Raw genomic sequence first — 115343 nt, forward strand, 5'->3', positions numbered from 1 at the left:
ATGTTGAATACGAAAAATACATTTGATACTTTTGTTATTGGATCTGGGAACCGATTTGCTCATGCTGCTTCACTCGCTGTAGCAGAAGCACCTGCAAAGGCCTATAATCCACTGTTTATTTATGGTGGCGTTGGTTTAGGGAAAACACATTTAATGCATGCAATTGGTCACTATGTATTGGATCATAATCCAAATGCGAAAGTTGTCTATTTATCTTCTGAGAAATTTACCAATGAATTTATTAACTCTATTAGAGATAATAAAACCATTGATTTCCGCAATAAATATAGAAAAGTAGACGTGCTATTAATAGATGATATTCAATTCCTTGCCGGAAAAGAATCAACCCAAGAGGAATTTTTCCATACGTTTAACACATTACATGAAGAATCAAAGCAGATCGTCATCTCGAGTGACCGGCCTCCGAAAGAGATTCCGACACTTGAGGATCGCCTTCGCTCCCGTTTCGAATGGGGACTGATTACAGATATTACGCCACCAGATCTAGAAACAAGAATTGCGATTTTACGTAAAAAGGCAAAAGCTGAAGGTTTAGACATTCCTAATGAAGTCATGTTATACATCGCCAATCAAATTGATTCTAATATTCGAGAATTAGAGGGAGCACTTATTCGTGTTGTTGCCTACTCATCACTAATAAATAAAGATATTAATGCAGATTTAGCAGCAGAAGCATTAAAAGATATTATTCCGAGTTCAAAACCTAAAGTCATTACGATTCATGAGATTCAAAAGGTTGTCGGAGGGTATTATAACGTTAAATTAGAAGATTTCAGTGCGAAAAAACGGACAAAATCTATTGCTTTTCCTAGGCAAATTGCTATGTACCTATCTAGAGAATTAACCGATTTCTCCCTTCCGAAAATTGGTGAGGAATTCGGAGGTCGAGATCACACAACAGTGATTCATGCCCACGAAAAAATCTCTAAATTACTTCATGCAGACACACAATTTCAACAGCAATTAAAAGAAATTAATGAATTACTTAAAGTATAATTGTGAATAACTACCGAATGATTATGCACAGTCTGTCCACATGTGGATAGGCTGTGTTTCCATTCATTTTTCTAGTTATCCACATACTAACAAGCCCTACTAATACTTCTATTATTTTAAAATAAAAAATATATGTATATACATTGGAGGTTAATCATGCGATTTACGATTCAGAGAGATCGCTTAGTTCAAAGCGTTCAAGATGTTATGAAGGCCGTTACTAGTAGAACAACCATTCCCATTTTAACTGGAATTAAAATTGTTGCATCTGACGAAGGTGTTGCTTTAACAGGTAGTGACTCAGATATTTCTATTGAGTCATTTATTCCTAAAACAGAAGAAGATGAAGTCATCGTTAATATTGAACAACCAGGTTCAATCGTGTTACAAGCAAAATTCTTTAGTGAAATAGTAAAGAAACTACCAACAGACCAAGTTGAAATTCATGTAGAAAATCATTTACAAACTGTTATTACTTCTGGTAAATCACAATTCAACTTAAACGGTATTGATGCGGATGAATATCCTCATTTACCACAAATTGAAGAAGATAATGTTTTCTCTATTCCAACTGACCTTTTAAAAGCCATGGTTAGGCAAACAGTTTTCGCAGTGTCCACCTCAGAAACACGCCCAATCTTGACAGGTGTAAACTGGCAGATTGAAGGAAGCGCTCTATCCTGTATTGCAACAGATAGCCACCGCTTAGCATTGAGAAAAGCGACAATCGAAACAGAATCAGAAGCATCTTACAATGTTGTTATCCCTGGGAAAAGTTTAAATGAACTAAGTAAAATTCTCGATGATCACAACGATACAATTCAAATTGTTATTACAGAGAACCAAGTTTTATTTAAAGCGAAAAATTTATTATTCTTCTCCAGATTACTAGAAGGGAATTACCCAGATACATCACGATTAATTCCAAATGAAAGTAAAACAGATGTTGTTGTTACAACGAAAGCATTTTTACAAGCGATTGATCGTGCCTCTTTACTTGCAAGAGAAGGTAAGAATAATGTCGTTAAACTTTCTACTGTTGACGATGAAGTAATTGAGATCTCTTCTAATTCCCCTGAAATCGGAAAAGTAATTGAGGAGCTTCCGAGCATTTCGAAAGAAGGAGAAGACCTTAAAATTTCGTTCAGTGCGAAATTTATGATGGATGCTTTAAAAACATTAGAGGGTACAGAAATAAAAATTAGCTTTACTGGTGCGATGAGACCATTTATTATTACACCACTTAATGATGATTCAATCTTGCAATTAATTTTGCCAGTTAGGACTTACTAAAACTTTAAGTGGATAGAAATCCGAACAATCATTCATGTATATGAGTGCGTTCGGATTTTTTTTATTACGCGTCCAGAATTTTCGCAATAAATGACTTCAATACTTAATAAAAGATTTACTTTGTGTATCACTCAATAATTTAGTAAAATAAACTACTAGATACTAAAAAATAGAGAAGTACGATGTCAAATAACTAGAAAGAGTGCAATGATGAACAAAATACAAATTGAAACGGAATATATCACTTTAGGGCAGTTTCTCAAAGTAGCTGATTTAATTCAGTCAGGGGGAATGGCGAAATGGTTTTTAGGTGAATATGTTGTATTTGTTAATGGAGAACAAGATCAGCGTCGTGGAAGAAAGTTAAGAGCAGGCGATGTAATCGAAATACCTGATCATGGCACATTTACAATTTCGAACAATTAAGGATGTAACCGCCTATGTATATAGAGCAATTACAAATAAAGGATTATCGCAATTACAATGAACTGTCGGTACAGTTTGATAACAAGGTTAATGTCATTCTAGGTGAGAATGCACAAGGTAAGACAAACGTGATGGAATCTATTTATGTTTTAGCCATGGCGAAGTCTCATCGCACCTCAAATGATAAAGATCTTATTCGTTGGGATCAGGAGTATGCTAAAATAGAAGGTAGAGTAGTAAATAAGCATGGTTCTCTACCCATGCAGCTTGTGATATCTAAAAAGGGTAAAAAAGCAAAGTGTAACCATATTGAACAACAAAAGCTTAGCCAATATGTCGGTAATATGAATGTTGTGATGTTCGCGCCTGAAGATCTCCATTTAGTAAAAGGGAGCCCTCAAGTAAGGCGTCGTTTTATTGATATGGAAATTGGACAAGTATCCGCCGTTTATCTTCATGACATTAATCAGTTTCAGAAAATACTCCAACAACGAAATCATTATTTAAAGTTGCTACAATCACGTAAACAGACTGATCAGGCTATGCTTGATATTTTAACTGAACAATTTATTGAGATGGCTGTTAAAATTATCGCTAAGAGATTCGAGTTCATCTATTTGCTAGAAAAGTGGGCAATGCCAATCCATGAAGGTATTTCTAGGGGACTTGAAACATTAAAAATTCAGTATAAGCCTTCTGTTGATGTATCAGAAGAACAAGATTTGTCGAAAATGAAAAATATATACCTAGAAAAGTATGAAAAAACAAAAACAAGAGAAATCGAAAGAGGCGTTACATTGTTCGGTCCGCACAGAGATGATTTGTTATTTCAAGTGAATGGGCGCGATGTGCAAACCTTTGGTTCTCAAGGTCAACAAAGAACGACAGCATTATCAGTGAAACTTGCTGAGATCGAACTGATTCACGCTGAAATTGGAGAATATCCTATTCTTTTATTAGATGATGTACTATCTGAATTAGACGATTATCGGCAATCACATTTGCTTAATACGATACAAGGGAAAGTACAAACATTTGTAACGACCACTAGCGTCGATGGAATAGATCATCAGACTTTAAAAGAAGCAGCTGCGTATGAAGTGAAGGCGGGCAGCCTTAAAAAAATTCAATGAGGTGAGGCCTTGTATATTCATATTGGCGAGGATGTATTAATACGTGCAAAAGATTTGGTTGCCATTATTGATAAAGAAAGTGTCGGCTCTTCTATAAATGCAGAAGAGTTTTTGCAGCGTGATGACACTTCTTATACTAATTTGGCAAAAGGTGTGTACAAATCAGTTGTGATTACGACCGATCATATATATTACTCTCCTCTTGCTTCGTCTACTTTAAAAAAGAGGACGAGGAAATTGATTGTTTAATGTCGATGATGAGGCTAATAGAGTAAAAAAGAATGATATGCAAAATGGAAAGTGTAGGTGATCGATGTGTCAATGGATCAGGAAGCAATGGGTCAACAATCCTATGATGAGAACCAGATACAAGTATTAGAAGGTCTTGAAGCAGTTAGAAAACGTCCAGGTATGTATATCGGTTCAACGAGTGGAAAAGGATTACATCATTTAGTATGGGAAATTGTCGATAATAGTATTGATGAGGCACTTGCTGGATATTGTGATGAAATTAATATAAGTATTCTCGAGGATAATAGTATTAAAGTCGTTGATAATGGACGTGGGATTCCTGTTGGGATACAAGAAAAAATGGGAAGACCAGCTGTAGAAGTTATTATGACTGTTTTACATGCCGGAGGAAAATTTGGTGGCGGAGGCTACAAAGTTTCTGGTGGTCTTCATGGTGTTGGTGCCTCTGTTGTTAATGCTCTTTCTACTCAGTTAGAAGTCTTTGTTCATCGGGACGGGCAAATCTACTATCAAAAATATGAACGTGGTGTACCGAGCGCAGACTTAAAAGTAATCGGTGAATCAGAAGTGACTGGCACAACCACGATCTTTAAACCAGATGGTGAGATTTTCACAGAAACATTAGAATATGATTTTGATACATTAGCTACGAGGGTCCGCGAATTAGCGTTTTTAAATAAAGGGTTAAAGCTTACTCTTTCAGATGAACGTGAAGAGAAAAAGACAAAAGAATTCCACTATGAAGGTGGGATTAGGTCTTACGTAGAGCATTTAAATAAAAATAAAGAAGTACTTCATGAAGAGCCGATTTATATTGAAGGCGAAAAAGATGGGATTACTGTTGAAATATCAATGCAGTACAACGATAGCTATACAAGTAATATCTATTCTTTCGCCAACAATATTCATACGTATGAAGGCGGAACACATGAATCCGGGTTTAAAACAGCACTGACGAGAGTGATTAATGATTATGCTCGTAAGAATGGTGTGTTTAAAGATAATGATGCCAACCTTACAGGGGAAGACGTTAGGGAAGGTTTAACAGCGATTGTTTCAATTAAACACCCTGATCCTCAGTTTGAAGGACAAACGAAGACGAAATTAGGGAATTCAGAAGCAAGAGCGGCAACAGATACGGCTTTTTCGGAAGCCTTTGAAAAATTCTTGTTGGAAAACCCGTCTGTTGCAAGAAAAATTGTCGATAAAGGCATGATGGCTTCAAGAGCTCGGGCAGCGGCTAAAAAGGCGAGAGAACTAACAAGAAGAAAGAGTGCGTTAGAGGTTTCTAGTCTTCCAGGTAAGCTTGCTGATTGTTCTTCAAAAGATGCGTCTATTTCGGAACTATATATTGTTGAGGGTGATTCAGCGGGTGGTTCAGCTAAGCAAGGACGAGACAGACATTTCCAAGCAATTCTACCGCTTCGAGGGAAAATCTTAAACGTAGAAAAAGCACGTTTAGATCGAATACTTTCTAATAATGAAGTACGAGCAATGATTACTGCGTCTGGTACAGGAATCGGTGAAGATTTTGATATTACGAAAGCAAGATATCATAAAATCGTTATTATGACAGATGCCGATGTAGATGGGGCGCATATTCGAACGCTATTACTAACATTCTTTTATCGTTATATGAGACAAATCTTAGATGCGGGCTATATATATATTGCGCAGCCACCTTTGTATAAAGTTCAACAAGGGAAGAAGATCTCATATGCTTATAACGATCGCCAATTAGATGAGATTATGAAAGAGCTTCCGGCTACGCCGAAACCAAATGTCCAACGTTACAAAGGTTTAGGTGAGATGAACCCAGATCAATTATGGGAAACGACTATGAATCCGGAAACGCGAACGCTCTTACAAGTCAGCTTAGAAGATGCGATTGAAGCAGATGAAACGTTTGAAATCCTTATGGGAGATAAAGTAGAACCACGCCGAAACTTTATCGAAGAAAATGCGCAGTATGTGAAGAATTTAGATATTTAATGAAAGTCAGGATAGAGTTGGTTCTATCCTGCTTTTACATAGATATTGTCAATAAAATGTAGCCTAAGCAATAAGCTTTGTGCGATAGGGAGGTACCTATAGATGGCTGACACGCCTAAGTCCCAAATTAAAGAAATTAATATAAGTGAGGAAATGAGAACGTCATTCTTGGATTATGCAATGAGTGTTATCGTTTCCCGAGCCCTACCCGATGTACGTGACGGGCTAAAGCCTGTGCACAGAAGAATATTATATGCAATGCATGATCTTGGTATGCACTCAGATAAACCGTATAAAAAGTCTGCCCGTATTGTTGGGGATGTTATCGGTAAATACCACCCACATGGTGATTCAGCCGTATATGAAACAATGGTAAGAATGGCACAAGACTTTAACTATAGATATATGCTTGTTGATGGACACGGTAACTTTGGATCAATTGATGGCGACTCGGCTGCTGCCATGCGTTATACAGAGGCCCGTATGTCCAAAATATCAATGGAATTATTAAGAGATATTAATAAAGATACCATCAATTATCAAGATAACTATGATGGAGAGGAAAAGGAACCGGTCGTCCTTCCTGCTCGTTTCCCTAATCTACTTGTAAATGGTACTTCTGGTATTGCTGTAGGAATGGCTACAAATATCCCTCCTCATCAATTAGGCGAAGTCATTGATGGTGTACTTGCGTTAAGTGAAAATCCGGAAATTACAATTCCAGAGTTAATGGAAATCATCCCCGGACCAGACTTCCCAACAGCAGGACTTATATTAGGCCGTAGTGGAATTCGAAAGGCTTATGAAACAGGTAGAGGCTCTATTACACTTAGAGCAAAGGTTGAAATTGAACAAAAATCAAATGGGAAAGAAGTTATCATTGTTAATGAAATCCCATACCAAGTGAATAAAGCAAGATTGATTGAAAAAATTGCTGACCTAGTACGTGATAAGAAGATTGATGGCATTACAGATTTACGTGACGAATCTGACAGAGATGGTTTACGAATTGTTATTGAAGTCCGTAAAGATGCCAACGCAAATGTGCTGTTAAATAATTTATATAAACATACAGCATTACAGACAAGCTTCGGTATTAATTTACTTGCTTTAGTGGATGGACAACCAAAAGTATTGAATTTAAAGCAATGCTTAGAATATTACCTAGCCCATCAAGTTGTTGTTATAAGAAGAAGAACAGAATTCGAATTGCGGAAAGCGGAAGCAAGAGCGCATATTTTAGAAGGTTTACGAATTGCATTAGATCATTTAGATGAAGTCATTAAATTAATTAGAGGGTCAAGAACAACGGATATTGCCAAAGAAGGCTTAATGACACAATTTGAACTTTCTGAGAAGCAAGCGCAAGCGATTTTGGATATGCGTCTACAACGTTTAACTGGTTTAGAACGTGAAAAAATAGAAGAAGAATATGCTAGCCTTATTCAATTAATTGCAGAATTAAAAGCAATTTTAGCAAGTGATGAAAAAGTGTTAGACATTATTCGCGAAGAACTGACAGAACTAAAAGACCGTTTTAATGATGAACGCCGTACAGAAATTGTTTCTGGTGGTCTTGAGCATTTAGAAGATGAAGATTTAATTCCTCAAGAGAACATTGTTATTACACTTACACATAAAGGTTATATTAAGCGATTACCAGTATCTACTTATCGTGCCCAAAAACGAGGTGGAAAAGGGATACAAGGAATGGGAACAAATGAGGATGATTTTGTTGAACACCTATTAACTACCTCAACGCATGATCATCTCCTCTTCTTTACGAATAAAGGAAAAGTGTATCAAGCTAAAGGATATGAAATTCCTGAATTTAGTAGAACAGCGAAGGGGATTCCTATCATTAACTTGTTAGGAATTGAAAAGGACGAATGGATTAATGCTGTCATCCCAATAGAGGATTTTGTGGATGATTGGTTCTTGTTTTTCACAACAAAACGAGGCATCTCTAAACGTTCACCATTATCTTCATTTGCTCATATCCGTACAAACGGCTTGATTGCTTTAGGCTTAAAAGAAGAAGATGAATTAATCTCTGTACGTTTAACAAATGGAGAAAAAGAAATCATTATCGGTACGAAGAATGGTCTCCTTATTCGTTTCCCTGAAGATGCGGTCCGTTCAATGGGACGTACAGCAACTGGAGTAAAAGGGATCACTCTAAGTGCAGAAGATGAAGTAGTTGGAATGGAAGTCCTAGAAGAAGGAGACAACATTCTAGTAGTTACGAAAAAAGGTTACGGTAAACAAACTCCAGTTGATGATTATCGTATTCAGGGTCGTGGCGGTAAAGGAATTAAAACGGCCAATATTACAGAAAAAACGGGTGATCTCGTTACGATGAAGGCTGTACGTGGTGAGGAAGACATTATGTTGATCACTACAGGCGGTGTCATCATCCGTATGGGAGTAGAAGATATTTCAACTATGGGAAGAAACACGCAAGGTGTAAGACTTATTCGAATCGATGAAAGTGTGAATGAATTCGTCTCAACTGTTGCAAAAGTTGAAAAGGAAGAAGAAAAAGATGGAGAAGAGCGAGCAAAGCCACTGGAAACTGCAGAGGAATTGCCTGAAGCTTCTATCGACAATGAAGAGGAAAGAGACTAAACCAATTGTTTAAGTCAAAGGAATGCCGGACTACAATTCAAATGCTAAAGTTTGAATTGAGTTCGGCTTTTTTATTAGAATGAGATAATTTTGAAGTCTCCCTAAAGTATTGCTACGTACTTATTAATAAGGGATTTTAGAGTGTGAGCGGCTGTATTCTTTGGTTGAAATCCTCGAAATATTATTTTATGAAAATAATTTATGAATAAGGCTTGCAAATTGTGGTTACTGCTGATATACTTATTCAAGTCAGCAAGAGGAAGACATGAAGAATTGATTGACATCAAAAAAAGATGTTGACTCAGATGACACGATATGTTATATTAATAAAGTCGCTTCTAAGCGATTGAGATTGTTCTTTGAAAACTGAACGAACATAAAACGTCAAGCGTAATTCTAAAAAAAGCTGATTTATCAGCAACAAAGCACCATAGGTGCAAACGAGCTAATCAAACACTTTATTGGAGAGTTTGATCCTGGCTCAGGACGAACGCTGGCGGCGTGCCTAATACATGCAAGTCGAGCGAATCAGAGGGAGCTTGCTCCCAATGATTAGCGGCGGACGGGTGAGTAACACGTGGGCAACCTGCCTGTAAGACTGGGATAACTCCGGGAAACCGGGGCTAATACCGGATAATATCTATTTATACATATAATTAGATTGAAAGATGGTTCTGCTATCACTTACAGATGGGCCCGCGGCGCATTAGCTAGTTGGTGAGGTAACGGCTCACCAAGGCGACGATGCGTAGCCGACCTGAGAGGGTGATCGGCCACACTGGGACTGAGACACGGCCCAGACTCCTACGGGAGGCAGCAGTAGGGAATCTTCCGCAATGGACGAAAGTCTGACGGAGCAACGCCGCGTGAGTGATGAAGGTTTTCGGATCGTAAAACTCTGTTGTTAGGGAAGAACAAGTATCGGAGTAACTGCCGGTACCTTGACGGTACCTAACCAGAAAGCCACGGCTAACTACGTGCCAGCAGCCGCGGTAATACGTAGGTGGCAAGCGTTGTCCGGAATTATTGGGCGTAAAGCGCGCGCAGGCGGTTCCTTAAGTCTGATGTGAAAGCCCACGGCTCAACCGTGGAGGGTCATTGGAAACTGGGGAACTTGAGTGCAGAAGAGGAAAGTGGAATTCCAAGTGTAGCGGTGAAATGCGTAGAGATTTGGAGGAACACCAGTGGCGAAGGCGACTTTCTGGTCTGTAACTGACGCTGAGGCGCGAAAGCGTGGGGAGCAAACAGGATTAGATACCCTGGTAGTCCACGCCGTAAACGATGAGTGCTAAGTGTTAGAGGGTTTCCGCCCTTTAGTGCTGCAGCAAACGCATTAAGCACTCCGCCTGGGGAGTACGACCGCAAGGTTGAAACTCAAAGGAATTGACGGGGGCCCGCACAAGCGGTGGAGCATGTGGTTTAATTCGAAGCAACGCGAAGAACCTTACCAGGTCTTGACATCCTCTGACAATCCTAGAGATAGGACTTTCCCCTTCGGGGGACAGAGTGACAGGTGGTGCATGGTTGTCGTCAGCTCGTGTCGTGAGATGTTGGGTTAAGTCCCGCAACGAGCGCAACCCTTGATCTTAGTTGCCAGCATTCAGTTGGGCACTCTAAGGTGACTGCCGGTGACAAACCGGAGGAAGGTGGGGATGACGTCAAATCATCATGCCCCTTATGACCTGGGCTACACACGTGCTACAATGGATGGTACAAAGGGCTGCAAGACCGCGAGGTTTAGCCAATCCCATAAAACCATTCTCAGTTCGGATTGTAGGCTGCAACTCGCCTACATGAAGCCGGAATCGCTAGTAATCGCGGATCAGCATGCCGCGGTGAATACGTTCCCGGGCCTTGTACACACCGCCCGTCACACCACGAGAGTTTGTAACACCCGAAGTCGGTGGGGTAACCTTTTGGAGCCAGCCGCCTAAGGTGGGACAGATGATTGGGGTGAAGTCGTAACAAGGTAGCCGTATCGGAAGGTGCGGCTGGATCACCTCCTTTCTAAGGAATATACGGAATTGACTTGATGTTAGACTGTTCGTTCAGTTTTGAGAGTGCAATCTCTTTGATATGAATAAATACTTTACCGTAAAGTTATGTGGGCCTATAGCTCAGCTGGTTAGAGCGCACGCCTGATAAGCGTGAGGTCGATGGTTCGAGTCCATTTAGGCCCACCATTTCAACTTTAATACGGGGCCTTAGCTCAGCTGGGAGAGCGCCTGCTTTGCACGCAGGAGGTCAGCGGTTCGATCCCGCTAGGCTCCACCAACAAATCGTTCTTTGAAAACTAGATAATGTAATGAAGAAGATTACCGAGTAATCGCCACCTTAGTTATTTTCTCTCTATATAATAGAGTAGAGATACTAAACTTTTTTAATAAACACAACCGTGAGGGAAGCGAAAGCAACCCAAACATAGGTTAAGTTAATAAGGGCGCACGGTGAATGCCTTGGCACTAGGAGCCGATGAAGGACGGGACTAACACCGATATGCTTCGGGGAGCTGTAAGTAAGCTTTGATCCGGAGATTTCCGAATGGGGAAACCCCCTATCCGTTATGGGATAGGATCCATACCTGAATACATAGGGTATGGAAGGCAGACCCGGGGAACTGAAACATCTAAGTACCCGGAGGAAGAGAAAGCAAACGCGATTCCCTGAGTAGCGGCGAGCGAAACGGGATTAGCCCAAACCAAGAGGCTTGCCTCTTGGGGTTGTAGGACATTCTATACGGAGTTACAAAGGAACGAGATAGACGAAGAGGTCTGGAAAGGCCCGCCATAGGAGGTAAAAGCCCTGTAGTCGAAACTTCGTTCCCTCCAGAGTGGATCCTGAGTACGGCGGGACACGAGAAATCCCGTCGGAAGCAGGGAGGACCATCTCCCAAGGCTAAATACTCCCTAGTGACCGATAGTGAACCAGTACCGTGAGGGAAAGGTGAAAAGCACCCCGGAAGGGGAGTGAAAGAGATCCTGAAACCGTGTGCCTACAAGTAGTTAGAGCCCGTTAATGGGTGATAGCGTGCCTTTTGTAGAATGAACCGGCGAGTTACGATTACATGCGAGGTTAAGTTGGACAGACGGAGCCGTAGCGAAAGCGAGTCTGAATAGGGCGAATATAGTATGTGGTCGTAGACCCGAAACCAGGTGATCTACCCATGTCCAGGGTGAAGTCCAGGTAACACTGGATGGAGGCCCGAACCCACGTACGTTGAAAAGTGCGGGGATGAGGTGTGGGTAGCGGAGAAATTCCAATCGAACTTGGAGATAGCTGGTTCTCTCCGAAATAGCTTTAGGGCTAGCCTCATGCGTAAGAATCTTGGAGGTAGAGCACTGTTTGGACTAGGGGCCCTCATCGGGTTACCGAATTCAGACAAACTCCGAATGCCAAAGATTTATCCATGGGAGTCAGACTGCGAGTGATAAGATCCGTAGTCAAGAGGGAAACAGCCCAGACCACCAGCTAAGGTCCCAAAGTATACGTTAAGTGGAAAAGGATGTGGAGTTGCTTAGACAACCAGGATGTTGGCTTAGAAGCAGCCACCATTTAAAGAGTGCGTAATAGCTCACTGGTCGAGTGACTCCGCGCCGAAAATGTACCGGGGCTAAACGTATCACCGAAGCTGTGGATTGAACATCGTAGATGTTCAGTGGTAGGAGAGCGTTCTAAGGGCGTTGAAGCTAGACCGTAAGGACTGGTGGAGCGCTTAGAAGTGAGAATGCCGGTATGAGTAGCGAAAGATGGGTGAGAATCCCATCCACCGAATGCCTAAGGTTTCCTGAGGAAGGCTCGTCCGCTCAGGGTTAGTCGGGACCTAAGCCGAGGCTGAAAAGCGTAGGCGATGGACAACAGGTTGATATTCCTGTACCACCGTATTCTGTTTGAGTGATGGGGGGACGCAGGAGGATAGGGTAAGCGCACTATTGGATGTGCGTCTAAGCAGTTAGAGGGACCATGAGGCAAATCCCATGGTCACATACCTTGAGCTGTGATAGCGAGGGAAATTTAGTACCGAAGTTCTTGATTCCACACTGCCAAGAAAAGCCTCTAGCGAGGAATAAGGTGCCCGTACCGCAAACCGACACAGGTAGGCGAGGAGAGAATCCTAAGGTGAGCGAGAGAACTCTCGTTAAGGAACTCGGCAAAATGACCCCGTAACTTCGGGAGAAGGGGTGCTCATTAGGGTGTTAAAGCCTTGATGAGCCGCAGTGAATAGGCCCAGGCGACTGTTTAGCAAAAACACAGGTCTCTGCGAAGCCGCAAGGCGAAGTATAGGGGCTGACGCCTGCCCGGTGCTGGAAGGTTAAGAGGAGAGGTTAGCTCACGCGAAGCTTTGAATCGAAGCCCCAGTAAACGGCGGCCGTAACTATAACGGTCCTAAGGTAGCGAAATTCCTTGTCGGGTAAGTTCCGACCCGCACGAAAGGCGTAACGATCTGGGCACTGTCTCAACGAGAGACTCGGTGAAATTATAGTACCTGTGAAGATGCAGGTTACCCGCGACAGGACGGAAAGACCCCGTGGAGCTTTACTGTAGCCTGATATTGAATTTTGGTACAGCTTGTACAGGATAGGTAGGAGCCTTAGAAGCCGGAGCGCTAGCTTCGGTGGAGGCGTCGGTGGGATACTACCCCCGCTGTATTGAAATTCTAACCCACATCCCTTATCGGGATGGGAGACAGTGTCAGGTGGGCAGTTTGACTGGGGCGGTCGCCTCCTAAAGAGTAACGGAGGCGCCCAAAGGTTCCCTCAGAATGGTTGGAAATCATTCGTAGAGTGTAAAGGCACAAGGGAGCTTGACTGCGAGACCTACAAGTCGAGCAGGGACGAAAGTCGGGCTTAGTGATCCGGTGGTTCCGCATGGAAGGGCCATCGCTCAACGGATAAAAGCTACCCCGGGGATAACAGGCTTATCTCCCCCAAGAGTCCACATCGACGGGGAGGTTTGGCACCTCGATGTCGGCTCATCGCATCCTGGGGCTGTAGTCGGTCCCAAGGGTTGGGCTGTTCGCCCATTAAAGCGGTACGCGAGCTGGGTTCAGAACGTCGTGAGACAGTTCGGTCCCTATCCGTCGTGGGCGCAGGAAATTTGAGAGGAGCTGTCCTTAGTACGAGAGGACCGGGATGGACGCACCGCTGGTGTACCAGTTGTCTTGCCAAAGGCATCGCTGGGTAGCTATGTGCGGAAGGGATAAGTGCTGAAAGCATCTAAGCATGAAGCCCCCCTCGAGATGAGATTTCCCATAGCGCAAGCTAGTAAGATCCCTGAAAGATGATCAGGTTGATAGGTTAGAGGTGGAAGTGTGGCGACACATGCAGCTGACTAATACTAATCGATCGAGGACTTAACCAAAAACGAAATGCGAAGGCGGCTCGTTCAGGAGCGACAAGCATAAGACGAGTTCGTTAGGAGGTTGTTCTTTAACCTCATAGCGAAATTGGCTTATGACCTCGAGCTCCTAGCCGCCGCAGCTAGACAGCACTACGTAAGTAGTATCGTCAGCAACGCATAGGCGATTACTCAAAACATTCTTCTTCAACATTACCTAGTTTTCAGAGAATGATTTTTAAAATTTCTCTTGAAAAATTCATAAAAGACGTTATAATAATAAATGTCTTTAAAAAGTCCGGTGGCGATAGCGAGAAGGTCACACCCGTTCCCATACCGAACACGGAAGTTAAGCTTCTCAGCGCCGATGGTAGTTAGGGGCTGTCCCCTTGTGAGAGTAGGACGTTGCCGGGCAAGATGAAAGAGCACATCATTTGAATGTGCTCTTTTTTTGTGATTTTTTTTAATTTTTACTTTCACTGTAAACTAACTATCCCTTTTTATTTCCTTGGCAATGAACTTTTCTTGAATGAAGAAATTCATAAATAAGAAAAGGACTTTTCCGTTCCGTCAAATCGAGGAATTGATGGATAAATGGATAATCATTATTGGTCATTAGCTTAATGCATTCATTCCACCATTCTGTTTCATATCTTGCAATCATGCTTAAATTATAGAGTAATAAGTAATGAGAAAATAATTCTGGATAATCATTTAACGGACTTCTTTCGATAGGTAATGAATAATTTTTATTTACAATATTATATTTTAAACGATTGATCTCTTTGTTGTGAGGGAATTTTATATGTTTCTTCGTATAGTGAATATCCGCTTCATCTACTTGTAGTTTTTCGGAAAGAAAAGTAGAAAATCTCGATTCAGTCATATGATAATGATTAAGAATTGTTATTGGTACATGGTAGCCATCTTCTTCTTTTTTTATGTCAATAAATGTTTGTTCCTTTTGGATAGACTGAAACATTATTTCCATCTCTGGGATTTGTCTTAATAAATCAACCATATAAAATTTATCGCCCTCTAGATGTTTCATATGAAACATTTTTTCTGCCATATATGGAAATAAACCACTCTTTTGTAGTTTCACTTCATCTTTTAAAAAAAGGTATTGTTGCTTTTTCTTTTTTCTTGTTGAAACACCATGAGCTAGTACAGAAGTCGTATCTGGATAAAGTGGATCAATAGTTAAAATACATGCCTTGATGAGATGAACTAAACCGTAGAAATAGAGAATAGGCTTAATGATTAATGGGGCAGTTGCGGCTTGTTCATAGTAAACCTTACCGTGTTCAATGTAATAAATAAATGGATAAGTATTTTCAAAACTCTTTTGCGATGCTTGTTCAATACCTTCCTTTTGATAACTTTTTTCTAAATATGTCTTGGTTGTTTCTGTTGAAAAAAAAGGTAAATATGCTTGCCAATTGTCGAAAGAATACTTCAAAATATACTACCTCCAAATAATCTGAAAAATCCAACTTATAGCAGTGTCCTTGACAGTATTTTGTCCAATTGATAACCTACTAATAATATTTTCATGTTCAGGAGGTCAAAAAAATGTGGGAAACTAAATTTGAAAAAGAAGGTTTAACTTTTGATGATGTACTACTTGTACCTGCTAAATCTGAGGTATTGCCGAAAGATGTCGATTTGTCGGTGAGACTGTCTGATAAGGTAAAGTTGAATGTTCCAATTATCAGTGCTGGGATGGATACAGTAACTGAAGCTGAAATGGCTATTGCAATGGCACGTCAAGGTGGATTAGGTATTATCCACAAAAATATGTCCATTGAGCAACAGGCAGATTTAGTTGATAAAGTAAAACGCTCTGAGAGTGGCGTTATTTCTGATCCGTTTTTCCTTACTCCCGAACAACAAGTGTATGATGCTGAACATTTAATGGGTAAATATCGTATATCAGGTGTTCCAATTGTAAATAATCTGGACGAGCAAAAACTTGTTGGTATTATTACAAACCGTGACCTTCGTTTTATTCAAGATTTCTCTATCAAGATCTCTGATGTAATGACGAAAGAAAACTTAGTAACTGCTTCAGTAGGAACAACGCTACAAGAAGCAGAAAAAATTCTGCAAAAGTATAAAATCGAGAAATTACCTCTTGTTGATGATAATGGTGTTTTAAAAGGACTTATTACTATTAAAGATATTGAAAAAGTGATTGAGTTCCCTAACTCAGCGAAAGATAATCAAGGGCGTTTACTTGCTGGTGCAGCAATTGGTATAACAAAAGATACAATGAAAAGATTAGAGTTACTTGTTAAAGCTCAAGTTGATGTAGTCGTAGTCGATACGGCTCACGGCCACTCAGCTGGCGTTATTAATACAGTAAAAGAAATTAAGGAGAAATACCCTGAACTAACAGTTGTAGCAGGTAATGTAGCCACTGCTGAAGGGACACGTGCATTGTTTGAAGCTGGGGCTGATGTTGTAAAGGTTGGTATTGGACCTGGATCTATTTGTACAACACGTGTCGTAGCAGGTGTTGGCGTACCTCAAATTACAGCGGTGTATGATTGTGCAACAGAAGCACGTAAACATGGTAAAGCGATTATCGCTGATGGTGGGATTAAATATTCAGGAGATATCGTGAAAGCATTAGCTTCTGGTGGACATGCTGTTATGCTCGGAAGCATGTTAGCAGGTGTATCTGAAAGTCCAGGGGAAACAGAAATTTTCCAAGGACGTCAATTTAAAGTCTATCGTGGGATGGGATCTGTTACTTCTATGGAAAAAGGATCAAAAGATCGTTACTTCCAAGAAGATAATAAGAAATTCGTTCCAGAAGGCATTGAAGGACGTATTCCATATAAAGGATCATTAGCAGATACGATTTATCAGTTAGTTGGTGGCGTTCGCTCTGGTATGGGTTACTGCGGGGCAGCAAATTTAGAATTCTTAAGAGAAAATGCACAGTTTATTCGTATGACAGGTGCGGGCCTTAAAGAAAGTCACCCACATGATATCCAAATTACGAAGGAAGCACCAAACTATTCACTATAATTTTTAAAAAAGTAAGAGGGTAGCCCCTCTTATTTTTTTTGCTTGAAAAGAGTTCTACCTTTCGTCATCGTAAGCATAATGGACAATGTTTTTCTCAGGAGTAATGACCTAAGGAATAGAAAAAGAAAAGGGTTGTTCATGAAAACGCCAAGATTAGGAAAAGGTTGTTTGTATCCATGAAGGACATCTTATGATAAAATAACAAAAGCTGAAAAAAAAGTTGGAGGGCTTTGGAATTGAGTAGAAAAGGATATCGTAAAATTGTTGCAAGTTTCTTGGCGTTGATTATGGTGTTAGGCATGCTTCCTAATGTACATAAAGCAAGTGCAGAAGAAGACATACTTAATATTAATGCAGATGCAGCTATTCTAGTAGATGCAGAGACAGGTAGGGTTTTATACGGGAAAAACATTGATAAAGTACTTGGTATCGCAAGTATGTCAAAAATGATGACTGAGTACCTCTTATTAGAAGCAGTTGATGAAGGTAGAATATCATGGGATCAACAATATTCAGTAAGTGAATATGTTTGGAAGGTTTCACATGACACATCACTTTCAAATGTTCCTTTAAGAAGAGATGGGACGTACAGTATTCAGGAGTTATATGAAGCGATGACCATCTATTCTGCTAATGGGGCTACAATTGCCATTGCAGAGACAATTGCTGGTTCTGAAAAGAATTTTGTGAAAATAATGAATGAAAAAGCAGAGGAATTAGGTTTAGAGGATTATAAATTCGTCAATTCTTCTGGTTTAAATAACAGCGATTTAAAAGGTAACCATACGATAGGTAATGAAGACGAAGAAAATGTCATGTCTGCTAGAGCGACAGCTAAACTAGCAACTGCGCTTCTCACTGATTTTCCTCAAGTATTAGAAACAGCTAGTATTCCTAAGAAAGTTTTTAGAGAAGGTACTGAAGATAGTATCAATATGGAAAACTGGAACTGGATGTTACCTGGGCTTGTCTACGGATATGAAGGAGTAGACGGCTTAAAGACGGGAACAACTGATTTTGCTGGTTCTTCTTTTACAGGAACAGCAGAACGTGATGGCAAAAGATATATAACCGTTGTTATGAATGCTAAGGGCGGCGGTGATTCTGGCTATAATCAAGCTAGATTCGACGAAACAAAGAAAATGTTTGATTACGCATTCTCTAATTTCGACAAAAAAGAAATTGTTCCTGCTGGCTATCAAGTGAAAGATAAAGAAAAGCTAGCTGTCGAAAAAGGGAAAGAAAATGCAGTAGCGATTGAATCAAAAGAGGCTATTACATTAACTGTTAAAAACGGTGAAGAAGAGAATTATCAACCAAAGCTTGTGGTCAATGAAGATTTATTAAATGATCAAGGACAATTAACAGCTCCTGTAAAAAAAGGGGATGTTGTTGGTTATTTAACGGTTGAAGATAAAGATGGCAATGTGATTGAATTTTTAAATTCAAACGAAGCGAGAGTTGATGTCATCGCTTCTGAAACGATTGAAAAGGCTAACTGGTTCGTTTTATCTATGCGTGGTGTCGGTGGATTCTTTGGCGATGTTTGGGACAGTGTCGCATCTACTGTTAAAGGTTGGTTTTCTTGAATAATGTAGTTGCATTTGGCTTATAATTATAGTAAATTATGAATTACTAATAAGTTAAATAAAAGAAAGCATAAAGAAGGAATTAGTATCAAGTATACTTTTGCCAAAGAGAGCTGGTGGTTGGTGCAAACCAGACAAAAGCACTTGAGAATCCATCCTTTGCGTAGAGCTTGGAACACATTTTTTGTAAGTAAAAGCTCTCGGGTGAACCTCGTTAAAGATTTAAAGTGAAAAGTATGGTTTATACTTTTAACTAGGGTGGCAACGCGGGTAACTCTCGTCCCTTTATTGGGGACGGGAGTTTTTTGTTTTCACAAATTTGAATATGGAGGGAAAGGCAATGTTAGATATCAAATATTTAAGAGCGAATTTTGCTGAAGTGAAAGAAAAACTAGAAAAACACCGTGGGGAAGATATTTCTGATCTTGAGAAATTTGAAGATTTGGATGTAAAACGCCGAGAATTACTTGTAAAAACGGAAGAGCTCAAAAGCAAAAGAAATGAAGTATCACAGCAAGTGGCTGCTTTGAAACGAGAGAAAAAGGATGCGGACCATTTAATTGCTGAGATGAGACAAGTGGGCGACCAAATTAAAGATTTGGACCATGAGTTACGTGAAGTAGAAGCTGAACTAGAGCTTATCTTACTCAGCATTCCAAATATCCCACATGAAAGTGTACCAGTTGGTGAGACAGAAGATGACAACGTCTTAGCTTGGCAATGGGGAGAAGTAAAGGGCTTTAATTTTGAATTTAAACCGCATTGGGATATAGCGACTGATCTTGGTATTTTAGATTTTGAACGAGCAGGAAAAGTAACAGGTAGTCGTTTTGTTTTTTATAAAGGATTAGGTGCTAGATTAGAGCGCGCATTGTATAATTTTATGTTGGATCTTCATACAGAAGAACATGGATACGAAGAAGTGCTACCACCATATATGGTTAATCGTGCAAGTATGACTGGTACAGGGCAATTACCAAAATTTGAAGAAGATGCTTTTTTAATTGAGAGTGAAGATTATTTCCTTATCCCAACGGCAGAGGTACCGATTACGAATATGCATCGTGATGAAATTTTAAGTGCGGATCAATTACCAATTAATTATGCTGCATTTAGTGCGTGCTTCCGTTCTGAAGCTGGATCCGCTGGCCGTGATACGAGGGGTCTTATTCGTCAGCATCAGTTTAATAAGGTTGAGCTTGTGAAGTTTGTTAAACCAGAAGATTCTTATAATGAGTTAGAGAAATTAACGAAGAATGCAGAAAAAGTTTTACAACTACTGGGTTTACCTTATCGCGTCATGAGTATGTGCACGGCTGATTTAGGATTCACAGCTGCGAAGAAATACGATATTGAAGTATGGATGCCTAGCTACGATAATTATCGAGAAATTTCTTCTTGTAGTAACTTTGAAGCTTTCCAAGCGAGACGTGCCAATATTCGCTTCCGCCGTGATGCTAAAGGTAAGCCAGAGAATGTTCATACATTAAATGGCTCTGGATTAGCAGTGGGACGTACAGTCGCTGCGATATTAGAGAATTATCAACAAGCTGATGGTAGTGTCGTTATTCCAGAAGTACTTCGCCCTTATATGGGGAACAAAGAAGTGATAAAACCAGCAAATTAAGGTAGACGATAGGATCTGTTCTTTAGGACGGATCCTATTTTTAAAAAATATGCAAACTTCTCTTGACTTCTATTTAAATAGATGATATATTATTTCTTGTCGAAACGGAGGAATACCCAAGTCCGGCTGAAGGGATCGGTCTTGAAAACCGACAGGGGTGTTAAAGCCCGCGGGGGTTCGAATCCCTCTTCCTCCGCCATTATAACTTTTAACATGCGCATAATTAATTGGAGATATGAGTCGCTACTTTATAGTAGCGACTTTTTTTATTTCTCGACAAAAAAACAGCCTGTACGATTCATGTACAGGCGAATATTTTATATTGTTTGTTTTAATGTATGGCCAATTTTTTCGAGCACTTGATCGATGTCTGTTGGATTAGAAACAAGATCATATTCATTAATATTGAGTCGTAAAATAGGACAAGCACTAAATTGATCAATCCAGGTTTCGTAGCGCCCGTGCATCTCTTTCCAATAGTCAATCGAGGTTTGTTGTTCCATTGGGCGTCCACGTTCTTTAATACGCGCTAGTATATCCTCTAGGGAGCCTTCTAAATAAATTAAAATATCAGGGTGCGGGAAATAGGGTGTCATGACCATCGCTTCGAATAGGCTGGTATAGGTTTCATAATCAACTGGTGACATCGTTCCTTTTTCATAATGCATTTTAGCAAAAATGCCAGTATCTTCATAAATAGAGCGATCTTGAATGAATCCACCACCATATTCGAACATCCGCTTTTGTTCTTTAAACCTTTCAGCGAGAAAATAAATTTGTAAATGAAAACTCCATCTTTCAAAGTCGGCATAAAACTTGTCTAAATACGGATTTGTATCGACTTTTTCAAAAGAGGTGCGGAAATTAAGTGCTTCTGCTAAATAATTGGTCATTGTTGATTTTCCGACACCGACCGTTCCTGCTACAGTGATGATTGCGTTATTGGGTATGCCGTAGTTATTTCTATTCATGCTTTAGTACTCCTTGTTTGTATACTCGTTGTTAACGTATCAATAATGTATTGCAGATCATTCTTATTATGAACAAAATCCAATTGATCCGCGTCAAGGTGAAGGATAGGGATATCCGGATGCTGTTTTTCAAATGTCTGCATTTTTAGATCGTAATCAATGGATAATTGTTCAAGATAGAGCGGACTTATATTCTTTTCGATTTCGCGTCCACGCTTTTCAATTCTTTTTAGTAAAGTATCTAGGCTTGCCCGCAAATAAATAATGATATTTGGTCTCGGCATATCGTCCGTTAAAATATGATAAATTTCTTCATATTTTTCATATTCAGGTGCTTCAAGAGATTTACTAGCAAAAATCAAGTTTTTAAAAATATGATAATCAGCTACGACAGGCTTATCATTCGCAATATAACGGTCCTTTATATCCTTGAGCTGTTTATATCGATTACATAAGAAAAACATTTCTGTTTGAAAACTCCACTCATCGATATTCTCGTAAAACTTTCCGAGAAATGGATTCTCATCGACGATTTCTTTTAATAGATGGTAGTTAAAATGAGTGGAAAGGGCTGTGGCTAGCGTGGTCTTACCTACGCCAATCGGCCCTTCCACTGTAATAAAAGGTACTTGATTCATCTATTTGTCTCCCCCTAAACTAACATAACTTCCATTTTAACACAGGTCAGACCTCTATGAAGAATGAAAAAATAGACAGGAGATTAAAATAGATTTAACGCTTTACGACATTGAAATTTTCATCAATGAGGAGCCAGTTTTGCGGAAAGTCTAAACCAAGTTTCCAGTAGCTTACACCTCTTAACCTTAATTCTTTCAATAAATCAAATTTCGCTTGAATGGAACGGGCATCTTCAAACCAAACTTCATGTCTTTTTCCTTCGTTGTCTGTGTATAAAAAGAAGGGTGCTTGTGCTTCTTGATCATATTGAATGGCCACATTATTTTCTAATGCAATCTGTATAGCTTGTTGTGGACTAATAGCACGTGCCATCGTTCCTTGAACAAAAGGAAGCGTCCAATCATAGCCGTATAAATTTTGCCCCATCATAATTTTATCAGGCGGAATTTCTGTTATTGCATATTCAAGGACATCTCTCACGGGTCCGATAGGTGAAACGGCCATAGCAGGCCCTCCACTATATCCCCATTCATATGTCATGATGATGACAAAGTCGACAATTTCACCATGTGCTTTATAATCGTGGCCTTCATACCATTTCCCTTTTTGATCGGCGCTTGTTTTAGGGGCAAGAGCCGTTGATATGAGCCAGCCTTCTTGGTGGAAGCGATCGCGTGCTTTTATTAGGAATTGGTTATAAGCTTCTTTATCTTCTGGTCGAATGAACTCAAAATCAAAATGGATATCTTGGAAGTTGTATTTTTTTGCTGTTGCAACAATATTGTCGAGGAATGTGTTTTGAATGTTTTGATCGTTGAGAAGTATACTTGCTAGCTCATCACTAAATTGTGCATTTTCTTGATTAGATATGACCATCATGAGGACATTTTGATTTTGTTCAGCGATAGCAGGTAATTCATCTAAAGGCGGTTCTTGCAACGAACCATCTCTTAGTGCTTGAAAGTTAAATGGTGCTAAATAAGTAAGATGGGGTGCTGCCCCTCTTGAAGCTTCTATTAAGTTTTCCGATACGGTGTCTCCTCTAGGCTCAACATAGGCATTTATTTCGGCAGAAGTTTTTGGACGTTCGGGAATGTATAAGCGTAGACCAACCCTTAAGGGATTTGTTTGTGAGATTTGATTGATATTCACAAGCTCTTCTACTGTGAGCCCATATCGTTGGGCAATTAAATAGAGTGTATCGCCAGGCTGTACCCAATAGAAGCTACCAATGATTGGAATCACAAGCGTTTGACCGATCACAAGTTGATTAGGATTCTGTAATTCATTAGCATCGATTAAATCTTGTGTGGTTGTGCTATAGGCCATCGCTATACCACTTAACGAATCATTCTGTCTTACCACATGTATTTGCAAGTAAAACCCTCCCTAAATGTTTCATTATAGAAATACAGGCATTCAAAGTGAATGATTTAATTACACTATAAATAACTTATGAAGGGAGTGGCTAATACATGATACATTCATGGTAATGGATCAATATTTGCTTTCAATACATCTTTCATCATAATTAAAGCGTTCTCGTTATCGTGGTCATCATTAGAAGCAATGCAGTTAGCGGGTATATGTAATTTATACTCTCTCATATAAGCATCGTTTGCAGAGAAAAGCACACAAATGTTTCCTGCCAAACCAACCATTATTAGCTTATCAATGGCTAATTGATTTAAGAGTGTATGAAGTGCTGTTCCGTAAAATGCGGAATGTTTCGGTTTGATTAGAAAGTAATCCTCACTTGATGGTTTGATTGTTTGGAGGATTGGTGCACTTATGGGATTGTTGCAGTAGGCCATTATCTCTTCAATATCAGCTTTCCAGAGCTTGTAATGGTCATTAATATAGATGACTGGTAACTTGTGTTGATGAAAGTGCGTTCTAATAAGATTAATGCTTGTGGTCATTTTTAATGCTTTTTTAGCCAGTACTTTGCCATGTTTAAATTGAAAATCATTAATCATGTCAATAATAATTAATGCCGTTTTCTTTTCGGTTGTTATATTCAATCAAAATCAACCCCTTTTAATTAGAAAAGATATAAGGAATTTCAAACGTTAACTGCCAAGATGAAAAGGTAAGTTTTTACGTTTTTTTATTGTTTGTAAAAGCAAAGAGAATTACACTGAAAGAAACGCTATGGTATTTAAAGGAATGAAGTAAATGAGTATAGATGAACAATTTATGTTAGAAGCGATAAAAGAGGCAGAAAAAGCAAGAGCGATTAATGAAGTTCCAATTGGTGCTGTCATTGTTTTGGATGGGCAAATTATTGCCCGTGGGTATAATTTACGGGAAACAGCACAAAAAGCGACTGCGCATGCAGAATTACTTGCGATTGAAGAAGCGTGTGGGCAGCTCGGTACATGGCGATTAGAGGACACAACCCTTTATGTTACACTTGAGCCTTGTCCGATGTGCGCGGGCTCTATTGTCCTTTCACGAGTGAAACGGGTCGTTTACGGTGCAACTGATCCAAAAGGTGGATGTTGCGGGACATTAATGAATTTGCTAGATGATTCAAGGTTTAATCATCAGTGTGAGGTGGTTGCTGGAGTAATGGGTGAAGAATGTGGGGAACTGTTATCCACGTTTTTTTCCGAATTACGAGCTAGAAAAAAGGCTGAAAAGAAGCTTTTAAAAGAACAAAAGAAGCAAGAGGAATGTTAAGCATTGCAATTTTAGTTTAAAAACAGTATACTGAATATGCGTCGAAATGACGCAACTTAAATATTGGTATCAATTTTGCCGTGCTAGGTGGGAAGGTAGCGGTGTCCTGTACTCGCAATCCGCTCTAGCGAGACTGAATTCCTATTCTGAGGCTGATGTCCTGTAGGGTCTGCCTTTAGTAAGTGGTGTTGACGCTTGGGTCCTGCGCAATGGGAACCCATGAACCATGTCAGGTCCGGAAGGAAGCAGCATTAAGTGGACTCTCTCATGTGCCGCAGGGTTGCCTGAGCTGAGCTAACTGCTAAAGTAACGCTTATGGGCGTCAGTCGAAGATAGGTGCACGGCAGTTATATACATATAATAATAAAACTCATTCTTCTTGAATGAGTTTTTTGTTTTTTTCCTATCCTTTTTTGTAAAATAGAAAATAGATACGTTATAATAAATACGACACTAAAAGAAGGGGGCGTGCCAATTGAGTTATCAAGCATTGTATCGTGTATGGCGCCCACAAACATTTCTTGATGTAGTAGGGCAAGAGCATGTAACAAAAACATTGCAAAACGCCCTGCTTCAAGAAAAAATATCGCATGCGTATCTTTTTACTGGACCAAGAGGAACCGGTAAAACGAGTGCGGCGAAAATTTTAGCAAAGGCTGTAAACTGTGAAAGAGCGCCCATTAATGAACCATGTAATGAATGTGATGCGTGCAAAGGGATTACTGATGGGTCCATACCTGATGTCATTGAAATTGATGCCGCATCTAATAATGGCGTAGAAGAGATTAGAGATATAAGAGATAAAGTAAAATATGCTCCAAGTGCGGTTAAATATAAAGTGTATATTGTTGATGAGGTGCATATGTTGTCAATGGGAGCATTCAATGCGCTCCTAAAAACATTAGAAGAACCACCCCAACATGTTATTTTTATATTAGCAACGACAGAGCCACATAAAATTCCACTGACAATCATTTCTAGGTGTCAACGGTTTGATTTTAAAAGGATAACTGCGACATCGATTGTGAATCGTATGCAAATGATTATAGATGAAAGTGGTGTTAATTGTGATTCCCAAGCACTACAAATTATTGCCAGAGCTGCTGAAGGCGGTATGCGTGATGCCTTGAGTTTATTGGATCAAGCAATTTCATTTAGTGATGAGATTGTAACAGTTGATGATGCTCTAGCTGTTACAGGTGCTGTTTCACAAGGTTTTCTTAATCAGTTAGCCACAGCTATCGTTAATCACGATGCCGCTAACGGCTTAGAAATATTAGGTGAACTTCTTTTTCAAGGAAAAGATCCCACTCGATTTGTAGAAGATTTTATTCTTTATTATAGAGATATGCTATTATATAAAGCAGCACCTAATCTTGAAGAATCAATGGAAAGGGTTCTTTTAGAGGAAACATTCATAGAATTAGCAGAAAAGGTGTCACAAGAGCAAATTTATCATTTGATCGAGCAATTAAATAAAACACAGCAAGAAATGCGCTGGACGAACCATCCAAGAATATTTTTAGAAGTAGCGATTGTGAAACTTTGTCAGCAAGAACAGATTAAGGGGCAAAGTGCGGAAGATGTTCAGCCATTAATTACACGGATTGATCAATTAGAAAAAGAGTTATCACAAATAAAAGCGCAAGGTGTTAAAGTCTCAGAAGAATCGGTAGCACCTCAAGCGAAAAAGCCACAGCGTGTATCTAAAAAAGGATATCAAGCACCTGTTGGCCGAATAAATGAAGTGTTGAAGCAGGCAACAAAACAGGACTTAATGATGGTCAAAAGTCATTGGGGTGAAATGTTAGAACGTCTCGTACACAATCAAATGCGCTCACAAGCAGCATTACTAAACGAAGCGGAGCCTGTTGCTGCATCTGATCAAGTTTTTATTATCAAATTCAAATATGAAATTCATTGTCAAATGGCGATGGAGAATCATAAATTTATTGAAACTCTAACGCAATCTTTGTTTGATTTAAGCGGAAAGAGGTTTCAGGTCTTAGGTTTACCAGATGAACAATGGCAATCCATTCGCCAATCGTTTCTTCAGTATCAAAAGGCGAATGGAGATGATACAGCAGAGGATATGGGGAATGAAGAAGAAGATCCTGTTGTATCTGAGGCAATGAAATTATTTGGTGAAGATCTTATTGAAATTAAAGATTAAATAAATATTAGGAGGTAAGGAATTATGCGTGGTATGGGTAATATGCAAAATATGATGAAGCAAATGCAAAAAATGCAAAAGAAAATGGCGCAAGCGCAAGAGGAATTAGGAGAAGAAAGAATTGAAGGAACAGCTGGCGGTGGCATGGTCACTGTCATTATCTCTGGTCATAAAGAAGTTTTAGAAGTCAATATTAAAGAGGAAGTCGTTGATCCTGAAGATATCGAAATGCTTCAAGATTTAGTTTTAGCAGCAACAAATGATGCGATTAAAAAATGTGATGAATTAACCAATAATACAATGGGGCAATTCACAAAAGGTATGAACTTGCCAGGGATGTTTTAATACGGATAACGAAAAGAGCGCCGCTGGTTTTTTTGAGCGGCGTTTTTTAAAGCATTCACTATTAGACTAGGAGTCAAAGAGAAGAGTTATATGAGAAAGAGTTTGTTGTTAAACGCCTCTCGGTCAAATGCTCTCGTCTTTGATGAAAGAGGGGGAGACAGATATGCATTATCCTGAACCGATATCAAAACTGATTGATAGTTTTATGAAGCTTCCAGGAATCGGACCGAAAACAGCCGCTCGGTTGGCTTTTTTTGTATTAAGTATGAAAGAAGACACTGTACTAGATTTTGCTAAGGCATTAGTGAATGCAAAGAGGAATCTATCTTATTGTTCTGTGTGTGGTCATATTACAGATCAGGATCCTTGTTATATATGTGAGGACCAGAGGAGAGATCGATCAGTCATATGTGTTGTGCAAGACCCTAAAGACGTTATCGCCATGGAAAAAATGAAGGAATTTAATGGTTTATACCATGTTTTGCATGGTGCTATTTCACCGATGGATGGTATCGGACCAGAAGATATTAATATTCCCGATTTGTTAAAACGATTACAGGATGAAACTATCCAAGAAGTTATCTTGGCAACCAATCCTAATATTGAGGGCGAGGCGACAGCAATGTATATTTCTCGTCTCATTAAACCTTCTGGTATTAAGGCGAGTCGCATAGCTCACGGATTACCAGTAGGAGGAGACCTTGAATATGCCGATGAAGTAACACTTTCAAAAGCTTTAGAGGGAAGAAGAGAAGTATAGTGAGAGGTGTATGCGATGTTCTTTCGTAAAAAAGAATGGCTTCGTAAGGAATATGATGAGAAGTTATTAGGGCAGTTAAAAGAATTAAAAGAAGAATGGAAGAATCAAAAATCTTTAATTGAAAAAAGTTTTGATCCTTCAGCAGAAGCAATTAGTGAAGCTAAGCTTGCTGAGGCAAAATACTTTTATTTGTTCAAGGAAGCAAAGAAAAGAAACGTTAGTGTTCGATATTAATTTTTATACCTCCTCAAGGTCTTTTTTTAGGTGCTTGTTCATACATTGGTTGTACAAGTTTCCTTAAATAGAGGGGGTTTTTTATTTGGAGCCAGTTTGGATTATCTCAGGGTTAGGTATTCTCATTCTCTTTCTATTAGTAGCAGGTGCCTCGTTTCGACCAATTAAGTGGATTGGACAAGGCTTTATAAAGATAATAATTGGTGCACTATTATTATTTGTACTAAATACAGTAGGAAATCAATTTGGCATTCATTTACCTATTAATATAGCTACTGTAGCTGTTAGTGGGATATTAGGTGTGCCGGGTATATGCTCACTAGTGGCCATCCAAATGTATGTCATATAACCGTCAAAGCATGAATGAAATAGCTAATCAGTTACGTATTTCTAGTAACTGATTTTTTCTTTTAAAATATTGTTGACATATTAATATAATGCTGATAATATATTAAGAGTCGTCACAACGACGCATCATCCTTTAAAAACTTTTAAAAAAACTTTTTAAAAAAGCATTGACATAAAATGCATAGGATGATATATTAATAAAGTCGCTTCTAAAGCGAATGAGATTGTTCTTTGAAAACTGAACGAACATAAAACGTCAAGCGTAATTCTAAAAAAGCTGATTTATCAGCAACAAAGCACCATAGGTGCAAACGAGCTAATCAAACACTTTATTGGAGAGTTTGATCCTGGCTCAGGACGAACGCTGGCGGCGTGCCTAATACATGCAAGTCGAGCGAATCGGAGGGAGCTTGCTCCCGATGATTAGCGGCGGACGGGTGAGTAACACGTGGGCAACCTGCCTGTAAGACTGGGATAACTCCGGGAAACCGGGGCTAATACCGGATAATATCTATTTATACATATAATTAGATTGAAAGATGGTTCTGCTATCACTTACAGATGGGCCCGCGGCGCATTAGCTAGTTGGTGAGGTAACGGCTCACCAAGGCGACGATGCGTAGCCGACCTGAGAGGGTGATCGGCCACACTGGGACTGAGACACGGCCCAGACTCCTACGGGAGGCAGCAGTAGGGAATCTTCCGCAATGGACGAAAGTCTGACGGAGCAACGCCGCGTGAGTGATGAAGGTTTTCGGATCGTAAAACTCTGTTGTTAGGGAAGAACAAGTATCGGAGTAACTGCCGGTACCTTGACGGTACCTAACCAGAAAGCCACGGCTAACTACGTGCCAGCAGCCGCGGTAATACGTAGGTGGCAAGCGTTGTCCGGAATTATTGGGCGTAAAGCGCGCGCAGGCGGTTCCTTAAGTCTGATGTGAAAGCCCACGGCTCAACCGTGGAGGGTCATTGGAAACTGGGGAACTTGAGTGCAGAAGAGGAAAGTGGAATTCCAAGTGTAGCGGTGAAATGCGTAGAGATTTGGAGGAACACCAGTGGCGAAGGCGACTTTCTGGTCTGTAACTGACGCTGAGGCGCGAAAGCGTGGGGAGCAAACAGGATTAGATACCCTGGTAGTCCACGCCGTAAACGATGAGTGCTAAGTGTTAGAGGGTTTCCGCCCTTTAGTGCTGCAGCAAACGCATTAAGCACTCCGCCTGGGGAGTACGACCGCAAGGTTGAAACTCAAAGGAATTGACGGGGGCCCGCACAAGCGGTGGAGCATGTGGTTTAATTCGAAGCAACGCGAAGAACCTTACCAGGTCTTGACATCCTCTGACAATCCTAGAGATAGGACTTTCCCCTTCGGGGGACAGAGTGACAGGTGGTGCATGGTTGTCGTCAGCTCGTGTCGTGAGATGTTGGGTTAAGTCCCGCAACGAGCGCAACCCTTGATCTTAGTTGCCAGCATTTAGTTGGGCACTCTAAGGTGACTGCCGGTGACAAACCGGAGGAAGGTGGGGATGACGTCAAATCATCATGCCCCTTATGACCTGGGCTACACACGTGCTACAATGGATGGTACAAAGGGCTGCAAGACCGCGAGGTTTAGCCAATCCCATAAAACCATTCTCAGTTCGGATTGTAGGCTGCAACTCGCCTACATGAAGCCGGAATCGCTAGTAATCGCGGATCAGCATGCCGCGGTGAATACGTTCCCGGGCCTTGTACACACCGCCCGTCACACCACGAGAGTTTGTAACACCCGAAGTCGGTGGGGTAACCTTTTGGAGCCAGCCGCCTAAGGTGGGACAGATGATTGGGGTGAAGTCGTAACAAGGTAGCCGTATCGGAAGGTGCGGCTGGATCACCTCCTTTCTAAGGAATATACGGAATTAACTTGATGTTAGATTGTTCGTTCAGTTTTGAGAGTATAATCTCTCAATTCAATCGTTCTTTGAAAACTAGATAATGTAATGAAGAAGATTACCGAGTAATCGCCACCTTAGTTATTTTCTCTCTATATAATAGAGTAGAGATACTAAACTTTTTTAATAAACACAACCGTGAGGGAAGCGAAAGCAACCCAAACATAGGTTAAGTTAATAAGGGCGCACGGTGAATGCCTTGGCACTAGGAGCCGATGAAGGACGGGACTAACACCGATATGCTTCGGGGAGCTGTAAGTAAGCTTTGATCCGGAGATTTCCGAATGGGGAAACCCCCTATCCGTTATGGGATAGGATCCATACCTGAATACATAGGGTATGGAAGGCAGACCCGGGGAACTGAAACATCTAAGTACCCGGAGGAAGAGAAAGCAAACGCGATTCCCTGAGTAGCGGCGAGCGAAACGGGATTAGCCCAAACCAAGAGGCTTGCCTCTTGGGGTTGTAGGACATTCTATACGGAGTTACAAAGGAACGAGATAGACGAAGAGGTCTGGAAAGGCCCGCCATAGGAGGTAAAAGCCCTGTAGTCGAAACTTCGTTCCCTCCAGAGTGGATCCTGAGTACGGCGGGACACGAGAAATCCCGTCGGAAGCAGGGAGGACCATCTCCCAAGGCTAAATACTCCCTAGTGACCGATAGTGAACCAGTACCGTGAGGGAAAGGTGAAAAGCACCCCGGAAGGGGAGTGAAAGAGATCCTGAAACCGTGTGCCTACAAGTAGTTAGAGCCCGTTAATGGGTGATAGCGTGCCTTTTGTAGAATGAACCGGCGAGTTACGATTACATGCGAGGTTAAGTTGGACAGACGGAGCCGTAGCGAAAGCGAGTCTGAATAGGGCGAATATAGTATGTGGTCGTAGACCCGAAACCAGGTGATCTACCCATGTCCAGGGTGAAGTCCAGGTAACACTGGATGGAGGCCCGAACCCACGTACGTTGAAAAGTGCGGGGATGAGGTGTGGGTAGCGGAGAAATTCCAATCGAACTTGGAGATAGCTGGTTCTCTCCGAAATAGCTTTAGGGCTAGCCTCATGCGTAAGAATCTTGGAGGTAGAGCACTGTTTGGACTAGGGGCCCTCATCGGGTTACCGAATTCAGACAAACTCCGAATGCCAAAGATTTATCCATGGGAGTCAGACTGCGAGTGATAAGATCCGTAGTCAAGAGGGAAACAGCCCAGACCACCAGCTAAGGTCCCAAAGTATACGTTAAGTGGAAAAGGATGTGGAGTTGCTTAGACAACCAGGATGTTGGCTTAGAAGCAGCCACCATTTAAAGAGTGCGTAATAGCTCACTGGTCGAGTGACTCCGCGCCGAAAATGTACCGGGGCTAAACGTATCACCGAAGCTGTGGATTGAACATCGTAGATGTTCAGTGGTAGGAGAGCGTTCTAAGGGCGTTGAAGCTAGACCGTAAGGACTGGTGGAGCGCTTAGAAGTGAGAATGCCGGTATGAGTAGCGAAAGATGGGTGAGAATCCCATCCACCGAATGCCTAAGGTTTCCTGAGGAAGGCTCGTCCGCTCAGGGTTAGTCGGGACCTAAGCCGAGGCTGAAAAGCGTAGGCGATGGACAACAGGTTGATATTCCTGTACCACCGTATTCTGTTTGAGTGATGGGGGGACGCAGGAGGATAGGGTAAGCGCACTATTGGATGTGCGTCTAAGCAGTTAGAGGGACCATGAGGCAAATCCCATGGTCACATACCTTGAGCTGTGATAGCGAGGGAAATTTAGTACCGAAGTTCTTGATTCCACACTGCCAAGAAAAGCCTCTAGCGAGGAATAAGGTGCCCGTACCGCAAACCGACACAGGTAGGCGAGGAGAGAATCCTAAGGTGAGCGAGAGAACTCTCGTTAAGGAACTCGGCAAAATGACCCCGTAACTTCGGGAGAAGGGGTGCTCATTAGGGTGTTAAAGCCTTGATGAGCCGCAGTGAATAGGCCCAGGCGACTGTTTAGCAAAAACACAGGTCTCTGCGAAGCCGCAAGGCGAAGTATAGGGGCTGACGCCTGCCCGGTGCTGGAAGGTTAAGAGGAGAGGTTAGCTCACGCGAAGCTTTGAATCGAAGCCCCAGTAAACGGCGGCCGTAACTATAACGGTCCTAAGGTAGCGAAATTCCTTGTCGGGTAAGTTCCGACCCGCACGAAAGGCGTAACGATCTGGGCACTGTCTCAACGAGAGACTCGGTGAAATTATAGTACCTGTGAAGATGCAGGTTACCCGCGACAGGACGGAAAGACCCCGTGGAGCTTTACTGTAGCCTGATATTGAATTTTGGTACAGCTTGTACAGGATAGGTAGGAGCCTTAGAAGCCGGAGCGCTAGCTTCGGTGGAGGCGTCGGTGGGATACTACCCCCGCTGTATTGAAATTCTAACCCACATCCCTTATCGGGATGGGAGACAGTGTCAGGTGGGCAGTTTGACTGGGGCGGTCGCCTCCTAAAGAGTAACGGAGGCGCCCAAAGGTTCCCTCAGAATGGTTGGAAATCATTCGTAGAGTGTAAAGGCACAAGGGAGCTTGACTGCGAGACCTACAAGTCGAGCAGGGACGAAAGTCGGGCTTAGTGATCCGGTGGTTCCGCATGGAAGGGCCATCGCTCAACGGATAAAAGCTACCCCGGGGATAACAGGCTTATCTCCCCCAAGAGTCCACATCGACGGGGAGGTTTGGCACCTCGATGTCGGCTCATCGCATCCTGGGGCTGTAGTCGGTCCCAAGGGTTGGGCTGTTCGCCCATTAAAGCGGTACGCGAGCTGGGTTCAGAACGTCGTGAGACAGTTCGGTCCCTATCCGTCGTGGGCGCAGGAAATTTGAGAGGAGCTGTCCTTAGTACGAGAGGACCGGGATGGACGCACCGCTGGTGTACCAGTTGTCTTGCCAAAGGCATCGCTGGGTAGCTATGTGCGGAAGGGATAAGTGCTGAAAGCATCTAAGCATGAAGCCCCCCTCGAGATGAGATTTCCCATAGCGCAAGCTAGTAAGATCCCTGAAAGATGATCAGGTTGATAGGTTAGAGGTGGAAGTGTGGCGACACATGCAGCTGACTAATACTAATCGATCGAGGACTTAACCAAAAACGAAATGCGAAGGCGGCTCGTTCAGGAGCGACAAGCATAAGACGAGTTCGTTAGGAGGTTGTTCTTTAACCTCATAGCGAAATTGGCTTATGACCTCGAGCTCCTAGCCGCCGCAGCTAGACAGCACTACGTAAGTAGTATCGTCAGCAACGCATAGGCGATTACTCAATAACAATCTTCTTCAACATTACCTAGTTTTGAGGGAACGATTCCCTTACAATTTCATAGTCCGGTGGCGATAGCGAGAAGGTCACACCCGTTCCCATACCGAACACGGAAGTTAAGCTTCTCAGCGCCGATGGTAGTTAGGGGCTGTCCCCTTGTGAGAGTAGGACGTTGCCGGGCAAGATGAAAGAGCACATATTTTGTATGTGCTCTTTTTTGTGTATATAAGTTGGTAAATGATATGCCCCCTATAAAATGAGAAAATAACATTAAGTATGTGCAAATGATTAAAAGATAACGTGAAATGGCTTAGTAGAGAAAAGGATTCAAAAGAAAAAGGGAGAGTAGCGTGAGTAAAAAGCGGAAGATGATTTCAATTTTTCATTATTGGTGAACACAGTTTTAATCCGTTTGTTTGGTTATTGGATATTTGAATGTGAGCCTAGTTCATAAAGAGTTATTTTATTCTGAAGTAAAATATAAACTTGTTGAGCTTGATGGTTTAATAGAAATCAAAAATGTATGTTTAGTTCGGATTTTTTCTTTCAATAATTGAAGTTGTAGAGTCTCCTTTGAAGAGAGTCATTTATACATATAGGAAGATAAGTGCGCCATATGACGAAAGCACACAGTAGACAGGCTTGTAAATTAAAAAAACTCCCTAATATTTGTTAAAATAATAGAGAAGATCATAAGATAAGTATAGAAGCAAAAGGGAAACTAAGATAAAATTTCAGGTGTAGTGACTCTTTTTAATTGTTGGACATAATAATTATAATGTGGGTCATCTGTTGCAGTATTCACGATTTGTTCCTCACAATCCATACAAATAAAAGAAGTATATAAATGGATACCAGCAGATTGTGATTGATCACAGATTACACATGTTTTTTCATTAAACGTTTTCACAAATGTCACCTCCGTACATTCAATCATAGCCAATGATTATAAAATATATACAATATTTAGAATTTAACTCTCATAAATGAGTTGTTAACAGTTTATGTTTGTCATCACCAATAGGTGTATGTCTATACAGTAATTTATTTAAACTAATAAAAAGGATTTGCGTTCAATGGATCAGAAACAAATGCCGTTAGTCGAAAAGTTAATACAGCATATAAAAAGAAAGCCTGAAAATTATCATGTACCAGGTCATAAAGGAGGGAGTCTGCTCACTGGGGTGAATGAGGTTGATGATTATTTTCGGCAACTTTTACAATTGGATTTGACAGAAATCAATGGGCTTGATGATCTTCATTCTGCTGAAGATGTAATCAAAGAAGCTCAATCCTTGCTTGCCGATTTATACGGGGCTAAAAGAAGCTTTTTTCTTATAAATGGTTCTACGGTAGGTAATTTAGCGATGATCTGTGGCACATTAAAAAGAGGGGATCGTGTGCTTGTTCAAAGGAATAGTCATAAGTCTATTTTGAATGGCCTTAGACTTATTGGAGCTGAACCCATTTTTATCATGCCTGAATTCAACAAAGAGTGGGGTATAAGTGAAGGTGTTTCCTATACTCATATTGAAGAAGCATTAAATAAGTATGAAGACATTAAAGCTGTTATTCTTACATATCCGAGTTATTATGGTACAGTGTATCCATTAGAAGATATTATTGCACTGTGCCGCGAAAAAAAAGTATTCGTTTTAGTCGATGAAGCACACGGTGCTCATTTTATAGCGAATACAAGATTTTTTCCACCCTCTAGTTTACAATTAGGGGCAGATGTAGTTATACAATCTGCCCATAAAACATTGCCAGCTTTAACAATGGGAGCCTTTCTTCATATTCAAGGTGATCGAGTGGATGAAGACAACATACAGGAATATTTAAGTATGTTGCAATCAAGTAGCCCATCTTATGTTATTATGGCTTCATTAGATATGGCTAGATTCTTTGTCAGTCAATATACAGAAGAAGATGGTAAACATTTAGTCGAACGAATAAATGAAGTGAAGAAGGAATTGAGTGCTATTGCTGGACTAGCTATTATGCCAACAGATGACCCATTAAAACTGGCTTTAAAGTTTAAGCATATGAGTGGTTATAAACTACAAGGGTTACTAGAGAATCGAGGTATTTATACAGAATTAGCTGATCCGATGAATGTTTTATTTGTACTTCCATTATTAAGATGCGACGATGAGGATCGTTTCAATAAAATAATAGATGCATTACAAGAAATTAGCACTGACATCCCCAATGGAGAAAAAGAGGTAAAGGTGAATCCAATTCCATCTCATTCAGAATTAGTAGAGGTACCCAAGGCAGCAATGATTGTTACAGTTCCTTTTACAAGTGCAATTGGTGAAATTAGTGCACGCATGGTAACACCATACCCACCTGGTATTCCTTTAATATATAAAGGTGAAAGAATTACACAAGAGCATATCACTAGTTTGCAAGGTTATTTAAATGAAGGTGCACGGATTCAGAACAGGGAAAATTTAAATCAATCATGCATAGAAATATATAAGACAGCGAGGGACAATGATGACTAAAGGTTACTTTATTTCAATAGAAGGTCCAGATGGGGCAGGGAAAACGACGATTACAGAAATGGTTAAGGAACAATTAGAAGCAGAAGGATATAATGTCGTACATACGAGAGAGCCTGGTGGCATTGCTATTGCAGAACAGATCCGGGCTGTTATACTGGATCCGAAGAATACAAAAATGGATGCAAGAACAGAGGCTTTACTTTATGCCGCAGCAAGACGACAACATTTAGTTGAAAAGGTCTTACCAGCCCTTGAAATGGGTAAGATTGTACTATGTGATCGATTTGTTGACAGCTCTATTGCTTATCAAGGATTTGCAAGAGGGATTGGTATTGAGGAAGTTTGGTCCATCAATCAGTTTGCCATTGAAAATGCTATGCCTCAATTGACTTTATATTTCGACATCGCACCAGAACGAGGGTTACAGAGAATTAATCAAAATAAGGGCAGGGAAGTAAATCGTTTAGACTTAGAAGATTTACAGTTTCATCAAAAGGTATATAAAGGATATGAAATTGTACGGAAGCAAGCATCTAATCGCATCCAAACGATCAATGCCGATGCCAGTGTTGAAAAAGTATTTGAGCAAACGATGGATATTGTGAGAAAAGCTCTTCAATATAAAGATTAACCTACTTGGCGAAAAATTCGGTCAGTATATCTCTGTTTGTGCATAGAATAACTGATATAATAGAAGAAAGTATGGATATAGGAGGGTGGTATGATGAAGCTCGTATTAGCAGTCATACAAGATCAAGATAGTAGTAAATTGTCTAAAGCATTAGTGGATCATAATTTTCGTGCAACGAAATTAGCCAGTACAGGAGGATTTTTAAAGTCGGGTAATACAACCTTTTTAATTGGTACGGAAGATATTCGAGTAGACAAATGCTTACAGGTCATTAAGGATAATTGCCAATCGAGAGAGCAACTTGTTGCGCCGGTTTCACCAATGGGTGGTAATGCCGATTCATATATTCCTTATCCTGTTGAAGTAGAAGTAGGTGGAGCGACGGTATTTGTTCTTCCAGTAGAACAATTCCATCACTTCTAAACCTATTTGGAGGCATAAATGAAGATTAATCAAGATTTACGTCTTAATATAGATAATAGAAGGCAAGATAGTAAGCACCCTATCGGATCGCAAGTGCGTTTTAATGACCTGGTGCAGAAAAGTGGTCAAAAAATGCAGATGACACAAATGCAAATGCTCTTAGGTGATATAGAATCAGCTGGCCAGAGGGTAGCTAAGTCTAGGAGCTTTAAAGATTTAGCAAAATACAAAATGCTTGTTAAGCGTTTTGTGAAAGAGACTGTCGAGTATGGGTTGGATATTAAGCAATCACATAGTTGGAATCAACTAGGACAAAGTAGGTCATTGAAAATTGTAGAAACGATTGATGAAAAGCTGGCTCAACTAGCCGATGACCTACTTTTGCAAGAGAAAAGCGCCATTGATATTCTTAGTAAAATTGGAGAAATCAAAGGGTTATTAATAAATTTATATACGTAAGTGAGTGGTCAGCATGACAAAAACATGGGATCAAATAGAAGAATTACAGCCAGTCGTGTTGAAGATGCTTAAAAATAGTTTAAGTAAGGAACGCCTTGCCCACGCCTACCTTTTTGAAGGATTGAAAGGAACAGGAAAAAAAGATACGGGTATGCTTCTAGCAAAGAGTCTTTTTTGCACTGCCCCACTTAACGGCTATGTTCCATGTGAAACATGTAATAATTGTAAAAGGATTAATCATTTTAACCACCCGGATGTACATCTTGTTGAGCCGGATGGGCAATCGATAAAGAAGCAGCAAATTCGGTCATTACAAGAAGAATTTTCAAAACGAGGCGTTGAATCCAGTAGAAAAGTATATATCATCGTTCATGCTGATCGGATGACAACAAACGCAGCAAATAGTTTGCTGAAATTTCTCGAAGAACCGCATATGGATACTACAGCAATTTTACTGACAGAACAATCTCAGCGAATGTTACCTACTATATTATCAAGGTGTCAAACGATCTCATTTCAGCCAATCGCTGCAAAATTTTTAGTACAACAATTCGTAGATTATGGTGTAAAAGAAAAATATGCCCCGTTACTTGCGCAAATTACCCATAATTTGGACGATGCTTTAGCATATAGTAATGATGATTGGTTTGTACAAGCACAAAAAATAGTGTTAAAATTATACGAAGTACTTAAAAAAAATCCGTTACAAGCGATGGTCACTCTCCAAGAAGAATGGTTTCCACATTTTAAGGAGAAGGAACATCAGGATTTAGGTTTAGACTTATTACTTCTTTTATTAAAAGATTTGTTATATATACAGCTTGATAAGAGTGATAGGCTCGCCTATACGCATGAGCTTAGCTGGCTAGAACAACACGCGCTTCATACATCTAATAGAAAGTTAACAGAGCAAATGTCTGCAGTTTTAGGTGCAAAAAGGAAGCTGCAAGCAAACATGAATGCGCAGCTGTTAATGGAACAGCTAGTGTTAAAGATGCAGGAGGGATCTTCATTTGTATGATGTAGTAGGTGTTCGCTTTAAAAAAGCGGGCAAAATATATTATTTTGATCCCGGTGATCTTCAAATACAAAAGGATGACTTTGTCATTGTCGAGACTGTAAGAGGAGTGGAATACGGTAAAGTTGTTATTGCTCCTAAAAAGGTTGGAGAACATGATGTAGTCCTACCTTTAAAAAAAGTTCTACGTATTGCTGATCAAAAGGATCGTATGATTGTAGAAGAGAATAGACAAGCGGCTAAAGAAGCTTATCAAGTTTGTTTAGAAAAAGTAACTACACATCAATTGGATATGAAATTGGTGGACGTTGAATATACTTTTGACCGCAATAAGGTCATCTTTTACTTTACAGCTGATGGTAGAGTGGATTTCCGTGAACTAGTAAAGGATTTAGCGGCTATTTTTCGGACAAGAATCGAACTTCGTCAAATTGGTGTTCGTGATGAGGCGAAGATGCTTGGTGGCATAGGCCCGTGTGGGAGAATGCTTTGTTGTTCCACCTTTTTAGGTGATTTTGACCCCGTTTCGATCAAAATGGCTAAGGATCAAAATTTATCTTTGAACCCAACGAAGATATCTGGTTTATGTGGGCGCTTAATGTGCTGTTTGAAATATGAAAATGATGAGTATGAAGCGGCTAAAAAAGAGCTCCCAGATGTAGGGGAATGGGTGAAGACACCCGAAGGTTCTGGAAGGGTAGTAGGATTAAATATACTTGAAAGAATTCTACAAGTTAACCTGAAGGAACAGGAAAGAGTGCTTGAATTTACGTTAGACGAAATTAGTGAGAATACCGTGTCAGTTCAATCCACAGATTAATGAGGTGGAATGCTTGGATAAAAAAGAAATCTTTGACTCTGTAGGTAATATGGAATCGCAAATCGGTCAATTACATTTTCAGCTTGGTGAGTTGAAACAGCATCTTGCTGAGGTGTTAGAAGAGAATAATGCATTAAAGTTGGAAAATGAACATTTACGTAGAAGATTAAAGATTACATCCGACCGAGAAAAGAAAAATGAGCAGCAGAAGGAAGAAACAGAGAAAGAAAAACTCTTTGATATAGGGGAAGGCTATGACAACCTTGCTAGGCTATATCAAGAAGGCTTCCATATTTGTAATCTTCATTTTGGTAGTCCTAGAAAAGATGGGGATTGCTTGTTCTGTTTATCATTTTTAAATAAAAAATAATCGATACCTTCCTTCTAAACAAGGAAGGTTTTTTTAAAGATATAACATTCGTTTTCTGGTGTAGTGGAGGCATTTCACCTTGGGGCTTCAACCGATAAGTAGAACGAAGTGTGCTTTTTAGTAATGGAGGAAGAGGAATGGTTATTTTAAAGGGTGATGAAAGGTTAGATCATTTGTTAGCAGAAGGATTGAGAATTATTCAGAGTCCTTCCGTATTTTCATTTTCGGTTGATGCCGTTTTATTGGCTCGATTCACTTACTTACCAATACAAAAAGGAAATATCATTGATTTATGTAGCGGTAATGGTGTGATTCCTTTGTTTTTAAGTGCAAGAACAAAAGGAATGATTACAGGAGTGGAAATACAAGATCGTCTTGTTGATATGGCGAATAGAAGTATTCAATATAATCATCTAGAGAATCAAGTGAAGGTGTTAAAAGGGGATGTGAAAGGCATTGCTCGGCAATTAGGGTATGCTAAGTATGATGTGGTGACATGCAACCCACCGTATTTTCCAGTTGATACCAATAAACATAAAAATGAAAACGAGCATTATGCCATTGCTCGGCATGAGATTCTCTGTACATTAGAAGATACAATTCAGTCAGCTAGTCAGCTAGTTAAGCACGGCGGAAAAGTTTCTTTTGTTCATCGCCCAGGAAGGTTATTAGATATTGTGACATTAATGAGGAAGTATGAGATAGAACCAAAACGGATCCAAATCGTTTATCCTGAGCAAGGAAAAGAAGCGAATGTGCTTCTAGTGGAAGGCATTAAAAAAGGAAAACCTGACTTAAAAATATTGCCGCCATTGTATATCTATGAGCCATCGGGTGAGTATACAAAGGAAATGAGGTTGATGTTGTTTGGAGACTGAAACTCATTACTTTTACGTTCTCGAATGCATTGACGGTACCTTCTATGCTGGGTATACAAATAACCTTACACAAAGGATAAAAAAGCATAATGCTGGAAAAGGGGCTAAATATACAAGGGGAAGAGCACCGTTAACGCTTATTTTCCATCAAATATTTGCAAGTAAGTCCGAGGCGCAGAAAATGGAATATCGTTTTAAACGATTGAGTAGACAGAAAAAAATTGAATGGATGAATACCCAAAGAGAAGAAGGTCGGTGAGTAATGTGCAACAACAGAAGAGTTTCCATATGGAGAATGAAAAAGGCATTCTCTACTTAGTGCCAACACCTATAGGTAATCTAGAGGATATTAGCTATCGTAGCTTAAGAATATTAAAGGAAGCCGATTGGATTGCAGCGGAGGATACGAGGAATACAAAAAAACTATGCAACTACTTTGAGATAGAGACTCCCATCATTAGTTACCATGAGCATAATAAAGAGAGCAGCGGTTATAAATTACTTGCGAAGTTGCAAGACGGAGAGAAAATTGCGCTTGTCAGTGATGCAGGTATGCCAACCATTTCTGATCCAGGCTATGAGCTGGTTACTAGTGCCATTGAAGAGAATCTCACTGTTGTCCCATTACCTGGTGCGAATGCCGCACTTACAGCATTGATTGCTTCAGGGCTACCGACACAGCCGTTTTACTTTTATGGATTTTTAAATCGGCAAAAGAAGCAGAAAAAGGCAGAGTTAGAGACGCTTTCGAAAGTATCTTCTACAATTATTTTATATGAATCTCCTCATAGGTTGAAGGAAAGTTTACAGCTCATGTTAGATATATTAGGCGATCGCTCAATTGTTTTAAGTAGAGAGCTAACGAAGAAGTATGAAGAGTTTATTAGAGGGTCGATCAGTGAAGCAGTAGAATGGGCAAGTCAATCAGAAATTCGCGGGGAATTTTGTTTAATTATTGAGGGCTGCAAAGAGCCAGTAGAAGAAAGTAAGTGGTGGGAAGGGTTATCTATTGAAGAGCAGATTACCTATTATATAGAAGAAAAAGGTTTGAAAAGTAAGGATGCTATTAAACAAACGGCGCTAGACCGTGATATGAGTAAACGTGAGGTATATAAAGTTTATCATATTGATGAAGCGTAAAAAATAGAGACTCGCAAATAGGAGTCTCTTTGTTATTTATTTAGTTAGTTCAAAATTGTTTTGGATTTCTTTAATTAATTGCTCAGCGCCATCTTTGCTAAGGATTAATTTTCCACCCGCTAGTGAAATGTTATCATCAGATACTTCACCAGTTACTTGGCAAGTCATGTTTGGCTTATATTTCTTTAAGATGATTTTTTCATCATCCACATAAATTTCTAATGCGTCTTTCTCAGCAATACCAAGCGTACGTCTAAGTTCAATTGGAATAACTACACGACCTAATTCATCAACTTTACGAACAATACCAGTAGATTTCATAATAATTGCTCCTCCCAGTCATCTATCTAATTATTTATCTTTTTCGTCATTATTCGACAAAAATCATTGTTGATATTATAATACCAACCATTGCCATAATCGTCAATTACTTTATTTTATTTTTGTGTGGAAATAATTAACATGACCAAGAATGTTGATTTATCAACATTTATGATGGAAAAGTCATGGATACAAACTCACCCATTTTTTAGTAGACGTACATACCTCGATTCGACATACCGACAAAATTCGACAAATTCCACTTATGTGTCTATTTTCCTGTCGAAACTTTAATTGGAACATGGCGTTAGAAAAAACACGGAGATTGCCATAAAACCATGGCTTCACCCTTCGGAAATGTTGCACAAATTCAAGTTTTTAGGTATATTTTGAGGAAGATAGAGGCTAAGATGACTCATATATATTCTTTTTTCATGCAATGAAGAAACAATAAAAAATATAGGGTCAGAAATGAGAGATTAGACTCGTCATAAGGACGGGTTTTTTAAAATGAGGAGGAAATAAACATGGAGGAAAAATTAAAGACTTTTTATTTAACCACTCCAATTTACTATCCGAGCGGAAATTTACATATCGGACATGCTTATACGACTGTTGCTGGTGATGCAATGGCACGTTATAAGCGTCTAAGAGGTTATGATGTAATGTATTTGACGGGTACTGATGAGCATGGCCAAAAAATTCAAGAAAAAGCGGAAGAAAAAGGGGTTTCTCCTCAAAGTTATGTGGATGAAATCGTTAGCGGTATCCAGGACCTATGGAAAAAGTTAGATATTTCTTATGATGACTTTATTCGTACAACAGAAACAAGACATAAAGAAGTTGTTGAGAAGATTTTTGCTCAATTATTAGAGCAAGGTGATATTTATCTTGGGGAATATGAAGGTTGGTATTGTACGCCTTGTGAATCGTATTTTACTGAAACACAATTGGTTGAAGGCAACTGTCCAGATTGTGGGAGACCGGTTCATCGTGTGAAAGAGGAGTCATATTTCTTTAAAGTGAGTAAGTATGCGGATCGGTTACTACAATATTACGAAGACAACCCTTCTTTTATTCAACCAGAGTCTAGAAAAAATGAAATGATTAATAACTTCATTAAACCTGGATTAGAGGATTTAGCTGTATCTCGTACAACATTTGATTGGGGTGTGCCAGTTCCGGGAAATCCGAAGCATGTCATTTATGTATGGATTGACGCCTTGTCAAACTATATTACGGCATTAGGATATGGTTCAGATAATGATAGTAAGTATTTGAAGTACTGGCCTGCAGATGTTCATTTAGTAGGAAAAGAAATTGTGCGCTTCCATACTATTTACTGGCCAATTATGTTAATGGCGTTAGACTTACCATTACCAAAGAAAGTATTCGCTCACGGTTGGTTATTAATGAAAGATGGTAAGATGTCTAAATCTAAAGGTAATGTAGTAGATCCAGTTACATTAATTGATCGTTATGGTCTAGATGCGTTACGTTACTATTTATTGCGCGAAGTGCCGTTTGGCGCTGATGGTGTATTTACACCTGAAGGTTTCATCGAGCGTATTAATTTTGATTTAGCCAATGATTTAGGAAATCTCTTAAACCGGACAGTGGCCATGATTAATAAGTACTTTGACGGCTTTATTCCAACTTATCGTGGGTCAAACGGTGAATTTGATCAAGCGCTTGTACAAATGAATGAAGAGACAGTTGGAAAATATGAAGAAGCAATGGAAAACATGGAGTTTTCAGTTGCCCTGTCTGCTGTATGGCAATTGGTCAGTCGTACGAATAAATATATTGATGAAACAAAGCCATGGATGCTTGCGAAAGAAGAGAATACACAAGAGGAACTAGCAACGACGATGTACCACTTAGCAGAATCGTTAAGAAGAATCGCCGTTCTATTACAACCGTTCTTAACAAGAACACCAGAGAAGATCTTTACGCAGTTAAATGTAAACAAAGAAGAGCTCATCTCTTGGGAGAGCATTGAGACATTTGGTAAAATTGGCGAAGGTATAAAAGTACAAAAGGGCGATCCTATTTTCCCTCGTCTTGAAATTAGTGAAGAGGTTGAGTATATTAAGCAAAAAATGCAAGGTAGTGCACCTCAAGGGGAAAAAGAAGAGAAGCAAGTACAAGCGAAACCAGATAGTGAGGAAATCACGATTGATGACTTCATGAAAGTGGATTTACGGGTTGCTCAAGTTGTAGAGGCTGAACCAGTCAAAAAAGCGGATAAGTTATTAAAATTACAACTGGATTTAGGTTATGAAAAACGTCAAGTTGTTTCAGGTATCGCAAAATTTTACAAACCAGAGGAATTAGTTGGCCGCAAAGTCATTTGTGTAACCAATCTTAAACCTGTTAAATTGCGTGGGGAATTATCTGAAGGAATGATTCTTGCTGGAAGTGAAGATGGCGCATTATCATTAGCGACAATTGCAGAATCATTACCAGTAGGCGCGAGAGTCAAATAATATCCGATTAATGGAAGCAGAAGGTTTTAGAACATAGAAATGTGATCCGTTATAAAGACGATGATGCATTTCTATGTTTTTTATTTTTCTATAATATATTTAAATAAAGTTATTAAGGTTAAATCTATATAGTAAGAAGAAAGTTGTTCATTGAATATAATAGTTGTTAGTTTTCTAAAATAATAATAAAAAAGGAGAAATCAGGATGCTATTTGATACACATGTTCATTTAAATGCGGAACAATATGACGAGGATTTGGAAGAAGTGATTATGCGGGCAAGGGAAGCTGGGGTTGAAAAAATGGTCGTCGTTGGTTTTGATCGACCTACGATAGAAAGAGCAATGGAACTGATTGAACAATATGATTTCCTTTATGCGAGCATTGGTTGGCATCCAGTTGATGCGATTGATATGACTGAAGAAGATTTAATTTGGATAGAGGAATTATCGAAGCATCCAAAAGTTGTTGCAATCGGAGAAATGGGGTTAGATTACCATTGGGATAAATCACCAAAAGATGTGCAAAAAGACGTGTTTAGACAACAAATACAATTGGCTAAAAAAGTAAAATTACCGATTATTATTCATAACCGTGAAGCAACAGCGGATATCGTAGAAATATTAAAAGAAGAAAATGCCGCTGAAGTAGGAGGGATAATGCATTGTTTTAGTGGAAGTCCTGAAACAGCTAAAGAATGCATTGATATGAATTTTTATATTTCATTAGGTGGCCCCGTTACTTTTAAAAATGCTAGAAAGCCAAAGGAAGTGGCAGCAGAAATCCCATTAGAAAAATTGTTGATTGAAACAGATTGCCCATATTTAGCTCCGCACCCATTCCGTGGCAAACGCAATGAACCAAGCTATGTGAAGCTAGTTTGTGAACAAATTGCTGAAATTAAAAACATACCAGTAGAAGAAGTTGCAGCAATTACTACCGAAAATGCCAAAAAATTATTCGCTATAAATTGACAGCAAATATTGTCAAAAAAAAGAGAAGCTTGTCCAAATGTTTTCTTATACCAAAAAGTTCTACACAGGAATCTGTCCTCATAGGATAACCGTGTCGATATCTCTCACTTTGCAAAAAAATGCTTTTTCTGCATAATAGAGCGTACGTGCAGAAAAAATTTTTTCTTGTATGGAAAGAGGGAAAAAAGAGTGTTTCGGAGAATAGAAGGTATATCAGTTTGCCTGACTTCTGAAATGCTCGATCGATTCAGTATTTTTAGGGGGTGTGGATGATAAGGTGAACGCTCTTTTCTTGAACTCTTTATAAGGGGAAGAGGAATACTTGGGGATGTTCCGTTTTATCTTTCCCTCCAAAAAATCAGATAGTGAGTGTTGACAGTCAGCAAGATAGTCTATATAATCACTCCGAGAGAAAAGGAGGCAATTTTCATCGTGATAAATTACATGAAAAACCTGTTATCCAAGTCTTTGAGCAAGAAAAAATGGGCAATTATCTTTGCTAGTCTAATCGTTACGATTACAGCTAGCGGTTTTTTAATCTTTGAAATGACAAAGAAAACCGTTGCGCTAACATTAGATGGTGAGGAACGAACAATAAATACACACGCAAAAACCATTCAAGAGATATTTGACGAAATGGATATAGGATTACGCTCAGAAGACTATGTGTATCCCTCGGTGGATAAAGCCGTTAAGGACAATATGGAAGTAGTCTGGAACCCTGCCGTGCAGGTGAAGATTACTGACAAAAAAGATTCCGAGGTCATATGGACAACAGCTGATACTGTGCAAGAGCTGATAGATAAAGAGAATATAGAATTAAGTAAACATGATGTCATTGAGCCTAAGCTAGGCGATGCAATTACAAGTAAGATGGACATCAAGATTGATCGCGCGTTCAAAATAAAATTAGCAGACGGTGCGAACGATAAAACTGAAGAAGTGTGGTCAACTTCGACTACGGTCGCTGACTTTTTATCGCAACAAGATATTAAGCTAGGAAAATTAGATCGTGTTGAACCAAAGTTGGATGAGACAGTCAAAGAAAATGACGTAATAAAAGTCATCAGAGTTGAAAAGGTCACCGATGTAGTGGAAGAACCAATTAAATATGCGGTCGTAACTAAAAAAGACGACAGCTTGAACAAGGGTAGTGAAAAGGTTCTTGAGAAAGGCAAAGAGGGACTTTTGAAAAAAGAATTTGAAATTACTCGTGAAAATGGAAAAGAAATCTCTCGTAAATTACTTAGTGAAGAAAAAGTAAAAGAATCAAAAGATCATATCGTTGCAGTTGGAACAAAAGTTTCTCAACCAGCGACAAAAGTGGCTTCTCGCGGCGAGACGAATGAATCTAGCGGTAAAGAGATGTATGTTAGCTCGACTGCCTATACTGCAGGCTGTAACGGCTGTTCAGGTGTCACAGCGACGGGATTAGATTTAAAATCTAATCCAGGAGCAAAAGTGATAGCGGTAGATCCAAGCGTTATTCCTTTAGGGACAAAAGTATATGTGGAAGGTTATGGTTATGCTGTAGCTTCCGATACGGGATCTGCTATTAAAGGGAATAAGATTGACGTATTTTTCTCTAGTAAGTCTGATGCTTATCGTTGGGGACGTAAGCAAGTGAAAATACGTGTACTTAATTAGATGGTGTTTGTAAGCAGAGGAAATCGTCCTCTGCTCTTTTTCTGTTAGTTCATTTTCGCATTTTCTTTCGAAGGATGTTTCATATATAATAAAATGCATGCTAACTTGCTGCACTATTATTATATATATTTAGACGATTAACATTACAGAAATGTTTCACTTTTTTTGCAAATAATTCATTCTTTTTAAAGTAAGTTTGCTGAACAAGTATATATTGGAACTTTTTAGTGAACGGATAGGTGTTAAAATGAAAATAAAAGAGATTATCGTAGTAGAAGGTAAAGACGATACTGTCGCAATTAAAAGGGCATTAGATGCCGATACAATTGAAACAAATGGCTCAGCGATTAATTTTGAGACATTAGAAAAAATAAAACTGGCACAAAAAACGAGAGGTGTAATTGTTTTAACAGACCCTGATTTTCCTGGTGAGAAAATCAGACATACGATTACAAAGCACGTACCACAGTGCAAGCACGCCTTTATTGATAAACAGTTTGCCATAGCTAAGCATGGTAAAGGTGTAGGTGTAGAGCATGCTTCTGTTGAAGTGATACGAGAGGCACTCTCTCATGCCTATGTCATGACAGAGGAAGCTGTGGCGGAAGTGACGCAAGCAGATTTAATGGATGCTGGCCTAATTGGTGGCAATGACGCAAAGAAGCGCCGAGAAGAGCTAGGCAAGATTTTAAAGATAGGTTATGCCAATGGCAAGCAACTGCATAAACGTTTAACAATGTTTCAAATTACAAAGAAAGCCTTTTTGGCAGCGGTAGCTAAAATGGACAAGGAGCTTGATTATGAATAAGGATATTGCCACACCGATACGAACGAAAGCAATTTTAGAGAAGCATGGCTTTTCGTTTAAAAAGAGTTTAGGTCAAAACTTCTTAATAGATACGAATATATTAAATCGCATTGTAGATCATGCTGAATTAACACCCGAGTCTGGTGCAATTGAAATTGGACCTGGTATTGGTGCATTAACGGAGCAACTGGCTAAGAGAAGTGAGAAGGTTTTAGCTTTCGAAATCGATCAGCGCCTATTACCAATATTGGCAGATACACTTGCGCCTTATTCAAATGTAAAAATCATTAATGAAGATGTGTTAAAGGCGGATATTATTGCGGCGATACAACAAGAATTTGCCAATATCGATGATTTAATGGTCGTTGCTAATTTACCTTATTATGTTACGACGCCAATCATTATGAAGTTATTAGAGGATCAGCTCCCGATTAGAGGTATTGTATGTATGTTGCAAAAGGAGGTCGCAGAGCGTATTTCTGCGAGTCCAGGCACTAAAAGCTATGGCTCTCTTTCGATTGCGATTCAATATTATACAAAAGCAGAGACTGTCATGATTGTTCCTAAGTCTGTCTTCATTCCTCAACCGAATGTCGATTCAGCTGTTATTCGCTTAACAAAATTAGATCAACCAGCAGTGAAAGTTCAAGATGAAGACTTCTTCTTTACAGTAACAAGAGCAAGCTTTGCACAAAGGAGAAAAACCATCCTCAATAATTTAACGAGTCAGTTAGAGAAGGGGAAAGAAAGAAAAGAGTTCATTGTCCAAGCTTTAAATCAAGCAGGGATTGAACCAACGAGAAGAGGAGAGACGTTAGGGTTAGAAGAATTCGCTCGTTTGGCTGATGCATTACTACCTCACTTTCGTTCATAGGATCTACTAATAAATAGAAATTAGCACATGAACCGGACTAATGACTTTTTTTAAAAGTGTTTAGTCCGGTTTTTTATTTGGATGTTGGCATTGGCTATTTCCTTAGTTAAGGTGAAGAGGCGCTATAGAGAAGCACAGGTCCAAGCATTGGCGCATAATTTAACTAAAGAAACAGACTCAGGGAAATGGCCCAAAATGGAGTGACGACTGTGACTATAAAATTAATGGATATCGTTGGGAGGGTTTCCTATCGTTGTGATATTATGTTCCGTGTTATTGACATAAGAGAGCATGATGGGAAAAAGATGGCGGTATTATATGGAGAAGATATAAGGCTCATTGCAGATGCTCCTTATGAGGATCTTATTATCATGAGTCAGTCTGATCAGCGAAGAATTATGCAGGAATTCCGCACGCTTGAAGAACAATCTCTTGAATTATTCCGTCAAGATGTTCATCTATTGCAGGAGAAAAGAGAATATACAGTAACTGAGGGATATAGTAAAGCAGCTAATTATTTTCAATTGCCTGGGAAGGTATTACATCTTGATGGTGACCCAGGGTATTTAAAGAAATGTTTAACGGTATATGAGAAAATCGGAATTCCAGTTACTGGACTACACTTAAGTGAAAAAGATATGCCTCGTGTTATTGGGGAATTAGTGGATTATTATCGACCGGATATTTTAGTTATTACTGGTCATGACGCATATACAAAGGCAAAGGGAAGTAAGTCAGATATAGAAGCTTACCGCCACTCTAAGCATTTTGTACAAACGGTGAAAGAAGCGAGGAAGAAGGTTCCTCATTTAGACCAACTGGTCATCTTTGCTGGAGCTTGTCAATCTCACTTTGAATCCCTCATACATGCTGGAGCGAATTTTGCCAGTTCTCCATCTAGAGTAAATATTCATGCGCTAGATCCGGTTTATATTGTAAGTAAAATTAGTTTTACTCCTTATAATGAGCATATTCGTGTTTGGGATGTGTTAAGAAATACACTATCTGGGGAAAGAGGTTTAGGTGGTGTAGAAACAAAAGGTGTGCTTAGAACCGGTATGCCATTCCATTATGAGGAAGAAGAAGAGCAACCTATTGATCCGTTTGGGACATTGTAAAAGGAGTTTGCCTTTTTGGAGAAATGATAAATAAGGTTATGTTAGAGAGGCTTGCCAACGTCGGTAGGGCTTCTTTTTTATTTGGAAAAATAAGATTCTCATTTATTTTACATAATTTCCAAAAAGATGGGGAATGTTAGGGATGTAGAAAATTAGCAAAAAAAGTAGAACGAAATGTGTTGCAACTGTTTTTGTTTATTGATATAATTAATAATTTTACTTGACTTAATTGTGGTATGGTGGTATACTTTTTATAGTGAGGTGGACCGAATGGGAAAAACATTATTGGATATTAAAAAGGCACTTGATTCAAATCTTGGTAAAAGGCTCATGCTCAAGGCTAATGGCGGACGCAGAAAGACAATTGAACGGTCTGGCGTTTTAGCTGAAACGTATCCATCTGTATTTGTCATCGAGTTAGATCAAGATGAAAATGCATTTGAACGCGTATCTTACAGCTATGCGGATGTTTTAACAGAAACGGTTCAAATTACTTTCTATGAAGACACATCAGGACAAGTTGCTTTAAGCTAACCTTATATAACATCAACAAAAGCGGCAAACGAATTGCTGCTTTTTTGTGTTTTATAAAGGCTAGTACAACTACTAGTAATTACCGTTATGAAAGCATCTCTTTTGAGGAACGATAGGAGTAGCAATGAATAAGGAGTGACTTAAGGATGAGTAGAAGAAGGCGAATCATGTCAGAAGGAATGAAAGAAGAACTCGCTAAAGAATTAGGCTTTTATGATACAGTTCAACAAGAAGGCTGGGGCGGAATTACTTCTAAAGATGCTGGCAACATGGTGAAAAGAGCAGTAGAGAAAGCCTTAGCATCCTATCGTACAAAATGAATTCATTGTGCTTTTATTAAGAAATAGAGATGAATAAACGCTATATGCTCCCCCATAAAGTAGACAAAAACTGGCTACCTATGGAGGAGTTTTTTTGTGCTTAAAAATAGAACAAGAGTTAGGTGGACGATTTGTGATTGGGCAAGCCCTGTAAATCGAAGCAGACATCTACACCACAACTCCCTTAGGGTTTGGCGGGACATCATGTTTCTAAAAAAACAATCCATCGAAAGGCTAATTTCTGCTTGCTTATTTATCAGTGTGAAAACGCATATTATCCCCTGGCTAATGTTAAAAAATTAATCTTAATATTGAATAATATTATTGCATACGTCTTACTTTTCTTGTTTTGTGGTAAAATAGGACAAAAAATGGAGTCGTCCTGAAATTTGTAAAGTAGGTGGAGAGTTTGAAACTTTTAGTAAAGGCTCCTGCTAAAATCAATTTATCATTAGATGTCCTCGGTAAACGAGAGGATGGTTATCATGAAGTAGAAATGATTATGACAACCATTGATTTGGCAGATCGTCTTGAATTAACGTTATTGGATAAAGATGAGATAAAAATTGTTTCACATAATCGTTTTGTTCCAGATGACCATAGGAACTTAGCTTATCAGGCAGCACATTTGCTAAAGCACAGGTTTAATGTGAAGCAAGGGGTTAGTATTGCGATTGAAAAAGTGATTCCTGTTGCTGCAGGATTAGCTGGGGGAAGCAGTGACGCAGCAGCCGCGTTAAGAGGCTTAAATAAGCTGTGGCAATTAGGGTTAACGATTGATGAGTTAGCGGAAATCGGTGCAGAAATCGGCTCTGATGTATCTTTTTGCGTTTATGGAGGGACAGCCCTTGCTACAGGTAGAGGAGAGCTTATTCAAGCTTTACCAGCTCCACCAACATGCTGGGTGATTTTAGCTAAACCTTTTATTGGTGTTTCGACTGCTGAGGTGTATCGTCGCTTAAATTTACAAGGAATTGAACATCCGCAAACATTAGGAATGATGAAGGCTATTGAAAATCAGTCTTATAGTGAGGTTTGCGCACATATGTCTAATGTCCTTGAAAGTGTGACGTTAAAAATGCATCCAGAGGTTAACCAAATTAAAGAACAGATGCAGAGATTTGGTGCGGATGCAGTATTAATGAGTGGTAGTGGTCCGACTGTATTTGGTTTAGCGCAGCATGATTCTCGTATGCACCGTATTTATAATGGGCTAAGGGGATTTTGTGACCAAGTTTTTGCAGTTAGACTGCTTGGAGAACAGCATAAACTTGATTAAAGGCGTATGATAATGTAATATTATCGTTATAATATTCGGTTTTTTAATTAAAAGGAGGGCCAATCATGAAATTTCGTCGTAGTGAACGTCTAATTGATATGACACATTATCTTTTAGAGCATCCAAGACAATTGGTATCCTTAACCTTTTTCTCAGAAAGATATGGTTCAGCTAAATCATCCATTAGTGAAGATTTAGCGATAATAAAAGACACTTTTGAGCTTCGCGGAATAGGCACGTTAGAAACAGTTCCTGGGGCAGCGGGTGGCGTGAGATATCAGGTGAAGGTACGAGATGAAGAAGCGAAACCGATCATTGCTGAATTATGTGAGTTAATTGCAAGTCCTGATCGGCTCTTGCCAGGCGGTTACCTTTATATGACTGATATTTTAGGTGACCCTATGATTGTACAAAAATGCGGTAAGCTAATTGCATCGGCGTATATTAATAAAAATATTGATATGGTTATGACAGTTGCAACAAAAGGAATTGCACTTGCTTATGCAGTCGCTAATTATCTTAATGTTCCTGTTGTCATTGCCAGAAGAGATAGTAAAGTGACAGAGGGATCTACTGTCAGCATTAACTATGTATCAGGGTCTGCAAAAAGGATTCAGACGATGGTTCTTTCTAAAAGAAGTTTAGAAGAAGGTTCGAAAGTGCTTATTGTTGATGATTTTATGAAGGCTGGCGGCACAATTAATGGCATGATTAGTATGCTAGACGAATTTAAAGCTACACTAGCTGGGATTGCTGTCTTAGTAGAATCAGAAAATGCAGATGAACGTTTAGTTGATGAGTATGTATCTCTCGTGCAGTTAGCAGATGTAGATGTTAGAGAGAAACGTATTAATGTAACAGAAGGAAACTACTTCAAAAGGATTTAAGTTGGGAGAGGGAGGAAGGTTGAAATGAAAATCGTTCAAACGAATGAAGCTCCAGCGGCTATTGGACCGTATTCTCAAGGTATTGTTGTAAATAATATGTTTTATAGCTCGGGACAAATACCATTAACCAAAGATGGTGTGATGGTAGATGGTGATGTAAAGGATCAAACCCATCAAGTATTTAAAAATTTACAAGCAGTATTACAAGAAGCAGGTGCATCACTTGAAACAGTCATCAAGACAACCGTCTTCATCCAAGATATGAACGACTTTGCGACTGTGAATGAAGTTTATGGAGAGTATTTCAATAACCATCAACCCGCTCGCTCTTGTGTAGAGGTAGCAAAATTGCCAAAAGAAGCAAAAATTGAAATAGAAGTAATCGCACTTGTGAAGTAAATCTCGTGTGACAAGATACACCATTCTAAAAAAAGGATGGTGTATTTTTTATGAGGAAAAAAGGAACTATCACTCAATAGATACAGTAAAAGAAGTATGATATTTGGAAGAATTTTAATGAGAGTCATCCATTTGTCCTAAAATTACGAAATATTTTTTCTAATTAAGAAGGAGTTTGAAATTATATGTGGAATTGTAAGTAAAGGATTTTATCTACTGGAAAAAGGTGGTGAACAGAATGGAAGTAACTGACGTAAGATTACGCCGCGTTAATACGGATGGCCGCATGAGGGCGATTGCATCTATTACTTTGGATCAGGAATTTGTCGTTCATGATATTCGTGTCATTGATGGTAATAACGGCTTATTTGTAGCGATGCCAAGTAAACGTACTCCGGATGGAGAGTTTAGAGATATTGCTCATCCGATTAATTCCGGGACTCGCGGTAAAATCCAGGAAGCAGTATTAGCAGAGTACCATCGTTTAGGAGAATTAGAGGAAGTAGAATTTGAAGAAGCGGGTGCTTCGTAAAAAAATAGACATGCAATAGGAGTTCATACATCTAAGGTATGGGCTCTTTTTTGTGTATAAATTAAGGGTGGGTTTAGACGTGTAAAAAAGTCATTCTAATTGACAAAAATATGTACTTTCCTTTCATTCCTTGAAATCATATGCTATTTAGGATATATTTTTTAATGGATAAAAAGGTTAATTGGAGGACTTTAAATGTCTAATCGATATGCGGTCATTTTAGCTGCTGGTCAGGGTACACGGATGAAATCTAAGCTATATAAAGTGCTACACCCTGTTTGTGGAAAACCAATGGTTCAGCATGTCTTTGATCAAGTATCTTCACTTGATATAAAAGATATTGTTACTGTCATTGGTCATGGAGCAGATCTAGTTCAATCACAGCTGGGAGAAGCGAGTGAATACCGTTTGCAGGAAGAACAGCTTGGTACGGCGCATGCCGTTATTCAAGCGAAAGATTTGTTGCGGGATAAAGAAGGTGTCACGCTTGTTATATGCGGAGATACACCATTGATCAAAGCAGAAACAATGGAAGCGTTATTTAAACATCATGAAGAACAATCTGCGAAAGCAACTATTTTAACAGCACATACTGGTCAGCCGACAGGTTATGGTCGTGTAGTGAGGAATACTGCTGGTCATGTAGAGAAAATTGTTGAGCATAAGGATGCGTCAGAAGAAGAAAGATTGATAGAAGAAATCAACACGGGGACTTATTGTTTCGATAACCAAGCTTTATTCCAAGCGCTATCACAAGTATCTAATGATAACGCCCAAGGTGAATATTATTTACCTGATGTCATTGAAATCTTAAAAGCCCAAGGTGAAATCGTTACAGCGTATCAAACACCTGACTTCGAGGAAACATTAGGAGTAAATGATCGGGTGGCGTTATCACAAGCTGAGATGTATTTAAAGAAACGTATCAACGAACGTCATATGAAAAATGGTGTAACAATTGTTGACCCATTAAATACTTATATCGGTGTCGATGTCGAAATTGGTTCAGATACAATTATTTACCCTGGTACTATGTTGATGGGTCATACCATTATTGGTGAGGATTGTGAAATTGGCCCTTCTACTCAGATTGAAAACTGTCAAGTTGGCAGAGAAACGGTCATAAAGCAATCAGTGGCACATGATAGTGAAATTGGTGCGGCAGTAAAGATTGGTCCCTTTGCCCATATTAGACCACAATCGCAAATTGATGACGAAGTTAAAATTGGCAACTTTGTAGAAATAAAGAAAGCAAAGTTTGGCAAGGGTAGTAAAGCTTCACATTTAAGCTATATTGGTGATGCTGAGGTCGGAAAAGACGTTAATTTAGGCTGTGGTTCAATAACAGTTAACTACGATGGAAAGAATAAATATTTAACAAAGATAGAAGACGGTGTATTTGTTGGGTGTAACTCAAACTTGGTTGCCCCAGTTACAATTGGTGAAGGTGCTTATATTGCAGCTGGATCTACGATTACAGATGATGTACCAGGCAATGCCCTATCTATCGCCCGTGCTCGTCAAGTAAACAAAGAAAATTATGTAGATCAATTAAATCAAAAGAAATAAAAATTTATGGAGGCGCATCATGTCAAACCAGTATTTAGATCCCAATTTAAAAGTATTCACTTTGAATTCAAATAAAGGACTTGCCAGTGAAATTGCTAAATTTATCGGTGTAGAATTAGGTAAATGTTCGGTTACGCGTTTTAGCGATGGTGAAATCCAAATTAATATCGAAGAAAGTATTCGTGGTTGTGATGTGTATGTAATCCAATCAACTAGTAATCCAGTAAATGAGCATTTAATGGAATTATTAATTATGATTGATGCCTTAAAACGAGCATCTGCTAAAACAATCAATATCGTTATGCCTTATTACGGATATGCTCGTCAAGACCGTAAAGCACGTGCGCGTGAACCGATTACTGCGAAACTTGCTGCCAATTTATTAGAAACAGCTGGCGCAACACGTGTGATTACGCTCGACTTACACGCTCCACAAATTCAAGGATTCTTTGATATTCCAATCGATCACTTAATGGGTGTACCGATTCTATCTGAATACTTTAAGAACAAGGTAGAGGGAGATATTGTTGTTGTCTCACCTGACCATGGTGGTGTAACAAGAGCACGTAAGATGGCAGATCAATTAAAAGCGCCAATTGCCATCATTGATAAGCGCCGTCCTAGACCAAATGTGGCAGAAGTAATGAATATTGTTGGTAATATTGAAGGAAAAATCGCTATTCTTATTGATGATATTATCGATACGGCTGGTACAATTACTTTGGCTGCCAATGCACTTGTCGAAAATGGAGCTGCAGAAGTGTATGCTTGCTGTACACACCCTGTTTTATCCGGACCGGCAATTGATCGTATTGAAAACTCACAAATTAAAGAGCTAGTAGTGACTAACTCTATTGTTCTTGATGAAGAGAAGAAAACAGGAAAAATCGTCGAGCTATCTGTGGCATCTCTTATCGGAGAAGCAATTATTCGTGTCCACGAAGAGCAATCTGTAAGCGTGTTGTTCGATTAATCAATTCTGAAGCCTGCCATCTCTTGAATCATCATATCTAGTTAGAATATGGGCATTTTGCTTACAAAAAAGTTAAGCGATGTTTATCTTTCAGTTAATTAGGGAATCTTTAAAGAATAAGCCTTAAATTATGAAAGGGGACGTTAGAATGACTGTTTTAGAAGCGAAGGAAAGAAAAGAGTTTCGTCACTCATTTTTAACTAAAATTCGTGCAGATGGTAATGTTCCAGCAATTGTTTATGGCACGAAGATGGAGAGTAAGCCAATCTTTTTTACTGAAGCAGATTTTATTAAAACGATTAGAGAAGTCGGTAGAAATGGTGTCTTCTCAGTCAATATAGATGGTGAAAAAGTAGATGTTGTCTTAACGGAGTATCAAGCTGATCCACTAAAAAATACAGTTGTACATGCGGATTTATTATCTGTAGATAAATCTACACAAATTACTGCAGAAGTGACTGTAAATACGGTCGGTGAGTCACCAGGTGTTAAAGAAGGTGGCGTTTTGCAACAAGCACTACATGAGATTACAGTCACAGGTACACCTGGCAATATCCCGCAATCAATTGATGTGGATATTTCTAAATTAGAGATAAACGATGTTGTCACTATTGAAGATTTAAAAGGTGCTTCCTCGTATGAAATTGAACATGATGCCGAAGAGACCATTCTTTCTGTTCTCCCTCCTCGTGTGGAAGAAGAACCACAAGAAGAGGAAGTTAAGGAAGAACCAGAAGTGATAAACGAAAAAGAATAATATCAATCTGAGGTGGGGACTGACCAGAGCACCAATGGGTCAGTCCTTATTTGAGGTAAGGGGGAAGTGTGCTTAGTGAAACTATTTGTAGGATTAGGTAATCCAGGCAAGCCCTATGATCATACTAGACATAATATTGGATTTGATGTGATCGATGAATTATCTAAAAAGTGGGATATTCCGCTTGATCAATCAAAGTTTAAAGGATTGTATGGTGCTGGATTTGTAAAAGGAGAAAAGGTTTTTTTATTAAAACCACTTACATATATGAATTTATCCGGAGAATCCATTAGACCACTGATGGATTATTTTCAAATCGAGATAGAAGATATTGTCGTCATTTATGATGATTTAGACTTGCCGGTTGGAAAGATTCGCTTGCGACAAAAAGGAAGTGCTGGAGGACATAACGGGATTAAATCAACGATTGCCCATATCGGTACACAAGAATTCAACCGCATGCGAGTGGGAATAGACCGCCCACCTCAAGGAATGAAAGTCCCCGATTATGTACTTGGTAAGTTTACTGAGGAAGAAATGAACGAAATGAGAACAGTCATTAATAAATGTACTGATGCGTGTGAAGAATGGTTAAATATACCTTTCCTTCAAGTTATGAATGTATACAATCAATCATGATATAATGATGTGCATAACCTTCCAATAAAACGTCAATAATAATGACAATTGATGGATAAAGGGAAGTGTTATTGTTGGCTATTCATTACTCATGCCGCCATTGTGGTGTATCTTTAGGGACTGTCGATAAACAAACGGTTCAAGCAGAGCAATTAGGCTTTCATAAATTAAATGAAGAAGAAAGACATGAAATGATTCAGTATGACCATTCGGGTAACGTTTATGTGAAGGCAATTTGTGAGGATTGCCATGAATCACTAGAGCGTAATCCAGACTACTATCAGCAAGACTTTCTTATTCATTAAAGCTTTGGAGTTCTTTCCAAAGCATTTTTCTGTTTCTTTATACTACTTTTCGATAGATAGGAAAAAAGTTTAGTACGATAATAGAGGGACTTTTATTATTTAAATCGAATATTATATAAAGTTAACAACCATTGTTTGAAAAAACTCGCATGATTTATACGCTATGTGAGTATAAACATGTAAGTAAGAAAAATTAGGCTTCCTAACCTATATGAGGTTTAGGGAGCTTAAAGTGCTTTAAAAAAGTATTTAAAAAGAAGAGCAAATAGGGGAGTAGTAGCTTTCTCTGGTTGAGGGAGAGATGTTGCTTTTTGTAATAGGAGGATTACTGCATGTTAGGGCTTAAAAAAATATTTTCACAACAGGATGAGGTCTTGTCTGTACTATCAGGCATAGATGAAGGGTTAAATGAACAAATGGTGGCAGGTTTAACGGGTTCAGCCAGAACGCTTTTTCTGGCGGCAGTATATGAACAATCTAAACGCCCCTTACTTGTGACAACCCACAATTTATTGCAAGCTCAAAAATTATATGATGATTTAACACAACTTCTCGGAGAAGAGCAAGTATTCTTGTATCCTGCAAATGAGTTAATTGCAGCTGAATTAAGTATATCTAGCCCAGAATTAAAAGGGCAAAGAATTGAAACTCTCAACCATATGATGTCAGCAAATAATGGTGTCATGATTGTGCCAATGGCAGGATTAAAGAAGGTCCTCCCACCTAAAGAGTTGTGGAGTAAACTTCAGTTAACGTTAAAAGTGGGCGATGAGCTAACCGAACAACAATTAAATCAGTTTATCCAAATGGGCTACAGTCGAGTGGAGATGGTTTCCTCACCAGGTGAATTTAGTGTTCGTGGTGGTATTATCGATATATATCCGTTAACAGAGTCAGACCCTATTAGGATTGAATTATTCGATACAGAAGTTGATTCTATCCGCTTCTTTTCTTTAGAAGATCAACGTTCAAAGTCAAAGGTTGATCGTGTGTTAATCGGGCCAGCTACGGAAACACCAATGGAAGGGGAACATTTTGAGCGGCTTATTCATGCTTTAGAGTCAGGGTTGGGTAAAAGCTTAAAAAAATTAAAAAATGACCAAGCCAAACAAAGCCTTACACAAAATATCGGTTATGAACTAGAACAATTAAAGACTGGTACCAAGCCAGAACAATTATATAAATATTTATCTCTTGCCTATGAGGGAGGCAGTAGTTTAGTAGACTATCTTCCCGCGAATGGATTGATTTTTGTAGATGAAGTCAGTCGTGTACAAGAAATGAATGATTCTTTAGATAAAGAAGAAGCAGAGTGGTACACGAACCTACTTGAAGAAGGACAGATTATTCATGACGTTGTCACTTCTCATTCTTTAAAAGAATTAATGTATTCAAAGAAAAACCCGATTGTTTATATGTCATTATTTTTACGACATGTACCGAATACAAATCCGCAAAATATTATCAATATCTCCTGTAAGCCGATGCAAAATTTTCATGGGCAAATGCATGTGCTTAAAACAGAGGTCGATCGTTGGAAAAAAGGTAATTATGCGATTGTTTTTCTTGCTGTAGATGAAGAACGGGTTCATAAATTGCAGAATGTGTTAGAGGACTATGATATTGAATCCGCTATCATCAAGCAGGACTCTCTCCTTGCACAAGGAAGAATTCAGATTTTAGAAGGGGCAATTCAAACAGGATTTGAGCTTAATAATCAACGGATTGCCGTGATTACAGAAGAAGAGCTATTTAATCATAAAACAAGAAAGAAACAGAGAAGACAAAAACTTTCCAATGCAGAAAGAATTAAAAGCTATTCTGAATTAAAGATTGGTGATTACGTTGTTCATGTTAACCACGGTATTGGGAAGTACTTAGGAATTGAAACGTTAGAGATTAATGGTGTCCATAAAGATTATTTGAATATTCGCTATCAAGGCAGTGATCAACTGTATGTTCCTGTTGAACAAATTGACCTTGTACAAAAATATGTAGGGTCTGAATCAAAAGAACCGAAGATTTATAAACTTGGCGGTAACGATTGGAAGAAGGTAAAGAAAAAAGTCCAATCCTCTGTTGAAGATATCGCCGATGATCTTATTAAATTATATGCCGAAAGAGAAGCATCTAAAGGATACGCTTTTAGTCCTGATAGTGATATGCAGCGAGCGTTTGAATCTGCTTTCCCATATCAAGAAACAGAAGATCAAATTCGTTCCATCAATGAGATTAAAAAGGATATGGAAAGAGAAAGGCCAATGGACCGTTTGCTTTGTGGGGACGTGGGTTATGGAAAAACAGAAGTGGCAATACGAGCGATTTTCAAAGCAGTGGCTGATGGTAAACAAGTTGCTTTTCTTGTGCCGACAACGATCCTTGCCCAACAGCATTATGAAACGATGCTAGAGCGATTCCAAGACTACCCTGTGAAAATCGGTATGTTGAGTCGATTCCGTACGAAAAAACAACAAACTGAAACGATTAAAGGATTAAAAGCGGGGACAGTCGATGTGGTCGTAGGTACACACCGTATTCTTTCTAAGGATTTGACTTATCGAGATCTTGGTTTGTTGATTATAGACGAAGAACAAAGGTTTGGTGTGACGCATAAAGAGAAAATCAAGAAATTAAAAACCAATGTTGATGTTTTAACATTAACTGCGACACCAATTCCACGTACATTGCATATGTCCATGCTGGGTGTTCGGGACTTATCAGTTATTGAGACACCACCTGAAAATCGTTTTCCTGTACAAACATATGTGATGGAATATAACGGTGTATTGGTGAGGGAAGCAATCGAGCGAGAATTAGCACGCGGTGGTCAAGTCTATTTCCTTTATAATCGCGTAGAGGATATTGAGCGTAAAGCAGAGGAAATCTCTATGATTGTCCCTGATGCAAGGGTCGCTTATGCGCATGGTCAAATGACAGAGAATGAATTAGAAAGCGTCATGCTTGGTTTCTTCGACGGGGAATATGATGTCTTAGTAAGTACAACGATCATAGAGACTGGTGTAGATATACCAAATGTAAATACATTAATTGTGCATGACGCTGACCGCATGGGCTTATCACAGTTGTATCAATTGCGAGGTAGGGTAGGTAGGTCTAACCGTGTGGCTTATGCGTACTTTACTTATCGTAAAGATAAAGTCCTTACAGAAGTGGCAGAGAAACGTCTGCAGGCGATTAAGGAATTTACGGAGCTAGGCTCTGGATTTAAAATTGCCATGCGAGATTTAACGATTCGAGGTGCAGGTAATTTACTTGGAGCGGAGCAACATGGCTTTATTGATTCTGTTGGGTTTGATCTATATTCACAAATGTTAAAAGAAGCAATTGAAGAGAGAAAAGAATCCATGGGCGGTGAGCCGAGAAAAGAACCAATGGAAATTGATTTGGAAATTGATGCTTATATTCCAGATGCATTTATTTCTGATGGGCATCAAAAAATTGAAATGTATAAACGCTTCCGAGGGATTACGAGTCTAGAGGATATTGATGAATTGAAAGATGAGATGGTTGACCGCTTCGGTGATTATCCGGAAGAAGTCGCGTATTTATTTAAAATTGCTGAAATGAAAGTATATGGTGAAGTGGCTGGAGTCGAACTAGTGAAGCAATCAAAAGATGAAGTGCTTGTCCTTTTATCTGAGCAAGGTAGTGTGGAAGCTGATGGGCAAAAAGTATTCAAGCTTAGCAATCAATTTGGCCGTATGATTGGGCTTGGTATGGATGGGAAAAAACTAAAAGCCGTTCTCCATATAAAGGGAATTGCGACGAAAGAATGGTTAGAAAACGCGTTTACCTTTATGAAAGGATTACAAGATACAAAGAAGGTTCCTGAAAAAACCGCCAAGTAACAGTAGAAAAATATTGGTAATTTTATTGTAAGAGTGGCAATGTTTGATTGAGTAAGGACAAGGGTATTTCAATGATAGAGCAAATAAATGGAATGTTTATCCCTTTCTGGAATGAATCACACCTAAAAGAAAAAATAGTTGGACGTGTATATAACTTTCCTTATGAAAGATACTAAGTTCAAACATGGCGATGCATTCATGATATCTTCCTTATGAATCATAGCTATTTTGAAAAGTAAAAGCTGTATTTTTAACCGAATATCATCTGTAAAGGGAAAAATTTATCATTAGTGAAGGAATAAATGGGAAGAATTCTCGTTGTATCGTCCTAATGGCCATGTATCGGTTAGAGTTAAGCGGCTTTTTCTTTTCAGTAATTTAATCATCAGATGAAAGTGAGGCAACGTTGAATGAAAGCAACAGGTATTGTTCGTCGTATTGATGATTTGGGTCGTGTCGTCATTCCTAAAGAAATCCGGAGAACTTTAAGAATCCGTGAAGGAGATCCACTTGAGATTTTTGTAGACCGCGATGGAGAGGTGATTTTAAAGAAATACTCACCAATCTCTGAGCTTAGTGACTTCGCAAAAGAATATGCAGAAGCATTATATGATAGCTTAGGAAATCCGGTCTTAATTTGCGATAGAGATACATATATCGCTGTTGCAGGAGGCTCTAAGAAGGATTACTTAAATAAGAGTATTAGTGATCTAGTAGAGAAGACAATGGAGGATCGTAGCTCTGTTCTTGTGACCCAATCAAGCGAAATTTCATTTGTAGACAATCATACAGAATCCGTCGCATCTTACACAATAGGACCAATAGTAGCCAATGGCGATCCAATTGGCGCCGTCGTAATCCTTGCGAAAGATGACACCATTGGTGCAGTTGAACAAAAATCCGTTGAAACCGCAGCTGGATTTTTAGCGAGACAAATGGAATCATAGTATAAAGGTAATATGAGCTAGGATTTTATTCCGGCTTCATCTAAGTGCGAACAATCACATTCTTAATGATGATTGTTCGTTTTATTTTTGTGTAGATATTGTAACGATGAAAACGATTCAAGAGAAAATGTCTAAACGGGTAAAAGAAGTCGCTTTTGAAAAGATGAAACGATTAAGTTCACGATAAAATTTTACAAAGAAGCACTCAATGAAATTTGTTTGGATGATGTAAGCGTTCAATCAAAGGAACCCGATTATGAAGAAATTAATGACGCTTATGTGTTCACTTATCCTGAAAAAGTTGATACATACAAGTAGGAATTGATTAAACAAGAGGAGAAATCATAGACAAGCATCCAGTTACCGCAAAACTTCAACTCAAATATTTAAAATGCCTCCTTCAGGCAAGGAGCGGTGAGACAAATAACCATAAATGAATATGCTATAATACATTTCGAAGTTCATAGTTAAGCGGTATCGTCGTGCTTATAGGGGGAGATATCTTCTGGATACCAATCAAACTTCTACGAGTATAATGAGAGGTGCGGTTATTTTGACTGCGGCAGGAATGATTGTCAAACTGTTAAGCGCGGTTTATCGCATTCCTTTCCAAAACATAGTAGGAGATATCGGTTTTTATATTTATCAACAAGTATACCCTTTTTATGGGATCTTTCTTGTATTAGCCACAACAGGTTTTCCAGTTGTGATTTCAAAACTATATATTGAGCAAAGAACAAAGAGTGGTGAGGAAGGTGGACGGCGATTATTAAAAGTCGCCGGATTATTGTTATCAATGATCGCTGTTTTATGTTGCTTCGCAATGTATTTTAGTGCGGATGCCTTAGCTCACTATATGAACGATCCTCAATTGGCTGATTCCTTGCGTATTGTTGCTATTAGTTTTTTAATTTTACCACTGGTATCAGTGCTTAGAGGCTTTTTTCAAGGAAAAGGAAATATGATGCCAACAGCTGTTTCTCAAGTGAGTGAGCAACTTATAAGAGTGCTGTTTATTTTGCTTTATGCCTATATACTCACTAAAATGGGTGCTTCGATTTATTCTGTTAGCGGTGGCGTTTACTATGGTGTCATTTTAGCCTCTTTGGCAGCTTTTGCAATCTTGCTATTCTATTTTATTAAAGAAATAAAAAGAGCACCAAGAATGAGACAGAAGCACAAGCCTGTGAGCTCGTTTTTCCAGCTGTCTAAAGAGATTATTGTCCAAAGCTTTGCTATTTGTGTAAGTAGTTTATTACTCATTTTTATCCAGTTAGCAGATGCTCTCAATCTTTATGCATTATTGACGACATCAGGTTTTTCTGAGATTGAAGCGAAAACATTAAAGGGTGTATATGACAGAGGCCAGCCACTTATTCAATTAGGTTCTGTTGTTGCTACTTCAATGAGCTTATCACTTGTACCGATTCTTACATACGTAAAAATGAAGCAACCTCAGCTTCTCAATGAAAAAATCCAATTGGTCATAAGGGTGAGCCTTCTATTTGGCGTTGGCGCTTCAGTAGGGCTTTGGACGATTGTGAGACAAACAAATGTCATGCTATTTGAAAATGATAAAGGTTCAGCCGTTTTAGGGTTACTTTCTTTTGTTATTTTACTAAGTTCCCTTGTCATAACCTTGGCAGCAGTTCATCAAGGCTTAGGAAATAGCTTTTTTCCAGCGTGGACGATTCTAATCGGAGTGGGACTGAAGTACTTTCTGAATCGCTTATTTGTACCGCATGAGGGCATTTACGGGGCTGTGTACGCGACATACATTGCGTTAGCGTTGATGGTAATTGCTTTGCTGTTTCGGTTAAAATGGAACCAAAGTGTCAAACTCATTTCTGTACATGTGTTATTGACGATCCTTAGTTCTGCTATTATGATGGCGATTCTTTTAAATTTGTATCTCTCTGTTACGGAACTCTCATTCATGAGTGGACGAGTACTTGCTACCTTTCAAGCGTTAACTGGCGCCGCTCTCGGTGCAATTCTTTATTTGTTTCTTACGATTCGCAGCAACATATTTACAGCAGCAGAGTTACGTCAGTTACCTTTCGGAGAAAAGCTTCTCCATTTTATGAAAAGAAGATGAAAACAACCGACACAAAAAGTAAAATAAAGGAGAATTATTTATAATGAAGGTAACAATTATTGGCCTTGGAGCAGGAGATCTTAATCAACTGCCACTAGGAGTATATAAGCTATTAACCAGTGTGGATAAAGTCTATTTAAGAACAAAAGAACATCCTGTGGTAACAGCCTTAACGGCCGAAGGAGTGCAATTTGAATCCTTTGATACGATCTATGAATCACATGATCAATTTGCAGAGGTGTACGAAGAAATAAGCACACTTTTATTAGAAAAAGGAAAAGTAGAAAACATTGTTTATGCTGTGCCAGGACACCCGCTTGTAGCAGAAAAAACGGTGCAATTACTCATTGAAAGAGCGGATGAGTATGAAGTGACTTTAGACTTTAAGGGTGGACAAAGTTTTCTAGATAGCATGTTCCAAGCGTTAAGGGTTGATCCAGTTGAAGGTTTTTCACTATTAGATGGTACGGACTTAAAAGGAAGTGAACTTGTTCTTACGCAACATATGATTATCGGACAAGTGTATGATGGATTTATTGCATCTGAAGTGAAGTTAACGTTAATGGACTATTTACCGGATGATTATTTAGTAAAAATTGTAACAGCAGCCGGAAGTAGTGAAGAAGAGATCAAGGAAGTACCACTTTATGAACTAGACCATGATTTAGCTTTAACTAATTTAACATCTGTTTATGTTCCTCCTGTTACGGATGTAGAGGTTCTTTACCCAACATTCCCTAAACTAAAAGAAATCATTGCTACCTTAAGAGGTCCAAATGGATGTCCGTGGGATAAGAAACAAACCCATCAATCTTTGAAGAAGTATTTAATCGAGGAAGCGTATGAATTAATTGAAGCGATCGAAGAAGATGATATTGATCATATGATTGAAGAGCTCGGGGATGTATTATTGCAAGTGATGCTGCATGCGCAGATAGGAGAAGATGAAGGGTACTTCTCGATTCATGATATAATAGATGGTTTATCTAAAAAGATGGTTTTTAGACATCCACATGTGTTTGGTGAAAAAGCAGCAGAGGATGTAAATGAAGCGTTACGTAACTGGGATGAAATGAAACAACAAGAAAAAGGCGAAAAAACATTGTCGTTATTGGAGGGTGTTCCAAAGTCATATCCATCCATATTGCGGGCAGAAGAATTACAAAAACGTGCTGCAAAGGTCGGTTTCGATTGGGAAAACATCCAACCCATGTGGGATAAGGTGTTTGAAGAGATTAAAGAATTCCAATTGGAAGCCGAGAATAATAATGACAATCGTATAATAGAATTTGGTGATATAATATTTGCATTTATCAATATTGCTCGGTATTATCAAATCAACCCAGAAGAAGCATTAAATCGAACCAATACGAAATTTACGAATCGGTTTTCATATATAGAGAAAAATCTAGGTAAGAATCTAGAAGAGGCGAGCCTGGAGGAAATGGATCGTTTTTGGGAAGAAGCGAAGAAAAAAGGTTACTAAATGAACTTTTAAGGGTAAAAGGAAGTGAAAGTATGCGATTAGATAAATTTCTAAAAGTATCTAGATTAATAAAAAGACGTACATTGGCAAAGGAAGTCTCTGACCAAGGGCGTATTGCTATAAATGGATTAGAAGCGAAGGCAAGTACCAATGTAAAAGTTGGTGATGAATTATCGATTCGATTTGGGCAAAAAGTGACAAAGGTACGAATAGATAAAATTCAGGAAACAACAAGAAAAGATGATGCAGCAGAAATGTACACGATTTTAAGTGAAGAAAGAATGAATCAAGAATAAATAACTGGCGCTTGTTCTAATCCCTGCGCAATCTTCATACATATGTATTAAAGGATTGTACTATGGATTGTGAGGGATAGAGATGAGCCAATACCATGAGAACTCGAGTAAACCAACTGCTTCTGATCATGATGTGATCATGCGTGGCAGAAGACTGCTAGATATTACGGGAGTGAAGCAGGTAGAAAGCTTTGATAATGAAGAGTTTTTATTAGAAACTGTCATGGGTTTTTTAGCGATCAAAGGGCAAAATCTACAAATGAAGAATTTAGATGTGGATAAAGGAATTGTCTCCATCAAAGGGAAAATCTTCGACCTAGTCTATTTAGATGATCAACATGGAGAAAAAGCTAAAGGGCTCTTTAGCAAGTTATTCCGATGACGCTATCGGTCCAATTTATGACGATGCTCTCCATGATCGGGATGGGTTCCCTTTTTGGCGCGAGCTTTGATACGTATCAGCGCTTTCTCAAACGGCCAGTAAGAAAGAGTTGGGTTGTCTTTGTAAACGACATCCTTTTTTGGCTATTACAAGGACTAGCTGTTTTTTATATTTTGTTCCTTGTCAATGAAGGAGAGTTAAGATTCTACATCTTTTTAGCTTTGCTTTGCGGTTTTGCAGCCTATCAAGCGTTAATGAAGAATATTTACCTAAAGCTATTAGAGATAGTCATTTCTACGATTATTTCTAGTTATTACTTTATTGTGAAGGTCATTCGCCTATTAATCATTCGACCGGTTCAGTTTTTTTTCACTACGTTAATAGGGCTCTTGATATTAGTGGGCAAATTTCTTCTGCTACTGATAAAATGGACAAGTAATCTGCTACTTTTCATTTTAAAAGTACTATTATCACCAGTAAGGTGGATATTTCGACTTCTTATTCGTATGTTACCAGAGCCTTTTAAAAAATCAGTCGATAAGTTCTATGATAAATTAAGAGGATATTTCCAAAAAGGGAAAGAATATGTTAAGAAACTAGCGGAAAAGTGGAAGAAGAAGAAAGAATAACTTAGAAGGGGGAGATAGTTGTATGAGTGCCAACAAGAATAAAAATGTAGCCAAGATCCATTCAAGCTATATTGAACAACAGGAAGCCAATAAAATCAGTTCTCAAAGGAGAAAGAAGCTTCTCTATCGTAGACTGACTGTCTTTTTTGTATTTGTTGCTGTGGTTTCAGTGTTTATGATTACGACTATCGTATCCCAATCTGCTGCCCTAGATGAAAAGAAAGAAGAAAAGGTAAAACTTGCTCAACAATTGAAAGAACTAGAACAGTCGGAAAAGGCCTTGAATGAAGAGATTGTTAGGTTACATGATGAAGAGTATTTGGAAAAACTTGCTAGGAGGGATTATTATCTTTCTGAACAAGGTGAAATCATCTTCAAAATGCCGGATGAAACCGATGAAAAGGAAAAAAAAGAAAATGAGTCAGCTCAATGAGAAGTTGACACCTATTTTTATCTTTCGGTATAATATAGTATAAGTATGAATACATTTGGGTTTACTTTATATCTTTAAGGAGGAAATATCTTTTTATGTCAATCGAAGTAGGCAGCAAGTTACAAGGAAAGGTTACAGGCATCACTAATTTCGGAGCGTTTGTAGAGCTGCCGGAAGGATCAACAGGCCTTGTGCATATTAGTGAAGTTGCAGACAATTATGTGAAGGACATTAATGATCACCTCAAAGTAGGCGATACTGTTGAAGTGAAGGTTATTAATGTGGAGAAAGACGGTAAAATTGGTTTATCAATTAAGAAAGCTGTTGATCGTCCTGAGAGAACGGAAAGGCCTGAAAGAAGAGAGTCTAGAGGCTATTCTGGGCGCCCACGTCAAGGTAGAACAAACGATAATCACCGTCCTTCAAAGGAGACATTCGAATCTAAAATGGCTCGCTTTTTGAAAGACAGCGAAGATCGTTTATCTTCTCTTAAGAGAAATACAGAATCAAAACGTGGTGGCAGAGGAGCTAAACGAGGTTAACTTGCTGCTGAATTTAATATATACGAGCAAGGGAATCACGACGATTCCTGCAGAAGCAATCCTTATTGGGATTGCTTTTTATTTTTTTTCGCAACTTTTGTGACGAATGGCGATGATTGTAACTTATAACGATTAAGTGTGGAGACTTAGGTAGGTAAAAAGAAATTATGTGTATAAGCCTGCAAAAGAATTGTGCATTTGTGGGGGATAGGGTACGGAAGATTGATAGAATGGATTAGCCGAGAAACGGTTCAGAAATTAGGTTAGAGAGAAAAGTTTGATTGGGTTAGGAGGGAAACAGGTCAGAAATCAGGTCAGAGTTAGAATTTTGATTGGATTAGAAGAGAAACGAGTCAGAAATTAGGTCAGAGAGAAAAGTTTGATTGGATTAGAAGAGAAACGAGTCAGAAATTAGGTTAGAGAGAAAATTTTGATTGGATAAGGAGGGAAACAGGTCAGAAATCAGGTCAGAGTTAGAATTTTGATTGGATTAGAAGAGAAACGAGTCAGAAATTAGGTCAGAGAGAAAATTTTGATTGGATAAGGAGGGAAACGGATCAGAAATTAGGTCAGAGAGAAAATTTTGATTGGATAAGGCGAGAAACGAGTTGAAATTAGGCCAGAGTTTTAAAATTTTGATTGGATTAAAAGAGAAACGAGTCAGAAATTAGGCCAGAGTTAAAATCTTGGTTAGATTAGACGAAAATAAATCAGAAATCAAACAAAAATAAAATACATGCTAGGGCTGCTGTTATTATCATTAAAAATGAGTAAAAAACAAACCTGAACAGTTGAAGCTGCCCAGGTTTGTTTTTTATCTCATATATGTGATGACCCGTACGGGATTCGAACCCGTGTTACCGCCGTGAAAGGGCGGTGTCTTAACCGCTTGACCAACGGGCCAATAAAAAATGGTAGCGGCGGAGGGGATCGAACCCCCGACCTCACGGGTATGAACCGTACGCTCTAGCCAGCTGAGCTACACCGCCATTTGAGTTTCTTTCTTTTAAAGGCACAAGATATATAATACAAAGATTCTATAAGTCTGTCAATATTATTTTCCCCAGAAAATTTTTGTCGGAATTGTTGCTGAGGTTTCGTCATTTTTTGGAAGCCTGTGATGGCTAGTTTTCTAGACAACAGGAGAACGTATGGCCCCATTCCCATCCTTTAATTCTTGCTGCTTTTGTACTCTTTTTGCGCTTTATAAAGAAATCAGTCGAACGAAAAAGAGGTACTTGTCCATTATTTTGACAAACTTTTAAGTCATAGCCCTTTATAATGGCAAAAAAGAAACAAATAGGGAGTGGGAATGATGGAAAAACTCGAACGAACAATTGCAGAGCCGATAGGGGAAGTGAATCTTCGTCGTCCCAAGATGGAGCTCTCAAAAATAGGTGGGAAAATACAGACGGGCCTGGAAACTTTCTTTATTAAAAAGGGGTACTTATTTTTAATTATTGGTTTTTTACTTGGACGAGCCCTTATATTGTCCCAGTTGACGCCATTCACTCTGCCTTTTTTTGCTGCGATGTATTTAGTAAGAAAGGATAAAGCACCGCTTGCTTTAATTGGATTGATTGGAGGAGCTTCGACATTATCATTTACTCATGGTGTGACTACGTTTTTAACATCCTTCTTTTTTCTATTTGTTTTTCGGATAAGTAAAAAGTGGATAACCAATGAATTAAAGGTAATGCCTGTATTTGTCGCTGTGACATTATTAATCAGTTCGATTATCCAATCTTATATCTTAACGGGACATGCGGCGATGTATGATTTGATGATGGCTAGTGTGGAGGCGAGTTTAGGATTTATACTATGTTTAATATTCCTGCAAAGCCTGCCGTTATTATTTTTTAACCGGAGGCGTCAATCGTTAAAAACAGAGGAAATCGTATGTCTTATTATTATGTTGGCCTCAGTAATGACAGGAACAATAGGTTGGACCGTATATGACTTATCAGTCGAACATGTGATGTCTCGCTATTTGGTTCTTGTGTTTTCGTTTGTTGCTGGAGCCACGGTAGGCTCAACTGTCGGTGTCGTGACAGGGTTAATATTCAGTTTGGCTAATATATCTAGTTTCTTCCATATGAGTTTATTGGCGTTTTCTGGTTTGCTAGGTGGGCTGTTGAAAGAAGGAAAAAAAATAGGTGTGGCTTTTGGTCTGCTCATTGCTACCTTACTCATGGGAATGTATGGGGACAATCAGTCAAACTTATTAATTGGTTTGTACGAAACTGGTGTAGCAATACTTCTCTTTCTATTAACACCACAAAGTTTTACGTCAAAGCTAGCGAAACATATTCCTGGGACGACAGAATATGCAGCGGAACAACAACAGTACATGAGAAAAATGCGGGATGTAACTGCGCACAGAGTTTCTCAGTTTTCTCATGTTTTTCAAGCATTATCGCAAAGCTTTGCCATGCAACATCAGGCTCCTGTAGTGGAAAATGAGGAGACAGATCGAGAATTGGATTATTTCCTAAGTAATGTCACAGAGAAAACATGCCAAACTTGCTTTAAAAAGGATCATTGTTGGGCAAGGAACTTTGATACAACATATGATTATATGAAAAACATTATGCATGATTTAGATGAAAAAGATGGACAAATTTCTTCACGGTTAGAAAGAGAGTGGGAAAAACACTGTACACGGTCAAAGAAAACGACAGAAGTGATTCAACAGGAGCTTACTTTTTATAAAGCAAATCAGCGGTTGAAAAAACAGGTGCAAGAAAGTAGGAAGCTTGTAGCTGATCAATTATTAGGTGTGTCTGCAGTGATGGGGGATTTCGCAAAAGAAATTCAAAGAGAAAGAGAGAATCATCATAAACAGGAAGAACTGATTTTAGAGGCCATCCAAGAGTTTGGGGTAGAGGTAGAACAGGTGGAAATTTATAGCCTGGAGCAAGGGGATGTTGATATAGAGATGACGGTTCCTTACTGCAATGGGCACGGGGAATGTGAGAAATTAATTGCGCCAATGCTTTCAGATATATTAGGAGAAACCATTTTAGTTAAATCTGAGGAATGTGCGAGTTATGCCAACGATTATTGTCATGTAACTTTTCGCTCAGCAAAGGCATATGTCATTGATACGGCAGTGGCACATGCGGCTAAGGACGGTGGTTTAATCTCAGGAGATAGTTATTCAACAATTGAATTAGGTAGCGGTAAGTATGCCATTGCCATTAGTGATGGGATGGGGAATGGAGAACGAGCACATATAGAAAGCAAAGAGACGTTAGAATTATTACAGAAAATATTACAATCAGGTATTGAAGAGCAAGTGGCCATTAAATCGGTCAATTCTGTTCTTTCATTAAGGACAACAGATGAAATTTTCTCCACATTAGATTTGGCGATGATCGATTTACAAAATGCAGATGCTAAATTTTTGAAAATAGGCTCCACACCGAGTTTTATTAAAAGGGGCAGCCAAGTAATGAAAGTGCAAGCAAGTAATTTACCTATAGGCATGATTGAGGAATTCGATGTGGATGTTGTCAGCAAGCAATTAAAAGCAGAGGATTTATTAATTATGATGAGTGATGGTGTATTTGAAGGGCCGAAACATGTGGAGAACTTTGATCTTTGGATGAAGAGGAAAATAACCGAGTTAAAAACGAATGATCCACAAGAGGTGGCAGATTTAATTATGGAAGAGGTAATTCGTTCAAGAGCGGGACGTATTGATGATGATATGACAGTGATGGTGGCAAAAGTGAAGCACAATATCCCGAAATGGTCGAGTATACCACTCCATAAACAAGCAAATTAATGGTAAACAGAATAGAATCTCCAATAGATGCGAGTTTTATGTATATTTCCTTTCTAATCCGTTGAAAATGGTTAGTAATCACTAAGTAACTTCTATCAGATTAGGAGGGAAAAAGATGAAAACAGGTAGCCTAAAACAAATTTTACTTATTACAGACGGATGTTCAAACGTTGGTGAAGATCCTATAGCGATGTCAGCTTTAGCAAAAGAGCAGGGAGTTTCCGTAAATGTAATAGGTGTAATGGAAAATGACGTTATTGATGAGAAAGGGATGCAGGAAATTGAAAGTATTGCCCTTTCTGGTGGTGGGGTAAGTCAAATCGTATATGCTAGACAGTTGTCGCATACCGTACAAATGGTAACAAGACAGGCAATGACACAAACATTACAAGGCGTAGTCAATCGTGAACTTACGCAAATCTTAGGAAATAAACAAACGATTGAAGATTTGCCTCCAGAACAAAGGGGCGAGGTAATGGAGGTCGTGGATGAGTTAGGGGAAACGGTTGAAATGGAAGTGTTGATTCTTGTCGATACGAGTGCAAGTATGAAACATAAGCTGCCAACAGTAAAAGAAGCCTTATTCGATCTATCTTTAAGCTTAAATGCACGAACGGGAAAAAATAAATTTGCACTGTTTGTATTTCCCGGGAAAAAGAATGATGTCGAAAAATTGCTAGATTGGACACCAAAGCTCGAATCGTTAACTTCTGTGTTCGCTAAACTCTCAACAGGTGGTATTACGCCTACTGGTCCAGCTTTAAGAGAGGCGATCACCTATTTTGATAAGAAGCGATCATTACGTAATTTAATTTCTAGAGATGACGATGAGTACTATGAAGAGTCAATTTAATCTACAATCAGGTGCTGTTATTAATGGGAAATGGCATCACAAGCATTATCGCATCGAAAAAGAACTAGGTGCAGGGGCTAATGGTGTTGTTTATCTTGCCACATACCAAGGGCAACTCGTTGCATTAAAAATAAGTGAAAATGGGTATACAGTAACTTCTGAAGTCAATGTGCTTAAATCCTTTACGAAGGTCCAAGGGTCTACCCTAGGGCCTTCTTTGTTGGATGTAGATGATTGGCAATCTTCCTCTAAGCTGTATTCTTTTTATGTGATGGAATATATTCACGGTCCTGACCTCCTCTCTTTTGTTAAACAGAAAGGAGAGGCATGGGTGCCTGTGCTCATGCTGCAATTACTTTCTGATTTAGAGGAGTTGCACAAAGCGGGGTGGGTATTTGGAGATTTAAAACCTGAGAATCTGATTGTTACAGGCAGGGCCCCGCGCATTCGTTGTATAGATGTAGGAGGAACAACAATAAAAGGCAGAGCAATTAAGGAGTTTACAGAATTTTATGATCGGGGATATTGGGGGCTTGGTAGTAGAAAAGCTGAGCCGACTTATGATTTATTTTCAACAGCTATGGTTTTTATTCACTGCGCCTATCCTAGTCGTTTCTCTAAAGACGGAAGAGGTTTAGAACAATTAATGGATAAGGTAAAGAAACATAAAAACTTAAAATGCTATGAAGACGTACTCATACCAGCGCTTCAAGGCAGGTTTAAAAGTGCTAGTGATATGAGACAAGCTCTGCTCACCTGTTCATATAAGCAAACTCGATCAAAGGGGAACAGTGTGTCCCCACAAACTCGGCAACCAACTAGAAAGACTAAAAGAAAGCGCCATGGAACAACTGGAGCGATTGTTGTCATCTTATTTATTGGCTGTATTTACTTTTTCTATTTATATAGTCAAATGGTGTGAGTGGGCTTAGGCAAAAATAATCGTTTATTTGGAAATAAACATTAAAAAAGTGATATCCTTTTAGTAGAAGTAATAGTTTAACATAAGGGAAGAATGTTATGTTTTATGCAAAGGTCAAAGCATTTTTATCACAAAAAAGCATTAAATTGGAAAATAAGCATGTAGGAGTTGCTGTCTCAGGAGGGCCAGACTCACTAAGTTTACTGCATTTTATGCAACATTTAAGTAAACAAGAGTGTTTTCGATTAGTAGTGATTCATGTCGATCATATGTTTAGAGGCGAAGAATCATTTGAAGACGCTAAGTTTGTAGAACGCTATTGTCAGAAGGCAGGCATTCCTTTTCATATGCAACGAATTGATGTTTCTGCACATATGAAGGAAACTGGAAAAAGCTCACAAATTGCTGCGAGAGACTGTCGCTATCGTTTCTTTGAACAAGTTATGCAAAGAGAAGTGCTTGATTACATCGCATTAGGTCATCATGGTGATGATCAAATTGAAACAATGTTAATGAGAATGACAAGAGGGAGTAGTGGTCTTGCTAGAGCCGGTATGCCAGTTATACGACCTTTTGGTAGAGGGGCAATTATACGGCCGTTCCTTTGCTTAAGTCGAAAAGAAATTGATTCCTATGTGGAGACTCATCACTTAGACCCTAGAATAGACCCTAGCAATGTAAAGGAAATCTATAGTAGAAATCGTTTTAGAAAAAATATCTTGCCATTTTTAAAAAGGGAAAACCCTCAAGTGCACAACCATTTTCAGCGCCTTAGTGAGGATTTGAGCGAAGATGAGGTATTTATGCAGGAATTAGCAGAAGCTCAATTGAATAGTGTAACAGAGAGGAAAAGTGCCAGTGAAATTCTTCTTTATATTGACAGATTTACAGATGTCCCAAAACCTTTACAAAGAAGAGTGATTCAACTAATATTAAATTATCTATATCAGGAAAGGCCATCTTCTTTATCCGCTACACATATTGAAAATGTTTTTTCCTTAATTACTCATCCTCATCCGTCTGGAACCTTACATTTCCCAAATGGTTTAACCGTTGTACGTTCATATGATTGTTGCTGTTTCTCTACTAGTGAAAAAACAGCCGTACAGCCGTATTTATTTCAAATACAAGAGCCAGGAAAGTTTGTTATTCCTGAAGTAGGCGAAATCAGCTTGCATTATGCCGATCAACCATTACAGGAATTTCAACAAATGAATTATCTTTTGGTTAAAGCGGATATCGCCTTACCATTAACAATTCGTACAAGGCAAAATGGTGACAGGATGAAGTTAAAAGGAATAAATGGTAGCAAAAAGTTAAAGGATATCTTTATCGATCAGAAAATTCCGCGGCAAAAACGGGATTTATGGCCAGTTGTTACGGATGCAATGGGTAACATAATATGGCTACCAGGATTAAAAAAGTCTGATCAAGCAGCTGAATATTCACCTGATACAAGCTATATTTTTCTGAAATACATAAAGCAATGATCTTCTAGGGGGCACAGGAATAAGATGCGAAACGAAATTGAAAAAATCTTAATTACTGAAGAAGAGCTTCAGCAAAAGGTTAGAGAGTTAGGTGGCTTATTAACAGAGGAGTATGATGGACGTTTTCCTCTTGTAATAGGTGTCTTAAAAGGCGCAATGCCATTTATGAGCGATTTAATTAAACGAATTGATACCCATCTTGAAATGGATTTCATGGATGTATCCAGTTATGGGAATTCTATGGTCTCTTCAGGAGAGGTAAAGATTTTGAAAGATCTTGATACTTCTGTTGAGGGACGTGATGTCCTCATCATAGAAGATATTATTGATAGTGGATTAACTTTGAGCTATTTAGTAGAGTTATTCCGTTATCGAAAAGCAAAATCGATAAAAATTGTTACTCTGCTTGATAAACCAACTGGCAGAAAAGCAGCAATTAAAGCGGATATCGTAGGTTTTAATGTACCAGATGAGTTTGTTGTTGGCTATGGATTAGATTATGCCGAGAAATACCGAAACTTGCCATATATTGGCATCTTAAAACCTGAGGTGTATAGCAATAATAATTAAGTGAATAGCGATGTGTGAAATACTTTACAAAACCCAGTCTGACCAAGTGTAATTCCTTGTATATGCACAATTTTGTATGATACGATACTATGTAGTTTGTTTACCGTGGGAGGAGGTAAGGGATGAATCGGATTTTCCGTAACACCATCTTTTATTTATTAATATTTTTAGTCATTATAGGGGTTGTCAGTTTCTTTAATGGCAATAACGAGCCAACAGAGGCAATGACTTATGACCAATTTGTTGAAAATTTAGAGTCTGGTCAAGTTGAAAGCCTTAGTTTACAGCCTGTAAGAGGCGTTTATGAAGTACGTGGTCAATTAGAAGACTATGAAGAAGGTAAATATTTTATCACATATATTGCTAATAGTGACTCTGTGATTGACCGAGTGGAAGATTTAGCAAGTGATTCCAAATTAGAGATTCTACCAGCAGAAGAAGCAAATGGCTGGGTAACATTCTTTACAACGATGATTCCATTCATCATTATTTTCATTTTATTCTTCTTCTTATTGAACCAAGCTCAAGGCGGCGGTGGCCGTGTAATGAACTTCGGTAAAAGTAAAGCGAAGTTATATGATGAAAGTAAAAAGAAAGTCCGTTTTAAAGATGTAGCAGGTGCGGACGAAGAAAAGCAAGAATTAGTGGAAGTTGTTGAATTCTTGAAGGACCCACGGAAATTCTCAGAACTTGGTGCGAGAATTCCTAAAGGTGTTCTATTAGTGGGACCTCCAGGTACTGGTAAAACATTATTAGCAAGAGCAGCTGCTGGAGAAGCAGGCGTACCTTTCTTCTCTATTAGTGGTTCTGACTTTGTTGAAATGTTTGTCGGTGTTGGTGCTTCTCGTGTGCGTGATTTATTCGAGAATGCGAAGAAAAATGCACCATGTATCATCTTTATTGATGAGATTGATGCGGTTGGTCGTCAGCGTGGCGCCGGTGTCGGTGGTGGGCATGATGAACGTGAGCAAACACTCAACCAATTGCTTGTAGAAATGGATGGCTTCGGTGCTAATGAAGGAATTATTATCATTGCTGCAACAAACCGTCCAGATATCCTTGACCCTGCGTTATTACGTCCAGGTCGTTTTGACCGTCAAATTACGGTTGATCGCCCAGATGTAACCGGTCGTGAAGCGGTATTAAAGGTTCATGCGAAAAATAAACCGTTAGATGAGTCGGTTAACTTAAAAACGATTGCTCAACGTACGCCAGGATTTTCTGGTGCAGACCTTGAGAACTTATTAAATGAAGCAGCACTCGTTGCCGCTCGTCAGAATAAGAAAAAGGTGGATATGACCGATGTGGATGAAGCGACTGACCGTGTAATCGCAGGTCCTTCTAAGAAGAGTCGTGTGATATCTGAAAAAGAAAGAAATATTGTGGCCTTCCATGAGGCAGGGCATACTGTCATCGGCTTAATCTTAGATGAAGCGGATATGGTCCATAAAGTAACAATTGTTCCTCGTGGGCAAGCAGGTGGATATGCTGTTATGCTTCCGAGAGAAGATCGCTACTTCCAAACGAAGCCGGAATTACTTGATAAGATTGTTGGTTTACTTGGAGGACGTGTGGCAGAGGAAATCGTGTTTGGTGAAGTTTCTACTGGTGCACATAATGACTTCCAACGTGCAACAGGAATTGCACGCCGAATGGTAACTGAATTTGGTATGAGTGATAAACTTGGACCGCTACAATTTGGTCAATCACAAGGTGGGCAAGTATTCTTAGGCAGAGACTTCAATAACGAGCGTAATTACTCAGATGCCATTGCATATGAGATTGATTTAGAAATTCAAAGCATGATTAAAGAATGTTACCAACGCTGTAAGCAAATTCTTACAGAGAACCGTGACAAACTAGATATCATTGCTAAAACGCTTTTAGAAGTGGAAACGCTAGATGCAGAGCAAATTAAACATCTATCTGACCATGGTACACTACCTGAGCGCCCAGCTTCTAAATCAAATGAAACAATTGAAGATTCAAACATTAAAGTAAATATTCGAAAAGATGACGATCGTAAAGATAATGAAGGTGAAATCACTGAAACAAGGGAAAAACAATCCCCTGCTGAAGAAGAAGAGCCTCCAGCAATTGATGAAGATCGTAAATCTTAATCAATAAAGAAAAAGCGCCTCACAATGAGGTGCTTTTTTTCTTATTGGTTGATTTCTGTTCTATCATAAAAATGGCGTTTCAAGTACAATCGCGTGTGTTACATGTAACGAGAAAGGCAATTCACAAAAGATAGCTCAGCAAAGGTCGTTTCTGCTATCCACTTATCATTCCTGGTCTATAACAGTGCAGTAATCACATAACTCTCCCTTTTACCCTTATTGATTTTGAAAAGCCTAACAATAGACTTAAAGCTTGGATTTAAGTAATTATTTAAAGGAATTACCTTATCAAAGGCAAGTGGTGACTCTTCCATTGGAGATAATTATTCAAGGTACTAAGTTTGCATTTCATAATTTGGATAATCGCAACAGAGGTGTGATATGATGTTCTCAGTATTAAAGTGTAATTATTTTATAGTGAGTGTGGTGAGGGTGCTTGATTTTTGTTTTTGATGTAGGGAATTCGAATATGATGATGGGTGTTTATCAACGAGATGAGTTAAAGTATCATTGGCGAATAGAGACTGATCGTCATAAAACAGAAGATGAATATGCGATGATTGTGAAATCGTTGTTTGAGCATGAGCAATTAACTTTTGCTGATATAAATGGTATTATTATTTCCTCCGTTGTGCCTCCGATTATGTTTGCTTTGGAGCGAATGTGTGAAAAATACTTTCATATCAAACCATTAGTTGTTGGTCCAGGGATCAAAACAGGTTTGAATATTAAGTATGATAATCCAAAAGAAGTGGGAGCCGACAGAATCGTCAACGCAGTGGCAGGTATTCATGAATATGGCGGACCGCTCATAATTGTTGATTTTGGCACAGCAACTACGTATTGTTATATTAATGAGCATAAACAGTATATGGGTGGTGCGATTGCACCTGGTATTGGTATCTCTACTGAAGCGCTATACTCTAGGGCAGCGAAGTTACCGCGGATAGAAATTGTTAGGCCTGATGATATTATCGGAAAGAATACTGTCTCAGCTATGCAATCAGGCATTCTCTTTGGCTATGTGGGTCAAGTAGAGGGGATTGTAAGTAGAATGAAGTTACAAGCAAAAGAGGAACCGCTTGTTATTGGTACAGGTGGGTTGGCCTCGCTGATCTCAAAGGAATCAACGATCATAGATATTATTGATCCATTTTTAACCTTAAAAGGTTTACAGCTTATTTATAAACGGAATATGGACACGATAAAAAAGTAGAATAACGTCTGTATTCGTCATGGAAGGAGTATTAAAATGAGTGATTATTTAGTAAAAGCTTTAGCTTATGAAGGACAAGTGAGGGCATTTGCCGTTCGTTCAACAGAAACAGTAGGAGAAGCGCAAAGAAGGCATCATACATGGCCGGTTGCTTCAGCAGCACTCGGGAGAGCAATGTCCGCTGGTGTAATGATGGGGGCAATGGTAAAGGGAGAAGACAAAATCACAATTAAAATTGAAGGTAATGGCCCACTTGGCCCACTCCTAGTTGATAGTAATGCAAAAGGGGAAGTGCGTGGTTATGTGACTCATCCTCAAGTTCATTTTGAATCTAATGCACAGGGCAAACTTGATGTTCGTCGTGGGGTTGGAACAGAAGGTACTTTGACAGTAGTAAAGGACATTGGCATGCGAGAAAACTTTTCTGGACAAGTACCAATTGTATCAGGAGAGCTTGGGGAAGATTTTACGTATTACTTTGTCACATCTGAACAAACACCATCATCTGTTGGAGTGGGTGTATTAGTCAATGATGACAATAGTATATTAGCTGCAGGTGGTTTTATTATCCAGTTAATGCCTGGGACAGATGATGAAACAATTACAGCCATTGAACAAAGACTATCCAATATTGAACCTGTTTCAACAATGATTGAAAAGGGCTTAACACCAGAAGAAATCTTACAAAGTGTTCTCGGTAAAGATCAAGTGAATTTCTTAGAAAAAATGGATGTTAGTTTTACTTGTACATGTTCAAAAGAACGGTTTGGCAATGCGATTATTAGTTTAGGAAAAGAGGAAATTGCAGATATGATAGAGAAAGAAGGTAGTGCAGAGGCACAATGTCATTTCTGTAATGAAGCTTATCATTATAATAAAGAAGAACTTGAGGCATTTAAACAAGAAGCAAACTAAATGTGAGGGCTTAGGCGTATCTTGATTCTTAAGAACAATAGGGGAATGGAAGGTGCACCTAAGTCTTTTTTTATAGAAATATATGCAAAGTAGTAGGGGGAGGAGCTTTGAAAAGACAACATTTATGGTTAATCATAATCATACTAGTTGCGATTAACTTTATGAGCGTTGCTTATTTTCTTGGGAAGAGCGAACCGAGTCAATCTGAAGTGGTGGCGCAGATTGGAAAAGATGAAATTACAAGGCAAGATTGGTTAAATGAAATGGAGGGTCGCTACGGGAAAGAAGTGCTAGACGAAATGATTGATGGGAAGGTTATCGAGGCTGCTGGAGATAAATACGATGTTCAAATTGGCAAAGAAGAGATTGACCGTGAAATCAAAATGTTAAAATCAGCGTATGGCACATCTGCGGCTGCTTTATCAATCAACGAAGAACAATGGAGAAAACAAATTAAAGATAGTTTAATGCTTGAGGAGCTTTTAACAAAGGAAGTTAGTATTTCTGAGGAAAAGCTGCAACAATACTACGAAGATAACCAAGCTCAATATGAAATTAAGGATACATATCATCTATCACAAATTGTACTGGCTACTAAGGAAGAAGCAGAACAAACAGTGAAAGAATTAGACAATGGCTCAAGCTTTACAGCCATGGCGTTGGAGAAATCAACAGATACATTAACAGCTGCACAGGGTGGTGACCTTGGTTATGTGACAGTTGATGACGATAATTATGAAACCATCATTCAAGCAGCGCAAGATTTAAAAGCTGGAGAATGGTCTAACCCTGTAAAAACCGATGAAGGGTATGCCATCGTTTTGTTACAAGAGTTTGTTGAGGGGGAAACGTATTCCTTTAAGGATGTCAAATCACAAATACGGAGACAAATGGCTTTAGAGCAAATGGATCTTCCTGTTTCTACTGAGCCTTTTAAGGATGAAGTGGACATCGAAACTTTTTATGATGGGGCATTGTAGTTTTTTGTTATTTATAGAGTTCATTTAGCATAAGCTAACATGAATCGCTCAGGTATAAAGTTTTAAATTTTCTAATAATACAAGGGCCTTCTGCCTGCATATTCATTGACAATTGGTTGTGTGATTGATAAATTTAAATAAAACCAATAATAATACTCGGAATAAGGAGTGGAGAAGATGGTACGTGTTGCTAATTCAATTACTGAACTTATTGGACAAACACCAATAGTGAAGCTTAACCGTATGGTAGAAGACGGAAGTGCGGATATTTACTTAAAACTGGAGTATATGAATCCTGGAAGCAGTGTAAAAGATCGTATTGCCAATGCAATGATAGAAACCGCAGAAAAAAGTGGTGAGTTAAAAGAAGGAGATACGATTATTGAACCAACCAGCGGGAATACAGGTATTGGTCTTGCTATGGTTGCTGCAGCAAAAGGGTATCAAACGATTTTGGTGATGCCTGAGACGATGAGTATGGAAAGAAGGAATCTACTTCGCGCTTATGGAGCGGAATTAGTGTTAACACCGGGTCCAGATGGTATGGGCGGAGCAATCAGAAAAGCACAGGAGTTAGCGAAAGAGCATGGATACTTCATGCCGCAACAGTTTGAAAACTTATCAAATCCTGAAGTACATCGCGAGACAACAGGAAAAGAAATTGTTGAGCAAATGGGCGATCAATTAGATGCATTTATTGCTGGTATTGGTACAGGTGGAACGATTACAGGTGCTGGTCAAATACTAAAGGAAAAATACAAGGATATTAAGATATATGCAGTTGAGCCTGCTGATTCTCCCGTTCTTTCAGGTGGGAAGCCGGGACCGCATAAAATTCAAGGTATTGGTGCAGGATTTGTACCTGAGATTTTAGATACGAAGGTATATGATGAAATCATCGCTGTTGCCAATGAAGATGCGTTTGCTCAAGCACGTCGAGCGGCTAAAGAGGAAGGGATTTTAGGTGGTATTTCTTCAGGTGCAGCTATTCACGCGGCTTTAAAGGTAGCCAAAGAGCTAGGAGAAGGCAAGAAAGTATTGGCGGTTATCCCAAGTAATGGAGAACGTTACTTAAGTACACCACTTTATCAATTTGATTAAAACGATAGAGAAAACGGCAGTGATGAGCACTGCTGTTTTTTTATTTTAAAATGAAGGCTGGCACTATTCTACTTGGTGACTAGCCTTCATTTTTGATTAACAATTATTACAATGATGAAATGACTAGCAATTTGTAAGCAATTCGGTATGATGAGTATGAGGTGAGATTCAATGAAAAAAATGATCCATACCAAAAAGTTAAGCTATTCGAAGGAATGGTTTTTTCCATTATACAAAAAGATTGCTAAGGACTATGATATACATATTTTATTAGAGAGCGGTAGAAGTGGCCGATATAGTGTGGCTGGCTTTGGTCCAGTCGTTGAGTTTAAGGGGAAAGATAGTAAGTTATACATAAAAACTAGTGAAGGGTCGCACGTGGCACATGGTAACCCATTACATGAAATGAAAAAGTGGTTAAAGCAATATGAAATCGAAGAGCCTTTAGGAAGTTTACCAGATTTCCATGGAGGTGTATTGGGATTTGTAAGCTATGATTACGGACGTTATATTGAAAACTTACCAGACTTGACTGAAGATGATTTGGAAATGCCTGATACGCATTTCTTCTTATTTGAAGAATGGTTCGTTTTTGATCATGATACAGAAGAATTATGGTTGATATTTGTCCATGATAAAGGAGACGATATCACCTTAAGGGAAACCGCATGGCTGAATCGTTGGACAGAGGAAGTGGAACAAGGAGAGGTTCAGTTAGCTGGGGATAAGGAACCTACTTTAAAAGACGTTTCCATCAGTGAAGAAACATTTGTTCGAGCAGTGGAAAAGGTACAGGCATATATTGCGAGTGGTGATGTGTTTCAAGTCAATCTTTCTGTAAGGGGTACTCAAAAGCTGAACGTTCCTCCTATTGAAGTGTACAGTCATTTACGTGAACTGAATCCATCTCCTTATATGGGTTATTTTAATACCCCTGATTACCAAATTGTCAGTGGTTCACCGGAATTATTAGTAAAGAAAAAAGGCGATGAAGTGAGTACAAGACCTATTGCAGGTACTCGTTCACGTGGTCAGGATGAAGCAGAGGATCTTAGATTAGCTAATGAATTGATTGAAAATGAAAAAGAACGAGCTGAGCACGTTATGCTTGTTGATTTAGAACGGAATGATTTAGGACGTGTGTGCCAATATGGTACGGTTGAAGTCAATGAATTTATGGTGATTGAAAAATACTCCCACGTTATGCATATTGTGTCGAATGTAAGAGGGAAAATAGCTAACGGTAGAGATGGGTACGATTTAATAGATGCCTCTTTTCCAGGCGGCACAATCACAGGTGCACCGAAAATTAGAACGATGGAAATAATTGATGAATTAGAACCAGTAAGAAGAGGTATCTATACAGGATCACTTGGTTGGATCGGCTTTAATGGTGACTTAGAGTTGAATATTATGATTCGAACAATGCTAGTCAAAGAGGGAATGGCGTATGTACAAGCAGGAGCAGGAATCGTTATTGATTCTGAAGCTCATTTAGAATATAAAGAATCGTTAAAGAAGGCGAAGGCGCTATGGCGGGCAAAAGAGTTAGCAGAAAAGAAGGGGGAATGGGAAAAGTGATATTAATGATTGATAACTTTGATTCTTTTACGTTTAATTTGGTGCAATATTTAGGGGAATTAGGTGCGGAAATGGTTATTAAGCGTAATGATGAAATCACAATTGCTGATATTGAAGCACTATCCCCCTCGTGCTTAATGATCTCACCAGGACCATGTAGTCCGGATGAAGCAGGCATTAGTTTAGCAGCCATAGAAGCCTTTGCTGGGAAGCTCCCTATCTTCGGTGTATGTTTAGGTCATCAATCAATTGCACAAGTATTTGGAGGCAAGGTGGTCCGGGCAGATAGATTAATGCATGGGAAAACCTCACCCGTTTTTCATAACAAACAAACGATCTATAAAGGGATTGAAGTGCCATTTTTAGCTACGCGCTATCATTCTTTAATTGTGGAAAAAGAAACCCTTCCAGATTGTTTCGAAGTTTCTTCGTGGACGGATGAAGGTGAAATTATGGGGTTAAGACATCGACACCTACCAATTGAAGGAGTCCAGTTTCATCCTGAATCCATTATGACATCAGCAGGAAAAGACTTGCTCTTAAACTTTTTAATCCAGCATGACCTCCTTCAACAAGGGGGCAAACACGTTGTATATTAATGTTAATGGCAAGCTTGTGCGAAAAGAAGAAGCGAGTATTTCTCCATTTGATCATGGATATTTATATGGTTTAGGCTTGTTTGAGACCTTTCGTATATACAATGGACATCCGTTTTTATTGGATGACCATTTAGCACGTTTGAATCAAGGGTTAGATGCTGTATGTATTCGTAGTCCATTTAATGGACGAGAAGAGTTACAATCTCATTTAGCTGGCTTATTAGAAATGAATCAATTAAGAAATGCTAGAATAAGAGTAAATGTTTCTGCGGGAATAGGCGAAGTAGGTTTAAGAGCTGACCATTATCTAGAACCTACCGTTATTATTTTTGCCAATGAATTGCCTCAAGCCCCCCTCCCGGTTGAAAAAAACGGAAAAATCCTTTCTATTAGAAGAAATACACCAGAAGGGGCTGAGCGTTTAAAGTCACACCACTTTTTAAACAATATTTTAGCTAAACAGGAATTAGGTGCAGATGATACGTTAGAGGGAATTTTCTTAACGAAGGATGGTTTTTTGGCTGAAGGTATTTCATCTAATGTTTTTTGGACGAAAGGAAAAGTATTATACACACCAGCGATTGAAACGGGTATTTTAAACGGTATTACGAGGCAATTTATTATAATGATAGCTAAAAAGTTAAGATGGCAGGTTGAAGAAGGTGTATTTCACTATAACGAGATCGTTGCGGCTGAAGAGATATTTATTACCAACTCTATTCAGGAAATTGTCCCGCTTAAAACAATGGAAGGTCGACAGCTTCCGGGTCTAAATGGAGCGATGGTGACCTTGTTGCAGAGTGTATACAAACAACAAAGAGAGATTTTGTGGAGTAGAGATTCACTTTAGGAGGAAAAGCATGACAAACAGTTTATTACAGTGTGGTTCTTATACCTTAGATTATAGTAAGAAGACATTAATCATGGGCATACTTAATATCACGCCTGATTCCTTCTCTGATGGTGGAAAATATAATCAATTAGAGAATGTGGTAGAGAGAGCGAAGGAATTAGTAGAAGCTGGAGCAGATATTATCGATATTGGTGGCGAATCTACGCGGCCAGGATATGAAGAGATTTCCGTTGAGGAAGAAATTGCACGAGTGGTTCCTGCAATAGAAGCGATTGTAAAGGAAATCCGGGTTCCCCTATCTATTGATACGTATAAAGCGGAAGTGGCGAAGCATGCCCTAGAAGCAGGTGCGCATATTATTAATGATATTTGGGGGGCAAAGAGAGATAAAGAAATGGCACCATTAGCCGCTGAAAAAGATGTCCCCATTATTTTAATGCATAATCGAGAAAATGAAAAATATGATTCATTTTTTAGAGATTGTATGAATGACTTATATGAAAGTATCGCGATTGCTAAGGCAGCGGGAGTTAGGGATGACAATATCATCTTAGATCCAGGCATAGGATTTGCGAAAAGCCATGAAGATAATCTAAAAATGATGCGCCATCTTGATCAGCTTGTGGCGTTTGGTTATCCTGTATTGCTAGGTACATCAAAGAAACGAATGATTGCCAATGTACTTAACTTACCTGTTGATGAAAGAATGGAAGGGACAGGGGCGACAGTCTGCTATGGTATTCAAAAAGGCTGTCAGATTATGCGTGTACATGATGTAAAGGAAATGAGCCGTATGGCCAAAATGATGGATGCACTCATTGGGAAGGATGTTAATCTTGGATAAAATCTATTTAAATCGCATGGCGTTTTATGGATATCACGGGGTATTTACTGAAGAGAATCGATTAGGTCAACGTTTTTATGTGGATTTAACAATTGAGTTAGATTTAAGAGACGCGGGCAAAAGTGATGATTTAAATGATACGATCAATTATGCAGATCTATATGAGCTGTGTAAGAAAATAGTAGAGGGGAAACCATTCAAGTTAGTAGAGGCACTAACGGAGAAAATTGCCTCAGAAGCATTGGTCAACTTTCAACAAATTTCTCAAATAACTGTAAAAGTAGTCAAACCGGATCCCCCTATTCCGGGTCATTATGATTCTGTAGCAATAGAAATGACAAGGAGTAGGAAATAGTGACAAATATAGCTTTTATCGGCTTAGGCTCAAATATGACAGATCGAGACGTACATTTATATGAGGCAATTACTACCCTTCTGGAGAATACAGAGATTGAGGTGGTGAATTATTCCTCGATATATGAGACGGATCCCGTTGGGTTTGAAGACCAAGCGCAATTTTTGAATATGGTCATCCAAGTTCATACGACATTATCTTCTTCGCAACTATTAAAAGCACTACTGAGAATTGAGCAAGATCTTGGTAGAAAAAGGATTATTCGCTGGGGTCCAAGAAATATAGACCTTGACATTTTACTATATAATCAAGAAAATATTGAGACAGAGACGTTAATCGTTCCACACCCACGTATGCATGAGAGAGCGTTCGTGCTCATTCCACTTCTAGAGATTCAACCCAACATTTGCTTACCGGATGAGGAACAGCCTTTACATGAGAAATTAGAGGCAATCCCAGACAAAAAAGGAGTTCGGATATGGAAGCGGAAAAATGGGGGAGACGTATTCGCGCTTTTCGAAAGCTCAAAGGATACACCCAAGAAGGTTTTGCGAAAAAGTTAGGTATATCAGTTTCTATTATTGGTGAGATTGAAAGAGGTAATCGTATGCCTACGGAACAATTACTGGAAAAAATCACAACATTACTACATGTGACAATGGAGGATTTAGCTCCACCTAAAGAGGAGGAAATCCATAAATAGAAGGAGGTCTCTCGGACATGTTTCAAATTGGTGATGTGAACATCAAGAACCGAGTGGTCCTTGCACCGATGGCTGGTGTGTGTAACTCCGCATTCCGCTTAACAGTGAAAGAATTCGGAGCGGGGCTTGTATGTGCCGAAATGGTGAGCGATAAGGGCATTATTTTAAAAAATGAAAGAACAATGAATATGCTGTATATAGATGAGCGTGAAAAGCCGTTAAGTCTACAAATTTTCGGAGGGGAAAAAGAAACCCTGGTTGAGGCTGCGAAATTTGTTGACCAAAATACTAATGCAGATATTATCGATATTAATATGGGATGCCCGGTGCCGAAAATTACAAAGTGTGATGCGGGTGCCAAATGGCTTTTAGACCCAAATAAAATCTATGAGATGGTTTCAGCGGTCGTATCGGAGGTAGAAAAGCCTGTAACGGTCAAAATGCGTATGGGTTGGGATGAAGACCATATATACGCTGTGAAAAATGCCCAAGCGGTTGAACGTGCTGGAGGTAAAGCAGTCTCGTTGCACGGTCGTACGAGAGTGCAAATGTATGAAGGTACAGCTAACTGGGACATCATTCGAGAAGTAAAACAAAATATTCAAATCCCGTTAATCGGTAATGGAGATGTACAGACTCCCCAAGATGCACAAAGAATGTTAGATGAAACAGGTGTAGATGGGGTGATGATTGGACGTGCAGCTTTAGGAAACCCGTGGATGATCTATCGAACAGTCAAATATCTAGAAACAGGGGAACTAATGGGGGAGCCGTCCGTTCGTGAGAAAATGGATGTCTGCACATTGCATATGGATCGATTGATTGAACTGAAAAATGAACATATTGCTGTCCGTGAAATGCGTAAACATGCGGCATGGTATTTAAAGGGAATCAAAGGAAATGCAAAAGCTCGTGCAGCTATTAATGAATGTAATACAAGGGAAGATGTTGTAAACGTCCTTTCTGCGTTAGTAGTGGAAATGGAAGAAAAAGAAAGACAAGCTTCAAAAGCAGTCTGATTAACTACAATGAGTGGCAATCAGCGTTCAATAGCTGGTTTGACATCATTTTTATATTTAACTATAATATTTCTGTGAAATAATGAACGACTGCCAGTCACTTGCTGGCAGTTTTTATTCTATTTTTTACTTTATAGATGTCTGTCGTTGTTGTATTGTGTACAATAATAGAGATATAAAATACTAAATCTTCGTAAACCGCCCATAGGCGTCTACATAAAAGATTTAAGATGGAGATGGTATCTGTGAGTCAAAATCATGAAGAATTAAACGACCAATTAGTGGTTAGACGTGAAAAGATGAACAGTCTTCGTGAACAAGGCGTAGATCCTTTCGGAAAAAGATTTGATCGCACACATCAATCACAGCAATTGGTTGAGGAATACTCTCAATTTGAAAAAGAGGAATTAGAGGAAAAAGAAATTCCTGTCACCATTGCAGGTAGAATTATGACAAAACGCGGTAAAGGTAAAGCCGGTTTTGCACATATTCAAGATTTATCTGGACAAATCCAATTATACGTTCGTAAGGATGCTGTTGGTGAAGAAGCATATGAAGTTTTTACATCTGCAGATTTGGGTGATATTGTCGGTATTTCAGGTGTTCTTTTCAAAACAAAAGTAGGGGAACTGTCTGTTAAAGCAAAACAATTTGAACTATTAACAAAAGCGCTTCGTCCTTTACCTGATAAATTCCATGGTTTAAAAGATGTTGAGCAAAGATATCGCCAGCGTTACCTAGATTTGATTATGAGTGAAGAAAGTAAACATACCTTCATTACACGTAGTCGTATTATACAATCTATGAGACGTTATTTAGACGATCAGGGTTATCTTGAAGTCGAAACACCAATGATGCATGCCATTGCAGGTGGGGCTTCAGCCAAACCTTTTATTACTCATCATAATGCGTTAGATATGGAATTATATATGCGTATTGCCATTGAACTACACTTAAAACGCCTGATTGTTGGTGGGATGGAGAAAGTGTATGAAATCGGTCGTGTATTCCGTAATGAGGGCGTGTCTACAAGACATAACCCTGAGTTTACGATGATTGAACTATATGAGGCTTATGCTGATTATCGTGATATTATGAGTTTGACAGAGAACCTTATTGCACATATTGCAGAAGAAGTACTAGGATCAACAACTGTTCAGTATGGAGAATATGAAATTAATCTGAAACCAGAGTGGAAAAGACTTCATATGGTAGATGCGGTGAAAGAATATACTGGTGTAGACTTCTGGAAAGAAACATCAGTTGAGGAAGCACGTGCACTTGCAAAAGAGCATGGTGTGGAAATTACCGAGCATATGCAATATGGTCATATCGTCAATGAATTCTTTGAACAAAAAGTGGAAGAGAAGTTAATTCAACCTACCTTTATTTTCGGACACCCGGTAGAAATCTCTCCTCTTGCGAAAAAGAATGAGAACGATCCACGTTTTACTGATCGTTTTGAGTTATTTATAGTCGCTAGAGAACACGCTAATGCATTCACTGAGCTTAATGATCCGATTGATCAAAAAGAACGCTTTGAAGCGCAGTTAAAAGAGCGTGAGCAAGGAAACGATGAAGCACATATGATGGATAACGACTTTATTGAAGCACTAGAATACGGAATGCCGCCAACAGGTGGACTAGGTATTGGTGTAGACCGTTTAGTTATGTTACTAACAAACGCAGCTTCTATTAGAGATGTATTGTTGTTCCCGCATATGCGTCAGAAATAAATATTAATTGATGAAAAAAGCCAGTGGAAGTTCACAAAAGGGGACTTCCACTGGCTTTAAATGTACTTAAACAAATGAAGCGGTGTGAATGGAAGTTATGTGAAAGTTAAGGAACAAATAGATGTTTTTGTATAAGGATTCGGTATAGAATATAAAAAGAGACTGGTTTTTAATGGTGAAGATTTTACTTATTTAATTAAAGTAATAGTACAATAGAAAAAACTTATTAAAAGATTAGTTGAGAAGCTAAATGACAGATTTGAAGTTTGTTTTTTAAAAAAAGAAGTTTCTTTATAAAAACTTTAAAAATTATATTGCAAACACTTTTTAATCGTGATATAGTAGTTTTTGTCCCCAAGAGAGAGCGAGATTTGCTCAATCATTCATCAAAAATTATTTTTAAAAAATAGTTGACATGATGATGACGGGGTGGTAAGATAATAAAGTCGCTTCTGAAGCGATTGAGATTGTTCTTTGAAAACTGAACGAACATAAAACGTCAAGCGTAATTCTAAAAAAAAGCTGATTTATCAGCAACGAAGCACCATAGGTGCAAACGAGCTAATCAAACACTTTATTGGAGAGTTTGATCCTGGCTCAGGACGAACGCTGGCGGCGTGCCTAATACATGCAAGTCGAGCGAATCAGAGGGAGCTTGCTCCCGATGATTAGCGGCGGACGGGTGAGTAACACGTGGGCAACCTGCCTGTAAGACTGGGATAACTCCGGGAAACCGGGGCTAATACCGGATAATATCTATTTATACATATAATTAGATTGAAAGATGGTTCTGCTATCACTTACAGATGGGCCCGCGGCGCATTAGCTAGTTGGTGAGGTAACGGCTCACCAAGGCGACGATGCGTAGCCGACCTGAGAGGGTGATCGGCCACACTGGGACTGAGACACGGCCCAGACTCCTACGGGAGGCAGCAGTAGGGAATCTTCCGCAATGGACGAAAGTCTGACGGAGCAACGCCGCGTGAGTGATGAAGGTTTTCGGATCGTAAAACTCTGTTGTTAGGGAAGAACAAGTATCGGAGTAACTGCCGGTACCTTGACGGTACCTAACCAGAAAGCCACGGCTAACTACGTGCCAGCAGCCGCGGTAATACGTAGGTGGCAAGCGTTGTCCGGAATTATTGGGCGTAAAGCGCGCGCAGGCGGTTCCTTAAGTCTGATGTGAAAGCCCACGGCTCAACCGTGGAGGGTCATTGGAAACTGGGGAACTTGAGTGCAGAAGAGGAAAGTGGAATTCCAAGTGTAGCGGTGAAATGCGTAGAGATTTGGAGGAACACCAGTGGCGAAGGCGACTTTCTGGTCTGTAACTGACGCTGAGGCGCGAAAGCGTGGGGAGCAAACAGGATTAGATACCCTGGTAGTCCACGCCGTAAACGATGAGTGCTAAGTGTTAGAGGGTTTCCGCCCTTTAGTGCTGCAGCAAACGCATTAAGCACTCCGCCTGGGGAGTACGACCGCAAGGTTGAAACTCAAAGGAATTGACGGGGGCCCGCACAAGCGGTGGAGCATGTGGTTTAATTCGAAGCAACGCGAAGAACCTTACCAGGTCTTGACATCCTCTGACAATCCTAGAGATAGGACTTTCCCCTTCGGGGGACAGAGTGACAGGTGGTGCATGGTTGTCGTCAGCTCGTGTCGTGAGATGTTGGGTTAAGTCCCGCAACGAGCGCAACCCTTGATCTTAGTTGCCAGCATTTAGTTGGGCACTCTAAGGTGACTGCCGGTGACAAACCGGAGGAAGGTGGGGATGACGTCAAATCATCATGCCCCTTATGACCTGGGCTACACACGTGCTACAATGGATGGTACAAAGGGCTGCAAGACCGCGAGGTTTAGCCAATCCCATAAAACCATTCTCAGTTCGGATTGTAGGCTGCAACTCGCCTACATGAAGCCGGAATCGCTAGTAATCGCGGATCAGCATGCCGCGGTGAATACGTTCCCGGGCCTTGTACACACCGCCCGTCACACCACGAGAGTTTGTAACACCCGAAGTCGGTGGGGTAACCTTTTGGAGCCAGCCGCCTAAGGTGGGACAGATGATTGGGGTGAAGTCGTAACAAGGTAGCCGTATCGGAAGGTGCGGCTGGATCACCTCCTTTCTAAGGAATATACGGAATTAACTTGATGTTAGATTGTTCGTTCAGTTTTGAGAGTATAATCTCTCAATTCAATCGTTCTTTGAAAACTAGATAATGTAATGAAGAAGATTACCGAGTAATCGCCACCTTAGTTATTTTCTCTCTATATTATATAGAGTATGAAATACTAAACTTTTTTTAATAAACACAACCGTGAGGGAAGCGAAAGCAACCCAAACATAGGTTAAGTTAATAAGGGCGCACGGTGAATGCCTTGGCACTAGGAGCCGATGAAGGACGGGACTAACACCGATATGCTTCGGGGAGCTGTAAGTAAGCTTTGATCCGGAGATTTCCGAATGGGGAAACCCCCTATCCGTTATGGGATAGGATCCATACCTGAATACATAGGGTATGGAAGGCAGACCCGGGGAACTGAAACATCTAAGTACCCGGAGGAAGAGAAAGCAAACGCGATTCCCTGAGTAGCGGCGAGCGAAACGGGATTAGCCCAAACCAAGAGGCTTGCCTCTTGGGGTTGTAGGACATTCTATACGGAGTTACAAAGGAACGAGATAGACGAAGAGGTCTGGAAAGGCCCGCCATAGGAGGTAAAAGCCCTGTAGTCGAAACTTCGTTCCCTCCAGAGTGGATCCTGAGTACGGCGGGACACGAGAAATCCCGTCGGAAGCAGGGAGGACCATCTCCCAAGGCTAAATACTCCCTAGTGACCGATAGTGAACCAGTACCGTGAGGGAAAGGTGAAAAGCACCCCGGAAGGGGAGTGAAAGAGATCCTGAAACCGTGTGCCTACAAGTAGTTAGAGCCCGTTAATGGGTGATAGCGTGCCTTTTGTAGAATGAACCGGCGAGTTACGATTACATGCGAGGTTAAGTTGGACAGACGGAGCCGTAGCGAAAGCGAGTCTGAATAGGGCGAATATAGTATGTGGTCGTAGACCCGAAACCAGGTGATCTACCCATGTCCAGGGTGAAGTCCAGGTAACACTGGATGGAGGCCCGAACCCACGTACGTTGAAAAGTGCGGGGATGAGGTGTGGGTAGCGGAGAAATTCCAATCGAACTTGGAGATAGCTGGTTCTCTCCGAAATAGCTTTAGGGCTAGCCTCATGCGTAAGAATCTTGGAGGTAGAGCACTGTTTGGACTAGGGGCCCTCATCGGGTTACCGAATTCAGACAAACTCCGAATGCCAAAGATTTATCCATGGGAGTCAGACTGCGAGTGATAAGATCCGTAGTCAAGAGGGAAACAGCCCAGACCACCAGCTAAGGTCCCAAAGTATACGTTAAGTGGAAAAGGATGTGGAGTTGCTTAGACAACCAGGATGTTGGCTTAGAAGCAGCCACCATTTAAAGAGTGCGTAATAGCTCACTGGTCGAGTGACTCCGCGCCGAAAATGTACCGGGGCTAAACGTATCACCGAAGCTGTGGATTGAACATCGTAGATGTTCAGTGGTAGGAGAGCGTTCTAAGGGCGTTGAAGCTAGACCGTAAGGACTGGTGGAGCGCTTAGAAGTGAGAATGCCGGTATGAGTAGCGAAAGATGGGTGAGAATCCCATCCACCGAATGCCTAAGGTTTCCTGAGGAAGGCTCGTCCGCTCAGGGTTAGTCGGGACCTAAGCCGAGGCTGAAAAGCGTAGGCGATGGACAACAGGTTGATATTCCTGTACCACCGTATTCTGTTTGAGTGATGGGGGGACGCAGGAGGATAGGGTAAGCGCACTATTGGATGTGCGTCTAAGCAGTTAGAGGGACCATGAGGCAAATCCCATGGTCACATACCTTGAGCTGTGATAGCGAGGGAAATTTAGTACCGAAGTTCTTGATTCCACACTGCCAAGAAAAGCCTCTAGCGAGGAATAAGGTGCCCGTACCGCAAACCGACACAGGTAGGCGAGGAGAGAATCCTAAGGTGAGCGAGAGAACTCTCGTTAAGGAACTCGGCAAAATGACCCCGTAACTTCGGGAGAAGGGGTGCTCATTAGGGTGTTAAAGCCTTGATGAGCCGCAGTGAATAGGCCCAGGCGACTGTTTAGCAAAAACACAGGTCTCTGCGAAGCCGCAAGGCGAAGTATAGGGGCTGACGCCTGCCCGGTGCTGGAAGGTTAAGAGGAGAGGTTAGCTCACGCGAAGCTTTGAATCGAAGCCCCAGTAAACGGCGGCCGTAACTATAACGGTCCTAAGGTAGCGAAATTCCTTGTCGGGTAAGTTCCGACCCGCACGAAAGGCGTAACGATCTGGGCACTGTCTCAACGAGAGACTCGGTGAAATTATAGTACCTGTGAAGATGCAGGTTACCCGCGACAGGACGGAAAGACCCCGTGGAGCTTTACTGTAGCCTGATATTGAATTTTGGTACAGCTTGTACAGGATAGGTAGGAGCCTTAGAAGCCGGAGCGCTAGCTTCGGTGGAGGCGTCGGTGGGATACTACCCCCGCTGTATTGAAATTCTAACCCACATCCCTTATCGGGATGGGAGACAGTGTCAGGTGGGCAGTTTGACTGGGGCGGTCGCCTCCTAAAGAGTAACGGAGGCGCCCAAAGGTTCCCTCAGAATGGTTGGAAATCATTCGTAGAGTGTAAAGGCACAAGGGAGCTTGACTGCGAGACCTACAAGTCGAGCAGGGACGAAAGTCGGGCTTAGTGATCCGGTGGTTCCGCATGGAAGGGCCATCGCTCAACGGATAAAAGCTACCCCGGGGATAACAGGCTTATCTCCCCCAAGAGTCCACATCGACGGGGAGGTTTGGCACCTCGATGTCGGCTCATCGCATCCTGGGGCTGTAGTCGGTCCCAAGGGTTGGGCTGTTCGCCCATTAAAGCGGTACGCGAGCTGGGTTCAGAACGTCGTGAGACAGTTCGGTCCCTATCCGTCGTGGGCGCAGGAAATTTGAGAGGAGCTGTCCTTAGTACGAGAGGACCGGGATGGACGCACCGCTGGTGTACCAGTTGTCTTGCCAAAGGCATCGCTGGGTAGCTATGTGCGGAAGGGATAAGTGCTGAAAGCATCTAAGCATGAAGCCCCCCTCGAGATGAGATTTCCCATAGCGCAAGCTAGTAAGATCCCTGAAAGATGATCAGGTTGATAGGTTAGAGGTGGAAGTGTGGCGACACATGTAGCTGACTAATACTAATCGATCGAGGACTTAACCAAAAAACGAAATGCGGAGGCGCCTTGTCCAGGTGCGACAAGCATAAGACGAATTTGACAGGAGGTTGTTCTTTAACCTCATGACAAATTTGGCTTATGACCTCGAGCACCTAGGCGCCGTAGCTAGACAGCACTACGTAAGTAGTACCGTCAGCACGCATAGGCGATTACTCAATAACAATCTTCTTCAACATTACCTAGTTTTGAGGGAACGATTCCCTTACAATTTCATAGTCCGGTGGCGATAGCGAGAAGGTCACACCCGTTCCCATACCGAACACGGAAGTTAAGCTTCTCAGCGCCGATGGTAGTTAGGGGCTGTCCCCTTGTGAGAGTAGGACGTTGCCGGGCATACATATTGGAGGATTAGCTCAGCTGGGAGAGCATCTGCCTTACAAGCAGAGGGTCGGCGGTTCGATCCCGTCATCCTCCACCATTTTTTTGTGTTTATTTGCCGGCCTAGCTCAATTGGTAGAGCAACTGACTTGTAATCAGTAGGTTGGGGGTTCAAGTCCTCTGGCCGGCACCACTTGTACGAGCCATTAGCTCAGTTGGTAGAGCATCTGACTTTTAATCAGAGGGTCGAAGGTTCGAGTCCTTCATGGCTCACCATTTATATATGCGGGTGTGGCGGAATTGGCAGACGCACCAGACTTAGGATCTGGCGCCGCAAGGCGTGGGGGTTCGACTCCCTTCACCCGCACCATTTTTATTTTAATATTTGCGGAAGTAGTTCAGTGGTAGAACATCACCTTGCCAAGGTGAGGGTCGCGGGTTCGAATCCCGTCTTCCGCTCCAATAAGTGCCGGGGTGGCGGAACTGGCAGACGCACAGGACTTAAAATCCTGCGGTAGGTGACTACCGTACCGGTTCGATTCCGGTCCTCGGCACCACTTATTGATGCGCCCGTAGCTCAATTGGATAGAGCGTTTGACTACGGATCAAAAGGTTAGGGGTTCGACTCCTCTCGGGCGCGCCATAAACGGGAAGTAGCTCAGCTTGGTAGAGCACTTGGTTTGGGACCAAGGGGTCGCAGGTTCGAATCCTGTCTTCCCGACCATTTTTATTACTTTTTTGGGGCCTTAGCTCAGCTGGGAGAGCGCCTGCTTTGCACGCAGGAGGTCAGCGGTTCGATCCCGCTAGGCTCCACCAAAAACATTTTAAAAAAAGTTATTGACATAACAACTTAAGATGTTGTATGATTATAAAGTCGCTTCTGAAGCGAACGAGATTGTTCTTTGAAAACTGAACGAACATAAAACGTCAAGCGTAATTCTAAAAAAGCTGATTTATCAGCAACAAAGCACCATAGGTGCAAACGAGCTAATCAAACACTTTATTGGAGAGTTTGATCCTGGCTCAGGACGAACGCTGGCGGCGTGCCTAATACATGCAAGTCGAGCGAATCAGAGGGAGCTTGCTCCCAATGATTAGCGGCGGACGGGTGAGTAACACGTGGGCAACCTGCCTGTAAGACTGGGATAACTCCGGGAAACCGGGGCTAATACCGGATAATATCTATTTATACATATAATTAGATTGAAAGATGGTTCTGCTATCACTTACAGATGGGCCCGCGGCGCATTAGCTAGTTGGTGAGGTAACGGCTCACCAAGGCGACGATGCGTAGCCGACCTGAGAGGGTGATCGGCCACACTGGGACTGAGACACGGCCCAGACTCCTACGGGAGGCAGCAGTAGGGAATCTTCCGCAATGGACGAAAGTCTGACGGAGCAACGCCGCGTGAGTGATGAAGGTTTTCGGATCGTAAAACTCTGTTGTTAGGGAAGAACAAGTATCGGAGTAACTGCCGGTACCTTGACGGTACCTAACCAGAAAGCCACGGCTAACTACGTGCCAGCAGCCGCGGTAATACGTAGGTGGCAAGCGTTGTCCGGAATTATTGGGCGTAAAGCGCGCGCAGGCGGTTCCTTAAGTCTGATGTGAAAGCCCACGGCTCAACCGTGGAGGGTCATTGGAAACTGGGGAACTTGAGTGCAGAAGAGGAAAGTGGAATTCCAAGTGTAGCGGTGAAATGCGTAGAGATTTGGAGGAACACCAGTGGCGAAGGCGACTTTCTGGTCTGTAACTGACGCTGAGGCGCGAAAGCGTGGGGAGCAAACAGGATTAGATACCCTGGTAGTCCACGCCGTAAACGATGAGTGCTAAGTGTTAGAGGGTTTCCGCCCTTTAGTGCTGCAGCAAACGCATTAAGCACTCCGCCTGGGGAGTACGACCGCAAGGTTGAAACTCAAAGGAATTGACGGGGGCCCGCACAAGCGGTGGAGCATGTGGTTTAATTCGAAGCAACGCGAAGAACCTTACCAGGTCTTGACATCCTCTGACAATCCTAGAGATAGGACTTTCCCCTTCGGGGGACAGAGTGACAGGTGGTGCATGGTTGTCGTCAGCTCGTGTCGTGAGATGTTGGGTTAAGTCCCGCAACGAGCGCAACCCTTGATCTTAGTTGCCAGCATTCAGTTGGGCACTCTAAGGTGACTGCCGGTGACAAACCGGAGGAAGGTGGGGATGACGTCAAATCATCATGCCCCTTATGACCTGGGCTACACACGTGCTACAATGGATGGTACAAAGGGCTGCAAGACCGCGAGGTTTAGCCAATCCCATAAAACCATTCTCAGTTCGGATTGTAGGCTGCAACTCGCCTACATGAAGCCGGAATCGCTAGTAATCGCGGATCAGCATGCCGCGGTGAATACGTTCCCGGGCCTTGTACACACCGCCCGTCACACCACGAGAGTTTGTAACACCCGAAGTCGGTGGGGTAACCTTTTGGAGCCAGCCGCCTAAGGTGGGACAGATGATTGGGGTGAAGTCGTAACAAGGTAGCCGTATCGGAAGGTGCGGCTGGATCACCTCCTTTCTAAGGAATATACGGAATTGACTTGATGTTAGACTGTTCGTTCAGTTTTGAGAGTGCAATCTCTTTGATATGAATAAATACTTTACCGTAAAGTTATGTGGGCCTATAGCTCAGCTGGTTAGAGCGCACGCCTGATAAGCGTGAGGTCGATGGTTCGAGTCCATTTAGGCCCACCATTTCAACTTTAATACGGGGCCTTAGCTCAGCTGGGAGAGCGCCTGCTTTGCACGCAGGAGGTCAGCGGTTCGATCCCGCTAGGCTCCACCAACAAATCGTTCTTTGAAAACTAGATAATGTAATGAAGAAGATTACCGAGTAATCGCCACCTTAGTTATTTTCTCTCTATATTATATAGAGTATGAAATACTAAACTTTTTTTAATAAACACAACCGTGAGGGAAGCGAAAGCAACCCAAACATAGGTTAAGTTAATAAGGGCGCACGGTGAATGCCTTGGCACTAGGAGCCGATGAAGGACGGGACTAACACCGATATGCTTCGGGGAGCTGTAAGTAAGCTTTGATCCGGAGATTTCCGAATGGGGAAACCCCCTATCCGTTATGGGATAGGATCCATACCTGAATACATAGGGTATGGAAGGCAGACCCGGGGAACTGAAACATCTAAGTACCCGGAGGAAGAGAAAGCAAACGCGATTCCCTGAGTAGCGGCGAGCGAAACGGGATTAGCCCAAACCAAGAGGCTTGCCTCTTGGGGTTGTAGGACATTCTATACGGAGTTACAAAGGAACGAGATAGACGAAGAGGTCTGGAAAGGCCCGCCATAGGAGGTAAAAGCCCTGTAGTCGAAACTTCGTTCCCTCCAGAGTGGATCCTGAGTACGGCGGGACACGAGAAATCCCGTCGGAAGCAGGGAGGACCATCTCCCAAGGCTAAATACTCCCTAGTGACCGATAGTGAACCAGTACCGTGAGGGAAAGGTGAAAAGCACCCCGGAAGGGGAGTGAAAGAGATCCTGAAACCGTGTGCCTACAAGTAGTTAGAGCCCGTTAATGGGTGATAGCGTGCCTTTTGTAGAATGAACCGGCGAGTTACGATTACATGCGAGGTTAAGTTGGACAGACGGAGCCGTAGCGAAAGCGAGTCTGAATAGGGCGAATATAGTATGTGGTCGTAGACCCGAAACCAGGTGATCTACCCATGTCCAGGGTGAAGTCCAGGTAACACTGGATGGAGGCCCGAACCCACGTACGTTGAAAAGTGCGGGGATGAGGTGTGGGTAGCGGAGAAATTCCAATCGAACTTGGAGATAGCTGGTTCTCTCCGAAATAGCTTTAGGGCTAGCCTCATGCGTAAGAATCTTGGAGGTAGAGCACTGTTTGGACTAGGGGCCCTCATCGGGTTACCGAATTCAGACAAACTCCGAATGCCAAAGATTTATCCATGGGAGTCAGACTGCGAGTGATAAGATCCGTAGTCAAGAGGGAAACAGCCCAGACCACCAGCTAAGGTCCCAAAGTATACGTTAAGTGGAAAAGGATGTGGAGTTGCTTAGACAACCAGGATGTTGGCTTAGAAGCAGCCACCATTTAAAGAGTGCGTAATAGCTCACTGGTCGAGTGACTCCGCGCCGAAAATGTACCGGGGCTAAACGTATCACCGAAGCTGTGGATTGAACATCGTAGATGTTCAGTGGTAGGAGAGCGTTCTAAGGGCGTTGAAGCTAGACCGTAAGGACTGGTGGAGCGCTTAGAAGTGAGAATGCCGGTATGAGTAGCGAAAGATGGGTGAGAATCCCATCCACCGAATGCCTAAGGTTTCCTGAGGAAGGCTCGTCCGCTCAGGGTTAGTCGGGACCTAAGCCGAGGCTGAAAAGCGTAGGCGATGGACAACAGGTTGATATTCCTGTACCACCGTATTCTGTTTGAGTGATGGGGGGACGCAGGAGGATAGGGTAAGCGCACTATTGGATGTGCGTCTAAGCAGTTAGAGGGACCATGAGGCAAATCCCATGGTCACATACCTTGAGCTGTGATAGCGAGGGAAATTTAGTACCGAAGTTCTTGATTCCACACTGCCAAGAAAAGCCTCTAGCGAGGAATAAGGTGCCCGTACCGCAAACCGACACAGGTAGGCGAGGAGAGAATCCTAAGGTGAGCGAGAGAACTCTCGTTAAGGAACTCGGCAAAATGACCCCGTAACTTCGGGAGAAGGGGTGCTCATTAGGGTGTTAAAGCCTTGATGAGCCGCAGTGAATAGGCCCAGGCGACTGTTTAGCAAAAACACAGGTCTCTGCGAAGCCGCAAGGCGAAGTATAGGGGCTGACGCCTGCCCGGTGCTGGAAGGTTAAGAGGAGAGGTTAGCTCACGCGAAGCTTTGAATCGAAGCCCCAGTAAACGGCGGCCGTAACTATAACGGTCCTAAGGTAGCGAAATTCCTTGTCGGGTAAGTTCCGACCCGCACGAAAGGCGTAACGATCTGGGCACTGTCTCAACGAGAGACTCGGTGAAATTATAGTACCTGTGAAGATGCAGGTTACCCGCGACAGGACGGAAAGACCCCGTGGAGCTTTACTGTAGCCTGATATTGAATTTTGGTACAGCTTGTACAGGATAGGTAGGAGCCTTAGAAGCCGGAGCGCTAGCTTCGGTGGAGGCGTCGGTGGGATACTACCCCCGCTGTATTGAAATTCTAACCCACATCCCTTATCGGGATGGGAGACAGTGTCAGGTGGGCAGTTTGACTGGGGCGGTCGCCTCCTAAAGAGTAACGGAGGCGCCCAAAGGTTCCCTCAGAATGGTTGGAAATCATTCGTAGAGTGTAAAGGCACAAGGGAGCTTGACTGCGAGACCTACAAGTCGAGCAGGGACGAAAGTCGGGCTTAGTGATCCGGTGGTTCCGCATGGAAGGGCCATCGCTCAACGGATAAAAGCTACCCCGGGGATAACAGGCTTATCTCCCCCAAGAGTCCACATCGACGGGGAGGTTTGGCACCTCGATGTCGGCTCATCGCATCCTGGGGCTGTAGTCGGTCCCAAGGGTTGGGCTGTTCGCCCATTAAAGCGGTACGCGAGCTGGGTTCAGAACGTCGTGAGACAGTTCGGTCCCTATCCGTCGTGGGCGCAGGAAATTTGAGAGGAGCTGTCCTTAGTACGAGAGGACCGGGATGGACGCACCGCTGGTGTACCAGTTGTCTTGCCAAAGGCATCGCTGGGTAGCTATGTGCGGAAGGGATAAGTGCTGAAAGCATCTAAGCATGAAGCCCCCCTCGAGATGAGATTTCCCATAGCGCAAGCTAGTAAGATCCCTGAAAGATGATCAGGTTGATAGGTTAGAGGTGGAAGTGTGGCGACACATGTAGCTGACTAATACTAATCGATCGAGGACTTAACCAAAAAACGAAATGCGGAGGCGCCTTGTCCAGGTGCGACAAGCATAAGACGAATTTGACAGGAGGTTGTTCTTTAACCTCATGACAAATTTGGCTTATGACCTCGAGCACCTAGGCGCCGTAGCTAGACAGCACTACGTAAGTAGTACCGTCAGCACGCATAGGCGATTACTCAATAACAATCTTCTTCAACATTACCTAGTTTTGAGGGAACGATTCCCTTACAATTTCATAGTCCGGTGGCGATAGCGAGAAGGTCACACCCGTTCCCATACCGAACACGGAAGTTAAGCTTCTCAGCGCCGATGGTAGTTAGGGGCTGTCCCCTTGTGAGAGTAGGACGTTGCCGGGCAAGATGAAAGAGCACATCATTTGAATGTGCTCTTTTTTGTAGTGCTATCATACATTCGTTTATTTAAATGGACAAATAACAATTAAATAATCTATACATAATATAAATTTAATGAACGAACCTATCTTTCATACGTTTGAGATTTAGAAAAAAAGGGGAAAATTAATAATACTACTTCGTTGCAACATTTCACACAAATCATGTATAATTTATGTCAAATATAGTCAAAGTCAGATAGGGGGAGGCCGGGTGAAAAATATATCAGATATTATTGAAAAATATCTTAAAGAAGTCTTGGAACTTAGTGAAAGGGAAATTGTTGAAATTAAGCGGAGCGAGATTGCTGATAAATTTCAATGTGTCCCATCTCAAATAAATTACGTAATAAATACTCGGTTTACAGTTGAAAAAGGCTATGCTGTCGAAAGCAAACGTGGCGGTGGTGGTTATATAAGAATTACCAAAGTGCAAGCATATGATTATGTTGATTTAATTAATCAATTGATTGGGATTGTACGTGATCGTATTTCTCAAAATAGTGCTGAAAATATTATAAACAGATTAGTTGAAGAAGAGATTATTACTACTAGAGAAGCGAAGATTATGTTGAGTGTCATTGACCGTTCAGTTCTTTACTTAGAGTTACCCTATAGGGATGAGTTAAGAGCAAGGATGCTTGTTGCGATGCTAAATACATTGAAATATAAGTAGGCTGTAAAGTATGGAGGGGTGAAACAGATGATATGCCAAGAATGTAATCAGAGACCTGCGACTCTACATTTTACAAAAATTATGAATGGTGAAAAGGCTGAGTTCCATTTATGCGAAAAATGTGCCCAAGAACATGGCGATATGTTTATGATAAATAACGGCTCTGGAGAATGTAATCAGAGACCTGCGACTCTACATTTTACAAAAATTATGAATGGTGAAAAGGCTGAGTTCCATTTATGCGAAAAATGTGCCCAAGAACATGGCGATATGTTTATGATAAATAACGGCTCTGGATTTTCTATTAATAATCTATTGAGCGGATTATTTAATATAGATACGAGTTATGCAAATAACCAAGCTCAGTTAAATAAACAAACGCAGGTAGTACAGTGTGAACAATGTTCGATGACCTTTCCTCAATTTGTTAAAGTCGGGAAATTTGGATGTGCCCATTGTTATGATTCCTTTCGAGCACAGTTGAGGCCAATTATTAAGAGACTTCATAGTGGGAATTGGAATCATAACGGTAAAATTCCCACAAGAATGGGTGGAGATATCCATTTGAAAAAGCAAATTGAGGATTTGAAAATAACCTTAAAAGAACTTATAACTAAAGAGGAATTTGAGAAAGCTGCAGAGACAAGAGACGCAATACGTCAATTGGAAAAAGAAATGAAAAACCATCTAGAGGGAGGGGAATGAACTTGTCTTTAGAAAGGTTTATCAATCAGGCTGTCAGCTCTTGGATGAGTGCGGAAGGTCCTGATTCTGATATCGTACTTAGTTCTAGAATTCGTTTAGCCCGCAATATTAAACAGGTTAATTTTCCAACAATCTTTTCCCATGATGAAGCTAAACGTGTAATAGATATTATTAAAGCAAGAATGGAAAAATCGACTTTTGATACGTATGGTGACTTTTCATTATTGCAGATGGATGATCTACAACCTTTGCAAAAAAGGGTGTTGATGGAAAAACATTTAATTAGTCCTCATTTAGCAGAAAACGCTAGTCATGGTGCCTGCCTACTTACAGAAAATGAAGAGGTTAGCATTATGTTGAATGAAGAAGATCATATACGTATACAGTGTTTATTTCCAGGGTTTCAATTATCAGAAGCATTAGAAGTTGCTAATCAAATTGATGATTGGTTAGAAACTGAGATTGATTATGCATATGATGAACAGGTAGGGTATTTAACTAGTTGCCCAACTAATGTAGGCACAGGACTTAGAGCTTCTGTCATGATGCATTTACCAGGATTGGTATTAACTCACCAAATGAATAGAATCATTCCGGCAATTAACCAACTTGGTTTAGTTGTTAGAGGAATTTATGGTGAAGGTAGCGAAGCATTAGGTAATATCTTTCAGGTTTCTAACCAAATCACATTAGGGAAATCAGAAGAAGATATTGCTGAGGATTTAAAAAGTGTTGTGGAGCAATTAATTTCGCAGGAAAGGTCAGCAAGAGAAGCATTAGCGAAAACCTCTAACATACAATTAGAAGATAGAGTCTTCAGATCCTATGGTATTTTATCTAATAGCCGAATCATTGAGTCAAAAGAAGCGGCTAGATGTTTATCGGATGTTCGCCTTGGAATAGACATGGACTATCTACAAGGCATATCAAAAAATATATTAAATGAGTTAATGGTCTTAACACAACCAGGATTTTTACAGCAATATGCTGGAGGCCCATTGCGACCGTTTGAACGGGATATTCGCAGAGCTTCTCTTATTCGAGAAAGATTAAAAATGGAAGATCAAGAGTTGGGAGGATGATGATAGATGATGTTTGGACGTTTTACTGAGAGAGCACAAAAAGTATTAGCATTAGCACAGGAAGAAGCCATTCGTTTAGGACATAACAATATTGGAACTGAGCATATACTTCTAGGGTTAGTAAGTGAAGGTGAAGGAATTGCCGCTAAAGCACTTTATGCCTTAGGTCTGGGTTCAGAAAAAATTCAAACGGAAGTTGAAAATCTAATAGGTAGAGGGCAAGAAGCCTCCCAAACACCGCATTATACACCACGAGCTAAAAAAGTAATTGAACTATCAATGGATGAAGCAAGAAAGTTGGGCCATTCCTATGTGGGAACTGAGCACATCTTGCTTGGTTTAATTAGAGAAGGTGAAGGTGTAGCTGCAAGAGTACTTAATAACCTTGGTGTAAGTTTAAATAAAGCAAGACAGCAAGTACTACAATTACTTGGAAGTAGCGAGTCTAACGGACATCAGGGCAGCTCGTCAGCCAATGCAAATACACCAACATTAGATGGCTTGGCAAGAGACTTAACTGCCATCGCACGTGAAGGAAGCTTAGATCCAGTTATTGGCCGTAGTAAAGAGATTCAACGTGTAATTGAAGTATTAAGCAGAAGAACTAAAAATAACCCAGTATTAATTGGAGAACCTGGTGTTGGGAAAACTGCAATAGCAGAAGGCCTAGCACAACAAATCATAAATAATGAAGTGCCTGAGACGCTACGTGATAAACGTGTAATGACATTAGATATGGGTACGGTTGTTGCAGGTACGAAATACCGAGGCGAATTTGAGGATCGTTTGAAGAAAGTGATGGACGAAATTCGTCAAGCTGGTAACATTATTTTGTTCATTGATGAGTTGCATACATTAATCGGCGCTGGTGGAGCAGAAGGAGCGATTGATGCATCAAATATTCTAAAGCCATCACTTGCGCGTGGAGAGCTACAATGTATTGGAGCAACGACACTAGATGAGTATCGCAAATATATTGAGAAGGATGCAGCTCTTGAGCGTAGATTCCAACCAATTACGGTTGATGAGCCAACTGCAGATGAGTCTGTACAGATTTTAAAAGGACTACGTGACCGATATGAAGCTCATCACCGTGTGACCATTACGGATCAATCCATTGAAGCGGCAGTTAAATTATCAGATCGTTATATCTCTGATCGTTTCTTACCAGATAAAGCGATTGATTTAATTGATGAAGCAGGTTCAAAAGTTCGTCTCCGTTCTTATACAACGCCTCCGAACCTCAAGGAGTTGGAAGTTAAATTAGAAGATGTAAGAAAAGAAAAGGATGCAGCTGTTCAAAGTCAAGAGTTTGAGAAAGCAGCCTCTTTAAGAGACAATGAACAAAGACTAAGAGAAAAGTTAGAAGAAACGAAGAAAACGTGGAAAGAAAAGCAAGGGAAAGAAAATAGTGAAGTGACTGTTGAGGATATTGCCAATGTCGTTTCTAACTGGACAGGAATTCCGGTTACTAAATTGGCACAAACTGAGACAGAAAAACTATTGAATTTAGAAGAAATCTTACATTCTCGCGTAATTGGTCAAGAGGAAGCCGTTAAGGCGATCTCTAAAGCAGTTAGACGGGCGAGAGCGGGTCTTAAAGATCCGAAGAGACCAATCGGTTCTTTCGTTTTCCTAGGTCCAACAGGGGTGGGTAAAACAGAACTTGCTCGCGCCTTAGCTGAAGCGATGTTCGGTGATGAGGAAGCAATGATTCGCATCGATATGTCGGAGTATATGGAGAAGCACTCCACATCTAGATTAGTTGGTTCACCTCCAGGTTATGTTGGATTTGAAGAAGGAGGCCAATTAACTGAGAAAGTACGTAGAAAACCGTATTCAGTTGTCTTACTAGATGAAATTGAGAAAGCCCATCCGGATGTATTTAACATTCTTCTGCAAGTATTAGAAGATGGACGGTTAACAGATTCTAAAGGGCGTACAGTCGATTTTCGAAACACGGTGTTAATCATGACGTCAAATGTTGGTGCAGAAGCACTTAAGCGCAATAAATATGTAGGCTTCAATATTCAAGATGATGAACATGATTACAAAGATATGAAAGGCAAGGTTATGGAGGAATTGAAAAAGGCCTTCAGACCTGAATTCTTAAACCGTATCGATGAGATTATTGTCTTCCATGCATTAGAAAGAAAGCATCTGCAAGAGATTGTTACACTCATGTCCGACGCCTTAACGAACCGCTTGAAAGAACAGGATATTACATTATCCCTATCTGAAGCTGCTAAGGTAAAAATTTCCGAAGAAGGCTACGATCCAGAGTATGGTGCAAGACCGCTTAGAAGAGCGATCCAAAAGCATATTGAAGACCGCTTATCTGAGGAATTATTAAGAGGAAAAGTGCTGACTGGTCAAGAGGTAGTAATCGATGTTGAGGACGGCGAATTTGTCGTAAAAACAGCTGAACCAACTGGTACTGCACAAAAATAATGAAATGCTAGAGAGAAGGTACACGCTAATCAATAGTGTGTACCTTTTTTGATTACAACAAATTTTCTTCCAATTATATGTTAACCTTTGAATACAAACGGTTCCATTGATATAGTAAGGAATATAAATGTGTTGTACGAAAGAGAAGGAGAATGAAGATTGGCGAAAAGAAAATCAAAATTCATATGTCAAGAATGTGGTTATGAATCGGCAAAGTGGATGGGGAAATGCCCCGGGTGTGGCGTATGGAACAAAATGACGGAAGAAGTAGAGAAGCCTGCTAACTCGAGGAGAGGGGCGTTTGCACATACACAAGAGACAACGATTAGAGCAAAAGCGACGCCGATTCCAAAAATCGAAACAGTCAATGAGCCACGTATTTATACGGAAATGAAGGAGTTAAATCGCGTTCTTGGTGGTGGCGTTGTCAGAGGATCGCTCGTTTTAATTGGTGGAGATCCTGGGATTGGGAAATCAACACTACTCTTGCAAGTTTCTTCCCAATTATCTAATAAACAGCATTCGGTACTTTATATTTCTGGAGAAGAGTCGATAAGACAAACGAAGCTACGAGCTGACAGATTAAATATTTCATCAGAACATTTACTTGTTTATGCGGAGACAAGCTTAGAAGAGATTAGTCAAACGATTGATGAGGTGAAGCCGGACTTTGTTATCATTGACTCCATTCAAACTATTTATCATCCGGAAGTGACCTCGGCTCCTGGTAGTGTTTCACAGGTAAGAGAGTGTACGGCTGAGCTTATGAGAATCGGGAAAACAAAAGGGATTGCGATTTTTATTGTTGGGCATGTAACAAAAGAAGGGTCAATTGCAGGCCCTAGGTTGCTTGAACATATGGTGGATACGGTGCTGTATTTTGAAGGGGAAAGGCATCATACGTATCGAATTTTAAGAGCAGTCAAAAACCGATTTGGTTCTACGAATGAAATGGGTATTTTTGAAATGAAAGAATTAGGTTTAGAAGAAGTGGCAAACCCTTCAGAGATTTTCCTAGAAGAACGATCACAAGGAGCAGCGGGTTCAACTGTTGTGGCTTCAATGGAAGGAACTCGACCCGTTCTTGTAGAAATACAAGCATTAATATCCCCTACGAGTTTTGGCAACCCAAGAAGAATGGCAACAGGGATTGATCATAACCGTGTGCCTCTATTAATGGCGGTATTGGAGAAACGGGTCGGTATGTTGTTACAAAATCAAGATGCGTATTTGAAGGTTGCCGGTGGGGTAAAACTAGATGAACCAGCAATTGATTTGGCGGTAGCAGTCAGTATCGCTTCAAGTTTTCGAGATAAACCAACAAGAGCAACAGATTGCATTATTGGTGAGGTGGGCCTCACTGGAGAAATAAGGAGAGTTTCAAGAATTGAACAGCGAGTCCAGGAGGCTGCGAAACTTGGGTTTGAAAGGATTATTTTACCGGCTAATAATTTGAGTGGCTGGACAGGTCCTAAAAATGTTCAATTGATTGGTGTTCACTCGGTTAGTGAAGCACTTGAAGCTGCATTAGGAGGGTAAGCATATGGATTCAAAGAAACAAAGCGAAATTACAATCAGTGAGTTATTGAAATTTTTAGCACCAGGGACACCCCTACGTGCAGGTATAGATAATGTATTAAGAGCAAATACGGGTGGATTAATTGTTCTTTGTTCTAAGGAGCAGATTGCTAGTTTAGTGGATGGGGGCTTTCAAATTAATTGCCCTTTTTCGCCAAACTACTTATATGAGCTAGCGAAGATGGATGGGGCGATTATTCTCAATCAAGAAGGAAACAAAATCCTGATTGCTAATGCCCAACTCGCACCAGATTCGAGTATTCCTTCCTCAGAGACAGGGATGCGACATCGGACAGCAGAACGGGTGGCGAAACAAACAGGTGCGCTTGTTATTGCTGTTTCACAACGCCGTAACGTCATTACTTTATATAAAGGGGCTTCTCGTTATTCACTAAAGGATATTGGTGTGATATTAACAAAGGCCAATGTGGCAGTTACCACACTAGAAAAATATAAAGTGGTTCTTGAGCAAAGTATATCTAATTTAGGTATTCTCGAATTTGAAGAACAGGTGACTTATAATGATGTGTTAAATGTTATGCATAATATAGAAATGCTGTTAAGAATTAAAAATGAATTACTAACTTATTTAAGCGAGTTAGGGACAGAAGGACGTCTTATTCGTTTACAAATGAATGAGTTACTGATTGAAATGGAAAGAGAATCAGAATTCGTTATTATGGATTATGCTAATGATCGTGATATTAAGGCCAAAGAAGCGCTTCAAAAGCTTCAAGAGTTATCAAAAGGTGAGACTTTAGAAGACTCAGTTATCATGAAATTACTAGGCTTCCATGGCTATATTCATACTGAAGAAGTCATTCATCCTAGAGGGATTCGTGTGCTGCATAAGGTGCCACGACTACCACCTATTATTATTGATAATCTCGTTGATCGTTTTGAGGAACTGAGGTATATAGCGGCAGCTTCTATTGAAGAATTAGATGAGGTAGAAGGTATAGGAGAGGTACGGGCTAGGAAGATTGACGAAGGCCTCAAGCTTATACAAGACCAATTTTTTTCCGATCGACATTTATAAATACCATTGAACTACTATCCACCTTATGATAGAATAGGTAGTTTATCATTTGACATTCCCTTACTTGCGGTGCTAGTCTAAGAGTATTCATAACCGTTTGTTCTATCCTTTTATTTAGTTTACTGCAATAATTTTTTTTGTTTATAATATAAAATTTTCCAATATTGTGCGTTTTTTATTTTTGGAATTTGTTAATAATGAATAAAAGGAGGTGAGGGAATGTTAAAGAGAATTGTACAAGTCTGTTTCCTTATATTTGGGATCACATTAGGAATCTTTGTGATACCAGAGTTACTATATCTAATCAGTTTAGATGACATTCCATTATTAAATAATCCTTATGTTTCCGCCGTTTTAGGAGCTATTATTTTCTATCTTTTAACATTTTGGGCGGTTGACCATGTGGTCAATTTCATTAAATGGACAGAAGAATCGATTGTAAAGGTGCCAATTACCGATATTATATTTGGTAGTGTTGGATTGGTGTTTGGTCTTGTTGTTGCGTTTTTACTTGGTTATGGGTTGTCAACACTCGAGATACCGGTATTAAATACTGTCGCTCCTATTGTCTTAACGCTGTTATTTGGATATTTAGGTTTTCAAGTTGGATTTAAAAAGCGAGATGAATTACTCAATCTTTTTACGAACAAAAAGAAAAAGTTAACTGAAGAAGAAGATAGTCAATCTGATGTGAATAAGCTAAAAATATTAGATACAAGTGTGATTATCGACGGTCGGGTAGCTGATATTTGCCAAACAGGATTTTTAGAAGGAACCATCGTTATTCCTCGTTTTGTCTTAGAAGAATTACAGCATATTGCCGATTCGTCTGATGTGTTAAAGAGAAATCGGGGTCGCCGCGGTTTAGACATTCTCAACCGTATTCAAAGTGAGCTGTCTATTAAGGTAGAAATTTACGAAGGTAATTTTGAAGAAATACAAGAAGTGGATAGTAAGCTAGTGAAGTTAGCGAAATTAACTAACGGTGTGGTTGTAACCAATGATTTCAACCTAAATAAGGTATGCGAGCTACAGAAAGTCGCAGTTCTAAATATTAATGATCTGGCGAATGCTGTGAAGCCGGTTGTGCTTCCGGGGGAAGAAATGAAGGTTCAGGTCATTAAGGACGGAAAAGAACAGAATCAAGGGATTGCCTACTTAGACGACGGTACCATGATTGTCGTAGAAGAAGGCAGAAATTATATTGGTAAGCATATTGATGTAGTCGTGACAAGTGTCTTACAAACGTCTGCGGGTAGAATGATTTTTGCTAAACCAAAACTTTTAGAAAAAGCATTATAATATAGTATAGGAGAAGCAGAAGAGGGAGCTGTAAAAAGGCTCTTTTCTTCCGCTTTTTATGCTGATTAAGGGAGTTAAAGGAGATTATGGGGTATAGAGTTGTCATACCTGCAGCAGGGCAAGGGAAGAGAATGGGTGCCTCAAAAAATAAACTGTTGCTAGAGTTAAGAGGGGTACCTATATTTATACATACATTGAACGTTTTCCAGCGGGATTCCGCGTGTGAAGGGATTTATTTAGCTATTAATCCTGCTGAGGAAAAGGAGATAAGTAGGTTAATTGCTGAGCATGGGATTGATAAGGTAAAGGCATATATCAGCGGTGGACAGGAAAGACAGCATAGCATTAGTAATGTGATTCGTGAATTAACAGGTGAAGGAATTGTGTTAGTGCATGATGCGGCCCGTCCTTTTGTTGAACAAGAGCATATCGACCAACTTGTATCTCAAGCTCAGTGCAATGATGGCGCCATTTTAGCCGTTCCAGTAAAAGATACAATTAAAAAGGGACGAGATGGATTAGTAGAGGAAACCATTGATCGATCACGTCTGTGGTCGGTACAAACCCCTCAAGCTTTTAAGCTTAGTATTTTACAAGCGGCATATGAGAAAGCACAAGAGGATCATTTTGTAGGGACCGATGATGCAAGCCTGGTGGAGAGAGTCCATAATAAGATTGCATTTGTACAAGGGAATTACGATAATATTAAACTAACAACGCCTGAGGATATTTATTTTGCTGAGGCGATTTTAAATAAAAGAGATGACTTTATCTAAAGGAGAAGATAGAATGTTTCGCATTGGACAAGGATTTGATGTACATCAATTAGTTGAAGGACGACCACTGATTATGGGTGGGATTACGATTCCATATGAATTAGGATTACTTGGACATTCAGATGCGGATGTTTTACTACATACAGTGTCAGATGCCTGTTTAGGTGCAATTGGTGAAGGTGATATTGGTAAGCACTTTCCTGATACAGACCCAGAATTTAAAGATGCGGATTCAGCTAAGCTGATGCAACATGTGTGGCAATTGGTAAAAGATAAGGGTTATGAACTTGTGAATGCAGATTGTACCATTATTGCACAAAAACCAAAAATGGCTCCTTATATTCCAGCTATAAGAGAAAGAATAGCGGAATTGTTAGAATCAGAAGTAGAGAACATTAACGTGAAGGCAACGACAACGGAAAAACTAGGATTTACAGGCAGGGGCGAAGGAATTGCTGCTCAAGTGGTTGTGTTGTTGCAGAAAAGAGCCTAGTCCGTCATTTAAGGACTTTGACAACTTACAGTAGGATGATAAAATAAAGGGTGCTATTTATATTAAATTTTTGATAAAAAAGATGGATCGTCAGGTTGGCTTATTCAGCAATCAGCGGTTTTTCGAAATAGAACCCGATCTTGAAGGAGGATCATCATGTCAAGTGATATTCGTGTACGTTATGCACCAAGTCCAACGGGACATTTACATATTGGTAATGCGCGTACAGCTTTGTTTAATTATTTATTTGCTCGTAGTAAAAATGGTCAATTCATCATTCGTATTGAAGATACAGATAAAAAGCGTAATATTGAGGGCGGCGAAGAGAGTCAATTAAAATACTTACAATGGCTTGGTATAGACTGGGATGAAAGTATTGATAAAGATGGTGGCTATGGTCCGTATCGTCAATCAGAACGAAACGAAATATACAAAAAGTATTATCAACAGTTACTTGATAGTGGACAAGCTTATAAATGTTATTGTACGGAAGAAGAGTTAGAAGCTGAGCGTGAGGCGCAAATGGCTAAAGGCGAAACGCCGATTTACTCCGGAAAGTGCAGACATTTATCAGATGATGATCGCCAACAACTCGAAGCTGAAGGAAGAGAACCAAGTATTCGATTTCTTGTCCCACAAGGAAAAGTGTATGCATTCAATGATATGGTTAAAGGGGAAGTGTCATTTGAGTCAGATGGCATTGGTGATCATGTAATTGTCAAAAAAGACGGGACACCGACATATAATTTTGCTGTAGCCATTGATGATTATTTAATGAAAATCTCTCATGTACTACGTGGGGATGATCATATTTCTAATACACCTAAACAAATTATGATTTATGAGGCGCTTGGCTTCCAAGTACCTGTATTTGGTCATATGACGCTAATAGTGAATGAAAGTCGTAAAAAGTTAAGTAAACGCGATGAGTCAATCATTCAATTCATTGAACAATACGAAGAGCTAGGTTACTTGCCTGAAGCGTTGTTTAACTTTATCGCTTTACTTGGCTGGTCTCCGAGTGGAGAGGAAGAATTATTCTCAAAAGAAGAGCTAATTGAAATCTTTGATGAGTCAAGATTATCTAAGTCACCGGCATTATTCGATATGCAGAAGCTTGCTCATATTAATTCACAGTACATGAAAAAGTTAGATGGTGACCAGTTACTTGCTTTAACACTACCTCATTTTAAAAAAGCAGGCAAAGTAGGAGACCATCCTTCAGAGGATGAGTTACAATGGTTAAAGAAATTAGTGCTGCTGCTGCAAGAGAAAATGAGTTATGGTGCGCAAGTAATTGAACTAAGTGAATTATTCTTTGTTCAGGATGTTGAAGTAGAATCAGAAGCGAGCGAAGTATTAGCTGAAGAGCAAGTACCGGAAGTGTTGACTGCTTTCTTACATGAAGTTGAGGCCCTTGAGGTATTTGAAGCCGACCAAATAAAGGCGGCAATGAAGTCAGTACAGAAAGCGACTGGACATAAGGGCAAAAAATTATTTATGCCGATTCGCTCAGCAACAACGGGGCAAACACATGGTCCGGACCTACCGAAAGCAATGGAACTATTAGGTAGAGAAACCGTAAAAATTCGCCTAAAGCGTATTTTAGGTTAACATATCGGTAAAAATATAATATAGTATAGAATATTAACGTATAAATCTTTACAAGATCTTTATAGATGCTAAATCATTGAAGAGGAAAAGTAAGAGTAATGACTGTTTATTAGAGAGAACCATCATCGGCTGAAAGTGGTTTAAACCTCTCATTCTCTGAAGTGCCCCTCTGAGTCCTATTTCGAACCGTTATAGTAGAAATAGGCGGCTACCTTCCCGTTAACGAGGCAGAGTTGGAGCTTTTATTATATGAAAGCTTAAACAGAGTGGAACCGCGTGTAAACGTCTCTGTCTATTTTAGACAGGGGCGTTTTTTATTTATAGATTGGTTTTCTGGTGATAAGGTCCCAATCAAAGAGAGAATGTAATGACTGTTGTTTTTTGTTGTTTTATTATACGAAAAAAATGTGTTTAAAGACTGGAGGGAGAGAGCATGTTTAAAAGAATGAAGGAAGATATCGATGTTGTGTTTGAACAGGACCCTGCCGCAAGAAGTGTTTTTGAAGTAGTGTTAACCTACTCTGGATTACATGCGATTTGGAATCATCGCATCGCCCACGGTCTTTATAAAAATAAATTCTTTTTCCTGGCAAGGTTGGTTTCGCAAATCAGTCGTTTTTTTACTGGAATAGAAATTCACCCCGGGGCGAAAATTGGCCGTCGATTTTTTATTGATCACGGCATGGGTGTGGTTATTGGTGAGACTTGCGAAATTGGAGATAATGTCACTGTCTATCAAGGTGTAACACTTGGGGGAACAGGGAAGGAAAAAGGCAAGAGGCATCCAACGATTAAGGATAATGCTCTTATTGCTACAGGAGCAAAAGTGCTTGGATCCATTACAATTGGGGAAAACTCAAAAATAGGTGCTGGCTCAGTTGTTTTACATGAAGTGCCACCTAATTCAACGGTTGTCGGTATACCTGGTAAGGTGAAAATCCAAGATGGTGTGAAAGTAACGAAAGATTTGAATCATACAGACTTACCAGATCCGATTTCTGATCGCTTTAAAGAGCTAGAAAACGAGCTAGAGCGAGTGAAAAGAG

The 115343-nt window shown here is 40.1% G+C and carries 89 protein-coding genes, 16 tRNA genes, 12 rRNA genes, 1 other RNA gene and 2 other annotated features (1 of these 120 running past the window's edge); of the genes, 109 read left to right on the plus strand and 9 right to left on the minus strand.

All coding sequences use genetic code 11. The annotated features are described in order from the left end of the window. The 12 genes from dnaA to rrf (MHH73_RS00060) all read left to right on the plus strand — a co-directional run. A partial coding sequence (dnaA, locus tag MHH73_RS00005; protein ID WP_289432540.1) for a chromosomal replication initiator protein DnaA occupies positions 1–1017 on the plus strand: 1017 nt, incomplete at its 5' end. A 156-nt stretch (positions 1018–1173) separates the two neighbouring features. Further along, positions 1174–2310 carry a DNA polymerase III subunit beta gene (gene dnaN, locus MHH73_RS00010; RefSeq protein WP_191817235.1) on the plus strand — a complete coding sequence of 379 codons (1137 nt, stop codon included), beginning with the start codon at positions 1174–1176 and terminating at the stop codon, positions 2308–2310. 207 nt (positions 2311–2517) lie between these two features. Further along, positions 2518–2736, plus strand: a complete 219-nt coding sequence (gene yaaA, locus MHH73_RS00015) for a S4 domain-containing protein YaaA (protein WP_095371327.1) — start codon at positions 2518–2520, stop codon at positions 2734–2736. Positions 2737–2750: 14 nt separating this feature from the next. Then, positions 2751–3869 carry a DNA replication/repair protein RecF gene (gene recF, locus MHH73_RS00020; RefSeq protein ID WP_095371326.1) on the plus strand — a complete coding sequence of 373 codons (1119 nt, stop codon included), beginning with the start codon at positions 2751–2753 and terminating at the stop codon, positions 3867–3869. 9 nt (positions 3870–3878) lie between these two features. Further along, positions 3879–4118, plus strand: a complete 240-nt coding sequence (remB, locus tag MHH73_RS00025; RefSeq protein WP_191817233.1) for an extracellular matrix regulator RemB — start codon at positions 3879–3881, stop codon at positions 4116–4118. Between the two features lie 72 nt (positions 4119–4190). Next, the gene (gyrB, locus tag MHH73_RS00030; protein ID WP_191817255.1) at positions 4191–6113 is read left to right on the plus strand and encodes a DNA topoisomerase (ATP-hydrolyzing) subunit B; all 1923 of its coding nucleotides are present in this window, start codon (positions 4191–4193) and stop codon (positions 6111–6113) included. 102 nt (positions 6114–6215) lie between these two features. Further along, positions 6216–8741: a DNA gyrase subunit A gene (gene gyrA, locus MHH73_RS00035; protein WP_341063963.1), complete on the plus strand. Its 2526-nt coding sequence runs from the start codon at positions 6216–6218 to the stop codon at positions 8739–8741. A 458-nt stretch (positions 8742–9199) separates the two neighbouring features. Then, positions 9200–10748 (plus strand): 16S ribosomal RNA (locus MHH73_RS00040). Positions 10749–10847: 99 nt separating this feature from the next. After that, a tRNA-Ile gene (locus tag MHH73_RS00045) sits at positions 10848–10924 on the plus strand. A 15-nt stretch (positions 10925–10939) separates the two neighbouring features. Further along, positions 10940–11015, plus strand: a tRNA-Ala gene (locus MHH73_RS00050). Between the two features lie 150 nt (positions 11016–11165). Then, positions 11166–14099, plus strand: a 23S ribosomal RNA gene (locus tag MHH73_RS00055). Between the two features lie 273 nt (positions 14100–14372). Next, a 5S ribosomal RNA gene (gene rrf / locus MHH73_RS00060) occupies positions 14373–14489 on the plus strand. Together the 16S, 23S and 5S rRNA genes with 2 tRNA genes alongside form the textbook arrangement of a ribosomal RNA operon. 76 nt (positions 14490–14565) lie before the next feature. Here rrf (MHH73_RS00060) and MHH73_RS00065 read toward each other — a convergent pair. Continuing rightward, a complete protein-coding gene (locus MHH73_RS00065; protein ID WP_341063964.1) occupies positions 14566–15537 on the minus strand; it encodes a YaaC family protein in 972 nt (323 codons plus the stop codon). 113 nt (positions 15538–15650) lie between these two features. Between MHH73_RS00065 and guaB the strand changes: the two genes are divergently transcribed. The 4 genes from guaB (at position 15651) to MHH73_RS00085 (ending at position 20529) form a co-directional block, all read left to right on the plus strand. Beyond that, the gene (gene guaB / locus MHH73_RS00070) at positions 15651–17114 is read left to right on the plus strand and encodes an IMP dehydrogenase (protein ID WP_191817380.1); all 1464 of its coding nucleotides are present in this window, start codon (positions 15651–15653) and stop codon (positions 17112–17114) included. 287 nt (positions 17115–17401) lie between these two features. Beyond that, complete coding sequence (locus MHH73_RS00075; protein WP_341069583.1) at positions 17402–18703, plus strand: D-alanyl-D-alanine carboxypeptidase family protein; 1302 nt, start codon at positions 17402–17404, stop codon at positions 18701–18703. A gap of 62 nt (positions 18704–18765) precedes the next feature. Beyond that, positions 18766–18991: a binding site (T-box leader), on the plus strand. Positions 18992–19043: 52 nt separating this feature from the next. Continuing rightward, positions 19044–20330, plus strand: a complete 1287-nt coding sequence (serS, locus tag MHH73_RS00080; RefSeq protein ID WP_341063965.1) for a serine--tRNA ligase — start codon at positions 19044–19046, stop codon at positions 20328–20330. A 106-nt stretch (positions 20331–20436) separates the two neighbouring features. Further along, positions 20437–20529 (plus strand) — tRNA-Ser (locus MHH73_RS00085). A 118-nt stretch (positions 20530–20647) separates the two neighbouring features. Here MHH73_RS00085 and MHH73_RS00090 read toward each other — a convergent pair. From MHH73_RS00090 to MHH73_RS00105, 4 genes are all read right to left on the minus strand, one after another. Beyond that, a complete protein-coding gene (locus tag MHH73_RS00090; RefSeq protein WP_191817378.1) occupies positions 20648–21301 on the minus strand; it encodes a deoxynucleoside kinase in 654 nt (217 codons plus the stop codon). Then, a complete protein-coding gene (locus MHH73_RS00095) occupies positions 21298–21939 on the minus strand; it encodes a deoxynucleoside kinase (protein WP_191817377.1) in 642 nt (213 codons plus the stop codon). The genes MHH73_RS00090 and MHH73_RS00095 overlap by 4 nt, the downstream gene beginning before the upstream one ends. 94 nt (positions 21940–22033) lie before the next feature. Then, a complete protein-coding gene (locus MHH73_RS00100; protein ID WP_191817376.1) occupies positions 22034–23317 on the minus strand; it encodes a glycoside hydrolase family 18 protein in 1284 nt (427 codons plus the stop codon). A 107-nt stretch (positions 23318–23424) separates the two neighbouring features. Continuing rightward, a complete protein-coding gene (locus MHH73_RS00105; RefSeq protein WP_225230817.1) occupies positions 23425–23964 on the minus strand; it encodes an isochorismatase family cysteine hydrolase in 540 nt (179 codons plus the stop codon). A 154-nt stretch (positions 23965–24118) separates the two neighbouring features. On the opposite strand from MHH73_RS00105, the gene tadA reads away from it, so the two are divergent. The 10 genes from tadA (at position 24119) to rrf (MHH73_RS00155) (ending at position 33862) form a co-directional block, all read left to right on the plus strand. Beyond that, entirely contained in the window at positions 24119–24625 is a 507-nt protein-coding gene (gene tadA / locus MHH73_RS00110; protein WP_341063966.1) for a tRNA adenosine(34) deaminase TadA, read from the plus strand. 78 nt (positions 24626–24703) lie between these two features. After that, positions 24704–24969, plus strand: an RNA gene (gene ffs, locus MHH73_RS00115) — signal recognition particle sRNA large type. A 131-nt stretch (positions 24970–25100) separates the two neighbouring features. Continuing rightward, positions 25101–26798, plus strand: coding sequence for a DNA polymerase III subunit gamma/tau (dnaX, locus tag MHH73_RS00120; protein ID WP_191817374.1), 1698 nt, complete (start codon positions 25101–25103; stop codon positions 26796–26798). A 21-nt stretch (positions 26799–26819) separates the two neighbouring features. After that, positions 26820–27143 (plus strand): YbaB/EbfC family nucleoid-associated protein, encoded by a 324-nt coding sequence (locus tag MHH73_RS00125; protein WP_445662535.1) that lies wholly within the window; start codon positions 26820–26822, stop codon positions 27141–27143. 163 nt (positions 27144–27306) lie between these two features. Then, positions 27307–27903, plus strand: a complete 597-nt coding sequence (gene recR, locus MHH73_RS00130; protein WP_191817372.1) for a recombination mediator RecR — start codon at positions 27307–27309, stop codon at positions 27901–27903. Between the two features lie 15 nt (positions 27904–27918). Next, entirely contained in the window at positions 27919–28137 is a 219-nt protein-coding gene (locus MHH73_RS00135) for a YaaL family protein (protein WP_191817371.1), read from the plus strand. 85 nt (positions 28138–28222) lie between these two features. Further along, complete coding sequence (locus MHH73_RS00140) at positions 28223–28486, plus strand: pro-sigmaK processing inhibitor BofA family protein (RefSeq protein ID WP_191817370.1); 264 nt, start codon at positions 28223–28225, stop codon at positions 28484–28486. 328 nt (positions 28487–28814) lie between these two features. Further along, a 16S ribosomal RNA gene (locus MHH73_RS00145) occupies positions 28815–30363 on the plus strand. Positions 30364–30580: 217 nt separating this feature from the next. Further along, positions 30581–33514 (plus strand): 23S ribosomal RNA (locus MHH73_RS00150). 231 nt (positions 33515–33745) lie between these two features. Next, positions 33746–33862, plus strand: a 5S ribosomal RNA gene (gene rrf, locus MHH73_RS00155). A 540-nt stretch (positions 33863–34402) separates the two neighbouring features. Here the strand turns inward: rrf (MHH73_RS00155) and MHH73_RS00160 are convergent. Then, positions 34403–34591 carry a sigma factor G inhibitor Gin gene (locus MHH73_RS00160; protein ID WP_318245524.1) on the minus strand — a complete coding sequence of 63 codons (189 nt, stop codon included), beginning with the start codon at positions 34589–34591 and terminating at the stop codon, positions 34403–34405. Positions 34592–34757: 166 nt separating this feature from the next. Here MHH73_RS00160 and MHH73_RS00165 point away from each other — a divergent pair, with 166 nt between their 5' ends. The 10 genes from MHH73_RS00165 (at position 34758) to rsmI (ending at position 41930) form a co-directional block, all read left to right on the plus strand. Further along, complete coding sequence (locus MHH73_RS00165) at positions 34758–36191, plus strand: aminotransferase class I/II-fold pyridoxal phosphate-dependent enzyme (protein WP_341063970.1); 1434 nt, start codon at positions 34758–34760, stop codon at positions 36189–36191. Beyond that, complete coding sequence (gene tmk / locus MHH73_RS00170; RefSeq protein ID WP_341063972.1) at positions 36184–36822, plus strand: dTMP kinase; 639 nt, start codon at positions 36184–36186, stop codon at positions 36820–36822. The genes MHH73_RS00165 and tmk overlap by 8 nt, the downstream gene beginning before the upstream one ends. Positions 36823–36915: 93 nt before the next feature. Then, a complete protein-coding gene (locus MHH73_RS00175) occupies positions 36916–37245 on the plus strand; it encodes a cyclic-di-AMP receptor (RefSeq protein ID WP_191816994.1) in 330 nt (109 codons plus the stop codon). Positions 37246–37263: 18 nt separating this feature from the next. Continuing rightward, a complete protein-coding gene (locus MHH73_RS00180; protein WP_095371305.1) occupies positions 37264–37704 on the plus strand; it encodes a YaaR family protein in 441 nt (146 codons plus the stop codon). 13 nt (positions 37705–37717) lie between these two features. Further along, positions 37718–38725: a DNA polymerase III subunit delta' gene (gene holB, locus MHH73_RS00185; protein WP_191816995.1), complete on the plus strand. Its 1008-nt coding sequence runs from the start codon at positions 37718–37720 to the stop codon at positions 38723–38725. Then, positions 38718–39542 (plus strand): PSP1 domain-containing protein, encoded by an 825-nt coding sequence (locus tag MHH73_RS00190; RefSeq protein ID WP_191816996.1) that lies wholly within the window; start codon positions 38718–38720, stop codon positions 39540–39542. The genes holB and MHH73_RS00190 overlap by 8 nt, the downstream gene beginning before the upstream one ends. A gap of 13 nt (positions 39543–39555) precedes the next feature. Next, positions 39556–39912, plus strand: a complete 357-nt coding sequence (gene yabA / locus MHH73_RS00195; RefSeq protein ID WP_191816997.1) for a DNA replication initiation control protein YabA — start codon at positions 39556–39558, stop codon at positions 39910–39912. A 137-nt stretch (positions 39913–40049) separates the two neighbouring features. Continuing rightward, a complete protein-coding gene (locus tag MHH73_RS00200; protein ID WP_191816998.1) occupies positions 40050–40790 on the plus strand; it encodes a tRNA1(Val) (adenine(37)-N6)-methyltransferase in 741 nt (246 codons plus the stop codon). Continuing rightward, positions 40780–41049 carry a GIY-YIG nuclease family protein gene (locus MHH73_RS00205; RefSeq protein WP_341063978.1) on the plus strand — a complete coding sequence of 90 codons (270 nt, stop codon included), beginning with the start codon at positions 40780–40782 and terminating at the stop codon, positions 41047–41049. The genes MHH73_RS00200 and MHH73_RS00205 overlap by 11 nt, the downstream gene beginning before the upstream one ends. Positions 41050–41054: 5 nt before the next feature. Then, positions 41055–41930: a 16S rRNA (cytidine(1402)-2'-O)-methyltransferase gene (gene rsmI / locus MHH73_RS00210; RefSeq protein WP_341069585.1), complete on the plus strand. Its 876-nt coding sequence runs from the start codon at positions 41055–41057 to the stop codon at positions 41928–41930. 36 nt (positions 41931–41966) lie between these two features. On the opposite strand, the gene MHH73_RS00215 is transcribed toward rsmI, so the two are convergent. Next, positions 41967–42257, minus strand: a complete 291-nt coding sequence (locus MHH73_RS00215; protein ID WP_191817036.1) for an AbrB/MazE/SpoVT family DNA-binding domain-containing protein — start codon at positions 42255–42257, stop codon at positions 41967–41969. Positions 42258–42778: 521 nt separating this feature from the next. On the opposite strand from MHH73_RS00215, the gene metG reads away from it, so the two are divergent. The 26 genes from metG (at position 42779) to MHH73_RS00345 (ending at position 69036) form a co-directional block, all read left to right on the plus strand. Continuing rightward, positions 42779–44740, plus strand: a complete 1962-nt coding sequence (metG, locus tag MHH73_RS00220) for a methionine--tRNA ligase (RefSeq protein WP_191817000.1) — start codon at positions 42779–42781, stop codon at positions 44738–44740. Positions 44741–44945: 205 nt separating this feature from the next. Next, entirely contained in the window at positions 44946–45713 is a 768-nt protein-coding gene (locus MHH73_RS00225) for a TatD family hydrolase (protein ID WP_341063979.1), read from the plus strand. A 444-nt stretch (positions 45714–46157) separates the two neighbouring features. Then, a complete protein-coding gene (locus MHH73_RS00230; protein ID WP_191817038.1) occupies positions 46158–47360 on the plus strand; it encodes a G5 and 3D domain-containing protein in 1203 nt (400 codons plus the stop codon). Positions 47361–47607: 247 nt separating this feature from the next. Further along, positions 47608–48168 carry a ribonuclease M5 gene (gene rnmV, locus MHH73_RS00235; protein WP_191817002.1) on the plus strand — a complete coding sequence of 187 codons (561 nt, stop codon included), beginning with the start codon at positions 47608–47610 and terminating at the stop codon, positions 48166–48168. Further along, positions 48161–49042, plus strand: coding sequence for a 16S rRNA (adenine(1518)-N(6)/adenine(1519)-N(6))-dimethyltransferase RsmA (gene rsmA, locus MHH73_RS00240; RefSeq protein WP_191817003.1), 882 nt, complete (start codon positions 48161–48163; stop codon positions 49040–49042). Before rnmV ends, rsmA begins: the two co-directional genes overlap by 8 nt. 209 nt (positions 49043–49251) lie before the next feature. Beyond that, a complete protein-coding gene (gene yabG, locus MHH73_RS00245) occupies positions 49252–50160 on the plus strand; it encodes a sporulation peptidase YabG (protein ID WP_191817004.1) in 909 nt (302 codons plus the stop codon). Positions 50161–50430: 270 nt separating this feature from the next. Next, complete coding sequence (gene veg / locus MHH73_RS00250) at positions 50431–50694, plus strand: biofilm formation stimulator Veg (RefSeq protein WP_095371290.1); 264 nt, start codon at positions 50431–50433, stop codon at positions 50692–50694. A 146-nt stretch (positions 50695–50840) separates the two neighbouring features. Next, the gene (locus tag MHH73_RS00255) at positions 50841–51014 is read left to right on the plus strand and encodes a small, acid-soluble spore protein, alpha/beta type (protein WP_191817005.1); all 174 of its coding nucleotides are present in this window, start codon (positions 50841–50843) and stop codon (positions 51012–51014) included. A gap of 400 nt (positions 51015–51414) precedes the next feature. After that, on the plus strand, positions 51415–52293 hold the full coding sequence (gene ispE / locus MHH73_RS00260) for a 4-(cytidine 5'-diphospho)-2-C-methyl-D-erythritol kinase (RefSeq protein ID WP_445662508.1): 879 nt from the start codon (positions 51415–51417) through the stop codon (positions 52291–52293). 65 nt (positions 52294–52358) lie between these two features. Further along, on the plus strand, positions 52359–53180 hold the full coding sequence (gene purR, locus MHH73_RS00265; protein WP_191817007.1) for a pur operon repressor: 822 nt from the start codon (positions 52359–52361) through the stop codon (positions 53178–53180). Positions 53181–53204: 24 nt separating this feature from the next. After that, positions 53205–53579 carry a RidA family protein gene (locus MHH73_RS00270; RefSeq protein WP_191817008.1) on the plus strand — a complete coding sequence of 125 codons (375 nt, stop codon included), beginning with the start codon at positions 53205–53207 and terminating at the stop codon, positions 53577–53579. A 238-nt stretch (positions 53580–53817) separates the two neighbouring features. Beyond that, entirely contained in the window at positions 53818–54111 is a 294-nt protein-coding gene (spoVG, locus tag MHH73_RS00275; protein WP_095371285.1) for a septation regulator SpoVG, read from the plus strand. 195 nt (positions 54112–54306) lie between these two features. Further along, on the plus strand, positions 54307–55680 hold the full coding sequence (glmU, locus tag MHH73_RS00280) for a bifunctional UDP-N-acetylglucosamine diphosphorylase/glucosamine-1-phosphate N-acetyltransferase GlmU (protein ID WP_341063985.1): 1374 nt from the start codon (positions 54307–54309) through the stop codon (positions 55678–55680). A gap of 19 nt (positions 55681–55699) precedes the next feature. Continuing rightward, entirely contained in the window at positions 55700–56653 is a 954-nt protein-coding gene (locus tag MHH73_RS00285; protein WP_095371283.1) for a ribose-phosphate diphosphokinase, read from the plus strand. Between the two features lie 148 nt (positions 56654–56801). Continuing rightward, positions 56802–57410, plus strand: coding sequence for a 50S ribosomal protein L25/general stress protein Ctc (locus MHH73_RS00290; RefSeq protein ID WP_191817010.1), 609 nt, complete (start codon positions 56802–56804; stop codon positions 57408–57410). Between the two features lie 75 nt (positions 57411–57485). After that, positions 57486–58049 carry an aminoacyl-tRNA hydrolase gene (pth, locus tag MHH73_RS00295; protein WP_191817011.1) on the plus strand — a complete coding sequence of 188 codons (564 nt, stop codon included), beginning with the start codon at positions 57486–57488 and terminating at the stop codon, positions 58047–58049. 74 nt (positions 58050–58123) lie between these two features. Further along, complete coding sequence (locus tag MHH73_RS00300) at positions 58124–58354, plus strand: anti-sigma-F factor Fin family protein (protein ID WP_191817012.1); 231 nt, start codon at positions 58124–58126, stop codon at positions 58352–58354. 332 nt (positions 58355–58686) lie between these two features. After that, complete coding sequence (mfd, locus tag MHH73_RS00305; protein ID WP_341063988.1) at positions 58687–62223, plus strand: transcription-repair coupling factor; 3537 nt, start codon at positions 58687–58689, stop codon at positions 62221–62223. Positions 62224–62633: 410 nt separating this feature from the next. Next, positions 62634–63170, plus strand: a complete 537-nt coding sequence (spoVT, locus tag MHH73_RS00310) for a stage V sporulation protein T (protein WP_191817014.1) — start codon at positions 62634–62636, stop codon at positions 63168–63170. 535 nt (positions 63171–63705) lie between these two features. Then, the gene (locus tag MHH73_RS00315) at positions 63706–65268 is read left to right on the plus strand and encodes a putative polysaccharide biosynthesis protein (RefSeq protein WP_341063990.1); all 1563 of its coding nucleotides are present in this window, start codon (positions 63706–63708) and stop codon (positions 65266–65268) included. 43 nt (positions 65269–65311) lie between these two features. Further along, positions 65312–66754: a nucleoside triphosphate pyrophosphohydrolase gene (gene mazG / locus MHH73_RS00320; protein ID WP_341063991.1), complete on the plus strand. Its 1443-nt coding sequence runs from the start codon at positions 65312–65314 to the stop codon at positions 66752–66754. A gap of 32 nt (positions 66755–66786) precedes the next feature. After that, on the plus strand, positions 66787–67050 hold the full coding sequence (locus MHH73_RS00325) for an RNA-binding S4 domain-containing protein (protein WP_191817016.1): 264 nt from the start codon (positions 66787–66789) through the stop codon (positions 67048–67050). Positions 67051–67132: 82 nt separating this feature from the next. Continuing rightward, positions 67133–67432, plus strand: coding sequence for a sporulation protein YabP (gene yabP, locus MHH73_RS00330; protein ID WP_191817017.1), 300 nt, complete (start codon positions 67133–67135; stop codon positions 67430–67432). Further along, positions 67429–68061: a spore cortex biosynthesis protein YabQ gene (gene yabQ, locus MHH73_RS00335; protein ID WP_191817018.1), complete on the plus strand. Its 633-nt coding sequence runs from the start codon at positions 67429–67431 to the stop codon at positions 68059–68061. Before yabP ends, yabQ begins: the two co-directional genes overlap by 4 nt. Positions 68062–68083: 22 nt before the next feature. Then, complete coding sequence (locus MHH73_RS00340; protein ID WP_191817019.1) at positions 68084–68494, plus strand: FtsB family cell division protein; 411 nt, start codon at positions 68084–68086, stop codon at positions 68492–68494. Between the two features lie 95 nt (positions 68495–68589). Next, on the plus strand, positions 68590–69036 hold the full coding sequence (locus MHH73_RS00345) for a S1 domain-containing RNA-binding protein (RefSeq protein ID WP_095371273.1): 447 nt from the start codon (positions 68590–68592) through the stop codon (positions 69034–69036). An 831-nt stretch (positions 69037–69867) separates the two neighbouring features. Here the strand turns inward: MHH73_RS00345 and MHH73_RS00350 are convergent. Beyond that, a tRNA-Glu gene (locus MHH73_RS00350) sits at positions 69868–69939 on the minus strand. Positions 69940–69948: 9 nt separating this feature from the next. Continuing rightward, a tRNA-Met gene (locus MHH73_RS00355) sits at positions 69949–70025 on the minus strand. A 326-nt stretch (positions 70026–70351) separates the two neighbouring features. Here MHH73_RS00355 and spoIIE point away from each other — a divergent pair. From spoIIE to cysE, 47 genes are all read left to right on the plus strand, one after another. After that, positions 70352–72826 (plus strand): stage II sporulation protein E, encoded by a 2475-nt coding sequence (gene spoIIE / locus MHH73_RS00360; protein WP_341063995.1) that lies wholly within the window; start codon positions 70352–70354, stop codon positions 72824–72826. A 115-nt stretch (positions 72827–72941) separates the two neighbouring features. Beyond that, positions 72942–73679 carry a VWA domain-containing protein gene (locus MHH73_RS00365; protein WP_191817021.1) on the plus strand — a complete coding sequence of 246 codons (738 nt, stop codon included), beginning with the start codon at positions 72942–72944 and terminating at the stop codon, positions 73677–73679. After that, positions 73654–74601, plus strand: a complete 948-nt coding sequence (locus tag MHH73_RS00370) for a protein kinase domain-containing protein (protein ID WP_341063997.1) — start codon at positions 73654–73656, stop codon at positions 74599–74601. The genes MHH73_RS00365 and MHH73_RS00370 overlap by 26 nt, the downstream gene beginning before the upstream one ends. Before the next feature lie 98 nt (positions 74602–74699). Continuing rightward, complete coding sequence (gene tilS / locus MHH73_RS00375; RefSeq protein WP_341063999.1) at positions 74700–76091, plus strand: tRNA lysidine(34) synthetase TilS; 1392 nt, start codon at positions 74700–74702, stop codon at positions 76089–76091. A gap of 24 nt (positions 76092–76115) precedes the next feature. Continuing rightward, entirely contained in the window at positions 76116–76661 is a 546-nt protein-coding gene (gene hpt / locus MHH73_RS00380) for a hypoxanthine phosphoribosyltransferase (protein ID WP_095371268.1), read from the plus strand. A gap of 122 nt (positions 76662–76783) precedes the next feature. Continuing rightward, positions 76784–78781, plus strand: coding sequence for an ATP-dependent zinc metalloprotease FtsH (gene ftsH, locus MHH73_RS00385; RefSeq protein WP_191817024.1), 1998 nt, complete (start codon positions 76784–76786; stop codon positions 78779–78781). A 436-nt stretch (positions 78782–79217) separates the two neighbouring features. Continuing rightward, a complete protein-coding gene (locus MHH73_RS00390) occupies positions 79218–79997 on the plus strand; it encodes a type III pantothenate kinase (protein ID WP_191817025.1) in 780 nt (259 codons plus the stop codon). Positions 79998–80033: 36 nt separating this feature from the next. Beyond that, on the plus strand, positions 80034–80912 hold the full coding sequence (hslO, locus tag MHH73_RS00395; protein ID WP_191817026.1) for an Hsp33 family molecular chaperone HslO: 879 nt from the start codon (positions 80034–80036) through the stop codon (positions 80910–80912). 107 nt (positions 80913–81019) lie between these two features. Continuing rightward, the gene (locus MHH73_RS00400) at positions 81020–81892 is read left to right on the plus strand and encodes a peptidyl-prolyl cis-trans isomerase (RefSeq protein ID WP_191817027.1); all 873 of its coding nucleotides are present in this window, start codon (positions 81020–81022) and stop codon (positions 81890–81892) included. 177 nt (positions 81893–82069) lie between these two features. After that, on the plus strand, positions 82070–82993 hold the full coding sequence (gene cysK / locus MHH73_RS00405) for a cysteine synthase A (protein ID WP_191817028.1): 924 nt from the start codon (positions 82070–82072) through the stop codon (positions 82991–82993). A 171-nt stretch (positions 82994–83164) separates the two neighbouring features. After that, entirely contained in the window at positions 83165–84574 is a 1410-nt protein-coding gene (locus MHH73_RS00410) for an anthranilate synthase component I family protein (RefSeq protein WP_341064000.1), read from the plus strand. After that, positions 84571–85173 (plus strand): aminodeoxychorismate/anthranilate synthase component II, encoded by a 603-nt coding sequence (gene pabA / locus MHH73_RS00415; RefSeq protein WP_341069589.1) that lies wholly within the window; start codon positions 84571–84573, stop codon positions 85171–85173. The genes MHH73_RS00410 and pabA overlap by 4 nt, the downstream gene beginning before the upstream one ends. Then, positions 85163–86023 carry an aminodeoxychorismate lyase gene (pabC, locus tag MHH73_RS00420; protein WP_341064001.1) on the plus strand — a complete coding sequence of 287 codons (861 nt, stop codon included), beginning with the start codon at positions 85163–85165 and terminating at the stop codon, positions 86021–86023. Before pabA ends, pabC begins: the two co-directional genes overlap by 11 nt. Before the next feature lie 10 nt (positions 86024–86033). Continuing rightward, positions 86034–86870, plus strand: a complete 837-nt coding sequence (folP, locus tag MHH73_RS00425; protein ID WP_341064003.1) for a dihydropteroate synthase — start codon at positions 86034–86036, stop codon at positions 86868–86870. After that, positions 86863–87225: a dihydroneopterin aldolase gene (folB, locus tag MHH73_RS00430; protein ID WP_191817032.1), complete on the plus strand. Its 363-nt coding sequence runs from the start codon at positions 86863–86865 to the stop codon at positions 87223–87225. Before folP ends, folB begins: the two co-directional genes overlap by 8 nt. Continuing rightward, positions 87225–87788 carry a 2-amino-4-hydroxy-6-hydroxymethyldihydropteridine diphosphokinase gene (gene folK / locus MHH73_RS00435; protein WP_191817033.1) on the plus strand — a complete coding sequence of 188 codons (564 nt, stop codon included), beginning with the start codon at positions 87225–87227 and terminating at the stop codon, positions 87786–87788. The genes folB and folK overlap by 1 nt, the downstream gene beginning before the upstream one ends. Beyond that, positions 87704–87928, plus strand: a complete 225-nt coding sequence (locus tag MHH73_RS00440; protein ID WP_191817034.1) for a helix-turn-helix domain-containing protein — start codon at positions 87704–87706, stop codon at positions 87926–87928. The genes folK and MHH73_RS00440 overlap by 85 nt, the downstream gene beginning before the upstream one ends. A 17-nt stretch (positions 87929–87945) precedes the next feature. Further along, a complete protein-coding gene (dusB, locus tag MHH73_RS00445; protein ID WP_341064004.1) occupies positions 87946–88947 on the plus strand; it encodes a tRNA dihydrouridine synthase DusB in 1002 nt (333 codons plus the stop codon). 236 nt (positions 88948–89183) lie between these two features. Then, positions 89184–90683: a lysine--tRNA ligase gene (lysS, locus tag MHH73_RS00450; RefSeq protein ID WP_191817041.1), complete on the plus strand. Its 1500-nt coding sequence runs from the start codon at positions 89184–89186 to the stop codon at positions 90681–90683. A 574-nt stretch (positions 90684–91257) separates the two neighbouring features. Next, positions 91258–92806, plus strand: a 16S ribosomal RNA gene (locus tag MHH73_RS00455). Positions 92807–93027: 221 nt separating this feature from the next. Beyond that, positions 93028–95961, plus strand: a 23S ribosomal RNA gene (locus MHH73_RS00460). A 231-nt stretch (positions 95962–96192) separates the two neighbouring features. Continuing rightward, positions 96193–96309: ribosomal RNA gene (gene rrf / locus MHH73_RS00465) — 5S ribosomal RNA — on the plus strand. A gap of 9 nt (positions 96310–96318) precedes the next feature. Next, positions 96319–96394 (plus strand) — tRNA-Val (locus tag MHH73_RS00470). A 17-nt stretch (positions 96395–96411) separates the two neighbouring features. Then, positions 96412–96487, plus strand: a tRNA-Thr gene (locus MHH73_RS00475). Positions 96488–96494: 7 nt separating this feature from the next. Beyond that, positions 96495–96570: transfer RNA gene (locus tag MHH73_RS00480), tRNA-Lys, on the plus strand. A gap of 9 nt (positions 96571–96579) precedes the next feature. Further along, positions 96580–96664, plus strand: a tRNA-Leu gene (locus MHH73_RS00485). A 17-nt stretch (positions 96665–96681) separates the two neighbouring features. Then, positions 96682–96756: transfer RNA gene (locus MHH73_RS00490), tRNA-Gly, on the plus strand. A 6-nt stretch (positions 96757–96762) separates the two neighbouring features. Continuing rightward, positions 96763–96851 (plus strand) — tRNA-Leu (locus MHH73_RS00495). A gap of 9 nt (positions 96852–96860) precedes the next feature. Further along, positions 96861–96937: transfer RNA gene (locus tag MHH73_RS00500), tRNA-Arg, on the plus strand. Positions 96938–96941: 4 nt separating this feature from the next. Continuing rightward, positions 96942–97018, plus strand: a tRNA-Pro gene (locus MHH73_RS00505). A 16-nt stretch (positions 97019–97034) separates the two neighbouring features. Then, positions 97035–97110, plus strand: a tRNA-Ala gene (locus MHH73_RS00510). Between the two features lie 184 nt (positions 97111–97294). Beyond that, a 16S ribosomal RNA gene (locus tag MHH73_RS00515) occupies positions 97295–98843 on the plus strand. Positions 98844–98942: 99 nt separating this feature from the next. Further along, positions 98943–99019 (plus strand) — tRNA-Ile (locus tag MHH73_RS00520). Positions 99020–99034: 15 nt separating this feature from the next. Then, positions 99035–99110: transfer RNA gene (locus tag MHH73_RS00525), tRNA-Ala, on the plus strand. Positions 99111–99264: 154 nt separating this feature from the next. Further along, positions 99265–102198, plus strand: a 23S ribosomal RNA gene (locus MHH73_RS00530). A gap of 231 nt (positions 102199–102429) precedes the next feature. Beyond that, a 5S ribosomal RNA gene (rrf, locus tag MHH73_RS00535) occupies positions 102430–102546 on the plus strand. A gap of 249 nt (positions 102547–102795) precedes the next feature. Beyond that, a complete protein-coding gene (locus tag MHH73_RS00540) occupies positions 102796–103257 on the plus strand; it encodes a CtsR family transcriptional regulator (protein WP_191816918.1) in 462 nt (153 codons plus the stop codon). Between the two features lie 147 nt (positions 103258–103404). Further along, positions 103405–103962, plus strand: coding sequence for a UvrB/UvrC motif-containing protein (locus MHH73_RS00545; protein WP_341069591.1), 558 nt, complete (start codon positions 103405–103407; stop codon positions 103960–103962). Positions 103963–103964: 2 nt separating this feature from the next. Continuing rightward, positions 103965–105044, plus strand: a complete 1080-nt coding sequence (locus MHH73_RS00550) for a protein arginine kinase (protein ID WP_191816916.1) — start codon at positions 103965–103967, stop codon at positions 105042–105044. 6 nt (positions 105045–105050) lie between these two features. Then, positions 105051–107495 (plus strand): ATP-dependent protease ATP-binding subunit ClpC, encoded by a 2445-nt coding sequence (gene clpC, locus MHH73_RS00555; protein WP_341064005.1) that lies wholly within the window; start codon positions 105051–105053, stop codon positions 107493–107495. A 159-nt stretch (positions 107496–107654) separates the two neighbouring features. Then, entirely contained in the window at positions 107655–109034 is a 1380-nt protein-coding gene (gene radA, locus MHH73_RS00560; RefSeq protein WP_191816914.1) for a DNA repair protein RadA, read from the plus strand. Positions 109035–109038: 4 nt separating this feature from the next. Next, positions 109039–110112 (plus strand): DNA integrity scanning diadenylate cyclase DisA, encoded by a 1074-nt coding sequence (gene disA / locus MHH73_RS00565; RefSeq protein ID WP_191816913.1) that lies wholly within the window; start codon positions 109039–109041, stop codon positions 110110–110112. Positions 110113–110331: 219 nt separating this feature from the next. After that, positions 110332–111414, plus strand: a complete 1083-nt coding sequence (locus MHH73_RS00570; protein WP_191816912.1) for a PIN/TRAM domain-containing protein — start codon at positions 110332–110334, stop codon at positions 111412–111414. Positions 111415–111500: 86 nt separating this feature from the next. After that, positions 111501–112190, plus strand: a complete 690-nt coding sequence (gene ispD, locus MHH73_RS00575) for a 2-C-methyl-D-erythritol 4-phosphate cytidylyltransferase (protein WP_341064006.1) — start codon at positions 111501–111503, stop codon at positions 112188–112190. 13 nt (positions 112191–112203) lie between these two features. Beyond that, entirely contained in the window at positions 112204–112683 is a 480-nt protein-coding gene (gene ispF, locus MHH73_RS00580) for a 2-C-methyl-D-erythritol 2,4-cyclodiphosphate synthase (protein WP_191816910.1), read from the plus strand. Between the two features lie 156 nt (positions 112684–112839). Beyond that, positions 112840–114297, plus strand: coding sequence for a glutamate--tRNA ligase (gene gltX / locus MHH73_RS00585; RefSeq protein WP_341064007.1), 1458 nt, complete (start codon positions 112840–112842; stop codon positions 114295–114297). Between the two features lie 67 nt (positions 114298–114364). Next, positions 114365–114590: a binding site (T-box leader), on the plus strand. Positions 114591–114730: 140 nt separating this feature from the next. Further along, positions 114731–115343, plus strand: the 5' portion of a protein-coding gene (cysE, locus tag MHH73_RS00590; RefSeq protein WP_191816908.1) for a serine O-acetyltransferase. The gene runs 38 nt beyond the window's last position; only the first 613 of its 651 coding nucleotides appear in the window; the start codon lies at positions 114731–114733; its stop codon lies off the right edge, out of view.

The sequence above is a fragment of the Cytobacillus sp. FSL K6-0265 genome, assembly GCF_038003465.1.
Classification (GTDB): Bacteria; Bacillota; Bacilli; order Bacillales; family Cytobacillaceae; genus Cytobacillus; species Cytobacillus stercorigallinarum.

What these genes read in the sequence shown, in the direction of transcription:
- MHH73_RS00410 (WP_341064000.1), top strand. Translation starts at nt 83,165, where the DNA reads ATGAAAAAAATGATCCATACCAAAAAGTTAAGCTATTCGAAGGAATGG.
- MHH73_RS00165 (WP_341063970.1), top strand. Translation starts at nt 34,758, where the DNA reads ATGGATCAGAAACAAATGCCGTTAGTCGAAAAGTTAATACAGCATATA.
- rnmV (WP_191817002.1), top strand. Translation starts at nt 47,608, where the DNA reads ATGAAAATAAAAGAGATTATCGTAGTAGAAGGTAAAGACGATACTGTC.
- gltX (WP_341064007.1), top strand. Translation starts at nt 112,840, where the DNA reads ATGTCAAGTGATATTCGTGTACGTTATGCACCAAGTCCAACGGGACAT.
- MHH73_RS00440 (WP_191817034.1), top strand. Translation starts at nt 87,704, where the DNA reads ATGGAAGCGGAAAAATGGGGGAGACGTATTCGCGCTTTTCGAAAGCTC.
- ftsH (WP_191817024.1), top strand. Translation starts at nt 76,784, where the DNA reads ATGAATCGGATTTTCCGTAACACCATCTTTTATTTATTAATATTTTTA.
- yabP (WP_191817017.1), top strand. Translation starts at nt 67,133, where the DNA reads ATGAGCCAATACCATGAGAACTCGAGTAAACCAACTGCTTCTGATCAT.
- MHH73_RS00370 (WP_341063997.1), top strand. Translation starts at nt 73,654, where the DNA reads ATGAGTACTATGAAGAGTCAATTTAATCTACAATCAGGTGCTGTTATT.
- MHH73_RS00230 (WP_191817038.1), top strand. Translation starts at nt 46,158, where the DNA reads ATGAAAAACCTGTTATCCAAGTCTTTGAGCAAGAAAAAATGGGCAATT.
- disA (WP_191816913.1), top strand. Translation starts at nt 109,039, where the DNA reads ATGGATTCAAAGAAACAAAGCGAAATTACAATCAGTGAGTTATTGAAA.
- MHH73_RS00200 (WP_191816998.1), top strand. Translation starts at nt 40,050, where the DNA reads ATGGTTATTTTAAAGGGTGATGAAAGGTTAGATCATTTGTTAGCAGAA.
- tadA (WP_341063966.1), top strand. Translation starts at nt 24,119, where the DNA reads ATGAGTATAGATGAACAATTTATGTTAGAAGCGATAAAAGAGGCAGAA.
- MHH73_RS00075 (WP_341069583.1), top strand. Translation starts at nt 17,402, where the DNA reads ATGGTGTTAGGCATGCTTCCTAATGTACATAAAGCAAGTGCAGAAGAA.
- hslO (WP_191817026.1), top strand. Translation starts at nt 80,034, where the DNA reads ATGAGTGATTATTTAGTAAAAGCTTTAGCTTATGAAGGACAAGTGAGG.
- yaaA (WP_095371327.1), top strand. Translation starts at nt 2,518, where the DNA reads ATGATGAACAAAATACAAATTGAAACGGAATATATCACTTTAGGGCAG.
- MHH73_RS00290 (WP_191817010.1), top strand. Translation starts at nt 56,802, where the DNA reads ATGACTGTTTTAGAAGCGAAGGAAAGAAAAGAGTTTCGTCACTCATTT.
- MHH73_RS00325 (WP_191817016.1), top strand. Translation starts at nt 66,787, where the DNA reads ATGCGATTAGATAAATTTCTAAAAGTATCTAGATTAATAAAAAGACGT.
- mfd (WP_341063988.1), top strand. Translation starts at nt 58,687, where the DNA reads ATGTTAGGGCTTAAAAAAATATTTTCACAACAGGATGAGGTCTTGTCT.
- mazG (WP_341063991.1), top strand. Translation starts at nt 65,312, where the DNA reads ATGAAGGTAACAATTATTGGCCTTGGAGCAGGAGATCTTAATCAACTG.
- MHH73_RS00095 (WP_191817377.1), bottom strand. Translation starts at nt 21,939, where the DNA reads ATGAATCAAGTACCTTTTATTACAGTGGAAGGGCCGATTGGCGTAGGT.
- MHH73_RS00570 (WP_191816912.1), top strand. Translation starts at nt 110,332, where the DNA reads ATGTTAAAGAGAATTGTACAAGTCTGTTTCCTTATATTTGGGATCACA.
- cysK (WP_191817028.1), top strand. Translation starts at nt 82,070, where the DNA reads ATGGTACGTGTTGCTAATTCAATTACTGAACTTATTGGACAAACACCA.
- spoVT (WP_191817014.1), top strand. Translation starts at nt 62,634, where the DNA reads ATGAAAGCAACAGGTATTGTTCGTCGTATTGATGATTTGGGTCGTGTC.
- ispD (WP_341064006.1), top strand. Translation starts at nt 111,501, where the DNA reads ATGGGGTATAGAGTTGTCATACCTGCAGCAGGGCAAGGGAAGAGAATG.
- MHH73_RS00180 (WP_095371305.1), top strand. Translation starts at nt 37,264, where the DNA reads ATGAAGATTAATCAAGATTTACGTCTTAATATAGATAATAGAAGGCAA.
- MHH73_RS00255 (WP_191817005.1), top strand. Translation starts at nt 50,841, where the DNA reads ATGAGTAGAAGAAGGCGAATCATGTCAGAAGGAATGAAAGAAGAACTC.
- recR (WP_191817372.1), top strand. Translation starts at nt 27,307, where the DNA reads ATGCATTATCCTGAACCGATATCAAAACTGATTGATAGTTTTATGAAG.
- holB (WP_191816995.1), top strand. Translation starts at nt 37,718, where the DNA reads ATGACAAAAACATGGGATCAAATAGAAGAATTACAGCCAGTCGTGTTG.
- hpt (WP_095371268.1), top strand. Translation starts at nt 76,116, where the DNA reads ATGCGAAACGAAATTGAAAAAATCTTAATTACTGAAGAAGAGCTTCAG.
- MHH73_RS00340 (WP_191817019.1), top strand. Translation starts at nt 68,084, where the DNA reads ATGAGTGCCAACAAGAATAAAAATGTAGCCAAGATCCATTCAAGCTAT.
- glmU (WP_341063985.1), top strand. Translation starts at nt 54,307, where the DNA reads ATGTCTAATCGATATGCGGTCATTTTAGCTGCTGGTCAGGGTACACGG.
- serS (WP_341063965.1), top strand. Translation starts at nt 19,044, where the DNA reads ATGTTAGATATCAAATATTTAAGAGCGAATTTTGCTGAAGTGAAAGAA.
- MHH73_RS00545 (WP_341069591.1), top strand. Translation starts at nt 103,405, where the DNA reads ATGATAAATAACGGCTCTGGAGAATGTAATCAGAGACCTGCGACTCTA.
- gyrA (WP_341063963.1), top strand. Translation starts at nt 6,216, where the DNA reads ATGGCTGACACGCCTAAGTCCCAAATTAAAGAAATTAATATAAGTGAG.
- clpC (WP_341064005.1), top strand. Translation starts at nt 105,051, where the DNA reads ATGATGTTTGGACGTTTTACTGAGAGAGCACAAAAAGTATTAGCATTA.
- MHH73_RS00090 (WP_191817378.1), bottom strand. Translation starts at nt 21,301, where the DNA reads ATGAATAGAAATAACTACGGCATACCCAATAACGCAATCATCACTGTA.
- gyrB (WP_191817255.1), top strand. Translation starts at nt 4,191, where the DNA reads ATGGATCAGGAAGCAATGGGTCAACAATCCTATGATGAGAACCAGATA.
- tilS (WP_341063999.1), top strand. Translation starts at nt 74,700, where the DNA reads ATGTTTTATGCAAAGGTCAAAGCATTTTTATCACAAAAAAGCATTAAA.
- MHH73_RS00345 (WP_095371273.1), top strand. Translation starts at nt 68,590, where the DNA reads ATGTCAATCGAAGTAGGCAGCAAGTTACAAGGAAAGGTTACAGGCATC.
- metG (WP_191817000.1), top strand. Translation starts at nt 42,779, where the DNA reads ATGGAGGAAAAATTAAAGACTTTTTATTTAACCACTCCAATTTACTAT.
- tmk (WP_341063972.1), top strand. Translation starts at nt 36,184, where the DNA reads ATGACTAAAGGTTACTTTATTTCAATAGAAGGTCCAGATGGGGCAGGG.
- recF (WP_095371326.1), top strand. Translation starts at nt 2,751, where the DNA reads ATGTATATAGAGCAATTACAAATAAAGGATTATCGCAATTACAATGAA.
- MHH73_RS00365 (WP_191817021.1), top strand. Translation starts at nt 72,942, where the DNA reads ATGAAAACAGGTAGCCTAAAACAAATTTTACTTATTACAGACGGATGT.
- veg (WP_095371290.1), top strand. Translation starts at nt 50,431, where the DNA reads ATGGGAAAAACATTATTGGATATTAAAAAGGCACTTGATTCAAATCTT.
- MHH73_RS00225 (WP_341063979.1), top strand. Translation starts at nt 44,946, where the DNA reads ATGCTATTTGATACACATGTTCATTTAAATGCGGAACAATATGACGAG.
- dnaN (WP_191817235.1), top strand. Translation starts at nt 1,174, where the DNA reads ATGCGATTTACGATTCAGAGAGATCGCTTAGTTCAAAGCGTTCAAGAT.
- ispF (WP_191816910.1), top strand. Translation starts at nt 112,204, where the DNA reads ATGTTTCGCATTGGACAAGGATTTGATGTACATCAATTAGTTGAAGGA.
- folP (WP_341064003.1), top strand. Translation starts at nt 86,034, where the DNA reads ATGACAAACAGTTTATTACAGTGTGGTTCTTATACCTTAGATTATAGT.
- MHH73_RS00285 (WP_095371283.1), top strand. Translation starts at nt 55,700, where the DNA reads ATGTCAAACCAGTATTTAGATCCCAATTTAAAAGTATTCACTTTGAAT.
- purR (WP_191817007.1), top strand. Translation starts at nt 52,359, where the DNA reads ATGAAATTTCGTCGTAGTGAACGTCTAATTGATATGACACATTATCTT.
- lysS (WP_191817041.1), top strand. Translation starts at nt 89,184, where the DNA reads ATGGTATCTGTGAGTCAAAATCATGAAGAATTAAACGACCAATTAGTG.
- yabQ (WP_191817018.1), top strand. Translation starts at nt 67,429, where the DNA reads ATGACGCTATCGGTCCAATTTATGACGATGCTCTCCATGATCGGGATG.
- guaB (WP_191817380.1), top strand. Translation starts at nt 15,651, where the DNA reads ATGTGGGAAACTAAATTTGAAAAAGAAGGTTTAACTTTTGATGATGTA.
- dusB (WP_341064004.1), top strand. Translation starts at nt 87,946, where the DNA reads ATGTTTCAAATTGGTGATGTGAACATCAAGAACCGAGTGGTCCTTGCA.
- rsmA (WP_191817003.1), top strand. Translation starts at nt 48,161, where the DNA reads ATGAATAAGGATATTGCCACACCGATACGAACGAAAGCAATTTTAGAG.
- MHH73_RS00175 (WP_191816994.1), top strand. Translation starts at nt 36,916, where the DNA reads ATGAAGCTCGTATTAGCAGTCATACAAGATCAAGATAGTAGTAAATTG.
- MHH73_RS00315 (WP_341063990.1), top strand. Translation starts at nt 63,706, where the DNA reads ATGAGAGGTGCGGTTATTTTGACTGCGGCAGGAATGATTGTCAAACTG.
- MHH73_RS00270 (WP_191817008.1), top strand. Translation starts at nt 53,205, where the DNA reads ATGAAAATCGTTCAAACGAATGAAGCTCCAGCGGCTATTGGACCGTAT.
- spoVG (WP_095371285.1), top strand. Translation starts at nt 53,818, where the DNA reads ATGGAAGTAACTGACGTAAGATTACGCCGCGTTAATACGGATGGCCGC.
- MHH73_RS00135 (WP_191817371.1), top strand. Translation starts at nt 27,919, where the DNA reads ATGTTCTTTCGTAAAAAAGAATGGCTTCGTAAGGAATATGATGAGAAG.
- spoIIE (WP_341063995.1), top strand. Translation starts at nt 70,352, where the DNA reads ATGGAAAAACTCGAACGAACAATTGCAGAGCCGATAGGGGAAGTGAAT.